The organism is Streptomyces sp. BK340, from assembly GCF_007827595.1.
In the GTDB taxonomy this organism is placed as follows: Bacteria; Actinomycetota; Actinomycetes; order Streptomycetales; family Streptomycetaceae; genus Streptomyces.
Window position 1 is genome coordinate 56,780 of record NZ_VISR01000022.1, and the last position, 115,343, is coordinate 172,122.

General features: G+C 70.9%; 85 protein-coding genes and 1 pseudogene (2 of these 86 running past the window's edge). 51 read left to right on the forward strand and 35 right to left on the reverse strand.

Features of this window, described 5'->3' with window-relative positions:
- The 3 genes from FB157_RS31685 to FB157_RS31695 form a co-directional block, all read right to left on the reverse strand.
- On the reverse strand, positions 1 to 144 hold the 5' end (the start) of the coding sequence (locus FB157_RS31685; RefSeq protein WP_145884095.1) for an acyl-CoA carboxylase subunit beta. It extends 1,401 nt beyond the left edge of the window; the window shows 144 of its 1,545 coding nt (coding positions 1–144); it begins with the start codon at positions 142 to 144; the stop codon falls past the left edge of the window.
- A 32-nt stretch (positions 145 to 176) separates the two neighbouring features.
- On the reverse strand, positions 177 to 611 hold the full coding sequence (locus FB157_RS31690; RefSeq protein WP_145884096.1) for a hypothetical protein: 435 nt from the start codon (positions 609 to 611) through the stop codon (positions 177 to 179).
- Positions 612 to 733: 122 nt separating this feature from the next.
- Positions 734 to 1,519: an AfsR/SARP family transcriptional regulator gene (locus FB157_RS31695; RefSeq protein WP_145884097.1), complete on the reverse strand. Its 786-nt coding sequence runs from the start codon at positions 1,517 to 1,519 to the stop codon at positions 734 to 736.
- Between the two features lie 409 nt (positions 1,520 to 1,928).
- Between FB157_RS31695 and FB157_RS31700 the strand changes: the two genes are divergently transcribed.
- From FB157_RS31700 to fabI, 6 genes are all read left to right on the forward strand, one after another.
- A complete protein-coding gene (locus FB157_RS31700; protein ID WP_145884098.1) occupies positions 1,929 to 2,936 on the forward strand; it encodes a DUF2156 domain-containing protein in 1,008 nt (335 codons plus the stop codon).
- Positions 2,937 to 2,964: 28 nt separating this feature from the next.
- Entirely contained in the window at positions 2,965 to 3,114 is a 150-nt protein-coding gene (locus FB157_RS47610; RefSeq protein WP_186581782.1) for a hypothetical protein, read from the forward strand.
- Positions 3,115 to 3,369: 255 nt separating this feature from the next.
- Positions 3,370 to 4,485, forward strand: a complete 1,116-nt coding sequence (locus FB157_RS31705) for an acyl-CoA desaturase (RefSeq protein WP_145884099.1) — start codon at positions 3,370 to 3,372, stop codon at positions 4,483 to 4,485.
- A 155-nt stretch (positions 4,486 to 4,640) separates the two neighbouring features.
- Positions 4,641 to 6,008, forward strand: coding sequence for an MFS transporter (locus tag FB157_RS31710; protein ID WP_145884100.1), 1,368 nt, complete (start codon positions 4,641 to 4,643; stop codon positions 6,006 to 6,008).
- Between the two features lie 28 nt (positions 6,009 to 6,036).
- On the forward strand, positions 6,037 to 6,366 hold the full coding sequence (gene fdxA, locus FB157_RS31715; protein ID WP_145884101.1) for a ferredoxin: 330 nt from the start codon (positions 6,037 to 6,039) through the stop codon (positions 6,364 to 6,366).
- Positions 6,363 to 7,130, forward strand: coding sequence for an enoyl-ACP reductase FabI (gene fabI, locus FB157_RS31720; protein WP_145884102.1), 768 nt, complete (start codon positions 6,363 to 6,365; stop codon positions 7,128 to 7,130). Before fdxA ends, fabI begins: the two co-directional genes overlap by 4 nt.
- Before the next feature lie 61 nt (positions 7,131 to 7,191).
- Here the strand turns inward: fabI and serS are convergent, their stop codons facing one another.
- The 12 genes from serS to FB157_RS31780 all read right to left on the reverse strand — a co-directional run bounded on the left by serS (position 7,192) and on the right by FB157_RS31780 (position 19,445).
- Positions 7,192 to 8,469: a serine--tRNA ligase gene (gene serS / locus FB157_RS31725; RefSeq protein WP_145884103.1), complete on the reverse strand. Its 1,278-nt coding sequence runs from the start codon at positions 8,467 to 8,469 to the stop codon at positions 7,192 to 7,194.
- Positions 8,462 to 9,943 (reverse strand): APC family permease, encoded by a 1,482-nt coding sequence (locus FB157_RS31730; protein WP_145884104.1) that lies wholly within the window; start codon positions 9,941 to 9,943, stop codon positions 8,462 to 8,464. Before FB157_RS31730 ends, serS begins: the two co-directional genes overlap by 8 nt.
- Before the next feature lie 176 nt (positions 9,944 to 10,119).
- Positions 10,120 to 11,340 (reverse strand): beta-ketoacyl synthase, encoded by a 1,221-nt coding sequence (locus FB157_RS31735; protein WP_145884105.1) that lies wholly within the window; start codon positions 11,338 to 11,340, stop codon positions 10,120 to 10,122.
- Positions 11,340 to 11,570, reverse strand: a complete 231-nt coding sequence (locus FB157_RS31740) for a phosphopantetheine-binding protein (protein ID WP_020942802.1) — start codon at positions 11,568 to 11,570, stop codon at positions 11,340 to 11,342. Before FB157_RS31740 ends, FB157_RS31735 begins: the two co-directional genes overlap by 1 nt.
- Before the next feature lie 67 nt (positions 11,571 to 11,637).
- A complete protein-coding gene (locus tag FB157_RS31745; RefSeq protein ID WP_145884106.1) occupies positions 11,638 to 12,645 on the reverse strand; it encodes a beta-ketoacyl-ACP synthase III in 1,008 nt (335 codons plus the stop codon).
- Positions 12,642 to 13,622 carry a VlmB-like protein gene (locus tag FB157_RS31750; RefSeq protein WP_145884107.1) on the reverse strand — a complete coding sequence of 327 codons (981 nt, stop codon included), beginning with the start codon at positions 13,620 to 13,622 and terminating at the stop codon, positions 12,642 to 12,644. The genes FB157_RS31745 and FB157_RS31750 overlap by 4 nt, the downstream gene beginning before the upstream one ends.
- Positions 13,619 to 14,167, reverse strand: coding sequence for a flavin reductase family protein (locus FB157_RS31755; protein ID WP_145884108.1), 549 nt, complete (start codon positions 14,165 to 14,167; stop codon positions 13,619 to 13,621). The genes FB157_RS31750 and FB157_RS31755 overlap by 4 nt, the downstream gene beginning before the upstream one ends.
- Entirely contained in the window at positions 14,164 to 14,697 is a 534-nt protein-coding gene (locus FB157_RS31760) for a hypothetical protein (RefSeq protein WP_145884109.1), read from the reverse strand. The genes FB157_RS31755 and FB157_RS31760 overlap by 4 nt, the downstream gene beginning before the upstream one ends.
- A gap of 18 nt (positions 14,698 to 14,715) precedes the next feature.
- Positions 14,716 to 15,201 (reverse strand): type II toxin-antitoxin system RatA family toxin, encoded by a 486-nt coding sequence (locus FB157_RS31765; protein ID WP_145884110.1) that lies wholly within the window; start codon positions 15,199 to 15,201, stop codon positions 14,716 to 14,718.
- Between the two features lie 2 nt (positions 15,202 to 15,203).
- Positions 15,204 to 16,502, reverse strand: a complete 1,299-nt coding sequence (locus FB157_RS31770) for an aspartate aminotransferase family protein (protein WP_145884111.1) — start codon at positions 16,500 to 16,502, stop codon at positions 15,204 to 15,206.
- Positions 16,503 to 16,643: 141 nt separating this feature from the next.
- Positions 16,644 to 17,786: an acyl-CoA dehydrogenase family protein gene (locus FB157_RS31775; protein WP_145884112.1), complete on the reverse strand. Its 1,143-nt coding sequence runs from the start codon at positions 17,784 to 17,786 to the stop codon at positions 16,644 to 16,646.
- Between the two features lie 27 nt (positions 17,787 to 17,813).
- Complete coding sequence (locus tag FB157_RS31780) at positions 17,814 to 19,445, reverse strand: aldehyde dehydrogenase (RefSeq protein WP_145884113.1); 1,632 nt, start codon at positions 19,443 to 19,445, stop codon at positions 17,814 to 17,816.
- Between the two features lie 161 nt (positions 19,446 to 19,606).
- Between FB157_RS31780 and FB157_RS31785 the strand changes: the two genes are divergently transcribed.
- The 13 genes from FB157_RS31785 to FB157_RS31845 all read left to right on the forward strand — a co-directional run bounded on the left by FB157_RS31785 (position 19,607) and on the right by FB157_RS31845 (position 39,729).
- On the forward strand, positions 19,607 to 19,906 hold the full coding sequence (locus FB157_RS31785; protein ID WP_145884114.1) for an acyl carrier protein: 300 nt from the start codon (positions 19,607 to 19,609) through the stop codon (positions 19,904 to 19,906).
- An 11-nt stretch (positions 19,907 to 19,917) separates the two neighbouring features.
- Positions 19,918 to 25,797, forward strand: coding sequence for a type I polyketide synthase (locus tag FB157_RS31790; RefSeq protein WP_145884115.1), 5,880 nt, complete (start codon positions 19,918 to 19,920; stop codon positions 25,795 to 25,797).
- A gap of 54 nt (positions 25,798 to 25,851) precedes the next feature.
- Entirely contained in the window at positions 25,852 to 27,456 is a 1,605-nt protein-coding gene (locus tag FB157_RS31795) for a fatty acid--CoA ligase (RefSeq protein ID WP_145884116.1), read from the forward strand.
- Positions 27,457 to 27,489: 33 nt separating this feature from the next.
- Positions 27,490 to 28,605, forward strand: a complete 1,116-nt coding sequence (locus FB157_RS31800; RefSeq protein WP_261386670.1) for an LLM class flavin-dependent oxidoreductase — start codon at positions 27,490 to 27,492, stop codon at positions 28,603 to 28,605.
- A gap of 29 nt (positions 28,606 to 28,634) precedes the next feature.
- Positions 28,635 to 29,414, forward strand: a complete 780-nt coding sequence (locus tag FB157_RS31805; RefSeq protein WP_145884188.1) for a thioesterase II family protein — start codon at positions 28,635 to 28,637, stop codon at positions 29,412 to 29,414.
- Between the two features lie 171 nt (positions 29,415 to 29,585).
- Positions 29,586 to 31,079, forward strand: coding sequence for an MFS transporter (locus FB157_RS31810; RefSeq protein ID WP_145884118.1), 1,494 nt, complete (start codon positions 29,586 to 29,588; stop codon positions 31,077 to 31,079).
- 243 nt (positions 31,080 to 31,322) lie between these two features.
- A complete protein-coding gene (locus tag FB157_RS31815; protein ID WP_145884119.1) occupies positions 31,323 to 32,516 on the forward strand; it encodes a cytochrome P450 in 1,194 nt (397 codons plus the stop codon).
- A 352-nt stretch (positions 32,517 to 32,868) separates the two neighbouring features.
- Positions 32,869 to 34,077 carry a cytochrome P450 gene (locus FB157_RS31820; RefSeq protein ID WP_145884120.1) on the forward strand — a complete coding sequence of 403 codons (1,209 nt, stop codon included), beginning with the start codon at positions 32,869 to 32,871 and terminating at the stop codon, positions 34,075 to 34,077.
- A 68-nt stretch (positions 34,078 to 34,145) separates the two neighbouring features.
- Positions 34,146 to 35,618 carry an MFS transporter gene (locus FB157_RS31825; protein ID WP_145884121.1) on the forward strand — a complete coding sequence of 491 codons (1,473 nt, stop codon included), beginning with the start codon at positions 34,146 to 34,148 and terminating at the stop codon, positions 35,616 to 35,618.
- A 43-nt stretch (positions 35,619 to 35,661) separates the two neighbouring features.
- On the forward strand, positions 35,662 to 36,492 hold the full coding sequence (locus tag FB157_RS31830) for an alpha/beta fold hydrolase (protein ID WP_145884122.1): 831 nt from the start codon (positions 35,662 to 35,664) through the stop codon (positions 36,490 to 36,492).
- A gap of 189 nt (positions 36,493 to 36,681) precedes the next feature.
- Complete coding sequence (locus tag FB157_RS31835; RefSeq protein ID WP_145884123.1) at positions 36,682 to 37,632, forward strand: diacylglycerol kinase family protein; 951 nt, start codon at positions 36,682 to 36,684, stop codon at positions 37,630 to 37,632.
- Between the two features lie 62 nt (positions 37,633 to 37,694).
- Positions 37,695 to 38,063: a nuclear transport factor 2 family protein gene (locus FB157_RS31840; protein WP_145884124.1), complete on the forward strand. Its 369-nt coding sequence runs from the start codon at positions 37,695 to 37,697 to the stop codon at positions 38,061 to 38,063.
- Positions 38,064 to 38,160: 97 nt separating this feature from the next.
- Positions 38,161 to 39,729, forward strand: coding sequence for an MmgE/PrpD family protein (locus FB157_RS31845; protein ID WP_186581783.1), 1,569 nt, complete (start codon positions 38,161 to 38,163; stop codon positions 39,727 to 39,729).
- 21 nt (positions 39,730 to 39,750) lie between these two features.
- Here FB157_RS31845 and FB157_RS31850 read toward each other — a convergent pair whose 3' ends face one another.
- Positions 39,751 to 41,010, reverse strand: coding sequence for a helix-turn-helix domain-containing protein (locus FB157_RS31850; RefSeq protein ID WP_145884125.1), 1,260 nt, complete (start codon positions 41,008 to 41,010; stop codon positions 39,751 to 39,753).
- Entirely contained in the window at positions 41,010 to 41,774 is a 765-nt protein-coding gene (locus FB157_RS31855) for a GntR family transcriptional regulator (RefSeq protein ID WP_145884126.1), read from the reverse strand. The genes FB157_RS31850 and FB157_RS31855 overlap by 1 nt, the downstream gene beginning before the upstream one ends.
- 325 nt (positions 41,775 to 42,099) lie before the next feature.
- Between FB157_RS31855 and FB157_RS31860 the strand changes: the two genes are divergently transcribed.
- From FB157_RS31860 to FB157_RS31900, 9 genes are all read left to right on the forward strand, one after another.
- Positions 42,100 to 43,380, forward strand: coding sequence for an extracellular solute-binding protein (locus FB157_RS31860; protein WP_145884127.1), 1,281 nt, complete (start codon positions 42,100 to 42,102; stop codon positions 43,378 to 43,380).
- Positions 43,381 to 43,471: 91 nt separating this feature from the next.
- Positions 43,472 to 44,470, forward strand: a complete 999-nt coding sequence (locus FB157_RS31865) for a carbohydrate ABC transporter permease (protein WP_186581784.1) — start codon at positions 43,472 to 43,474, stop codon at positions 44,468 to 44,470.
- On the forward strand, positions 44,467 to 45,297 hold the full coding sequence (locus FB157_RS31870; protein WP_145884128.1) for a carbohydrate ABC transporter permease: 831 nt from the start codon (positions 44,467 to 44,469) through the stop codon (positions 45,295 to 45,297). Before FB157_RS31865 ends, FB157_RS31870 begins: the two co-directional genes overlap by 4 nt.
- 8 nt (positions 45,298 to 45,305) lie before the next feature.
- The gene (locus FB157_RS31875; RefSeq protein WP_145884129.1) at positions 45,306 to 46,793 is read left to right on the forward strand and encodes a glycoside hydrolase family 3 protein; all 1,488 of its coding nucleotides are present in this window, start codon (positions 45,306 to 45,308) and stop codon (positions 46,791 to 46,793) included.
- A gap of 194 nt (positions 46,794 to 46,987) precedes the next feature.
- Positions 46,988 to 48,007: a phytanoyl-CoA dioxygenase family protein gene (locus FB157_RS31880; RefSeq protein ID WP_145884130.1), complete on the forward strand. Its 1,020-nt coding sequence runs from the start codon at positions 46,988 to 46,990 to the stop codon at positions 48,005 to 48,007.
- Positions 48,004 to 49,302, forward strand: coding sequence for a DUF6271 family protein (locus FB157_RS31885; RefSeq protein WP_145884131.1), 1,299 nt, complete (start codon positions 48,004 to 48,006; stop codon positions 49,300 to 49,302). The genes FB157_RS31880 and FB157_RS31885 overlap by 4 nt, the downstream gene beginning before the upstream one ends.
- A 2-nt stretch (positions 49,303 to 49,304) precedes the next feature.
- A complete protein-coding gene (locus FB157_RS31890) occupies positions 49,305 to 50,495 on the forward strand; it encodes a type III PLP-dependent enzyme (protein WP_145884132.1) in 1,191 nt (396 codons plus the stop codon).
- Position 50,496: 1 nt separating this feature from the next.
- The gene (locus FB157_RS31895; RefSeq protein ID WP_145884133.1) at positions 50,497 to 51,000 is read left to right on the forward strand and encodes a GNAT family N-acetyltransferase; all 504 of its coding nucleotides are present in this window, start codon (positions 50,497 to 50,499) and stop codon (positions 50,998 to 51,000) included.
- Positions 51,000 to 52,172 carry an MFS transporter gene (locus FB157_RS31900; RefSeq protein ID WP_145884134.1) on the forward strand — a complete coding sequence of 391 codons (1,173 nt, stop codon included), beginning with the start codon at positions 51,000 to 51,002 and terminating at the stop codon, positions 52,170 to 52,172. Before FB157_RS31895 ends, FB157_RS31900 begins: the two co-directional genes overlap by 1 nt.
- 364 nt (positions 52,173 to 52,536) lie before the next feature.
- Here the strand turns inward: FB157_RS31900 and FB157_RS31905 are convergent, their stop codons facing one another.
- Positions 52,537 to 53,463, reverse strand: coding sequence for an LLM class flavin-dependent oxidoreductase (locus tag FB157_RS31905; RefSeq protein ID WP_222440988.1), 927 nt, complete (start codon positions 53,461 to 53,463; stop codon positions 52,537 to 52,539).
- 324 nt (positions 53,464 to 53,787) lie between these two features.
- Here FB157_RS31905 and FB157_RS31910 point away from each other — a divergent pair, with 324 nt between their 5' ends.
- On the forward strand, positions 53,788 to 54,042 hold the full coding sequence (locus FB157_RS31910) for a hypothetical protein (RefSeq protein WP_145884135.1): 255 nt from the start codon (positions 53,788 to 53,790) through the stop codon (positions 54,040 to 54,042).
- A 157-nt stretch (positions 54,043 to 54,199) separates the two neighbouring features.
- On the opposite strand, the gene FB157_RS31915 is transcribed toward FB157_RS31910, so the two are convergent.
- Entirely contained in the window at positions 54,200 to 57,667 is a 3,468-nt protein-coding gene (locus FB157_RS31915) for a DNRLRE domain-containing protein (RefSeq protein WP_145884136.1), read from the reverse strand.
- Between the two features lie 483 nt (positions 57,668 to 58,150).
- On the opposite strand from FB157_RS31915, the gene FB157_RS31920 reads away from it, so the two are divergent.
- Together FB157_RS31920 and FB157_RS31925 are read left to right on the forward strand one after the other, a co-directional pair.
- A complete protein-coding gene (locus FB157_RS31920; protein ID WP_261386671.1) occupies positions 58,151 to 64,897 on the forward strand; it encodes an RHS repeat domain-containing protein in 6,747 nt (2,248 codons plus the stop codon).
- A 31-nt stretch (positions 64,898 to 64,928) separates the two neighbouring features.
- Complete coding sequence (locus FB157_RS31925) at positions 64,929 to 65,396, forward strand: DUF1877 family protein (protein WP_145884137.1); 468 nt, start codon at positions 64,929 to 64,931, stop codon at positions 65,394 to 65,396.
- Between the two features lie 81 nt (positions 65,397 to 65,477).
- Here the strand turns inward: FB157_RS31925 and FB157_RS31930 are convergent, their stop codons facing one another.
- Positions 65,478 to 67,007, reverse strand: a complete 1,530-nt coding sequence (locus FB157_RS31930) for a UDP-N-acetylglucosamine 1-carboxyvinyltransferase (RefSeq protein ID WP_145884138.1) — start codon at positions 67,005 to 67,007, stop codon at positions 65,478 to 65,480.
- 149 nt (positions 67,008 to 67,156) lie between these two features.
- Positions 67,157 to 67,489 (reverse strand): hypothetical protein, encoded by a 333-nt coding sequence (locus FB157_RS31935; protein ID WP_145884139.1) that lies wholly within the window; start codon positions 67,487 to 67,489, stop codon positions 67,157 to 67,159.
- A gap of 245 nt (positions 67,490 to 67,734) precedes the next feature.
- On the opposite strand from FB157_RS31935, the gene acnA reads away from it, so the two are divergent.
- On the forward strand, positions 67,735 to 70,452 hold the full coding sequence (gene acnA, locus FB157_RS31940) for an aconitate hydratase AcnA (RefSeq protein ID WP_145884140.1): 2,718 nt from the start codon (positions 67,735 to 67,737) through the stop codon (positions 70,450 to 70,452).
- A 177-nt stretch (positions 70,453 to 70,629) separates the two neighbouring features.
- Complete coding sequence (locus FB157_RS31945; RefSeq protein WP_145884141.1) at positions 70,630 to 72,105, forward strand: ATP-binding protein; 1,476 nt, start codon at positions 70,630 to 70,632, stop codon at positions 72,103 to 72,105.
- On the opposite strand, the gene FB157_RS31950 is transcribed toward FB157_RS31945, so the two are convergent.
- Positions 72,083 to 74,779: a SpoIIE family protein phosphatase gene (locus FB157_RS31950; protein ID WP_145884142.1), complete on the reverse strand. Its 2,697-nt coding sequence runs from the start codon at positions 74,777 to 74,779 to the stop codon at positions 72,083 to 72,085. The genes FB157_RS31945 and FB157_RS31950 overlap by 23 nt on opposite strands.
- A gap of 696 nt (positions 74,780 to 75,475) precedes the next feature.
- Here FB157_RS31950 and FB157_RS31955 point away from each other — a divergent pair.
- Positions 75,476 to 78,742, forward strand: coding sequence for a GH92 family glycosyl hydrolase (locus tag FB157_RS31955; protein WP_145884143.1), 3,267 nt, complete (start codon positions 75,476 to 75,478; stop codon positions 78,740 to 78,742).
- 59 nt (positions 78,743 to 78,801) lie between these two features.
- Here FB157_RS31955 and FB157_RS31960 read toward each other — a convergent pair whose 3' ends face one another.
- Positions 78,802 to 82,545, reverse strand: coding sequence for a GH92 family glycosyl hydrolase (locus tag FB157_RS31960; RefSeq protein ID WP_145884193.1), 3,744 nt, complete (start codon positions 82,543 to 82,545; stop codon positions 78,802 to 78,804).
- Between the two features lie 413 nt (positions 82,546 to 82,958).
- Between FB157_RS31960 and ngcE the strand changes: the two genes are divergently transcribed.
- The 3 genes from ngcE to FB157_RS31975 are packed head-to-tail and all read left to right on the forward strand — an operon-like array spanning position 82,959 to position 86,287.
- On the forward strand, positions 82,959 to 84,404 hold the full coding sequence (gene ngcE, locus FB157_RS31965) for an N-acetylglucosamine/diacetylchitobiose ABC transporter substrate-binding protein (protein WP_145884144.1): 1,446 nt from the start codon (positions 82,959 to 82,961) through the stop codon (positions 84,402 to 84,404).
- A 28-nt stretch (positions 84,405 to 84,432) separates the two neighbouring features.
- Entirely contained in the window at positions 84,433 to 85,359 is a 927-nt protein-coding gene (locus FB157_RS31970) for a carbohydrate ABC transporter permease (protein ID WP_145884194.1), read from the forward strand.
- A gap of 4 nt (positions 85,360 to 85,363) precedes the next feature.
- Positions 85,364 to 86,287 carry a carbohydrate ABC transporter permease gene (locus FB157_RS31975; protein WP_145884145.1) on the forward strand — a complete coding sequence of 308 codons (924 nt, stop codon included), beginning with the start codon at positions 85,364 to 85,366 and terminating at the stop codon, positions 86,285 to 86,287.
- Positions 86,288 to 86,296: 9 nt separating this feature from the next.
- Here the strand turns inward: FB157_RS31975 and FB157_RS31980 are convergent, their stop codons facing one another.
- On the reverse strand, positions 86,297 to 86,545 hold the full coding sequence (locus FB157_RS31980) for a queuine tRNA-ribosyltransferase family protein (RefSeq protein ID WP_261386672.1): 249 nt from the start codon (positions 86,543 to 86,545) through the stop codon (positions 86,297 to 86,299).
- Positions 86,546 to 87,269: 724 nt separating this feature from the next.
- Between FB157_RS31980 and FB157_RS31985 the strand changes: the two genes are divergently transcribed.
- From FB157_RS31985 to FB157_RS32020, 8 genes are all read left to right on the forward strand, one after another.
- Positions 87,270 to 88,481 (forward strand): ROK family transcriptional regulator, encoded by a 1,212-nt coding sequence (locus FB157_RS31985; protein ID WP_145884146.1) that lies wholly within the window; start codon positions 87,270 to 87,272, stop codon positions 88,479 to 88,481.
- 134 nt (positions 88,482 to 88,615) lie between these two features.
- Positions 88,616 to 89,719 carry a sugar ABC transporter substrate-binding protein gene (locus tag FB157_RS31990; RefSeq protein ID WP_186581786.1) on the forward strand — a complete coding sequence of 368 codons (1,104 nt, stop codon included), beginning with the start codon at positions 88,616 to 88,618 and terminating at the stop codon, positions 89,717 to 89,719.
- Between the two features lie 187 nt (positions 89,720 to 89,906).
- On the forward strand, positions 89,907 to 90,698 hold the full coding sequence (locus tag FB157_RS31995; protein WP_186581785.1) for an ATP-binding cassette domain-containing protein: 792 nt from the start codon (positions 89,907 to 89,909) through the stop codon (positions 90,696 to 90,698).
- Entirely contained in the window at positions 90,695 to 92,005 is a 1,311-nt protein-coding gene (locus FB157_RS32000; RefSeq protein ID WP_145884149.1) for a sugar ABC transporter permease, read from the forward strand. Before FB157_RS31995 ends, FB157_RS32000 begins: the two co-directional genes overlap by 4 nt.
- A gap of 130 nt (positions 92,006 to 92,135) precedes the next feature.
- Positions 92,136 to 94,064: a 1-deoxy-D-xylulose-5-phosphate synthase gene (gene dxs, locus FB157_RS32005; RefSeq protein WP_145884150.1), complete on the forward strand. Its 1,929-nt coding sequence runs from the start codon at positions 92,136 to 92,138 to the stop codon at positions 94,062 to 94,064.
- A 151-nt stretch (positions 94,065 to 94,215) separates the two neighbouring features.
- Positions 94,216 to 95,739 (forward strand): amino acid permease, encoded by a 1,524-nt coding sequence (locus FB157_RS32010; protein ID WP_145884151.1) that lies wholly within the window; start codon positions 94,216 to 94,218, stop codon positions 95,737 to 95,739.
- 73 nt (positions 95,740 to 95,812) lie between these two features.
- Positions 95,813 to 97,279, forward strand: coding sequence for a glycosyltransferase family 39 protein (locus tag FB157_RS32015; protein ID WP_145884152.1), 1,467 nt, complete (start codon positions 95,813 to 95,815; stop codon positions 97,277 to 97,279).
- Positions 97,280 to 97,361: 82 nt separating this feature from the next.
- Positions 97,362 to 97,652, forward strand: a complete 291-nt coding sequence (locus FB157_RS32020; RefSeq protein ID WP_145884153.1) for a hypothetical protein — start codon at positions 97,362 to 97,364, stop codon at positions 97,650 to 97,652.
- Between the two features lie 16 nt (positions 97,653 to 97,668).
- Here the strand turns inward: FB157_RS32020 and FB157_RS32025 are convergent, their stop codons facing one another.
- Entirely contained in the window at positions 97,669 to 98,061 is a 393-nt protein-coding gene (locus tag FB157_RS32025) for an NYN domain-containing protein (RefSeq protein ID WP_145884154.1), read from the reverse strand.
- 72 nt (positions 98,062 to 98,133) lie between these two features.
- Between FB157_RS32025 and FB157_RS32030 the strand changes: the two genes are divergently transcribed.
- Positions 98,134 to 99,153, forward strand: coding sequence for a hypothetical protein (locus tag FB157_RS32030; RefSeq protein WP_145884155.1), 1,020 nt, complete (start codon positions 98,134 to 98,136; stop codon positions 99,151 to 99,153).
- A gap of 51 nt (positions 99,154 to 99,204) precedes the next feature.
- On the opposite strand, the gene FB157_RS32035 is transcribed toward FB157_RS32030, so the two are convergent.
- The 5 genes from FB157_RS32035 to FB157_RS32055 form a co-directional block, all read right to left on the reverse strand.
- Positions 99,205 to 101,334, reverse strand: a complete 2,130-nt coding sequence (locus tag FB157_RS32035; protein WP_145884156.1) for a 3-hydroxyacyl-CoA dehydrogenase NAD-binding domain-containing protein — start codon at positions 101,332 to 101,334, stop codon at positions 99,205 to 99,207.
- Positions 101,331 to 102,548: an acetyl-CoA C-acyltransferase gene (locus tag FB157_RS32040; protein ID WP_145884157.1), complete on the reverse strand. Its 1,218-nt coding sequence runs from the start codon at positions 102,546 to 102,548 to the stop codon at positions 101,331 to 101,333. Before FB157_RS32040 ends, FB157_RS32035 begins: the two co-directional genes overlap by 4 nt.
- A 257-nt stretch (positions 102,549 to 102,805) precedes the next feature.
- Positions 102,806 to 104,095 (reverse strand): ribonuclease D, encoded by a 1,290-nt coding sequence (locus FB157_RS32045; RefSeq protein WP_145884158.1) that lies wholly within the window; start codon positions 104,093 to 104,095, stop codon positions 102,806 to 102,808.
- 220 nt (positions 104,096 to 104,315) lie between these two features.
- Complete coding sequence (locus tag FB157_RS32050; RefSeq protein WP_046419368.1) at positions 104,316 to 104,975, reverse strand: response regulator transcription factor; 660 nt, start codon at positions 104,973 to 104,975, stop codon at positions 104,316 to 104,318.
- A 300-nt stretch (positions 104,976 to 105,275) separates the two neighbouring features.
- Positions 105,276 to 105,953, reverse strand: coding sequence for a DUF3000 domain-containing protein (locus FB157_RS32055; protein ID WP_145884159.1), 678 nt, complete (start codon positions 105,951 to 105,953; stop codon positions 105,276 to 105,278).
- 110 nt (positions 105,954 to 106,063) lie between these two features.
- Between FB157_RS32055 and hemE the strand changes: the two genes are divergently transcribed.
- Positions 106,064 to 107,131 (forward strand): uroporphyrinogen decarboxylase, encoded by a 1,068-nt coding sequence (hemE, locus tag FB157_RS32060; RefSeq protein ID WP_145884160.1) that lies wholly within the window; start codon positions 106,064 to 106,066, stop codon positions 107,129 to 107,131.
- A 40-nt stretch (positions 107,132 to 107,171) separates the two neighbouring features.
- Here hemE and FB157_RS32065 read toward each other — a convergent pair whose 3' ends face one another.
- On the reverse strand, positions 107,172 to 107,996 hold the full coding sequence (locus FB157_RS32065) for a rhomboid family intramembrane serine protease (RefSeq protein WP_145884161.1): 825 nt from the start codon (positions 107,994 to 107,996) through the stop codon (positions 107,172 to 107,174).
- Between the two features lie 115 nt (positions 107,997 to 108,111).
- On the opposite strand from FB157_RS32065, the gene FB157_RS48810 reads away from it, so the two are divergent.
- Positions 108,112 to 108,375 (forward strand): hypothetical protein, encoded by a 264-nt coding sequence (locus FB157_RS48810; protein WP_145884196.1) that lies wholly within the window; start codon positions 108,112 to 108,114, stop codon positions 108,373 to 108,375.
- 86 nt (positions 108,376 to 108,461) lie between these two features.
- Here the strand turns inward: FB157_RS48810 and FB157_RS32075 are convergent, their stop codons facing one another.
- Positions 108,462 to 109,856, reverse strand: a complete 1,395-nt coding sequence (locus FB157_RS32075; RefSeq protein WP_145884162.1) for an FAD-dependent oxidoreductase — start codon at positions 109,854 to 109,856, stop codon at positions 108,462 to 108,464.
- A gap of 27 nt (positions 109,857 to 109,883) precedes the next feature.
- Complete coding sequence (locus FB157_RS32080) at positions 109,884 to 110,837, reverse strand: DUF4349 domain-containing protein (protein ID WP_145884163.1); 954 nt, start codon at positions 110,835 to 110,837, stop codon at positions 109,884 to 109,886.
- Positions 110,838 to 110,998: 161 nt separating this feature from the next.
- Between FB157_RS32080 and hemG the strand changes: the two genes are divergently transcribed.
- Genes hemG through FB157_RS49720 form a run of 3 tightly spaced genes read left to right on the forward strand, consistent with a single transcriptional unit; the run spans position 110,999 to position 113,397 of the window.
- Positions 110,999 to 112,531, forward strand: a complete 1,533-nt coding sequence (gene hemG / locus FB157_RS32085; RefSeq protein WP_145884164.1) for a protoporphyrinogen oxidase — start codon at positions 110,999 to 111,001, stop codon at positions 112,529 to 112,531.
- A 5-nt stretch (positions 112,532 to 112,536) separates the two neighbouring features.
- Positions 112,537 to 113,268, forward strand: a complete 732-nt coding sequence (gene hemQ / locus FB157_RS32090; RefSeq protein WP_145884165.1) for a hydrogen peroxide-dependent heme synthase — start codon at positions 112,537 to 112,539, stop codon at positions 113,266 to 113,268.
- 45 nt (positions 113,269 to 113,313) lie between these two features.
- Entirely contained in the window at positions 113,314 to 113,397 is an 84-nt protein-coding gene (locus tag FB157_RS49720; protein WP_398947572.1) for a hypothetical protein, read from the forward strand.
- A gap of 17 nt (positions 113,398 to 113,414) precedes the next feature.
- Here FB157_RS49720 and FB157_RS32095 read toward each other — a convergent pair.
- Together FB157_RS32095 and FB157_RS32100 are read right to left on the reverse strand one after the other, a co-directional pair.
- Positions 113,415 to 114,899, reverse strand: a pseudogene (locus tag FB157_RS32095) (alpha/beta hydrolase); the annotation flags it as partial.
- A gap of 150 nt (positions 114,900 to 115,049) precedes the next feature.
- Positions 115,050 to 115,343 carry the 3' portion of a TIGR04222 domain-containing membrane protein gene (locus FB157_RS32100; protein WP_145884167.1) on the reverse strand. The gene runs 492 nt beyond the window's last position, so only the last 294 of its 786 coding nucleotides appear in the window; its start codon lies off the right edge, out of view; its stop codon occupies positions 115,050 to 115,052.

The window sequence follows — 115,343 nt, forward strand, 5'->3', positions numbered from 1 at the left end:
GAAGGAGCCCTCGTCGAGGAGCAGACCGATCCGTTCGCGCACGGTGAGCTTGCCCTTGGCCTTCTGGGCGGCGGTCGCCTTCTCACCGGGGCCGGCGAGGACGCTCTCGCGTATGCCGGCCAGTTCCTCGACGTGGGACCTCATGTCTCCCCCTGCTTCCCTGAAGTGACGGAACGTCAGTTACCGAGCCGGCGCAGCCCGCTCGACTGGAGCGCGGCGAACGCCCCCACCACCGCTGCCTGCAGCACGGTCCACACCGTGCCGACGGTGTTCGGGCCGAACCAGCCGAACACCGCGGTGGCGACGGACGCCACCGCCCACAGCGCGTTGGCTTCGATGACCGCCTTGGTGGCGGCCGTGCTCGGCACCGGACGGCTCGCCAGCAGCGCCACGAGGCCGCCGTACACCGTGAGGAACACGCCGATGCCCCGCAGGAACCCGGCGTCGAGGCCGAGCAGATCGCCCACCGGTCCCGCGGCGAGCAGGTAGATCAGGCCGTTGGCGGCGGTCACGGCCGCGTCCAGCGCGAGGAAGGTCCGTAACGGGCGCGCCGCGGCGACACGGGTCGGCGTATGCGTCGCCGCGTGTGCCGGGGTCTGGCTCGTGGTCATGGGGCCTCCGAAGGTAGGGGGTCTGATTCCACTTGCCCGTCGAGCGTGCCAAGGCGGACTGACCGGTGACTGACGCACTGCTTACGCGGTCCGACTCGCACCTCCCTCGAGCCGGCCGGTCCTCAAGCCGGCTGCAGGCGCAGATCGCCGGTCAGCGCGGGGTCGTGGGAGAGGATCGCGCTCTCCACCCGGCGCAGGGCGGGGGATGGCTGGATGCCGAGTTCGTCGTCGAGGTGGCGGCGCATCCGGCGGAAGACGTCCAGGGCGTCGGCCTGCCGGCCCGAGCCGTACAGGGCGATCATCAGCTGCTCGCAGAAGCGTTCCCGCAAGGGGTGGTTGGTGTGCGCCTCGGTCAGCTCCGCGAGCACGGCGGCATGCCGGCCCAGCCGCAGCTCGGCGTCGAAGCGCAGCTCCATGGCCCGCATCCGGTACTCCTCGTACCGCGTACCGGCCAGCTGGCACAGCGTCCCGCCGGCGAACCCGCCGAAGACGGGTCCGCGCCACATCCCGAGCGCGTCACCCAGCAGCCGTGCGGTGCGGGCCGCGTCGTCCGGCACGGCGGACTCGGCCAGCCGCACCGCCCTGATGAACTCGGCCGCGTCCAGCTCGCCCTCGCCGATGCCGAGCCGGTATCCGGACGGGTGCATCGTCACCCGGGAGGCCGGCCGGTCCGGCTCCAGATCACGGAGCCTGCGGCGTAACCGGCTGACATGGGCCTGGAGCGCGTTGGCCTGGTTGTCGGGGACGGCGTCCCCCCACATCTCCTCGGCCAGGCTCTCCCCGGACACCGGCTGGCCCTCGCTGACCAGCAGCGTCTGCACGAGGGTGCGCTGCAGATCGCCGGAGATGTCCGCCGGGCCGAATGCGGTGAGTATCTGCAGTGCCCCGAGAATGGAGAACCTCAGCATGTCTTCCCCCTTGGTGAAAATTCCTGGCGAAGGTGTTTCTTTACGGGGTCGTGCTGCGGTGAGAGACAGGGCGGCCGAACGCGCCGCGCCCCGGCGGGCGTCTGCTTCCTGGACGGCCCGCCGGGGCGGTTGCTCCGCCGGGACGGGGGGCGGCCGGCGGTCCTGGGGGACCGGTGCCGAGCCGCCATCGGCGCAGCACCGGGTGGGAAAAGTTCGTTCCGTGCATCGACTGGTGAATTCGTGGTCACCGCGTACGGAATTCCGGTCTGCAGCCACAGTGGCACCACTCGCTGACGGAATGCTGACACGCTTCTGACGCCGGTAATGAATTCCTTGTGGCCCTTTTCCGGGGCGTCCTCTCGGTGCTGTACTCCCTTCGATGGAAAACACTCCCGAAAGGGGTACGGGAATGACCGCGACCACCACCGAAACCAGCACGGACACCCAGATTCTCGCGGCGATACGCGCCCACACGGCAAGCGAGAACCCGAGTTCGTTCCTGACGCTCAACAGCGGAAACAGTGTCTTCACCGTCCCGGACGCGGACGGTGTCGTCGTCTACCGCCGCACCGGCCGCCACGCCGTGCAGTTCGGCGGCCCCTTCGCCGCCGAGCAGGACTACGGCACCCTCCTGGAGGCCTTCCGGAAGCACGTCCGCGACGAGGGTCTCAGCCTCGTCGGCGTCCAGCTCCAGCGCGCCGACGCCGAGCGCTATGCCGGGCTCGGCTTCACCGTCAACCAGGTCGGCGCCTCCTGGGCGGTGAGCCTCCCCGAGTTCACCCTGCGCGGCACCAAGTTCATGCAGCTGCGCAACAAGATCTCCCGCGCCCACCGCAACGGCCTGCAGATCCAGGAGGTCGACGCGGCCGGCGTGCAGGACGCCATCACGGCCATCGACCAGGCCTGGCTCGGCTCCAAGGGCGGCGCCCAGCAACTGGAGTTCCTCGTCGGCCAGATCGGCGGCCCGGCCCAGGCGCACCGGCGGCTCTTCACCGGCACCATCGACGGCGCCCCGGTCGCCTACATCTCGTACTCGCCGGTCTACGGCAGCCGGGCCGGCTGGATGCACGACCTCAGCCGCCGTGTCCCCGAGGGCTCCCCGGGCCTGATGGAGGCCATCAACGCGCACGCCATCGAGGTGTTCCGGGCCGAGGGCGTCGAGTGGCTGCACTTCGGGTTCACGCCGTTCACCGGCCTGGACGCGAGCCACGAACTCGACGGCCACAGCCCCGCGTTCCAGTGGCTGATGCACGCCCTGTGGGCCGAGGGCGCGGCGCTGTACCCGGCGCAGACGCAGCTGTCGTACAAGCAGAAGTGGGCCCCCGACGTGCTGATTCCCGAGTACGTCGCCTTCGACGGGCCGCAGGCCTCGCTGCCCGGCTTCGCGCACATCTTCCGTGCCTGCAACGCCTTCTGACCTGCCATCCACCCGAGGAGACCACGACATGAGCCAGTCCACCGAGGAACTCCAGCACGCCATGGTCGAGCAGCTGATGGCCGTCATCGGGGCCCCCGACGACCAGGAGGTCGCCGAGGCCGCCGACGCGGTCGTCCGCGCCCTGGACGAGCGGCTGAACACCGGGGCGGCTGCCTGAACCCGGCACGGCACGTCCGATCAGAGGGACATCAGTGCCACATCAGCGCTCCACGGAACGCTGGACACACGTTCGCCCGGCGGTCCGGGCCCGGGAGCACCGCACTGTGCCCCCGTCGCCCGGGTCCGTCGGGCGGGCACCCCCGCCCGCGACGGTGACCGCACGCGGGAGCCTTGTCGACTCGCGGCGCCCGCAGGTCCGCGGGGCAGCGGCGCCGCCGCCCGATCCGGGCACTTCTCCCAAGGAGAGCTACGCATGCAGCGTCCGCACATACAAGAAGCCGGGGCAATCGCCGCCGGTGGAGGCGCCGGTGCCGGGCAGCGCACCGGCGCCTCGGCGACCTTCGCCGAGCTGCTCAAACGGGTCAAGGCCGAGGGCCTCCTCGACCTCGACCCCCGCTACTACGTGGGCAAGCTGGCCCTCAACACCACCCTGCTGCTGATCGGGTTCGCCGCCTTCTTCGAGCTGGGCGACTCCTGGTGGCAGCTGGTCACGGCCCTGTGGATGGGCCTGTGCGGCGGCCAGTCGGCGTTCATGTGGCACGACGCCGGCCACAAGGCGATGTTCCGCAGCAAGAAGGCCGCCTCCGCGGTCGGCTACGTCCACGCCAACCTGGTCAACGGGGTCAGCTACGGCTGGTGGGTCAACCACCACAACCGGCACCACAGCAACCCCAACCACCTCGACATGGACCCGGACATCGGCCGGCGCACCGCCATCTTCGACATCAAGCAGTACCCGAGCCGCAAGGGCACCCAGAAGTTCGTCGTGCGCTACCAGAGCGTGCTGTTCTTCGTGCTGCTGGTGCTCGAGGGCTTCAAGATGCTGAAGACCGCGGTCCTGTCGATCGTCCAGGGCAAGACCAAGCGGCCCGCCCTGGAGACCTTCCTGATCCTGCTGCGCGCCGCCGTCTACCTCGGTCTCGTCTTCACCGTCCTGTCCCCGGGCCTCGCGGTCGCCTTCATCCTGGTCCAGCACGCAGCCCTCGGCGTCTACTTCGGGATGATCTTCGCCCCGAACCACAAGGGCATGGACGTCCGCGACGGCGAGGAGGAGACCCTGGACTGGCTGGAGCGCCAGGTCCTCACCTCCCGCAACATCCGCCCCAACAAGCTGGTCGACTTCCTCTACGGCGGCCTCAACTACCAGGTCGAGCACCACCTGTTCCCGGCCATGCCGCAGAAGAACCTCGGCCGCGCCCGGGAGCTGACCATGGAGTACTGCGCCGAGCGCGGGGTGCCGTACCACGAGGTCGGGTTCTGGGCCTCGTACCGCGAGGTCGCCGCCTACCTGCACGAGGTCAGCGCACCCGTGCGACGCGGTGACGTGGAGGAGCAGCTGCGACGCCGGGCCATGGAAGAAGCGGCCTGACATCCCCCGTCCCGCTTGTTCACACCGCCACTTCCCCCACACCCCCCCCACATCCCGGCCCCCGGGCCGCACGCCCGGGCCCGCCGGTGGCCCGGGCGGTTCCTTCCCAGGAGCGACGGGGGCGTTCGCAAGGAGTCCCCAAAGGAGCCAGCCCCATGTCCCAGACCACCGCCGCGGCGGGCGGAGTCACCGCTCCCGCCCCGATCGGGGTCCGCCTGGACCGCATGCCGATCACTCCCCTGCACCGCAGACTCACCGCGGTCATCGGCGTCGGCCTGTTCTTCGACACCTTCGAGAACAACCTGTCGGGCACCATCGGCAAGGTGCTGCAGGGCGACTTCGGCTTCGGCGCCACCTCGCTCAAACTCGTCCTGGCCTCCGTGTTCGTCGGCCAGTTCATCGGTTCCCTGACGCTCGGCAGGATCGCCGACCGGTTCGGCCGGCGCCGGGCCTTCCTCGTCAACCTCGCCATCTACTCGGTGTTCTCGCTGCTCGGCGCCTTCTCCCCGAACGCCACGTGGCTGATCGTCACCCGCTTCCTCGCGGGGATCGGCATCGGCGCCGAACAGGCCCTGTCCGACTGCTACCTGGCCGACGTGCTGCCCGCGAAGAAGCGCGGCCGGTTCATCGCCTGGGCCTACACCCTCGCCTTCTGCGGAGTGCCCGCCGTGGGCTTCGCCGCGCTGTGGCTGGTGCCGCTGACCCCGCTGGGCGTGGCCGGCTGGCGCTGGCTGTTCGTGCTCGGCGCGCTGGGCTCCGCCGCGGTGTGGGTGCTGCGCCGGCAGCTGATCGAGTCCCCGCGCTGGCTGGCCGCGACCGGCCGGACGGCGGAGGCCGAGCGGCTGGTGGCCCGCATGGAGGCGGAGGCGGCGGGCCGCGGACTGCCGCTGGAGACGCCCGGGCCGGAGCCCGAGGAGGCCGTGGACCACTCCCGGCTGCGCGACGTCCTGCGCCCCGGCATGCTCCGCCGCACCCTCGTCCTCTGGCTGTTCTGTGTGCTGTCGGTCGTCGGCTACTACGGCTTCGGCACGCTCGCCCCGCAGATCGTCGCCGCCAAGGGCTACGGCGTCGTCGCCGGCCTCGGCTTCACGGCGCTGTCCTTCCTCGGCTACCCGGTGGGCTCCGCGCTCGCCCTGCCCGTCGTGGACCGCGTCGAGCGGCGAACCCTGATCGCGCTGTCGGCGGGCGCGATGGTCCTCGCCGGACTCGGCTTCGCCTACGCCGGCTCGGCCGCGCTGATCGTCACCTGCGGCTTCGCCTACACCCTGTGCAGCAACGTCTTCTCCAGCGTCTCGCACGTGTACCTGTCCGAGCAGTACCCCACCGCGATCCGGGCCACCGCCTCCGGAGCCGCCTACTCGCTGTCCAAACTCAGCGCCGCCGCACTGCCGTTCGCGCTGCTGCCGGTCCTGGAGGCGCACGGCCCGGGTGCCCTGTTCGGCGTCATCGCCGCCGCCATGGCCGTGCTCGCCGGCACCGTACTGACCCTCGGCGAGCGCACCACCGGCCGTCCCGTCCGGTGAACTCATCGACCACCAGAAGGAGTTGAGCATGGCCTACGTCATCGGACTGCCCTGCGTCGACGTCAAGGACCGCTCCTGCATCGACGAATGCCCCGTGGACTGCATCTACGAGGGGCAGCGCGCCCTGTACATCCATCCGGACGAATGCGTGGACTGCGGGGCCTGCGAACCGGTGTGCCCGGTCGACGCCATCTACTTCCAGGACGACCTGCCCGCGGAGTGGGGCGACGACCACGCGGCCTCCAACGCCGCCTTCTTCGAGGGCCTCGGCGAGCCCGGCGGCGGGAGCGCCCTCGGCCCCCAGGACCATGACTCCCCGCTGGTCAGCGCCCTGCCGAAGGGGGTGTCGGTGGCATGAGCGGCATCCTCGCCGGCAAGCGGATCCTGGTGACCGGGGTGGTCACGGACGCGTCCATCGCCTTCCACGTGGCCCGGATCGCCCAGGAGGAGGGCGCCGAGGTCCTGCTGACCGGCTTCGGCCGGCTGACCCTCATCGAGCGCTTCGCCTCCCGCCTGCCCAAGCCCGCCCCCGTCATCGAGCTGGACGTCACCGACCAGGGGCAGCTGGACACCCTCGCCGACCGCATCGGCGAGCACGTCGACTCCCTCGACGGCGTCGTCCACTCCATCGCCTACGGCCCCCAGGGCGCCTTCTCCTTCCTGGACGGCACCTGGGACGACGTGTCGACGGCCGTGCACGTGTCGGCGTACTCCCTGAAGTCCCTCACCACGGCCTGCCTGCCGCTGCTGGAACGGCGCGGCGGCTCGATCGTGGGCCTCACCTTCGACGCGACGGTCGCCTGGCCGCACTACGACTGGATGGGGGTGGCCAAGGCCGCCCTGGAGTCCACCAGCCGGTACCTGGCCCGCGACCTCGGCCCTCGCGGCGTCCGCAGCAACCTCGTCGCGGCCGGCCCGCTGCGCTCCATGGCCGCCAAGTCGATCCCCGGCTTCTCGCAGCTGGCCGACGTCTGGGAGACCGAGCGGGCCCCGGCCGGCTGGGACCTCACCGACCCGGACCCGGCCGCCCGCGCGGTCGTGGCCCTGCTGTCGGACTTCTTCCCGCGCACCACGGGCGAGGTCGTCCACGTGGACGGCGGGGTGCACATGATGGGCGCGTGAACCGCGCTGAAAGGGGCGGGAGTTGAGGATCGGACCTCAACTCCCGCCCCTTTTGTGCGCGTTACTCGGTCGCACCGCCCGGCAGGATGCGCCGGAAGCCGGTGTACGGAACCAGCGCCCCGGGCAGGACCACCGACCCGTCCTCCTGGACGCCCTGCTCCAGCAGCGCGGCGACCGTGCGGCCGATCGGGAGCGCCGAACCGTTCAGGGTGGCCGCCGGGCTCTTGCGGCCGTCGGCCCGCCTGACCCGGATGTCGGCGCGGCGGGCCTGGAAGGTGCCGCAGTCGGAGACCGAGGAGATCTCCCGGTAGGAGCCACCGCCCGGCAGCCAGACCTCGATGTCGTACGTCATCCGGGCCGAGAAGCCCATGTCGCCCGCGGGCAGCAGAACCGTACGGAAGGAGAGTTCGAGGCGGCGCAGGCACTCCTCGGCCTGGGAGACCATCAGCTCCAGCTGCTCCTGGGCCTCCTCCGGGGCGCAGACGCGCACCAGCTCCACCTTCTCGAACTGGTGCAGACGCAGGACGCCCCGGGTGTCACGGCCGTACGCCCCGGCTTCGGCGCGGAAGCAGGGGGTGCGGGCGGTGAACGCGTACGGCAGCGTCCTGGCGTCCAGGAGCTGTCCGGCCACCAGGTTGGTCAGCGGGACCTCGGCGGTCGGGATCAGGAACAGTTCGCGGTCGCCGACCTGGGTGCGGAACAGGTCCTCCTCGAACTTGGGCAGCTGCCCGGTGCCGGTCATCGTGTCGCGGCTGACCAGGAACGGCACCGACTGCTCGGTGTAGCCGTGCTCGCGGGTGTGCAGGTCGAGGAAGAAGTCGCCGAGGGCCCGCTCGAGGCGGGCTCCGGCGCCGTGCGAGACGCTGAAGCGGGCGCCGGAGAGCCTGGCCGCCGCGGGGGAGTCGAGGATGCCGAGGGCCTCGCCGATCTCCGCGTGGTGCCGGGCGCCGGCCGAGGGACGCGGGGCCGGACCGCCGCGCCGTATCTCCACGGCCTCCTTCTCCGAGTCGCCGTCCGGGACCGCGTCCAGCGGGAGGTTGGGGATGCCCAGCAGCAGCTCGGTCAGCTCGCCCGCTGCCGTGCGGGCGGCGCCCTCCGCCTGCTGCACCTCGGCGCGCAGCGCCCGGGCGGCCTCCTTCTCCGCCTCCGTGGGCGGGCCGGAGCGGCGGGCCTTGGCGGTGCGGTTCAGGTCGGTGCGCAGCCGGGTCACCTCGGCCTGTGTGGCCGAGCGGGCGTGCAGCGCGGTGCTCAGGGCGTCCAGGTCGAGCGCGTAGCGGCGGCGGGCCAGGCGCCGTACGGCGTCCGGACCGGCCTCGATCAGTTCGTGGGGATCATGCACGGCGGTCTCCTGACAGGGCGGGGGAGGCGGCGGGGGACTGCTCCGGAACGGTGCTCGCGGTGTGCCGGGCGCCGAGGAGGCGGTAGCGGGTCGGGTGGGCGGAGCGCAGGCGCGCCGCGTACAGCAGGCCGCCCAGGGCGACCAGCGGCAGCAGCCAGGGCAGTGCGGCGATGACCTTGGAAGGGGAGCCGGTGAGCATGTCGAAGTTGCCGACCACCAGCCACACCGAGGCGGCGAGGCCGGCGAAGCCCAGCAGCGGGGCGAGCAGCTCCCGCCACCAGTGCCCGCCGCCGCCCCGCAGCCGCAGCCCGAGCACGGACAGCGCGGCCAGCGCCTGCAGGGCGACGATGCCCAGGGTGCCGAGGCCGAGCATGCTGGTGGTCAGGTCGGCGTACGGGTCGAGACCGGCGACGGCGAAGCCGGCCACGACCAGCGTGGTCAGCCCGCTCTGCGCGAGGCTGGCCCGGTGCGGAGAGCGGTGCCGCGGGTGCTCGGCGGCCAGGCCGTGCGGCAGCAGACCGTCCTCGGCGAGCACCTGGGCGTAGCGGTTGGCGGCGCTGTGCAGGGCCAGCGTCGCCGCGAACAGGCTGGTGCAGAGCAGGATCTGGAGCCCGGTGCTGCCCGCCCTGCCGAGGAAGTCGTCACCGAGGACGAAGAACAGGTCGCCCATCTGCTTGCCCGCGACCTCGCGCACCTTGTCGCTGCCGACCGCGCCGACGGCCAGCCAGCTGGTGAGGGCGTAGAAACCGGCGATCAGGACGACGGCCGCGTAGGTGGCCCGGGGCACGCTGCGCCGCGGGTCCTTCGCCTCCTTGCCGTAGAGGGCGGCCGACTCGAAGCCGATGAAGGAGACGAACGCGAACATCAGCGAGACACCGGCGCCGTGCCCGGCCGCCACGTGCGGGGAGAACGAGGCGGCGGGCAGCGCGTGCAGACCGTGCCGGGCCAGGATCGCCACATCGAGGGCGGCCAGCACGCCGATCTCGCCGAGCATCAGCAGGGCCAGCACCCGGGCGCTGAGCGCGATCTCCCGGTAGCCGAGCACGGCCGTCAGCACCAGCCCGACGGCCGCGCACCACTCCCAGGACACCGCCATCCCGTGGGCGGCGAACACCAGGTGCGTGAAGTACCCGAGCGCACCCGCCAGCCCGATGGTCGCGCAGTTGTACGACAGCAGAGCCACGTACCCGGTGGCCACCGCCGGCGGCCGGCCGAGCCCGTCGGCGACGGAGGCGTAGAACCCACCCGAGCCTCCGGTGCGGCGCGCGCTGACCGCGTACCCGACCGAGAAGCACAGCAGGGTGACCCCGGCGAACAGGAAGGCGGCCGGCACACCGGCTCCGTCACCGAAGGCGAAGGCGAGGGGGACGGTGCCGACCATGGCGGAGAGCGGGGCCGCGGCGGCGACGATCAGAAACAGGATGTGTCCGGTGCCGAGCCGACCGGACCGGGGTGGGGAACCGCTGGTGGACATGGTGAACTCCAGAGCAGGGGAGAGGGACGGAAGGAGAAAAGGGGGACAGCCGCCCGCAGTGGTTCTCCGCGGGCGGCTGTGGAAGCGCCCGAAGGGGCGCGGGGCCGTGTCGGTATGCGGCTCCGCCGCGCGGGCGCGACCAGCCACGATCGGCCCGCACCCGCCGAACGGCCGAACTAGGCGGGTGCGATGGCGAGCGCAGTGTTCTGCCCACCGAACCCCAGCGAATTGCTCAACGCCAGGTCGATCGGCATCTCGGTTGCCGTCTGGACCAACTTGACCTCGATCCGGGGATCGGGCATGACCAGGTTGGCGGTCGGCGGAATCAACTCGTGCTCCACGCTGAGCACAGCGAACGCGGCCTCGACCGCGCCGGCGGCACCCAGCAGATGACCGGTGACTCCCTTCGTGGAGGTGACCAACGGATCCCCGCGCAGGGTCCGCTGGATCATCCGGGCCTCGGACAGATCGTTGAGCGGTGTCGACGTACCGTGCGCGTTGACGTGCTGGACGTCGTCCGGATCGGCGCCCGCGTCGGCGAGAGCCGCCCGCACCGCCGCCTCGATCCCCACACCGTCGGGATGCGGCGACGTCATGTGGTGCGCGTCGGCGGTCGCGCCGTACCCGATGATCCGGCCGTGGATGTGCGCACCGCGGGCGCGGGCGTCCGCGACACGCTCCATCACGAGGATCCCCGCGCCCTCACCGGCGACGAAGCCGTCGCGGTCCACGTCGAACGGGCGCGATGCGGCCGCCGGATCGTCGTGCCGCTTGGAGAGCGCGCCCATCTGCGCGAACCCGGCCATGACCAGTGGGGTGATCATGGCCTCGCTGCCGCCCGCCAGCACGATGTCGCACCGGCCGAGCGCCAGCAGGTCACGGGCGGTCCCGATGGCGGTCGCGCCCGAGGCGCAGGCGGTGGCCACCACCAGGTTGGGTCCGGTCGCCCCGAACTCGATGGCCGTCTGACCGGCCAGCATGTTCGGCAGCTGCATGGGCAGCAGGAGCGGCGACACCCGGGCCGCGCCGTGCTCGCGCAGCACATGGTGCTGTTCCTCGACCGTGCCCGGACCGCCGTCGGCGCAGCCCAGCACGACGCCCACGCGCGCGCCGTCCCAGGTCTGCGGGTCGAGGCCCGCGTCGGCCACCGCCTCGTGCGCGGCGACCAGCGCGAACTGGACGAACCTGTCGAGGCGGTGGGCCCGCCGCGCACTCAGCAGTGTCTCGGGGTCGAAGTCCGGCACCCGGCAGGAGATCTGTACAGGGTTGTCCGCCAGCACTGGATCGAGGGCGGCGGCCGGCCTGCCGTCGCAGACCGCCGCCCAGCTCGGCCCGACCCCGATACCGCCCGGGGTGACCAGGCCGAGCCCGGTGACGGCGATGTCCATCCCGGCCATCAGACCTTCGCGCTCCGCTCCTCCATGAGCCGGACCATGTCGCCCACGGTCTCGGCCTCCAGGAGGTCGTCGTCGCTGATGTCCAGGTCCAGCTCGGACTTCAGCAGCAGCGACAGCTCCACCACGGCCAGCGAGTCCAGCTCGATGTCCTCCCGGGTGGCCTCCGGAGTGATCGACTCGGGCGACACCTTGAGCTTGTTGGACAGGATTTCCTTGAGCTGCTCCAGCATGTCGGTTCCTTTCGAAGGTGTACGCGCCCCGCGTACCGCTGAATCGATATGAGTGACTGACGATCGGTCAGATTGTTTGCAGCTCCGGCCAGATGACGGTCGTGGCCCCCCAGGACAGACCCCCGCCGAACGCGGTGAGCAGCACCCGGTGGCCCGCGGCGAGCCGGCCCTCGGCGGTGGCCTCGGCGAGCAGCAGCGGAATCGAGGCGGCGCCGGTGTTGCCGACCCGCGCGATGTTGCTCAGCTGCCGCTCGGCGGGAATGCCGAGCCGGTCCGAAACGGCCTCCAGGATCCGGGCGTTGGCCTGGTGCGCCACGAACCGGTCGACGTCGTCCAGCCGCCAGCCGGTCCGCTCGGCCGCCTCCGTGGACGCGGCGGTCATGTGCTCCACCGCGTGCCGGTAGGTGTCCCGGCCGAGCATCTGGAAGTAGTGGTCCTCGGGGGCGGCCGGCCGGCCGGTGGACCGCTGCCGGGAACCGCCCGCCGGGACCTCGATCAGATGGCCCAGCTCGCCGTCGCTGCCGAGCACCAGCGGGCCGATCGCACCGGGTTCACCGGCCGAGCCCGCGCGCAGCACCACCGCTCCCGCGCCGTCCGCGAAGATCACCGCGGTGGTGCGGTCCTCGGGGTTGATGATCGTGGTGAAGGCGTCCGCCGCGATCAGCAGCACCCGGTCCGCGGTCCCGGCCGCGATGAGCCCCGCCGCCGAGGCCAGGCCGTACAGGAACCCGGAGCAGACGGCCGCCACGTCGAAGGCGGGCACCTGCCCGAGCCCCAGCCGCGCGGCCACCTGCGGTGCGGTGGCCGGGCAGGGCTGGTCCGGGGTGGTGGTGGCCAGCACCACCGCCCCCACCTCCTCGTCGCCCGCGGACTTCAGCGCCCTCAGACCGGCCTCCACCGCCAGATCGCCGGTGGAGGTGCCGGGGGAGATGAAGTTCCGCTCGGCGATCCCGGTACGGGACCGGATCCAGGCGTCGGAGGTGTCGAGGCGGGCGGCCAGGTCGTCGTTGGTCACCACGTTGGGCGGGACGTACGACCCGATTCCGGTGACGACCGCGGCCCGCCCGGTGCTCATGCGCCGGCCTCCGAGGCGAGGACGCCGACGGGCAGGCCCATGTAGTCCATGCGGACCTCGGCCATCTCGTCGGTCCACTGCTCGGCCATGTCGTAGCGCTGTTCGGCGGTGGTGTCGAGCAGCCGGACGCCCGGCCAGATCTCGTAGTCCCCGATCTTGTCGGCGTGCTGGAACATGCCTTCCTGGAACAGTTCCTCGCGGTGGATGACGAACTCCCGGTCCGGGATCTCGTCCCACAGCTTCACGCCCGCGCGCAGGATCTCCAGCAGCCGCGGCTTGTACTCCGGGTGCTCGATCACATGGTCGCGCAGGATGGTGCTGGCCACGGTGAGGTGGCGGATCTCGTCGATCGCGGTGCCGCGCGAGATCTCGCCGGTCGCCGGGGACAGCGGGGTCCACTTGCGCTCGCTCAGCTCGGCCGCCGGGGCCAGCACGCCCTCGATGATGATGGCGAACACGGCGACCCCGCCGGGGAAGTCGGCCTGGTCGCGGACGATGTCCAGGGTGAAGTCCACCACCGGGTCCAGGACCCGCTTGCGGTAGTCCCGGGCCATCTCGTCGATGTCCTTGAGCAGGGTGGTCGCCGGGATGCCCAGCTCCACCAGGTGCTGGCGGAAGACCCGGGCGTGCCGCGCCTCGTCGATCAGCTGGGTGGCGTAGAACTCCATCTGCGGGATGCCGGGCGCGACGGAGACGTAGTGGCCGAGCAGCCGGGTGGCCAGCTCCTCCGCCAGGGCCCGGAAGCCGAACTCCAAGACCAGCGCCTCACGTAACGGGCCGGGCGCCTTGAGGAAGTCCGGGGTGATCGCGTTCTCGTGGTGGCCGGTCACCCCGCGGTCGCGCAGCGTGCCCTGGGCCACCGAGGTGATCCAGTAGGCGAGGTCGCACTCCTCGGGTCCGAGGGTGAGTTCCTTCGCTCCGTCCAGCAGACCGGGTGCTTTTTCCCAGTCGGCCTCGGGTGCTACGGGTGCGGTCATGATGCGGCGGCCTCCTTCGCCGGACGCAGGGAGCCGGCGAACAGCCCGCCGGCGTAACTGAACAGGGGGAGCCGCCCGTTGTCGGCGGTGGCGCGCACGACGTACCCGAGCAGCAGTTCGCTGTCGCCCGCCTCGTGGGCGGAGTGGAACCGGCAGACGTAGTGGGCGAGCGCGCCCGCGATCAGCGGGGCGTGCGCGTACCGGTCCGTCGTCCAGGCCAGGCCCGCGAAGGCCTCGCCGCCGTCGGGCCGGCCGCTGTCGGCGAACCGCCGGGCCACGTCGGCCTGGTCGCCGCCGAGCACGTTGATCGCGAACCGGCCCTCGGCGGCGGCCAGCCGGGCGAAGGACGAGCCCGCCCGCAGCGCCACACCGACCAGCAGGGGGGAGCGCGAGACCAGGGTGACCGTGCTCGCGGTGGTGCCGTGCATCCGGTCCTCGGGCCCGGTGGTCAGCACCGACACCGGGGACGCCAGGTGGTACAGGGCCCGGCGGCGCTCGGCCGGGTCCTGCCGCACCGTCCGCCGTACGCCGGTCGCGGTGGTCATCGCACGGCCTCCGTCTCCCGTACGACCGTCCGCGCCGGGACGTGCCCGACCGGCACCGGGTCCATGGCGTGCCCGACCGGCTTGGGGTGGGGCAGGCCCAGGTCGTCCAGCAGCCGCAGATAGCCCTCCTGGCGCACCGGCTCGAAGGGCAGCGCGAAGGACTTCATGAAGTTGCCGAACAGACCGCGGTCGCCGAACAGATGGAACGGCAGTACCAGCAGCGCCCACTCGGGCTTCACCAGCCAGCACCACAGCGCGGCCACCGCGCCCTGCGTGATGAGGCTGTGCATGACGTTGTAGAGGACGTAGTACGCCTTGTGGATCGGCCGGCCGCCGCTCTTCTTGAACGCGATGGCGCCGGGGATGTAGCCGATCAGGTCGATGTAGAGGAACAGCCCGAGCGCCGGCAGCCAGCGGATGTCGCCGAAGTGGTAGACGATCAGGCCGGTGGTGACGGCGAGGCCCACCAGGTACTCGGCGCGGTGCAACGAGTACGTGCGTGGTGTCTCGAAGGGGTTCGCCTGGTCCATGGTCAGCTCCTCGGCGTTCTACTGGGCGCCGACCGCGGCGGGCTCGGTGAGCTGGATGCCGCCCTGGATCCGCACGGCCGGGTACAGCCCGGTCAGCGCCCAGGCGACGGTCTCCTTGATGACCCGCTCGGCGATCGGGTCGAGGATGCCCTCCAGGCTCGGGATGCCGAAGTCGAAGTCGGCGTCGAAGCGGACGCTGACGTCGGCGCCGTTCTGCTGCACCGACCAGGTGCCGGAGAAGGAGTCGAAGTCGCCGTCGGACTGCTCGAAGCGGATCTCCCCGCTCTCCGGCAGCACGGTGTCGTCCTCGGTCCAGCGCAGCAGGCCGCTGCGGAAGTGCAGCTCCCAGCTGGAGGAGGCCTTCGGGTCGGGGTAGGAGGCGTGCACCGTGGTCGCGTTGACGTGGGGCGCGAGGTCCGGGTACTTCTCCCAGCGCCGTACGGCGTGCAGGACCGTTTCGGCCTGCTCCGCGGGTATCAGGGCATCGAGTTCGACGTGCCGCACGATCAGTTACCGCCTTCCGGCATCTTGGCCGCGCCCCGGATGAGGTCGCGGGTGGCCAGGTCGAAGGAGTTGACGAGGAAGTCCACGTCGGTGTCGTCCAGCACGGCGGGCGGCGTGAACCGCACCACCGAGCTGCCGTTCATGGAGTGGTTGGCGACCACGCCGTGGTTGAAGAGCTCGATCAGCAGCTCGCCGGCCAGACCGGCCTCCACGAGCTCCACGCCGATGAGCAGACCCCGGCCGCGCACGTCCACCACCAGCTCGGGGATGTTGCGGTGGGCGACCTCCGCGATCCGCGGCAGCAGCCGGGCACCGAGGTCCATGGCCCGGGTGACCAGGCGCTCCTCCTTGACGGCCCGGATCGCGCCCTGCACCGCGGCCATCAGCACCGGCTGCCCGGAGAAGGTGGCCGTGTGGACGTAGGGGTCCTTGTCGAAGGGGCGGAACGCCTTGCGGGTGGCTACGGCCGCCGACACCGGCATCACACCGCCGCCGAGCGCCTTGCCGGTGAGCAGGACGTCCGGGACGACGCCCTCGATGTCGGCGCCCCACCACTCGCCGAGCCGTCCGAAGCCGGACTGCACCTCGTCGAGGATGAGGAAGCCCTCGTACTCGCGGACCAGCTCCTCGACCCGCTTGAGGTAGCCCTTCGGCGGGAGGATGACCCCGCCCTCGCCCTGCACCGGCTCCAGGATCACGCAGACCTCGCCCGGGTGCGCCCGCAGTTCCGCCTCCAGGGCGTCGGCGTCGCCGAACGGCAGGTGCTGGAAGTCGGGCACGAGCGGGCGGAACGGCGCCTGGTAGACGTCCTTCGCGGTCGCCGACAGGGCGCCCAGCGTCTTGCCGTGGTAGCCGCCGCGCATCGAGATGGTGCGCTTGAAGCCGTTCGCACGGGCCAGCTTCAGGCCGGTCTCCACCGCCTCCGCGCCGGACAGCGCGAAGTGCACGCGGTCGAGTCCGGGCGGCAGCACCGAGACCAGGGCCTCGGCGGCGCGGGCCACCGTCGGCTCCAGCAGGATGCGGGTCGCCGTGGGGTGGGTGCGCAGCTGGCGCTCCACCTCCTCCATGACGATCGGGTGCCGGGCGCCCATGATGAACACGCCGTACCCGCCCGCGTTCAGGAAGCGCTCACCGTCGCTGGTGGTGAGCCAGGCGCCCTCCGACGCCACCTCCATGTGACTGCCGAACAACTCGGCGAGCGTGGCCCGGCCCTTGCTGAGGTGGGCCCGGTACAGGTTGAGGATCTCCGCCTCGTCGACGGCGGCGGTCGCCGGCGCCGGGGAATCCTGGATGACGGTCACGTGTCGCTCACTCCAAAAAGGTGGGGTGGGGGGGGAGCGCCCCGAAGGGGCGCGGGGCCGTGTCGACATGCGGCTCCGCCGCGCGGGCGCGACCAGCCACATGCGGCCCGCGGTCGCCCACTCGGCTCTGCCGGCCGAGCTCTACGCCAGAACCAGCGGCCCTCCGCCGAAGTACGCGAGCAGCGGCTCCGCGGCGGCGAGTCGAGATGGCGGATGAAAGGCCAGCGCACGAGTAGCGGCAGCGGCTTGCGCGCTCGCGGAGTTGCTGATGAAGTCCAGCCCGCCGAGCAGCTCCAGCGCACGGGCCACGATGTCCGGCAGCGCGTTCTGCACCGCGTACCGGGCGACCAGCACGCGGGCCACCGACTCCTCGTCGCCGGGCTCCGCGCCGGTGCCCCGGGCCACGCCCTCCAGCAGGGCGAGGGCCGCCTCCATGTCGACGGCGAGCGCGGCCCGCTCCTCCGAGCTGCCCCGCTGCCGCTCCAGCACCTGCTCCACCAGCGCGGCGGCGGAGCCCGCGTATCCGGCGGAGATCAGCATCTCGAACCAGACGAATCCGGCCGACTGCAGGTCGTCGAGTCGGGTGGGGTCGTCGGCGCCGGCCCGGACGACCATCTCGGCCGGGACGAACACGTCCTCCAGGCGTACCTCGTCGCTCTCCGCGCCGGCCAGCAGGTCGTTGCCCCAGAACGGGTGCACGGACATGCCGGGCGCGTCGGCCGGCACCAGCGCGAGCGCCAGCTCCGGCTCGCCGCCCTCCTCGCCGTGGATGGCGATGGACGCGGTCAGCAGGCTCATCGAACCCGACAGGCTGCACGGCTTCTTCGAGCCGGACAGCAGGAACCCGCCCTCGACCGGACGCGCGGTCACGGCCGGCTTCAGGATGTTCTGCGCGGTGCGGCCCTCGGCCCAGCCGGAGGCCAGCACCTGCTGGTCCGGCACGATCCGGTGCAGCAGCTCGGTCTGCGCGGCGGTGAGCCGGCCCGACTTGACCGCCAGCGAGTACAGCATGGCGGCGGTGAAGTGGTGCATGGACACGGCCGCGACCAGCGACGGGGAGAGCGCGCCGAGGGCGAGCTGGACCCGCAGCGCCTCGAGCGGGGCGGCGCCGTGGCCGCCGTAGGCCTCGGGTATCAGGAGACCGACCCCGCCGTGGATACGGAACAGGTCGATCACCGGGCTGCCGGGCCGTTCCCGCCCGGCATACGGGATCTGCTCCAGCTCCTTGAGCAGTCCGGGGTGGAACCGCTCGCAGACGGTCCGGGCAGCATCGAGGGAACGCACGGGAAACCTCCGCAGGACTGGGTGTGGTCAGGCGCCGAAGACCGCGTCGTACGGGCTCACGTCGCGGGCGATGCTGACTCCCTGGATGTGGGAGGTCTTGAGCATCGGGTAGTTGGCCTCGCCGAAGGCGCCGCCGGTGCGGCCGGTGCCGCCGTGGCTCGGCAGGTACGGCAGGAAGCCGATGTGGGAATCGTTGACCTTGAGCAGGCCGCCGTTGACCACGCGGCGCACGAAGGTCTCGATGACGTGGTCCGAGCGCGACCACAGGGAGTTGCGCAGCCCGTAGTCGTTGCTGTTGACGAACTGCAGGAACGCCTCCAGCAGGGCGTCGTCGTTGTCGCGTTCGGCGACCACGATCGGGATCAGCGGGAAGAACGTCTCCTCACGGACCACGTCGTAGGTCCGGGCCCGGTCCAGGCCGTCCACCCGCACCACCGTCGGCTGCAGGAAGACACCCGTCTCGGACACCGTGCCGTCGACCTCGGTGCGGTTGCCGCCGGTGACCAGCTCGGCGCCGTTGTCCATCGCCTGCCGCAGCAGCCGGAAGAAGCGCTCGCTGCGCCGCACCGGCGACAGCAGCACGTCCTCCTCCTCGGGCAGGCCCGGCCTGATGCCCTTGACCTGCTCCTTGACCTCCGCGATCAGCGCCTCGGCGATCTCGGGGTGGACCAGCACGTAGTTGGGCACCATGCAGATCTGCCCGGAGCCGTAGAACGACTCGGTGATGGCCTCGGCCGCCCACTTCACGTCGGCGTCCTTCCACACCACGATGCCGTCGTTGCCGGCGAGTTCGAGGATCGGCTTCTTGCCGTGTGCCACGCACTGCTGCTCGAAGCGCAGGCCCTCCTGGCTGCCGCCGATGTAGAAGATGTCGTTGATCAGCGGGTCGGCGATCCAGCGGTCCATGGTCTGCTTCGGGTTGGAGCACACCGCGTTGAGCACACCGGCCGGCGCGTCGATCTCCTCCAGCAGCGGGGCGACGATGTCGCGCAGCAGCCACATGGTGGACAGCGCGATGCTGCGGGGCGCCCGCACCACCACGGCGTTGCCGGCCATGAGGGCCAGCACGCAGAGAGCAGTGCTCGGCAGCGGGGCGTTCTGCGGCGGGTTGAAGGCGACCACGCCGTCCGGCTGGCGGTGCAGGATCAGCTTGCGGCCGTTGTACTCCTTCTCGACCCGCATCTGCTTCAGGTACCAGCGCAGGGAGCCCGGGGCGTAGATCTGCAGCAGGCAGCTCAGCTCCCAGCGGGCCAGCTTCACGGGGTGGGACTCGGCGACCAGCATGCGCAGGAACTCGTCCTGGTGCTTGATCAGTTCCTCGCGGAAGCGGGTGCCCAGCTGCATCCGCCGCTCCAGCGGTACGGCCGCCCAGTCGGGGGCGGCCGCGGCGGCCGCCTGGGTGGCCAGGTCGATGGCGGAGTCGTCCGCGATCGCGCAGCGCCCGACGACATAGGGGTGCTTGGCCGCGTCGGACTCGGGGTCCTGTTCGAGCGAGCGCTTCAGGGTCACGCTGGTGAACACGTCTTCCAGCAGGGAGCGCCCGCTGACGGTGTATACCCATCCGTCCCCGGCGACGTCCTTGCCCGCGATGTAGAGGTCGTAACTCTTCAATCCGGAAGGTGCCTCAGCACTCTCCTCCTGCGCGGCTTCGCGAAGCATCTTCAGCCTTTCGGATATGGCGTGTGGATTTCTTGAAGCAATGCGAGCCTGACAGCGGAATCTGACCCCGCGCTGACACGTGACTGACCGCGCCGATCAAGCCACGGGAGCGCTCTCGGGGCTGTCAGCGGGGTGTCAGCCGGCCTTGCTTGCATGACGGCATGCCACCTGTCGACAGCACGATCCAGCGGTTGCGCGACCTGCCGCGCAGTGAACTCGCCGAAGAAATCGAGTCAATCGTCCTGGTGAAATTCAAGGCAGTGCTTCTCATGGACGATTCCGAGGATCTCCCCCTCGACGTCAGCTATTTCGATCTCGGCCTCACCTCGCTGCGGCTGACCGAGATACGGCAGAGCCTGGAGCAGCTCCTGGACCTGTCGATCAACGTCAACGTGCTCTTCAACGAGCCGACGATCGCCCACCTCGTGGACCACCTGACCCAGGCCATCCAGGAAGCTTGAGGAGTAGCTCCATGCCGCGTAAGGAATCAGAGCAGGCGCCCGAGCCGGTCGCGATCGTCGGAATCGGTCTGCGGTTCCCCGGCGGCAGCGGCTCGCCCGACGAGTTCGACGCCTTCCTGCGGGAGGGCCGCAGCGGGATCGTCCCGATCCCCCGGGACCGCTGGGACGTCGACGCGTTCACGCCCGAGGGCCCGGACGACAAGGGCAAGATCCGCGCCTCGGCCGGCGGGTTCCTGGACCGCATCGACCTGTTCGACGCCGGCTTCTTCAACATCTCCCCGAAGGAAGCCCGGTACATGGACCCCCAGCAGCGGCTGCTGCTGGAGACCGCCTGGCAGGCCCTGGAGCACGCGGGCATCGACCCGGCGCCGCTGCGCCGCGGCAACGGCGGCGTGTACATCGGCGCCAGCTCCATCGACTACGCACTCGAACTGGACTCGCTGCCCTACGAGGAGCTGGACGGCCATCTGGCGTCCGGCATCACCATGTTCCCGCTGTCCGGCCGCCTCTCCTACTTCCTCGGCTGGCGCGGCCCGAGCATGAGCGTCGACACCGCCTGCTCCTCCTCGCTGGTCGCGCTGCACCTCGCGGTGCAGGCACTGCGCGCCGGCGAGACCGACATCGCGCTGTGCGGCGGCGTCAACGCCCTGCACCACCCGCGCATCCCGGTGATGTTCTCCAACGCCCAGATGCTCTCCCCGGACGGGCAGTGCAAGACCTTCGACGAGGCCGCCGACGGCTACGCCCGCGCCGAGGGCTGCGGCATCGTCGTCATCAAGCGGCTCGCCGACGCCGAGCGCGACGGCGACCGGATCCTCGCCCTGGTGCGCGGCACCGCCGTCGGCCAGGACGGCGACAGCGCCGGTCTCACCGTGCCCAACGGCCCCGCCCAGGAGAAGGTGATCCGCAGCGCACTGGCCGCCGCCCACCTCGCGCCGGAGGACATCCAGTACGTCGAGGCGCACGGCACCGGCACCCCGCTCGGCGACCCCATCGAGTTCGGCGCCATCGGCGACGTGTTCGTCGACTCCCACACCAAGGACCGGCCGGTGCTGGTCGGTTCGGTGAAGACCAACTTCGGTCACATGGAGCCCGCCTCCGGCATCGTCGGCGTCATCAAGACCGTCCTCCAGCTGCGCGCGGGCACGATCTACCCGCACATCAACCTCAACACTCCCTCGGGGCGCATCCCCTGGGACCTCTACCCGGTCCGGGTCCCGACGGCCTGCGAGCCCTGGGAGGCCGAGGTCCGGCGCGCGGTCGTCAACAGCTTCGGCTTCGCCGGGACCATCGGCGCGGTCGTCCTCGAGCAGGCCCCCGAGCCGGCCCCGCAGCCCTGCGAGGGCGGGGCCGCACCGGTGTTCACCCTGTCCGCGAAGAACGCCGGCGCCCTGCGCGAACTCGCCGCCGAATACCGGAAGCTGGTCGACGAACAGCCTCTGGCGGCGCTCTGCCACAGCGCCAACACCACCCGCACCCACCACCCCTTCCGGATCGCCGCGCCCGTCGCCGACAGCGCCGCGCTCGCCCGGCTCCTGGACCAGGCCGCCGAGGCCGAGCACGAGGGGCCCTCCGGCATCCGCAAGACCGCGTTCATGTTCACCGGCCAGGGCTCCCAGTACGCCGGCATGGGCGCCGCCCTCTACGCGGCGCTGCCCGTCTTCCGCGCCCAGGTCGACGCGTGCGACCGGCTGTTCGCCGAACACCTCGGCCGCTCGGTGCGCGAGCTGCTGCTCGGCACCGCAGCCGACCCCGAGGCGATCGACCGCACCGAGTACACCCAGCCCGCCCTGTTCACCCTGGAGTACGCCCTCGCCCAGCAGTGGATGGCCTGGGGCGTGCGCCCGAACGTGCTCATCGGGCACAGCATCGGCGAGGTCGTCGCCGCCGCCGTGGCCGGCCTGTTCAGCCTGGCGGACGCGGTCACCCTGGTCGCCGCCCGGGCCCGGCTGATGCAGGCCGTGCGCACCGAGGGCGGCATGGCCGCCGTCGCCGCCCCCGTCGAGGTGGTCGCCCCCCTGCTGGAGGGCCGCGCCGACCTGGCCCTGGCCGGGGTCAACGCCCCCGACCAGACGGTGATCTCCGGTGCCACCGCCGCGCTGGACGAGGTGGTGGGCATCCTGGAGGGCAGGGGCGTCCGCGTCGACCGCCTCAAGGTCTCGCACGCCTTCCACTCCCCGCTGATGGCCGAGGTCTACGACGACTTCCGCGCGGCCCTCGGCGGCATCACCTTCCACGAGCCGAAGATCAGCCTCATCTCGAACGTCACCGGACGCCTCGCCCGGTTCCGCGAGATCGGCGACCCCGACTACTGGGTGCGGCACATCGGCGAACCGGTCCGCTTCCTCGACGGCATCCGGGCCGTCGCCAAGCGCGGCCGGCACGCCCTGATCGAGGTCGGCCCGCAGGCCGGGCTCACCGCGCTCGCCCGGCGCGGGGTCACCGTCGAGGACCACCTGTGGCTGGCCAGCCTGCGCCGCCGCGACACCACCACCTCGACCACCCTCACCGCACTCGCCGACTACTACGCGGCAGGCCTCGGCGTCTCCTGGACCGACTACCACGCCGGTCACCCCGTGCCCGCCCGCGTGGACCTGCCGACGTACGCCTTCCAGCGCAAGCGCTACTGGCTGCCCACCGCCACACCCCGCAGGGCGGCCGCGAACGGCACCGCCCGGCACCTGCTGCTCGGCGTCGAGGAGCGGTTCGCCAGTGGAGTGCGGGAGTTCAACGCGGAGTTCACCGCCGAGGAACTCGGCGCGCTCGCCGACCTCGCCGACGGCGGCCGTACCGTCCTGCCCGCCGGCGCCTACGTCGACCTGTTGCTCGCCGTGCAGGACGCGGTCCAGGGCCACGCCCGATCCGCCGTCCGGGACCTCAGGCTGCTCGCCCCGCTGGAGCTGCCCGCCGAGACGGTGACCGCGCTGACCACCCGCTGGCGGCCGCGCCCGGGCGGCGGCGCCGAGGTCGAGGTGTTCACGGTCGTCGGCGGCGAGGAGAACCTGCACGCCACCGCCGTGGTCGCCGCCGAACGCGAACCCCTGGTCCCCGTCTCGGAGCTGGCGGAGCTGGACGCCACGCTGGCCCCGGCCGGACAGCAGATCGACGACGAGGACATCTACACCGACCTCGCCTCCGTCGGCCGCCCGCAGGGACCCCGGATGCGGCTGCTGCTGCACGCCGCCCGGCACGGCGACGCAGTGCCCCGGCAGGCAACGTCCGCCCCGTCGCGACGCCCGGCACGCTCCCCCAAGCTCTTCGAGCAGGGGGTACCCCCACTCGCCGGACCGGCCGAAAGCCCGAGTACGTCCAGTACGAGGACTTCCGGCCGGCACACCGAGAGCACGCACCGGACGCCGCTCCTTGACGGGCAAACGTTGCCTGCCGGGGCACTGGTCACCGGCGAGCTGACCGGCCGCGACGCAAGCGCCGTCGAGCACGTCCCGGCGGAACTGCTGGAGGCCGCGGTGCAGGCCCTGGTCGTCCTCGACCCCGAGGGCCCGGTGTTCGTACCGCGCGAGATCGCCTCCGTGCGGCACTTCCGCAAGCCGCGCGGCGAGAACCTGCGCGTCCTCGCCCGGGTCCGCGGCGAGCAGGACCGGCGCCTGGCCGACGTGCTGCTGCTGGAGAACGGCGATCCGGTGGCCGAGCTGCTCGGTGTCCGCATGGCCCGGCCCGAGGGCCGCGGTGGCCGCCGTCAGTTCCTGCACCGCCCCGACTGGGTGCGCCGGGCGCTGCCGGCCAAGGAGCACGCACCTGCCCGGCACGTGGTCCTGCTCGACCCGTCCGCGGTCCGCGCGGCCGAACTCGCCGCCGAACCCGGTCTGAAGGTCACCTGGCTGCCCGACCTCACCGACCTCAAGGCCGCCCTGGAGGACCCCACCGTCACCGACGTCTGCCGGATCTGGCGGCAGCGCCCGGCGCCGATGTCCGACGGCCGGCTGCGCGTGGAGTGCGAGGACAACTACCGCGAACTCCTCACGCTCGTAGGTGCGTTGGACGCCTCCGGTGCCACGCGGCCGCCCCGGCTGTGGCTGGTCACCGAGGGCGCCCAGTGGCTGCCCGGTGACCCGGCCGGCGACGGCGGGCACCTCGGCGCCGCCACCCTGTGGGGCTTCGGGCGGGTGCTGCTGACCGAGTACCCGCAGTACCGGACGACCCTGGTGGACCTCGCCCCGGGCAGCGGCCTCACCCCGCTCGCGGACGAGTGGCGCAGTGAGCCGCCCGGCGAGTACCAGGTCGCCCACCGCCCCGGCCGCCGCTATGTGCGCCGGCTGCTCGCCGGTGACTCGACCCTCACCTGGACCGGAGGCTTCGAACTGCGCGCCCCCGACTCCGGCGACCTGTCCGACCTGGCGCCGGCCTCGGTCACCGAGCGGGCGCCCGGGGCCGAGGAGGTCCAGGTCCGCGTGCACGCCGTCGGCCTGACCGCCGAGGACGCCCGCACCGCCCTGGACACCGGACGCGCCGAACGCGCCGAGGAGGATGCGGGCGTGGAGGAACCGCCGCCGCTGCTCGGCCAGTTGGCCCGTGGCACGGTCCTCGCCGCCGCCGCCGGCACCGGCTTCGCGGCCGGCGACGAGGTCCTCGTCCGGCACGACGGCACCTTCCGCTCCACGCTCACCGTGCCCGCGGTGGCCGTCGTCCACGCCACCGGTTCCGACGACACCGCGCCCCGCTTCCGGCTGGACGAGACCGGCGAGGCCCTGCGCACCGCCCTGTCCGACCCCGCCCAACCCACCTGGGTGACACTCCCCGAGGACCCGGCCGAGGAGCAGAGCGACCCCGTCGACGAGGGCCCGGCCGGGCTCCGCGCCGACCGCACCTACCTGGTCACCGGTGGTCTCGGCGGCCTCGGCCTGGTCACCGCGCGCAAGCTGGTCGCGCTCGGCGCCCGGCACCTGACCCTGGTCAGCCGCAGCGGCCGGGCCACCGAGGAGGCCTCACCGGTCCTCGCGGACCTGGCCGCCGACGCCGAGATCGACGTCGTACGCGCCGACATCTCCCGCTCGGAGGACGTCCAGCGCCTGGTGCGGCACCTCGCGGCGGGCCCGTACCCGCTCGGCGGGATCGTGCACGCGGCCGGCTCCTACGACAAGAAGCTGATCTCCGAGCTGACCTGGGAGTCGATCGACGCTCAGCTCGCGGCGAAGGCGTACGGCGGCTGGCTGCTGCACGAGGCGGCCGAGGAGTCCTTCCCCGAGCTGGAGTTCTTCGTCACCTACTCCTCCATCGCCTCCGTCCTCGGCGGCGCGACCCAGGGCCACTACGCCGCCGCCAGCGCCGGACTCGACGCACTCGCCGAGTGGCGCAGCCGCCGCGGGGTGCCGGGGCTCTCGGTCAACTGGGGCGCCTGGGCCCGGGTCGGCATGTCGGCCCGCCTCGAGGAGCACCTCAGCCAGGAGATCGAGCGCAGCGGCGTCCGCTTCTTCTCCCCGACCCGGGCCCTGGACACCCTGGCCCGGCTGTGGGGACGGCCGCGCACCCAGCGGATCGTCGGCGAGTTCGACTGGGACCGCTATGTGGCGGGCAGCGTCACCGGCGACCTGTTCTACGACCGGCTCGCCCGGCAGGCCCCCGAGGACGACGGCACCGGCCTCGACCTCACGGCACTGGCCGCGCTGCCCGGGGCCGAACGCCTGGCCGCCGTCACCGGCGTGGTCCGCGAGAAGGTCGGCGCCGTCCTGCACCTGGAGGAGGGCGACGAGCTGGACGTGTCCACCGAGTTCGTGTCGCTGGGCCTGGACTCCCTGATGGCCCAGCAGGTCAAGGCCGCACTGGAGCAGACGTTCCGACTGCCCCTGCCGGCCTCCCTCACCCAGGACCACCCCACGGTCCGTGCGCTGGCCCAGTTCGTCGACGGCTCGCTCGGTCCGGTACCGGCAGTGTGACAGAGCTGGGGGGCGTCCTCGACAGGGGACGCCCCCCAGGGACGGGAACCCACCATGACTGACATACCGAGGGAGCGCTGGACGCTCCACCACTCCTCCCGGGCCCACGCCGGAAGCCGCCCGGACCACCCGGCGATCATCTGCGAGGGCCGCGTCACCACCTACGAGAAGCTCCACCGCGACAGCAACCGGGCCGCGCACGCCCTGCACACCAGCGGGGTCAGGCGCGGTGACCGGGTCGCCTACCTGGGCCGCGAGTCGGCCAACTACTACCTGGTGATGATCGCCTGCGCCAAGGCCGGCGCGGTCCTGGTGCCGGTCAACTGGCGGCTCACCCCGCACGAGGTCGACCACATCCTGCGTGACTCCGGCGCCGCCCTGATCTTCGTCGACGACGAGTTCTGGGACACCGTCGCCATCGTCCGCCACCAACTGCGCGGGCTGCGCAGGGTGATCCGGGTCGACGGCACCGACGCCGACGGCGAACCCGCCCGCGGCGCGGGCCTGCTCGCCTGGGCCGCCGACCAGCCCGACACCGACCTCACGCCCGGCACCGGTCCGGACGACGCGGTCATCCAGATCTACACCAGCGGCACCACCGGCCTGCCCAAGGGCGCGGTCCTCGCCCACCGCAGCTTCTTCACGCTGCCGCACGCGAGCCGCGAGCGGGGCGTCGACTGGATCGACTGGCTGCCCGAGGACGTCGCCCTGATCTCCCTGCCGGGCTTCGGCGTGGCCGGCATCGGCTGGTTCCTGCACACGTTCAACGCCGGCGGCACGAACGTGATCATGCCGCAGTTCGACCCGCAGCAGGCGGTACGGCTCATCCGCAGCCACGGGGTCACCACCACTTTCGCAGCCCCGGCCATGCTCCAGGCGATGGCGGCCGAACGCGGCGCGGGCCCCGAGGCGTTCGCCTCCCTGCGCAAGATCGCCTACGGCGCCGCCCCCATGTCCGAGACACTGCTCAAGCAGTGCCTGGAGACCTACCGCTGCGAGTTCGCGCAGATCTACGCCAGCACCGAGACCGGCAGTGTCGCGGTCTGTCTCCCGCCCGAGGCGCACCACCCCGGCAGCACGGTCCTCACCTCGGTCGGCAGGCCCTGCCCCGGCAACGAGGTCAAGGTGATCGGCCCCGACGGCGAGACCCTGCCCGTCGGCGCCATCGGCCAGATCTGCGTCCGCGCACCCTCCCGGATGCTCGGCTACTGGAACCTGCCCGAGGCCACCGCCCGCACCCTGGTGGGGGAGTGGCTGCACATGGGCGACGCCGGCTACCTCGACGAGGACGGCTATCTCCACCTGTGCGACCGCATCAACGACACGATCATCGTCGCCGGGCAGAACATCTACCCGGCCGAGGTCGAGAAGGCACTCGCCGCGCACCCGGCCGTCGCCGACACGGCCGTCGTCGGCCTCCCCGACGACCGCTGGGGCGAGAGCGTGCACGCCGTGGTGGTCCTCCGGCCCGGCGCGACCGCCACCCCCCGGGAACTCCTGCTGTCGCTGCGGGGCCGCATCGCCGACTACAAGATCCCGGGCACGTACCACTTCGCCGAGTCCCTCCCGCGCAACCCGTCGGGCAAGATCCTGCGCCGCGCGGTGAGGGAGCAACTGGCGGCGCCGACCAGGGACGCACTGAAGGCAACGGTCGTCTGACGACTCCTGTCACTTGAGAAAGGAAACCGACGTATGCCTTCCAACGCCGAAGAGAGCAACTCCCAAGGGGCGCGGGGCCGTGCTGATATGCGGCTCCGCCGCGGGGCGCGACCAGCCGCCACCGGCCCGCAGACCGCAGACCACGGCCGGCCCCCTCTCCAGATCGGCATCCTCCTCCCCACCCGGGAGCAGGCGATCAACGGCACCTACGCGGCAGCCCCGCTGATCGACTTCGCCAAAACCGCGGAAACGCTCGGCTTCGACTCCTTGTGGGCCGGGGACTCCCTGACCGCCCGCCCCCGCCTGGATCCCCTGATCGTGCTGTCGGCCGCGGCCGCCGCCACGAACCGCATCACTGTCGGCACCGCCGCCCTCACCCCCGCCCTGCGCCACCCCCTCATCGGCGCCAACATGATCGCGAGCCTCAGCCATGTCGCCGCCGACCGGCTGATCCTCGGCCTCGGTTCGGGCTTCCCGATGCCCGAGACCGAGGAGGAGTTCGCCTCCGTCGGCGCCTCCTTCCAGGGCCGCGTCGGCCGCCTGGACGAGATCACCGCCCTGTGGCGGACGGCGTGGCGGTCGGGCGAGGAGGGCGAACCCGGCGACTTCCAGGGCAAGTTCTGGCAGGCAGAGAACCTTGACCGGCTCCCCTCGCCCGCGATCCCCGGCGGCCCGCCGCTCTGGCTGGCCGGCAGCGACACCTCCAAGGTCCTGGCCCGCGTGGCCACGCGCTACGACGGCTGGCTGCCCTTCCTCCCGGACGTCGACGCCTACGCACGCGCCCGCCGTCGTATCGCCGAACTCGCCGAGGAGGCGGGGCGGGGAGCCGACGCGGTCGTCCCGGCGCTGTACGCCACCGTCACGGTCAACGCCAGTGAGAGCGCGGCCAAGGCCGAACTGGAGCACTACATCAGCCACTACTACGGCCGCTCCCTGGAGCAGATGCGGAGCATCCAGGCCTACGCCTGGGGCAGCGCCGAGAAGTGCGCCGAGTGGCTCGGCGACTACGTCCGCGCCGGCGCCCGGCACCTGGTCGTACGGATCGGATCCCTGGACCCCGAGCCGCAGTTGAAGGAGATCGCCGAGGTGCTGCTGCCCGCGGTACGCGCCCTCGGCCCGTCCACCACCGTTGGGAGTACGCAGTCGTGACCACCGCCATCGGCACCGTCGGCAGCCAGATGTCCACCGAGGGGCACTGGTTCCACCCCGTGGAGCCCTCGCCCGACGCCTCCATCCGGCTGTTCCTGCTGCCCCACGCGGGCAGCGGCGCCATCATCTACCGCGACTGGGAGAGCCTGCTGCCCCCGGACATCGCGGCCCAGGCGGTGACCCTGCCGGGCCGTCACAACCGCCGGGAGGAGCAGAGCTACGAGAACTTCTGGCCGCTGCTCGACGCCCTGCACGAGGCGGTCCTGGGCGACCTGGACGACCGGCCGTTCGCCTTCTTCGGCCACTGCCTCGGCGCACAGCTGGCGTTCCGGCTCGCCATCAAGATGGAGGCGGAGGGCGGGCCGGCTCCGGTGATGGTCGGCATGTCCGGCTGGTCGCCGGTGGGCTTCTTCCAGCCGACGGAGGAGCAGAGCCGGATGCCGGAGCCCGAACTGGTCGAGTGGATCAAGAAGCTGGGCTCGTTCCCGGCCGAGATCTACGACAACCCCGAGATGCTCGCGCTCGTCGTGCCCGCACTGCGCGCCGACCTCAGGGTCGCCGGCGACTACGAGGACGACGGCGCCGGCGTCACCTGCCCGCTCGCCTCCTACGGCGGTCGCAGCGACCCGCTGCAGGAGGCCCCGGACGCCATGACCCACTGGGCCGGGCGCACCCCCGGCTACCTCGGCCACAGCGAGTACGAGGGCGGTCACTTCTACATCGACACGCACGCCCAGGCCGTCACCGCGCACTTCGCGCACCGGCTGCAGCGGACCGTGGCCAGGGCCGCGGGCCAGAGCAGGCCCTGAGACCGGAGGCCGCGTCAGCGCCGCGTCAGCGCCGCGTCAGCGCCGCGTCAGCGGGGCGCGGGACAGTGACCCGATGACTGTGTTCCGGGTGCTGTCCCGCGCCCCGCAGTGCGTCGCGGACCCTCGTGGCCCGCAATCAACCGGCACAAAACGACCTAGGGAGGGTCGTCCATGACCACCGAAGCGGAACTGACCGGCAGCGCGGCCTCGGCCGCACCGCCACCGGACATCGAGGAGGCCGCCGGAGCACCCGCGTGGGGCGCGCTTCTGGTCGTGCTGGCCGGCCTGTTCATCACCAACCTCGACTTCTTCATCGTCAACGTGGCCATCCCCTCGCTGCAACAGGGGATGCACGCCACCGCGGCCGAGATCCAGCTGGTCGCCGCCACGTTCAACATCGGTCTGTCGGCCATGCTGATCACCGGCGGCCGGCTCGGCGACCTCTACGGCCGCCGGCGGATCTTCTCCATCGGCCTGGCCCTGTTCACGCTGGCCTCACTGGCCTGCGGCCTCGCGCCGAACATGGGCGAGCTGATCGCGGCGCGCGCGGTGCAGGGCGCCGCGGCCGCGCTGGTCATCCCGCAGGTCCTCGGCATCCTGACCACGACGTACACGGGCAAGGCCCGGGTCGCCGCGTTCAACGCCTACGGCCTGACGCTCGGCGCCTCGGCCGTCTTCGGGCAGCTGATCGGCGGCCTGCTGATCAAGGCGGACGTGTTCGGCTGGGACTGGCGGACCATCTTCCTGATCAACGTGCCGATCGGCGCCGTCGTCCTGCTGCTGACCCCGAAGCTGGTGCCCGAGTCCCGCGCCGACGGCCACACGGGCCTCGACCTGACCGGTGTGGTCCTGGTGACCGCCGGGCTCACCGCCGTCGTGCTGCCGCTGGTCGAGGGCCGTGAGCAGGGCTGGCCCACCTGGACCTGGGAGTGCCTGGTGGCCGCCGTACCGCTGCTGGCCGCCTTCTGGTACACCCAGCGCCGCAAGGCGGCCCGCGGCAGGTCGCCGCTGGTCAACCCGAGCCTCTTCGAGGACCGTGCGTTCGGTGTGGGTGTGGTCTCCCTGCTGGTGTTCTTCGCCGCGATGGCCTCCTTCTTCCTGGTCCTCGCGCTGTATCTGCAGGAGGGCCGCGGCCAGTCCGCGCTGCGCTCCGGGCTGCTGTTCATCCCGCTCGGCCTCGGCTTCTTCGTCGGCTCGGTGCAGGCGCCGAAGGCCGCGGCCAAGCTGGGCAAGCAGGTGCTGGCCCTGGGCGCCGTGCTGCTGGCGGCGGGTGACCTGGCGCTGGCCGAGACCGTGTGGCACCTGGACAGCAGCGGTTCCGTGGCCTGGTGCATCCCGGCCATGGTGCTCGGCGGGTTCGGCATGGGCTTCGTCGTCGCCCCGCTCACCTCGCTGGTCCTGGAGGGCGTGGCCCCGCACCACGCGGCCGCCGCGTCCGGTGTCTTCTCCACCGCCCAGGAGATGGGCAACGCCATCGGCATCGCGGTGATCGGCGTGGTCTTCTTCGGCGTGGCCGGGCACCGGATCGACGCCCATTCCTATGCCCACGCCTTCGGTATCAGTCTGCTGGCGCAGGCCGGGTTCTGCGTCCTGGTGGCGGCTCTGGTGCAGTTGCTGCCGCGGGCCCGGCAGGCGGGTGCCGCGAGCGCGCCCGAGGCCGCCTGACCGACGGCGGAAACAGTCCCCGACGGGGGCCGGCGAGTTCACGCCGGCCCCCGTTTTCCGTGTTCCCGGAAGGCTCTCACCTGCGGTTGTTCAGAACGCAACCTTCCCTTTTTGCCAATCGAAAACCAGTCATTTACTGGCTGAAAACGCGTCAGTAATCCATCAGATTCCTGTCAGGACTGCTCATCAGGATGTCTCCAACGCTGGACACCCACTGGAAACCAGCCAACGGAGGGAACTCCCATGTCCGAATGCGAGCAGCAGCTTCCCGAGTGGCCGATGGCGCGTTCCTGCCCGTACGGGCCGCCGGACGCATACGAGGGCCTGCGCAAGGAGCCACCGGTGCGGGTGCGCATACGCGGCGGCGAAGCCTGGCTGGTCACCCGGCACGCGGACGTCCGTCAGGTGCTCAACGACAACCGCTTCAGCGCCGACGACCAGCAGCCGGGCTTCCCGATCCGGATCCAGCTGCCGCCGGAGCCCGGCGTGATGTCGTTCAACCGCATGGACGACCCCGAGCACGGCCGGCTGCGCCGGATGGCGATGACCGAGTTCACCGCCCGCCGCACCCGCGCCCTGCGCCCCGAGGTCGAACTCCTCGTCGGGCGGCTGCTGGACGAGCTGGAGCAGGGCCCGAACCCGGTCGACCTGGTGGAGAACTTCGCCGTCCGGCTGCCGTCGCTGGTGATCGCCCGCATGCTCGGCGTCCCGGAGGAGGACGAGGCGACGTTCACCGAGCAGAGCCGGGTCATCCTCTCCCAGGACGCGACACCCGAGGAGACGTACGGCGCGTTCCTGGAGATGACCCGGTTCCTGGACGAGCTGGCCGTGCAGCGCACCGCCGACCCGCAGGACGACCTGATCAGCCGGCTGGTCACCCGCTATGTGGCGACCGGCGAGCTGAGCCACCAGGAACTCGTCGCCATGGCCCGGTTCTTCCTGGTCGCCGGGCACGAGACCTCGGCCCACCAGATCAGCCTGAGCGTCCTCAGCCTGCTGCGCGATCCGGCCCTGCGGGCCGAACTCCAGGCCGACCCGGCCCTGTTCAGACCGGCGGTCGAGGAACTGCTGCGTTACTGGTCCATCTCGCAGGACAACCAGGTGCGGGCCGCGGTGGCCGACGTCGAGCTGGGCGGGGCGCACATCCACAAGGGCGAGGGTGTGATCGTGGCGATCCCCGGCGCCAACCACGACGAGTCGGTCTACCCCGACCCGGGCCGCCTCGACATCCACCGCAACGCCTCCGGCCACCTCGCGTTCGGCTTCGGCGCACACCTGTGCCCCGGCGCCTCGCTGGCCCGCATGGAACTGGAGGTCTGCCTGAGCTTCCTCTTCGCCCGCTTCCCCGGACTCCGCCTGGCCGTCCCCGTCGACGACGTGCGCTTCCGCGAGAACACCCTCGTGTACGGCCTGGAGGAACTCCCCGTCACCTGGTGACGGCCGCTCACCCGGGTGACAGGAGGGCCGTGCCCCCACCACGGCCCCGCCCCCCACGCCGCCGGCCGCGCGCCCGCGGCCCGCCCTCGTCAGTTCCTGATCAGCTTCGGGTCAGTCCTCCTTGGCAAAGTCATTACTCACCACCGACTCGCACGGGCCCCCGTGGGGACCCGTGTCAGCGCTGTGTCAGCGCCGCGTCAGGGCACTGCGCGAAGGTGGCGTCCGGCGTCCGCGCACAGCTCGGAGGTAAAGATTCCTCTTCCGTGTGCCGCCCGGGCCCCTTCACGTGCCCCACGCAGAAAGAGAGTCGGTGCCGAGGATCACCTTTGCCCCCCGAGCACGGAGGACGAACATGTCACTCGCGGACCACACCGACATCCTGGACTGGCCCTTCGCCCGCACCGAGGACGGCAACCCGCCGCCCGTGCTGGCCGAGTTGCGCCAGGCACCCCCCTGCGTGGTGCGCATCCCGGCGGGAGTAGCCGATTCACGACTGGCCTGGCTGGTGACCAGGTACGACGATGTGCGCCAGGCGCTGTCCGACCCGCGGCTGAGCGCCGACGAGACGTTACCCGGCGCCCCCGTGCGCATCCAGCTGCCGCCCGGGAGCAACCCCAGCTCGTTCCTTCGTCAGGACGACCCCGAGCACGCACGGCTGCGCGGCATGATCCAGACCGAGTTCACCTACCGCCGCGTCAAGCGGCTGCGCGAGCCAATCCAGCGGCTGGTGGACGAGCTGCTGGACGAACTGGCCGTCCAGCCCCAGCCCGCCGACCTGCACGCCGTCTTCTCCCGGGCGCTGCCGACCCTCGTCATCGCGCGATTACTGGGGGTCCCGGAGGAGGACTCCCCGTTCTTCATCGAGAAGACCCGCGTCATCATCTCCCAGGAGGACCCCGCCGTCTCCCTGGCCGCGTTCGTCGAGATGTCGGAGTACCTCGCCAAGCTGGCGCTGCGCAAGCTCGCCGACCCCGGGGACGACCTGATCAGCAGGCTCGCCGTCAACCACCACGCGACCGGCGCCCTCACCCTGGACGAACTCGTCGGCATCGCCCGCCTCGTCCTGGTCGCGGGCCACGAGACCACCACCAACCAGATCGCCCTGAACGTACTCGCCCTGCTGCGCGACGACGAGCTGCGGGCCCGGGTCGCCGCCGACGACGGCGCGCTGATCCCCAACTTCATCGAGGAGTCGATGCGTTACTGGTCGATCTCCCAGGACGCCATGGTCCGCCTCGCCATCGAGGACATGGAACTCGGCGGCGTGGCCGTCGAGAAGGGCGACGCCGTCGTCATCTCGGTGCCCGCAGGCAACCACGACGAGTCCGTCTTCGCCTGTCCGCACCGCATCGACCCGCACCGCGACACCAGCGGCCATCTGCAGTGGGGCTTCGGACCGCACTACTGCCAGGGCGCCCCGCTGGCCCGCCTCGAGATGGAGCTGGCCCTGCGCTCCCTGCTGCGCCGCTTCCCGGCCCTCCGCCTCGCGGCCGACCCGCGCACGCTGTTCCGCCGCGAGTCGGTCTTCCACGGGGTGAACCGACTTCCCGTGACCTGGTGACCGGAGGAAATCCGCCGGTGCACCGGACAACCCACAGTGAATGACCAAGGAAAGGAAACGAAGTCGTCATGACTTCTGAAGCAAGCCCGGAAGTCGCGGTCGAGGGGCGTACGAGGACGAACCCCGTGGGCACACCGGCTGCCGCCCCCTCCGCCGGTGCCCTTCTGGTGGTCCTCGTCGGGACGTTCATCACGGTGCTGGACTTCTTCATCGCCAACGTGGCCGTCCCCGCCATCAAGGCCGACCTCGACGCCACCGCCGCACAGGCCCAGATGATCGTCGTCGGCTACGGCGTGGCCTTCACCTCGGGCCTGATCACCGGCGGCCGGCTCGGCGACCTCTACGGCCGCCGGCGGATGTTCGCCCTCGGCATGGTGCTGTTCATGGCGGCCTCGGCCGCGTGCAGCTTCGCGCCCTCGGTGACCGTGCTCGTGGTGGCCCGGATCGCCCAGGGCGCCGCCGCCGCGCTCATGGTGCCGCAGGTGCTGGGCATCATCGGCACGGTGTACACGGGCGAGGCCCGCGACCGCGCCTTCAACATCTACGGCCTGGTCATCGGACTCGCCGGAGTCTTCGGCCAGTTCATCGGCGGCGCGCTGATCTCGGTGGACGTGGCCGGCCTGAGCTGGCGCACGATCTTCCTGATCAACGTCCCGCTGTGCCTGCTCTCCCTCGCCTTCGTCCGCCGCACGATCCCCGAGTCCCGCGGCCAGGGCGGCACCCGGCTCGACCTGGCCGGCGCCCTGCTGGTCACGGCCACCCTGGGCCTGCTGGTGTTCGCGCTGCTCGAAGGGCAGGAGCGCGACTGGCCGGTGTGGGTGTGGGAGTCGCTCGCCGGGGCGGCCGTGCTGCTGGCCGTGACCGTCTGGCACCTGCGCCGCAGGTCGGCCGCCGGGCGCGGTCCGCTGATCGAGCCGGCGATGTTCCGCTCCCGGCTGTTCTCGGTCGGCCTGGTCGCGACGGTCGTCTACTTCCTCGCCATGGGCTCCTTCTTCTTCACCCTCGCCCTCTACCTGCAACTGGGCCGCGGCCTGACCCCGTTGCAGTCCGGGCTGATGTTCCTGGCGCTGGGCGCGGGCTACTTCGGCGCCTCCATCGTCTCGGCCCGGTTCGCCGCCTCGGTGACCGCCCGCCGGGTCGCCGTCGGCCCGCTCGTCCTGGCGGTCGGCTACACCGCGATCGCGCTGACGGCACGCGGCCTGGACATGAGCGGCCATGTGCTGTGGCTGCTGCCCGTGCTGCTGGTCGCCGGCCTCGGCATGGGCCTGACCACCGGTCCGCTGACCAACCTGGTCCTGGGCGGTGCGGTCCCCGAGCACGCGGCCGCCGCCTCGGGGCTGCTCAACACCGCTCAGGAGGGCGGGGCCGCCGTCGGCGTGGCGATCGCCGGCACGGTCTTCTTCCCGGCGCTCGCGGACGCCGGCGGCAAGGCCGACGCCTATCCGCACGCGTTCGCCGTCACCCTGATCCCGCTCGTCTGCCTGGGCCTCGTCGCCTCCCTGCTGGTGCTCGCGGCCCCGGGCCGCGCCGCCCGGAAGTGAGCGACCGGCACCCCGGCCGTACGAAGGAAGGAGGCAACGAAGGATGCCGTACCTCACCACCCGGGACGGGACCGGGCTGCACTACAGCGACTGGGGCGACGGACGGCCCGTCGTTCTGCTCGGCGCGGCCATGGCGGACTCGCGCATGTGGGAGTTCCAGGCGCCGTTCCTCGCCGGGAACGGGCTGCGCTGCATCACCTACGACCGGCGCGGCAGCGGCCGTTCGGACATCCCCTGGACCGGATACGACTACGACACCCTGGCCGGTGACCTCGCCGACCTGCTCGACCACCTCGACCTGAGGGACGCCGTGCTGGTCGGCTACGCGGTGGGCGGCGGGGAGTGCGTGCGCTATCTGTCCCGGTACGGCACGCAACGGGTGGCCGGGCTCGCCCTGGTCGCCTCGACGACGCCGTTCCTGCTGCGCGCCCCGGACAACCCCGACGGACTGGAACCCGCTCTCTTCGACCAGGTGGAACAGGCCATCCGGACCGACCGCGCCGCCTGGCTGGACGCGCTGACCTGGCCGTTCTTCGCGGGCCCGGAGCCGGACCCGGACAACCTGCCGCTCTCCGGGCAGCTCGCCGGCTGGCTGATCGGCATGTGCCTGAACACCTCGCCCAGAGCCGGGACCGAGATCTACCGCACGCTGTTCACCACCGATCAGCGCACGGAGACGGCCGCGGTCCCGGTGCCCACCCTGGTGATCCACGGGACCGCCGACCTGGCGGCGCCGTACCCGCTGTGCGGCCCGCGGACCGCCGAACTGATACCCGGCAGCAGGCTGATCACCTACGAGGGCGCGGCGCACGGCATGTTCGCGACCCACGCGGACCGGCTCAACGCCGACCTGCTGGCGTTCGTCAAGGAGTGACACCCGTCGTCCCCACCGCGTCCGGCCCCTCGGCAAGGGGCCGGACGTTCGCGTTCCCGCTCCCGCGTGCCGCGTCAGCGCCGTGTCAGCCCGGTGACAGCGCGCCCCGGCAGAGTGGGGATCGCCGCGACGCCGGGCGCACAGCCGGCCCGGTCCGCGGGTGCCGTCCGACGAAGGAGTACGCCCCTCATGGCAGACACCGCAGCCCCGGCTCCCACCCGGGCACTCGTCCTGGGCAACCCCGCTTCCGGCAGCCACTCGCCCGAACTGGTCGAAGAGGTACGCCAGTTGTGTGCCTCCTGCCTGGAGCGCACAGAGGTGCACCTCACCACCGGACCGGGCGACGCCACCGTCGCCGTGCGCCGGGCGCTGCAGCGGCCCGCCGGGGCGCCCGACCTGATCGTCGTCATCGGCGGCGACGGCACAGTCCGGGAGGCCGTACAGGGACTGGTGCCCGTCACCGGGAACGCCACCCTCGCGGTGGTGCCCGGCGGCACCGGCAACTCCGGCTACAAGATGCTCTGGGGCGAGCGGCCCTGGAGCGAGTCCCTGAAGGCGGTCCTGACCGACAACGGCATCGGCGGCAGCGCCCGGCTCCGCCGCCTGGACCTGGCCCGCCTCGCCCAGACCCGCAACTACGTCTATCTGGGTGCCTGTTCGGGTGTGATCGCCGACGCGCTGATCACCGCCCGGGAGCTGCCCCTGACCGGACGGGAGCGGTACGCCCGCGCCTTCGCGGACACGGCCGACGGCTACCCGCCGTACCCGGGCCGGGTCACCGTCGACGGCCGGGTCGTGCACGAGGGCCCCACGGTCCTCGCGAACGTCGGCGGCGGCCGGTACCGCGGCGGCCGGTTCCGGGTGCTGCCGGACTCGCTGCTCGACGACGGACTGCTCGACGTCTGCGTCATCGGCAGCGGGATCGCCGCGGTCGACGTGCCCGAACTGACGCTGAACGCGGCGCACATGGACCATCCGGCGACCGTGTACGCACGTGGCCGCACGATCACCGTCGAGCGCACCGACGGCCTCCGGCTGCCGCTGGAGCACGACGGCGAGTACCAGCACGGCATCGGCGCCTCGGCCACCTTCGAGGTGCTCCCGGGAGCCCTCCCGGTCTGGGCGCCGGCCACCCCCTGAAGCCCGTACGAAGCCACCTGTCAGAAGAACAAGTCAAGCAAGTCACAGAGGAGAACGCCCGCATGAGCGACCTGACCACCACCGTCTCCCGTTACCTCGACATCTGGAACGAGGCGGACGCCGACAAGCGCGCCGCGGCCATCGCCGAGCTGTTCACCGCCGACGCCCCGTACATCGACCCGCTCGCGGCGGTCGAGGGTCACGAGGGCTTCGGGGCCGTGGTGGCCGGTGCCCGCGACCAGTTCAAGGGCCTCGCCTTCGAACTGCACGGCACCGTCGACGCCCACCACGACCAGGCCCGCTTCCAGTGGGGCCTGGTGACCGAGCCGGGTGCCGAGCCGATCGCGATCGGCTTCGACGTCATCGTCACCGACGCCGAGGGCAAGATCAAGGCTGTCTACGGCTTCCTCGACAAGGTCCCGGCCGCCTGAGCACCACCCCCAACACCGCGGGAGCACCGGGGCGACGGTGCTCCCGCGGTTGCGTTCCCACCCGTGACGTACGCACGGCAAGGAAGGTAGCCGCCTCATGACCGCTGTCCTCGGGGAGAGCGTCGCCCGGGCACTGTGCGCCGACTGGGCCGAGCAGGCACAGACCCTGCCCCGGGCCGGCCGCGGCCGCGCGCCCGCCGACACCCCGTTGCGCGAACTCTCGCACTGGGCCGCGACCCTGCGCCCCCAGCACATCCCGTGCCGGGTGCTGAAGCTCGCCGCGAGCCAGGTGCTGTCGCAGATCGCCTCCATCCGGGCCGGTCTCCAGCACCCCCTCGGCAGAAAGCTGGTGGCCGCCTTCGGGCACCCCATGCAGCGCGACCCGCGGCAGGCCGCCGGCGTCTTCGCCGCGCTCGGCTCCTGGCTGAACCTGGACGACACCGCTTACGCCGGGCACCTGTCCAACTCCACGGTCGCGGTCCCGCTCGCCTTCGCCTACGCCCGCCGGCTGGACGGGCTCTCGCTGCTGACCGCGGTGGTCGTGGCCAACGAGTGCGCCGCCCGCATCACCGCCTCCGCGACCCTCGGACCCCTGCGCGGCCAGAGCGCCGTGCACACCCATCTGGCCGGCGCGGTCGCGGGCCGTCTGCACTGCGACCGGGCTTCCGCCTCCCTCTTCGAGAACTCCTTCGGGCTGGCCTTCGCGATGCCCAACTGGCCGCTGATGCGGGCCTTCCTCGCCAGTGACGCCCGGCTCTTCAACACCTTCACGCCGGTGCGCACCGCGATGGACGCCTGCGACGCCGCGTACGCGGGGCTGCGCGGGGCGCCCGACATCATGGAGCACAGCGACGGCTTCCTGGCCCGGTTCGCGACCGTGCCGCTGCCGCAGGCGGTGGCGAAGGGGCTGGGCCGCCGCTGGCACACCGACACGCTGTCGTTCAAGATGCACCCCGGCGGGCCCGGCATCGACGCGGCGGTGGACTGCGCCGCCGAGATCCACCGGGAACTCGGCCCGCTCAGGCCGCAGGACGTGGCCGAAGTGGTCGTCGAGGCCTCCCTGTACACGCTGTTCGCGGGGGAGCGGGCCGCCCAGTACGTCACCGGTCCCGGCTCACCCCTGGGCGCGCTGGTCCTCGACGTGCCCTACCCGGTGGCCACCACCCTGCTCACCGGCGAGTTCTCGGTGGACGACTTCTCCGCGCCGTATCTGGACGACCCCGACCGCTGGGCGCTCGCGAAGCGGATCCGGCTGGAGCACGACACGGAGATGACCCGCGAACTGTTCCTGTCCGACGCGCCGTTCGGCGAGGCCGTGCGGGAGGCGGGCGAGCTGGCCGTGCCGTGGCTGCGCGGCTTCGGCGGCGACGAACTCGTGGATCTGATCGGCGCGCTGCAGGCCGACGACCGGGACTTCTCCCGGTCCACCAAGGCCACCGGCGCACGCGTCACCGTACGGCTGACGGACGGCCGTACGGTCTCCCGCACCCGGCTGATCCCGGTGGGCGCCGCCGGTCCGGAGACCCGGGCGGGCCACGCCGACCTGGTGCGGGAGAAGTTCCTCTCGCTCGGCGGCTCCCAGCAGGTGGCGGACACCGTCGACGGCCTGCACCGGATGCGTCCACGGGCGGTGCGCCGCTGGATCGAGACGGCGTTCCTGGACTGAGCCCACGGCCGGAGGATGCGGTCAGGCGCCGTGCGCCACGTACAGGCGCACCGCGTCGTGCAGGCGGTAGCGGATCTGCCCGCCGTGGTCCGGTTCGCCGGCCTCGGCCAGCTGGCGGTGCAGCAGCTCCTCCAGCAGGTCCACGGCGAGCCGGCGGGACGGGGTCACCCTGGACAGCAGCTGGTCCACCCCGAAGTCGTCGCCCACCGACTGCAGCCGGTGCAGCGAGTCGCGCAGCGGGGGCGGCAGCAGGCGGTAGTAGGCGGTGACGCTGGTGTGCAGGGACAGGTCGCCGACGTGCAGCGAGCGCAGCCGCTCGCGCTCGTCCGCCAGCCGGTCCGCGAGGTCGCCGAGGGACCGGTGCGGGCGTGCGGTGAGCCACAGACCGGCGATGTGCAGGGCCAGCGGCAGCCCCGCGCAGGACTCCACGACGCTCCGTGCCGCCTGGCGCCCGGCGCGGATGCGGGCGGTGCCCACCAGGTCCGCCAGCATCCGGTGGGCGTCCTGCCGGTCCAGGGCGCCGATCCGGCGGTGGAACCCGTCGGGCAGTGCGGACAGTTCGCGCCGCGCGGCCACCAGGACCGCGCTCCTGCCGTCGTCCACGAGCAGCGGCCGTACCTGTGCCTCGCTGTCGACGTTGTCGAGGACCACGAGCACCCGCCGCCGGCTGAGCGCGTCCCGCAGCCGGGCGCGCGCCTCCTCCGGGTTCTCCGGGGCGCGGGTGCCGCCGAGGGAGCGCAGTATCCGGCGCACGAGCACGTCCGGGGTGAAGGGGAGGGAGGCGGCGCGGTGCAGGTCGACGAAGACCTGTCCGTCCGGGAACCGGCCGCGCACCTCGTGGGCGGCCCGCAGGACCAGCGAGGTCTTGCCGGCTCCGGGCGGTCCGACGACCACGGCGGGCCGGCCGTGACCGGGCTCGGTCAGGGCGAGCCGGGCCGTCAGCTCCGCCGTCAGCGCATCCCGTCCGACGAGCCGGTGGCGGGGGGCGGCGGGCAGTTCCGCCGGTACGGCCGCGCCCGGGGGAGCGGCCGGGGACCCGGCGCGGGGCAGCCGGAGTAACCGTCCTGCCTCGCGGGACGGGAGTCCGAGCGCCTCGGCGAGGAGCTGCAGCGACTGCCTGCGGGGGCGGGCGGTGTGACCGGTCTCCAGGTTGCGGATGGCCCGCACGCTCAGCCCCGACCGCTCGGCCAGCTCCCCCTGGGTGAGGCAGGCCTCCTCACGGGCCCGGACCAGCGCGGCGCCCAGGCTGTCCGGGGCGGCCGCGGTGTGCAGCGGGCTCATCAGCGTGCCGGCCGGCGCAGGGCCGCCACGAACTTGTAGCGGGAGCCCCGGTACACCGAGCGCACCCACTCCACCGGTCTGCCCTCGGCGTCCCGGGAGTGCCGGGACAGCAGCAGCATCGGCAGGCCCACGTCCGTGGCGAGCAACTGGGCCTCGCGGGGGGTCGACAGCGAGGTCTCGATCGTCTCGTCGGCCTCGGCGAGGTGGACGCCGAACACCTCGGCGAGGGCCGTGTACAGCGACGGGTACGTGGCGAGCGACTGCCGCAGTCCGGGGAAGCGCCGCGCCGACAGATGCGTCGTCTCGATCGCCATGGGGTCGCCGCTGGCGAGCCGCAGCCGCTCGATGCGCAGGACGCGTTCGCCGACCTCGATGCCGAGGAGGCCGGACAGCTCGGCGTCCGCCGCGACCTCGCCGATGTCCAGCATGTGCGAGGCGGGTTCCAGACCCTGGGCGCGCATGTCCTCCGTGTGCGAGGTGAGCTGGAGGGTCCGGTACAGCTTGGGCTGGGCGACGAAGGTGCCCTTGCCCTGGATGCGGTCGAGCCGTCCCTCCCCGACCAGTTCCTGCAGTGCCTGCCGGACGGTGGTGCGCGAGGTGCCGAGCCGGACGGCCAGCAGGCGCTCGGCGGGCATGACGGAGCCGGGCTCCAGCGCCTGCGTCATCTGCAGCACCTGCTGCTTGATCCGGTAGTACTTCGGCACGCGCGCGGTGCGGCCGGACGCCCCCGTGGGGTGCTGGGCGCTGCTGACGTCGGTGGCCATGCCTGCCTTCCCGGCTGTGTGGGTGGGCTCCCGTTATAGCGACCAACTGCCCTATGGTCTAGTCCAACCAGTGCGGGAGGTCTAGTCCAGCAGGCGCGCCGCCGACGGTCCGCGCAAAAGGGGACGGACGCGCTCCGGTGACTTTCTCGTAACGGCCGGATCGCCTTCCCGAACCACCCTTGACACCTCAAAAGGTCTAGGCCAAGCTCCACCGTACTGGTCTACACCATTAGTGGCCAGGTCCCGAGCCCTACGTGCAACAGCGTCGTACGCAGGTCACCGCCGAGGGCGTGGGGGGATTAGTGGCATCCCTGAGGAGGGTGGCGTGAAGCGCAAGCTTGCTGCCGCGATCGTGATCGCGGGCATGATGGTCTCCGTCTCGGCGTGCGGCGGCGACGACGGGAAGGACTCGGGCAAGAACGCGGGTCCTGACAGCTTCAAGGGCCAGACCCTGACGGTCTGGACGATGGACGGCTCGGCTCCGCCGCAGTGGTCCAAGGATGTGCAGGCCGCCTTCGAGAAGAAGACCGGCGCCAAGCTGAAGTTCGAGATCCAGAAGTGGGACGGGATCCAGCAGAAGATCACCACCGCCCTCTCCGAGTCCAACCCGCCGGACGTGATCGAGGTCGGCAACACCCAGACCCCGGCCTACGCCGCCACCGGCGGCCTCGCCGAACTGGGCGACCTCAAGCAGGCGATCGGCTCGGACTGGACCCCGTCGGTCTCCGCGTCCTCCGTGTACGACGGCAAGCAGTACGCCGCCCCGTGGTACTTCGCCAACCGCGTCGTCATCTACAACAAGAAGATCTGGGCCAAGGCCGGCATCAAGGACACCCCGAAGACCCGGGACGAGTTCTTCAAGGACCTGGACACCATCGGCAAGAAGACCGACGCCGAGCCGCTCTACATGCCGGGCCAGAACTGGTACTTCTTCGACGGCCTGACCATCGGTCAGGGCGCCGACCTGGTGAAGAAGGATGGCGACAAGTACGTCTCCAACCTGGGCGACCCGAAGGTCGCCGCGGCCATGGAGACCTACAAGAAGTACGCCTCCTACTCCAAGGCCCCCAAGGACAAGGACGAGGCCACCCCGCAGCAGGCCCAGGTGTTCGCCAAGGGCAAGACCGGCGCGTTCATCGGCATGGGCTGGGAGGCCGGCACCGCGGTCCAGGCCAACAAGGCCATCGAGAAGGACCTCGGCTACTTCACCGTCCCGGGCGCCACGGCCGACAAGCCCGAGGGCGTCTTCCTCGGCGGCTCCAACCTCGCCGTCGCCGAGGGCAGCAAGAAGCAGGCCCTGGCCAAGGAGTTCCTGAAGGTCGCCCTGTCCGACGAGTTCGAGGGCGAGCTGGCCAAGCTCAACGGCGTCATCCCGAACAAGCAGTCCCTGGAGACCAACCTCAAGGGCAACGCCGTCGCCGAGGCCGCCGCGCCCGGTGCCTCGGTCGGTGGCACCACCCCGCTGATCCCCGAGTGGGCCGCGGTGGAGAACACCCCGAACCCGATCAAGTCCTACATGACCGCGGTGCTGAACGGTAAGTCCCCGGCGGACGCCGCCAAGCAGGTCGAGGGCGAGATCAACAAGCGCCTGGCCCAGCAGAACTGATGACCCGCGCCGGGGGCGTCGGCGGACGCCCCCGGCTCAGTCGTTCGTACGGCCGGCAAGGCCGGTACCGCCACGGAAGAGATGGCAACTCATGTCAGTGCAGACCGAAGGCACGGACACGGCCGGGGAGCCCGCTGTCCGCAAGGCCCGGACACCAGGGCCGCCGAGGAGCGAGGACCACGGCTCCGGGTCCCCGTCCCGCCGCGGTGCCGCCGCCCCCTATGTGCTCCTGCTGCCCGCGCTGCTGGCCACACTGATCCTGCTCGGCTGGCCCCTGGTGAAGAACGGCATGCTGTCGTTCCAGAACCTCAATCCGCGGCAGCTCATCCAGCACCTCACCGAGTGGAACGGCGGCGACAACTACCAAGAGGTCCTGAGCGGTTCGGACTTCTGGAAGGTCGTCGAGCGCTCGGTCGTCTTCACCGCCGCCAACGTCGTCCTGATCATGCTGTTCGGCACCCTGACCGGACTGCTGCTGGCCCGGCTCGGCAAGAAGATGCGGCTGCTGCTCATGCTGGGCCTCGTCCTCGCCTGGGCCATGCCCGTCATCGCGGCCACCACCGTCTACCAGTGGCTGTTCGCCCAGCGCTTCGGCGTCGTCAACTGGTGCCTGGACAAGCTCGGCTGGCACTCCATGGCCGACTACAACTGGTTCGGCTCCCAGTTCTCCACCTTCTCCGTGATCACGCTGATCATCGTCTGGCAGTCGATCCCGTTCGTGGCGATCAACCTGTACGCCGCCACCACCACGATTCCCAGGGAGCTGTACGAGGCCGCGTCCCTGGACGGCGCCGGAGCCTGGAAGAGCTTCACCTCCGTGACCTTCCCGTTCCTGCGGCCGTTCCTGTACGCCACGACGTTCCTGGAGGTCATCTGGGTCTTCAAGGCGTTCCCGCAGATCTTCGCGATCAATGAGGGCGGCCCCGACCGCCTCACCGAGACCCTGCCGGTCTACGCCTTCGTCGAGGGCGTCGGCAACCAGCACTTCGGCGTCGGCGCGGCGATCTCCTTCCTGACGATCCTGGTGCTGCTCGCTCTCACCTCGTACTACCTGCGCATGGTGCTCAAGCAAGAGGAGGACGAGCTGTGAAGCGCTCCGTCTTCGGCCGCATCTGGCCCAACGCGACCGCCGCCGTCCTCTTCGTCGGCTTCGCGTTCCCCGTCTACTGGATGTTCGCGACGGCCTTCAAGCCGACCGGCGACATCATCTCCGAGAACCCGGTGTGGTTCCCGACGAACCTCACGGCCGGTCACTTCGCCAAGGCCGTGGACGCCGACCACTTCTGGACCCTGGTCCTCAACTCCGTCACCGTCACGGTCAGCGCGGTGCTGCTGTCGCTCGTCGTCGCCCTGTTCGCCGCCTTCGCACTCGCCCGGATGCGGTTCAGGGGCCGGCGCGGCTTCATCGTGACCTTCATGCTGGCGCAGATGGCGCCCTGGGAGGTCATGGTCATCGCCATCTACATGCTGGTCCGCGACAACGACATGCTCGACAGCCTGGTCCCGCTCACCGTCTTCTACGCGATCATGGTGCTGCCGCTGACCATCCTGACGCTGCGCGGCTACGTGGCCGCCGTGCCGAAGGAGCTCGAGGAGTCGGCGATGGTCGACGGCTGCACCCGCACCCAGGCCTTCGTCAAGGTCATCTTCCCGCTGCTGGCGCCCGGTCTGATGGCCACCTCGCTGTTCGGCTTCATCACCGCCTGGAACGAGTTCCCGCTGGTCCTGATCCTCAACAAGGACATCGAGAAGCAGACCCTGCCGCTCTGGCTCTCCCAGTTCCAGACCGCCTTCGGCGACGACTGGGGCGCCACGATGGCCGCCTCCTCCCTGTTCGCGCTGCCCATCCTGATCCTCTTCATCTTCCTGCAACGCAAGGCCGTCAGCGGTCTGACCGACGGCGCCGTGAAGGGATGACACCGCCGATGACAACGCTCGCCACTGGCTCAGACACCCTCACCAGGGACGCCCTCGCGGTGCTGCAGCCGGGATTCGACGGCACCACCGCGCCGGACTGGGTGCGCCGCCGCCTCGGCGAAGGCCTTGCCTCCGTCGCCCTGTTCGGCCGCAACGTCGTCACCGAGAAGCAGGTCACCGCACTGACCGCCGAGCTGCGCGCCGAGCGGGACGACCTGCTGGTGGCCATCGACGAGGAGAGCGGCGACGTCACCCGTCTGGACGTGCGCACCGGCTCCTCCTTCCCCGGCAACCACGCCCTCGGTGCCGTCGACGACCCGGGCCTGACCCGGGGCGTGGCCCGCGAGCTGGGCCGGCGGCTGGCCGCCTGCGGCGTCAACTTCGACTGGGCGCCGTCCGCCGACGTCAACGCCAACCCCGACAATCCCGTCATCGGGGTGCGCGCCTTCGGTGCGGACACCGTGCTGGTGGCCCGGCACACCGCCGCCTGGGTCGAGGGCCTGCAGTCCACCGGCGTCGCCGCCTGCACCAAGCACTTTCCGGGGCACGGCGACACCAACGTCGACTCCCACCACGCGGTCCCGCGGATCGACGTGGACGCGGAGACGCTGTACGCCCGTGAACTGCCGCCCTTCCGCGCCGCCATCGCGGCCGGCACCCGGGCCGTGATGAGCGCGCACATCCTCGTCCCCGCCCTCGACCCGGAGCGCCCCGGCACCCTCTCCCGGCGCATCCTGACCGAGCTCCTGCGCGGCGAACTCGGCTACCAGGGCCTGATCGTCACGGACGGCATGGAGATGCGCGCCATCTCCGGGACGTACGGCCTGGAGCACGGCGTGGTCCTCGCGATCGCGGCTGGCGCGGACGCGATCTGCGTCGGCGGCGGCCTGTGCGACGAGGCGACGGTGCTCAAGCTGCGGGACGGGCTCGTGGCCGCCGTACGCTCCGGCGAACTGCCCGAGGAGCGTCTGGCCGACGCGGCCGCCCGGGTGCGGGCGCTGGCGCGGTGGACCGCCGAGGCGAAGAGCGACGCCGGCACCGCCGTACCCGAACCGGAGATCGGCCTGATCGCGGCCCGCCGCGCTCTCACCGTGACCCGCGACGGCTCCGCGGCGCCGGTCACGGAACCGGTCCACGTCGCCCAGTTCAACCCCGCGCCGAACATCGCCGTCGGTGACGAGACCCCCTGGGGCGTGGCCGCCGAGCTGCTGAGGCTGCTGCCGGGCAGCACCGCCGGCTCCTTCAGCGGGCCCGACGCGGGCTCCGAGGCCCTCGCGGCAGCGGCCGGGCGCCGGGTCGTCGCCGTGGTCCGCGACGAGCACCGGCACGCCTGGATGGGCTCCGCCCTGGACATGCTGCTCGCCGCCCGGCCGGACACCGTCGTGGTCGAGATGGGCGTACCGCAGGCCCCGCCGCGCGGCGCTCTGCACATCGCCACCCATGGCGCGGCCCGCGTCTGCGGGATCGCGGCGGCGGAGGCGGTCGTCAAGGGCTGAACCTCACCTGTCACCCGCTCAGGCCGACACCGGAAGCCTCACCGGTGTCGGCCTTTGCCTTGTCCAACCGGCGGCATTCGGGCGGCAGTTGGGCGGCACTTTGACGGGGGTACCGACCGGTAATCGTTGACACCGTCAATTGGTCTAGTCCAGCTTGGGAGGGCGCTTCAGTTCGATCACCACGGAGTGACGGCATGCACAAGCCCACCCCCTACCTCCACCGAGCGGCGTCCGGCCGCCCCTACTTCAGCGCGGACGGCGAGACGTACCTCGCCCCGACCCCCCTGCGCGACCTCGAGAAGTCCCGCCCCCTGCGGGTGCTGTCCGAGGAGGACTTCGCCTTCTGGCAGACGTACGGCTATGTCGTCGTCCGGGAGGCCATCACCCCCGGCGAGGCGAAGAGCCTGCTCGAGTTCGCCTGGGACTTCCAGGGCCTCGACCCCGACCGACCCGAAACCTGGTACGAGGAGCCGGAGTTCCGCTCCGAACTCGACCAGCACCTGTTCGTCTACGGCTTCGTGGAGGCGTACCACCACCAGCTGATCTGGGACAGTCGCCAGGCCCAACGCGTGTACGACGCCTTCGTGGACGTGTGGGACTGTGAGGAGCTGTGGGTCACCCTGGACCGGCTCAACCTCAACCCGCCCAACGTACGCACCCGCTCGCGCTCCCTGATCGAGCCGACCGACGAGGGCTTCGACATCGAGCTGCACTGGGACGTCGACACCACACTCGCCGTGCTGCCGCAGCGGGTCCAGGGCATCATCGCCCTGGGCGACACCCGGCCCGAACTCGGCGGCTTCCAGTGCGCACCCGAGCTGTTCCGCCGCTTCGAGGAGTGGCGCCTCGCCCAGCCGGCCGGCCGCGACCCGATCCGGCCCGCGGTCGACCGCGCCGAGTTCCCCGTGGTCCGCCCCGACCTCCAGGCCGGCGACCTGCTGATCTTCAACGGGCTGCTGGCGCACGGCGTGGCACCGAACCACTCCGCGGGCGCCGTCCGGGCCGTCCAGTACCTGTCGATGATGCCCGCCCTGGAGGAACACACCGAGCTGCGGAGGTCGCGCGTCGAGTCCTGGCGCACGCTCGGCACCCCCGACTGGAACGGCACCCTGCTCGGCGACGCGCGCAGGCCGGAGGCCCTCCGGTACGGCCCCGCCGAACTGGACGATCTGGGCCGCAAGCTGCTCGGCCTCGACTCCTGGGCGGCGCGGTGAACCGGATCTGCCTGTGCCTGCCCACCAACCGGGCCTGCTCCGCCACCATCACCGCGATCCACCGGGAGGCCGAATACGCCGCCCGGCGGTTCGGCGCGGACGTCCAGCTGCTCGTCCTCGACTCCGCCGACGACCGCACCCGCGCCGAGCATGCCCGCGTCGTCGCGGCACTGCCCCCGGCGGCGAACGTCACCGTGCACCACCTCGGCGAGGACCCGCAGCGCGACTTCCTGCGCCGCGTGATCCGGCGGGCCGGCCCGCGCGACCCGGACCGGCTGCTCGGCCTCCTGCTCCCCGCCGGAGTCTCCTACGGCTCCTGCACCGACCGCGCCTTCCTGCTGGCCGCCGCCCTCGGCTGCCACTCGGTGCACCGCAGGGACTCCGACAGCACCTACCAACTCCTGGACGGGGAGCCGGTCTTCCCCGTCCACCACGAACTCCCGTGGCTGGGCAGGCCCGCCGTGCAGGCCGCGTCCTGCGTCAGCCGCACGGACCTCGACCCGGCCCACGCGGAGCGTCCGGTGTCGCTCGCCGGGGCCTCTTTCATCGGTGAACTCTCCGTCGACATAGCCGGGATGAGACGCCTGGACGAGAGCGTCTACCACGACGTGGTCGGCCTGTGGGCGCCCGCCGGCTCGTCACCGCAGGACCGGCGGCAGCTGGTCGAGGAGTCCTTCACCGGGGCGGGCACGGCCCCCTTCACCGGCGACCACGCCACCCTGACCCTGGTGGACCCGATGCGGGTCGACATGTGCAACATCGCCCTCCACCGCGACGTGTACGAACGGATCCCGCTGCCCCCGGCCACCGACACCATCGGCAGCGACTACTTCCTCATCCACCTCGTCCACGACGCCACGCTGCCCGGCATCCTGCACAACCGGCACATCGAGAACTTCTACACCCCCGAACGCCGGACCGACGCGGGCTTCCTGGCCTACCAGACCCGGTTCGTGAAGTTCCTGCTCTCGATGCACTACTTCCACCACGTCTACGGCCGGATGGCCGCCGAGGGCGCCCGGCTCCTCGACGACCGGCAGCACGTACGGGCCGGCCGGATCGTGGAGTTCCTGCGCGAGAGCACCGCCCTGGACCGCGCCGAGAACGTGTGGCGCCTGGACCGTCTCGACACCGCCTACCGCAAACTGGGCGGCCGCTACGAGGAGTTCGCCGAGCTGCTGGCCGGGCGCCGCCTGCAGCTGCTGGCCGAGGCCTGCTCGGACATCGAGGACTTCGCCCTGCTGACCGAGGTCTGGCCGCACCTGGTCGAGGCGGCCGGACACGAGGGCTGGTGAGCATGGAGATCAGCCCGCGGCTGGCCGCCGCACTGGCCGCGGCCCCGGCGGACCGCATCGTCTACGACCTCGACGGCATCGAGGCCCAGTACGACCGGCTGCTGGCCGAGCTGCCCGGCGTCCAGGTCCGTTTCGCGCTGAAGGCCTGCCCGGTGGACGAGGTGCTGCGGTGCCTCGCCGACCGGGGCGCCGGCTTCGACGCGGCCGGCCCCGCCGAGATCGTCCAGGCCCTGCACACCGGCGTGCCCGTGGACCGGATCCACTACGGCAACACCGTCAAGTCCGACGCGGACATCGCCGCGGCCCACCGGCTCGGCGTGCGCACCTTCGCCACCGACAGCGTGCAGGACGTGCTGGCCGTCGCCGAACACGCCCCCGGCGCCCGCGTGTTCTGCCGGCTCGCCACCAGCGGGGACGGCGCCCTGTGGGGCCTGAGCCGCAAGTTCGGCTGCTCGGCCGAGGACGCCGTCCAGGTCCTCACCACGGCTCGCTCGTCCGGACTCGTCCCGGCCGGCCTGTCTGTGCACGTCGGCTCCCAGCAGCTGACCGGCGAGGCCTGGCAGCAGGCCCTCGACTCCGTCGCCGAGGTATTGGTGAGGCTGGAGGGGCTGGGGGTCGTACCGGACCACGTCAATCTGGGCGGCGGCCTGCCCGCGCTCGGCTACCTCGACCGCCACGGCAACCCGCTCGACCCGCCCCTGGACAAGATCTTCACCGTGATCCGGGAGGGCATGGAGCACCTGAGCGGCCTCACCGCCGCCCCGCTCGGCTTCGTCCTGGAACCGGGGCGGCACCTGGTCGCCGACCACGGAGCGGTCCGCGCCCATGTGTACCGGCTGACCGGGCGAGCGCAGCCGGACGGGACGCACGCCCGCTGGCTGTACCTGAGCGTCGGCAAGTTCAACGGCCTCTACGAGATGGACCAGTTGAGTTACCGGCTGGTCTTCCCCGCCCAGGCCGGCGAGGACGACGGTGACCGTGTCTCCGCCGTCGTCGCGGGGCCGACCTGTGACAGCGACGACGCCTACGGCGGCGGCCGGCACCCGGTGCGCGTCCCCCGGACCCTCGCCTCCGGCGACCCGGTCTGGATCCTGTCCGCCGGCGCCTACGCCACCAGCTACACGACCCAGGGCTTCAACGGCATCCGCCCGCTGCCGTGCGTCTGCGCCCGCGGCCCGGAAGGACAACACTGAGATGAGAGACCTCGTACGGGGCATCACCGAGGCCGACTGGCCCCAGGTCGCCGCCCTGGAGGCCGGGGCGTACGCGGACACCGCGCTGACGGAGGGCGAGGCGGCGCTGCGGTCCCGGGCCGCGGCGGGCACCTGCTTCGTGCTGGACCTCGACGGCCGCATCGCCGGCTACGTCCTGGCCCTGCCGTACCCCATGTTCCGCTACCCGGACCTGACCAGGCCCGAGCGCACGGCCCACCACTCGGCCAACCTCCACCTGCACGACCTCGTCATCGGCGCGCCCCTGCGCCGCAGGGGGCTGGGCACCCGGCTGGTGCGCCACCTGACGGACGCGGCGGGCTCCCGCGGCTTCCGGACCATGTCGCTGATCGCGGTCGGCGGCAAGGAGCCCTTCTGGCGCGCCAACGGCTACCGGGCGCACCACGAGGCCCGGCTGCCGTCGGGCTACGGCAGCGACGCGGTCTACATGTCGGCCCGGGTGGCCGCGTACCGGGAGGCGAGCTGATGGAGAACTCCGACTTCCGCCGCGCCAAGTGGGCGATCGCGGCGCTGTTCTGCTTCCTCGGGCTCCAGTACGCCACCTGGGCCGCCCGGCTGCCCGCGCTGAGGACCAGGCTGGACCTGGGCGCCGGGGAACTGGGGCTGCTGCTGATGGCCTGCGGCGCGGGCGCGGCGGCCTCCTTCCCGCTCGTCGCCGTCCTGATGCGCAGGCTCGGCTCCCGGCGGCTCTCCCTGGCCTCCGCGCTGTGCCTGGTGGCGCTGCTGGCGGCCCTCTCGGTGGTGCCGAACTATCCGCTCGCCCTGCTGGTCATCTGCGCGGACGGTGTTGCCGTCGGCTGCCTGAACGTCGCCATGAACGCCCAGGGCGCCGCCCTGGAGGCGGCGTACGGCCGCACCGCCATGTCCCAGCTGCACGCCACGTTCAGCGCGGGCCTGCTCGCCGCCGCCCTGCTGGCCTCCGCCATCACCGCCGTGACGGCGTCCGTTGCGGCCCACTTCGCGGTGGCCGCGGTCCTGTTGCTGCTTCTGCTGGGCTACGCGCGCCCCGGCCTCCTCCCGCGGACGGAATCCGGGCCCGCCGGTCCGAAGACGGCACCGAAGCAGCGGGGGCGCCCGGCCCTGCCGTCCGGGAAGACCCTGCTGATGGGCTGCGCCATGGCCTTCGGCACCATCACCGAGGGCGCCATGAACGACTGGTCGACGCTCTACATGCGGGACGTCGTCAAGGCCTCCTCGACGGTGGCGCCGCTGGGCATCGCCGTCGTCTCGGTCATGATGCTGCTCGCCCGGGTGCGCGCGGACCGCTGGCGCAGCCGCTGGGGCGACGGACGCGTGGTGCGCACCGGCAGCGCCGTGGCGGGCATCGGCCTGGCCCTGGCCCTGCCGGCCGGCGGGGTGGTGCCCACCCTGCTGGGGTTCGCCTGCGTGGGACTGGGCGCGGCCGCCGTGACCCCGTGCGTGTACGTCGCCGCCGCCGAACGCGGCTCGGACGCGCTGTCCCTGGTCGCCGCGATGGGGACGACGGGACTGCTGGCCGGACCCGCCGTGATCGGCTTCGTCGCGGGCGCGGGCGGCCTGACCCTGGGCATGGCCACGGTCGCGGCCTCGGCCCTGATCGTCACCCTGGCCGCCACCCGTATCCCGTGGCGGGACCGGGTCCCGGTGCCGGCCGGGTGACGTACCGGGGCGCTGGGCGGAGCGCCGGAAGCGGCTCCGGTACTCCGTCGGCGTCGCCGACGCCTCCGCCACCCGTCCACTGCGCACCACGGTGGCCGGGGTGACCGCCGAGCAGCTCCACCACGGCGCCCTCGCCACGATCGAGGACCTGGGGTGGTCGTACCGTCGGCGTCAGCACTGGGCCAGAGGCCTGTCCGGCGGATCAACGGGCAGTGACGCAAGGGCGCTTTTGGGCGGCGCGGGCGTGCGGGAGCACGGGGGTGCCCCGCCCGGGCCGTTCCACCGATCCTCCACCCTCACTGCCAGCCCCTCCAGCCTGCCCGGCCTGCGGAAGCAGGCCCGGCCCCGGAAGGACGAAGTTGCACTATGCGTCCGCGAGTTCCGCCCGCACCGGCTTGATGATCTCGTCCGTCAGCCACTGGGCGACGCCCTGCGGGTAGCCGCGCGGCAGGCTCAGGACGATGTGGTCGAGGCCTGCGTGGACGAGTTCGAGCACCTGCCGGCGGGAGGCCTCGATGTTGTCGTAGGACATGACGACCTGGACGGACCTGCTGATCTCGGACGGGTCCCGCCCGATGGCCGCGCAGTGCTCGTCCAGGACGCGGGAGCGTTCGGTGATGTAGTCGATCTGGTTGTGCGGCGGGCCGGGGATGTTCCAGATGTCGGCGTGCTCCGCCACGAGCCGCAACGTCTTGTCGCCCCAGCCGCCGATGAGCAGCGGCGGACCCGACGGCTGGACGGGCTTGGGCTCGTTGCGGTTGCCCTTCAGCGTGTAGTACCGGCCCTCGAAGTCGAACTCCTTCTCGCTCCACATCCGCTTCAGGATCGTGACGGTCTCCTCCAGCCGCTCGATGCCCTCGCGCGGCGGCACCAGGGTGAGCCCGTACGCCTCGTACTCGGCGACGGCCGGGTTGTCACCGGCGATGCCGCCGGCGCCCGTGGGCTGGTGCGTCCCGCCCACGCCGAGGCCCATCACCAGCCGGCCCCGGGACACCACGTCGACGGTGGTGGCTATCTTGCCGAGCACCGCGGGCTGCCGGATGCGGTTGCTGGTGACCAGAAGCCCGAGCCGCAGGCGCCGCGTCTGCGCGGCCAGCGCGGCCAGAAGCGTCCAGCCCTCGTAGATCTTGCCGTCCTTCGGGCCGGCCAGGGGAAGCATGTGGTCCCACAGCCAGGCGTGCTCGATCTCGGGAATCTCGTCCGCCTCGAGCCACACCAGCAGGATGTCGTCGTAATCGACATGCATGGGGGTGGTCTTGAGGCCGAAGCTCACTCGTTTGGGCTCACTCATCTGCAGGTGCGTCCTTCATGTCAAGGAAGGGGGGTGGCAACTGTGGTGCGGTGTAACACAGGTGCCGGGCTTCCTGGTTGCTCGACCGATCACTTCCAGCCTGAGGGCAGGCGCCGGCCCCCGTTGACGATCGGAGTGGAGCACGACAGCTGCTCCCGGAAGAGACCAGGGGCCCCGTGCATCGCTGCGACGTTTCTGTTTTCGCGAACCCCTCGAATACAGCCTCGCCCAGACGGGCAATTAGATAACGTTCCCAGGCGAATTGGGGCGGACGACTACGCGCGGGCCCGGGTGGCGGACAGTGCGACCAAGACCCCTGTCACCGTGCAGTTCTACCTGGGCGTCTCCGATGTGGCCGAGGAGCTGTGGAAGCAGGAGCTCACCGTCCTGCGGCGCGTCGCTGCCCTCAAACACCCAGCATTGCCCGGCCTCGAGCGTGGCGGGCACATCGAGGAGTCCGCCACCAGGTGGTTCGGCGTCCGGGGTTGTGCCTACGTGATCACCCGCTCCGGACAGCAACTGTACGGATCACATCATTACGTTGACATTGTCAACGTAATCCGTTGTGAAGGTAGCTGAAGGCCATACCAGGTTGGTTTGTGGCGAGTGTCGCCCGAGGAGGTAGAAGCTCCTGGTGATCGATGGCCAAGCGGGAGGCGACTTCCAGGCGGGACGGCGCAGGCCCCGCCCCCGGTACGAGACCGGGAGACGGGGCCCGCGCTGCCTGAGACTGGCCTCACCCCACGGCGATACGTGTCTTCCACCAGGATGCCGCGCCGACGACCTCGGTCCCCGAGCCGGGCAGGCTGGCGCGGTCGCCGGGGTAGAAGCGCACCGAGCCGTCGGAGCGGACCGCCCACACGTCGGGAATGCCGTCGCCGTTGGCGTCCGGGGTGCCCAGGATGTGCGGTACGGAGGTGGTGCTCCAGCCATCGCCGGTCCAGTACGTGTCGGCGCCCCCTGAGGAGTTGGCGCCCGAGGCGAGAGAGGTGAGGTCGACACCGCCACCGGACGCGGCGATGCCCTTGCGGAGCAGCAGCCGGCCCGAGACATTGCTGCGGTAGACGACGTCGGCCACCTTGTCGCCCGAGACGTCCTGGACGAGGACGATGTCACGGTCCTTCCACGCCGAGCCGGACAGCCGGATCGCCTGGTCGACGGTGGCGCCGTGGTAGCCGGTGAAGGCCCACAGCTCGTCGTCGGTGCCGTCGCTCTTGCGGACGGTGGCGAAGAAGTCGGTACGTCCGTCACCGGTGACGTCGCCGGCCGCCACGATCTGGGTGAAGGTGGCCGGATCCGGGGAGCCGGCGGGCAGCAGGATCTCCCGGCGCTTGTCGATGTTGACCGCTCCGTAGCCGTCGCCGGGATAGACCCAGAGCTTGCCGTCGACGCGCACCACGAGGTCCTGGAGGCCGTCGCCGCCGTAGATGTCACCGTTGTGGCTGATCAGGGCACCCTTGAAGTGGCCGTTCGGCGCAGCCACGTACGGGGGCTGGTCGTCGCCGTTGGGGTCCTTTGCGGGGTTGTCCCGGTAGGCGCCGGGCATGGAGTAGTCCAGGTCACCGGTGCCTTTGAGCAGGTCCTTGTCGGCCTGGGAGGGATAGAGCGCGAGGTTGCCGGCATCGGTGACGGTCATCAGGTCGGGCAGGCCGTCGCCGGTGAAGTCACCGGGTTTGTCGGCCTGGTCCCGTGGGCTGACGTAGAAGAAGTACTTTGTGGGCTCGGAGGGGTTGCCCGCACTGTCGACGCACCGGACGTACAGCACGTTCGGTCCGGCGGTCGGCGGCTTGGCATTGGAGATGGTGGAGCCGAGAACGGTGGCCCAGCCGGTGGTCCGGGCCAGACTCCCGGTGTAGTTGGCCGAGTTGAACCCGTACTCGTACCGCACGACGTCGCTGTTCAGGGCGCGTACGGTGAAGGAGCCGGGCGTGCCGAACTTCTTCGCGGACCAGGTGGCGTCCTCGGAGTCGTTGCCGAAGCCGTTCTCGCTGCCGTCGGCGTTGGGGAAGTCGGTGGAGCTGACCTTCGGCGGACGCGGCGCGGTGGTGTCGAGCACGAACCGGCACGGAGTCTTCGGATACCAGCCGGTCGTGGAGCCCGCGTCATCCCTGGCCTGTACGCGCCAGGAGTACGTGGCCCCGCTCTTCAGACCGCTGGTGGAGAACTTCGGAGTGGTCCGCAGCGCGGTGTCGGTGTCGGAGCCGACGGAGACCTTGCCGGTCGACTTCAGCAGGTCGCCGGTGGTGTCCCAGCGGCCGGTCTCCCACAGGTCGAAGTCGAAGTAGTCGAGGTTCTTGTCCTTGTCGGTGGCCTTCGCGGTGAACGTCAGGTCGCCGGACCCCATGCGGACGTACGGCTTGGTGGTGGTGCACTTGCCGTCCGGGCCCAGATCCAGCGAGTTGGACACGAGGGTGGGCCTGCGGTTGTAGATCAGCTCCAGGACGGGGGCGTTGTCGCCGTCGGCCTGGAACTTCTTCCACGCGTACTGCGCCTTCTCGTCGCGGGCACGCAGGCCGAAGGTGATGGTGTCGTCGCCGTCATCGGCGGCGTCCTGTGCGCCGCGCTTGACGTCGAAGGCCTCGTAGGCGTCATGACAGCTGGACGCCTTCCACCCGTGGGCGAAGCTCTTGGTGGCCAGCTTGTTGCCGTCGTGGAGCCTCGGCGCGTTCTTCCAGTTGGTGTGCGAGTCGATCTCTCCGGTCAGGTGCACGCTCATGGAACGAGCGCTGCAGGACCAGGAGTACGTCTCCAGCATGCGCAGCTTCGCACTGGTGATCTTCGTGCCCTTGAGGTCCTTGTCGAAGGTCATGTTGAAGAAGGACCGGGACGTGCCCCAGGTGTCGGACTCGAAGCCGACGCGGGCCTCATGGGTGCCGCCCTTGTTGAAGCCCTTGCCGTCATAGAACGTCGCCTTGGGGAACCGGTCGTAGGCGGTGGTCCAGTGCTGGATGTGCTTCTTCACCGAGGGGTCGATGAAGACGGGATAGGTGGTGTCCGGGTCGGCCAGGAACTCCTGGTCCGGGGTGAGGGTCCAGTTGCCGTCGGTCAGATCGGCGTCCACCAGCGAACCGCGCGAATCCGGTGACGGGCCGTCCAGCAGGGGCAGGCTCAGCGTCACCGCCGAACCGGTCTGCGAAGGCTCCGGGGTCGGTTCCGGGGGCGCGGAGGGCAGGGGGGACTCGGACACCGAGGGTGCGGGGCCGTCGCTGGCGGGCGGCAGGGTCTCGACGTCCGTGTCTTGCTGCTCGTCGGACTCGGCCGGGTCCTCTTCCGTGGGGCTGTCGCCGGGAGTCGGGCCGGCGGTGTCCGTCGCGTCGGGTGTCTCGGAGCCGGTGGGCTGGGCGCTCGCACCCACCGAGCCGTCGGTGACGGCGGGCGTGCCGCTGCTGTCCCACATCAGCGGGGTCGGCGACATGGCGACCTCGTTTCGGGACTCGTCCTCCGCGCTGACGATGTCGCTGAGCGGGTCGAGCCGGAAGGTGAGGTCGGCGGAGCGCAGACCGTAGGCCAGCTGCTGCGCGTGCGGATCGGAGGCCGCCTGACGGTTCTTCAGCACCACGAGCTGGGCGAAGCCGTCGTCGTCGGCGGTGAGCACGAGATCGCCGCCCGGGAAGATGTCCGGGTACAGGGCGCGGTTGCCGTCGATGACCGGGCTGGGCACTGCGCCGGGCCAGGTGAGCTGGATGTCGTGGTCGCCCACGTGCAGGGTGACCAGTGGTGTTCCGGTGTCGGCTGCGGCGTCCGTCAGCAGGGAGATGCGGCGCGTGGTGGAGCGGTCGGCGTGCTGCTCGCCGTCGCCGTGCGAGCCGGCGGAGAAGACGATGCGGGTGTTGGTCGCCTTCGGCTCCCAGCCGGCCTTGGTGCGGTGGAGCCCCGGGTCGATCTTCCGCCACTCGCCGCCCACCTTGGCGCGGACGGGGGAGGAGTAGAGCCGTTTCTGCATGAGCCCGTCGGGCCGGGCCCAGGTGGTGGAGTGGCTGGTACGGGTGGCGGTGACCTCGACGTTCTTCCCCGTGTGCGCCGCCTGCGTGAGGGCCGCGCCCTCGGTCACGGTCCGGCCCGGCCGCCGGTGGTTGCCGTCGCCGGGCGCCGTGCCGGCGTCCAGCCGGAGCCCGGCGTAGACGACGCCGGAGGCGGCCAGCGCGCTCGCGACCAGTGCGGCAGTGGCCCGACGGCCAGGTCTGCGGCGCCAGTTGGGTGTCATCGGCCGGGTTCCCCTTCCCCCTCGTTCCCCTCGAAGCCGGCTCGGCGCAGAGCGCGGCCCGGGCCAGCAGATGATGACCTATGAGGAACCTGTCGTCATCTGGTGATCGTGATGTGCGCATAGCTGACGTGGCGTCGCCTCCGTCGCAAGCGTGCACGGACGCACGCTGCCGGACCTGCGCGTTCGCAGCCCTGAGTCGGTCAAAGTCGCCTGATCCAGCAGAAATTGACGCCCCCTTTGGGGGAGCGGGTAACGAGGTGCCCAATAACTCTCAAGGGTCCGGTCAATCACCACCCATGGGATTTCCAGTAGTTGGCCCATATTCGCTGCGTAGCGAGGTGTTACGCGCCGTGACGATGCTCACATCACCACGTCATCCCTGGTGTTCACTCACAGGGTGATCACAAAATCTCCGCTGTTTGATACGTCGTCACGCGTGGTCCGTCTCCGGTCCCGCTCCAAGTGGTCCGGGGGGACCTCGTCGTGTTCGGTCGCTTCTTCCTGCTGCGCGAGCGTTGCCACGCGCGCACCGCGGTGCCGCTCCTCGCCGCGGCCCTCTTGGTCGGTCTGCTGCCGGCTCAGGCGCTGGCGCTCCCGCCTGACCCCGCGAAGGCGGAGGCCGGGCGCGAGACGGTGGACCTGGAGACGCTGAAGCAGGACCAGCCCCTGCTCGGAAAGTCGGTCAAGCCCAAGGTGGACAGCCTTCGGGTGGACCTGCCCGAGGAACAGCTGACCGTTCCGGACAACACGGTCTCGCCCCCCTCGCAGCTGACGGGCCAGATCGACTTCGGCGCCGGCTCGGCGACACCCGCTTCGGCACGGAACACCGCCGGGACGGCCGACGAGGCGGCGCTCACCACTGTCCCGAACCTGCCGGTCAGCCTGGGGCAGGCCGCGGACCAGCCGAAGCCGACCGGTGTGTGGCATGTCGACATCCCCGACCGGGCCGGCGGTGTGAGCCAGGGGATCGACGGCACCGTCATGGTGGTGCAGGCTCCCGACACCGGTGCGGTCCCTGTCTCGCTGAAGCTGGACTACTCGAAGTTCAAGAGCCTCTATGGAGCCGACTGGGCCTCGCGGCTGCGGCTCGTCCAGTTCCCCGACTGCTATCTGACGACCCCGGACGACGAGGCGTGCCAGCAGTACGAGGAGCTGGAGACTGCCAACGACACGGCGGCCAAGTCGCTGACCGCCACCGTCGATCCGGCGGCTGACGCGGCGGTGACACCGGCATCGGCGACCCCCACGGCATCCGGCGGACCGGGTGTGATCCAGGCGGCCTACCACCGGACCGCGTCGGCGACCCCCGTGGCGACCGGCTCCGGTACGGCGGTCGTCGCCGCCGTCGATTCCGGCGGCGGGGCCGGCGGCTCCTTCAAGGCGACACCGCTCGCCTCCGACGGCAAGTGGGAGGCGGGTGGACCGTCGGGCGCGTTCACCTGGTCCTACCCGGTGACGGTGCCCAGCCCGCCGGCCGGTGCCGCTCCCGAGATCTCGCTCGACTACAACTCGCAGTCCGTGGACGGACGCACGGCTGTTTCCTCCGGCCAGGCCTCGTGGATCGGTGAGGGCTGGACGTACGACCCCGGCTACATCGAACGCCGGTACCGCGCCTGTGAGGACGACCGCAAGAAGCTGAACGCAGGCACCCCGAACAACACGGCCAAGAAGGACAAGACGTCCGACCTGTGCTGGGTCTCGTACAACGCCGTGATGTCGCTGGGCGGCAGGACGACGGAACTGGTCCGGGACGCGAGTTCCGGCGCCGACCCCGAGAAGTCCACCGAGATCTACCACCTCCAGGAGGACAACGGAACCCGCGTGGAACACCGCGTGGGCGGCGGCAACGACGACAACAACGGCGAGTACTGGGTGGTCACCACGGTCGACGGCACCCAGTACTACTACGGCCTCGACCAGGTCGGCGGCGGGCACGCCGACACCGACTCCGTCTCCACCGTGCCCGTCTTCGGCAACCATCCCGGCGAGCCCTGCCACGCGGACTCCTTCGCGGACTCCCGGTGCGGATCGGGCAAGCAGCAAGCATGGCGCTGGGGTCTGGACAAGGTCGTCGACGTCAGCGGCAACACGATGGTCGTCAACTACAAGCAGGAGACGAACTACTACGCCGTCCGCAAGAAGTTCAAGTCGCCCGAGCAGTACGACCGCGCGCAGTACCCGACCACGATCGAGTACGGCATGCGCCCGGACAGCCTCACCAAGCCGTCCGCCGTCGTGGAGTTCGGTGCCAAGCAGCGCTGCCTGAAGTCCGCGACCGCCTGCGACCCGGCCAACTTCGACAAGACCGGCGACCCGGGCGCCTACCGGCCCTGGTGGGACACCCCCGGCAACCTCAACTGCAAGTCCACCTCCAAGCTCTGCCCGGCCTTCCCGTCCTTCTGGACCCAGCTGCGCCTCGACACCATCACCACGAAGGCCGCCCGCGCGGGACAGCAGGGCCTGGGCAAGGTGGACGTCTACACCCTCCACCAGTCCTTCCCGGAGGACTGGTACGACACCTCTCCCGGCCTGTGGCTGGACTCGATCACCCGCACCGGCTACGCCCCCGGCGACACCACCGGCACCCTCCAGTCCAAGGACGGCGTGAGCTTCGCTCCCTACACAGTGGGCTCCACCTCACCCCTGCGCACCTGGCTGAAGGACCGGCAGCTGCCCAACCTGGTGCTCTCCGGCAGGAGCGACCAGCGGCCCGGCTTCACCCGCCCGCGCATCGGCACCGTCTCCACCGAGTACGGCGGTGACATCGAGGTCGAGTACACCGGCGGCTGCCGGACCGAACCCGCGGACGACAAGGGCAAGGCCAACGGCACCTGCTACCCGGTCCGCTGGTCCCCGGACGGCGACGAGAAGACGCCCGCCAAGGCGTGGTTCAACAAGTACGTCGTCGCCTCGGTGACCGAGACCGACAAGGTCACCTCGCACGGCAAGCCCATCGTCACCAAGTACGCGTACGACGGCCCCGCCTGGGCCAAGAGCGACGACGAGTTCACCCGGACTTCCTTGCGCACGTACAGCGACTGGCGCGGCTACCGGCAGGTGGCGGTCACCAAGGGCAGCAAGTCAGCCCCGGGACCGGGCGAGGTCAACTCCCAGTCGTATTCGGTCACCCGCTACTTCCAGGGCACGGGCGGCGAGGTCAAGGACTCCAAGAAGCAGTACACGCTGGTCGCCGACGACGCCCCGCAGTACGCGGGCATGACCGCGGAGACCATCGCCTACCGCGACTCCACGGGCCCCGTCCTGCGGCGCACGCTGAACTTCCCCTGGTCCAAGCAGACCGGGTCCCGAGCCCGGGAGAACGAGGACGGGACCGACGCCGACCCGCTCGTCGCCTACCGCACGGGTGTCGAGCGCACGGACGACATCCAGACCGTCGATGACGACGGCGGCACGCGGACCGTGCGTACCCACACCACCGTCGACGACACCTACGGCCTGCCCCTGCGGGTCGAGACGGCCGTCGTCAAGCCCGACGGCGACGGCGAAACGCTCTCCGACCAGACGTGCAGCGTCACGTCGTACGTCCACAACACGACCGCCTGGCTGATCGGCCTGCCCAAGGAGCAGCGCAGCACCGGCACGTCGTGCGCCGACTACGCCGGCGCCGACCCCGCCACCGAGCTGAAGTCGGCGACCCGCACCAGCTACGACGGACTCGCGTACGGAGCCACACCGACCAGGGGCAGGGTCACCTCCGTGGCCGAGAGCGACGGGGCGGGCACCTCCTACTCCATCGTCACCGACACGACATACGACGACCTCGGACGGGTGCGCACGGTCACCAAGCCGGTTGTGGGCACCACCGAGACCCAGTACACGCCCGAAACCGGCGGGCCGGTCACCGCGATCAAGACGATCAACGCCCGGCAGCAGGCCACCACCACGACCTACGAGCCGGGCCGCAGCCTGCCTCTCACGGTCACCGACCCCAACGGCCGTGTCACGCGGACCGAGTACGACGCCCTCGGCCGACTCGTCAGGGGATGGTCCGCCGCCCGTTCCTCCGGGAACCAGTCACCCGACGTCGTGATCGACTACCAGCCGGCCGTCGCCACGAGCAAGGAGAACCGGCCCGCCGCCGTCACCTTCAAGAAGCTCAAGGACGACGGCAGCTACGCCGGCCAGGTCACCCTCTACGACGGCCTGCTGCGAGTGGTCCAGACGCAGAGCGAGGCGCACGGCCCCGGCCGGATCGTCGTGGACACGACCTACGACGACCACGGCCTGGTCGACGAGGGGACCAACCCCTATCTCGCCGCGGGGGACCCGGAGACGAATCTGTTCGCCTCCCGCTCCAAGGCGGCGATCCCCAGCTACGTCAAGCACCGCTACGACGGCATGGAGCGTGAGGTGCGCGCTTCGGTCTACCAGGCCGGCGACTACAAGTACGCCACCTACACCGACCACAACTTCACCAGCACCTGGGTGAACCCGCCGGGCTCCACGACGCCCACCACTCTCACGTCCTTCGACGCTCTCGGCCGGGTCACCTCCGTCAAGCACTACAGCACGGGCTCCTCGACCGCCGAGGCCGGCCGCTCGACGCGCTACGCGTACGACGCCCGGGGCAACCGCAGCACGGTGACCGACCCTGCGGGCAACGTCTGGTCGTACACCTACGACGCCCGCGGCCGGCTCACCTCCGCGACCGACCCCGACACCGGAACCACGCGTACCTGGTACGACGACGCGGACCGTCCCAACCGGACCCGGAACGGCCGTCTGCAGGAGACGTTCACGGAATACGACCCGCTCGGCCGGGTGCGGTTCGTCCGGGAGGGCTCGGCCACGTCCACTCCGGTCAGGGAGTACACCTACGACGACGCACCTGGCGGCATCGGCAAGCTGGCCGGCTCCATCCGGCACACCGACAGCGGCGACTACGTCAACCGCGTCACCGGCTACGACGCCAACTACAACCCCACCGGCGCCGAGACGGTCATCCCGGCCAACTCGATGACCACCGGCCTGGCCGGCACCTACTCCTACGCGTACTCCTACACGCCCACCGGCAAGCGGCAGAGCGTCACGCTGCCCGCCGCCGGCGGGCTGGCCAAGGAGAAGGTCGTCACCCGCTACGACTCCGACGGCCTGGCGGAGTCGACCTCGGGCCTGACCTGGTACACCGCCGACGTCACGTACTCGCCGTACGGCGAGCCCCTGCGGGTCGTGTCCGGATCCCAGCCGTCCCGGGTCTGGACGACCAACTTCATCGACCCGCACACGGGCCGTCTCCAGCGCACGGTCACCGACCTGGAGAGCGTCGGCCCCCGGCACACCACCGACAGCTACTACTCCTACGACGTCTCCGGCACCATCACCTCCAACGCTCGCAAGCTCGGCGATGCGAGCGGCGACACCTGGGACAACCAGTGCTTCACCTATGACGTGCTCGGTGAGCTGGTCCACGCCTGGACGTCGAACCTCACACCCGGCGGCAACGGCACCGGCTGCAAGGCGGCGGGCGGCGCCACGTGGGGCTACCGCGACGACTACGCCGCCTCCTCCGGGCCCGTCGCCGACGCCCCGGACGAGGCCGGCGACACCACCAGCCCGGACAGCGCGCTGTCCGCGGGCCTGGCGAACGCGGCTCCTGACGCCACCACGGTCTCGACCGGCGCCACCGCCTACCGTCAGTCCTTCACCTTCGACTGGCTCGGCAACCGCGCCACCATGACCGACTACGACACGGCCGACGCGTCGAAGAACGTGTCCTACATCTACCGCTACGGCAAGACGGTCGCCGCGAACGGCACCACGCCGTCCTACCTGAAGCAGCCGCACACGGTCACGAGCATCACGTCGAGCCCGTCCGGCAAGGGCAGCCAGTACACCTACGACGACAGCGGCAACACCCTGGTCCGCGATCTCGCGAACACCACGCAGAATCTCGTCTGGACCCCCGACAACAGGCTCGACTCCATCACCGACGACGGCAAGAAGACGACGTACGTCTACGACGCTGACGGCAACCGCCTGCTGGAGAAGTCCTCGTCCGGCTCGACCCTGTACCTGGGCGAGACGGAACTGACCACGGACGCGTCCGGCACGATCGTCCGCGCCTCGCGCGCATATCAGCAGGCCGGAGCCCCCACGGTCGTCCGCTCCACGGTGAACGGCTCCACGACGGGCCACAAGCTGAACGTGCTGATCGCCGACCAGGTGGGCACGGCGACCACCAGCATCGAACTCTCGGCGACCCAGCCGGTCACCCGCCGCGCGTTCAAGCCCTACGGCGAGACCCGAGGCGCCAAGCCGGCCTTCTGGCCCAACAAGCGCAGCTACCTCGGGGTGGGTATCGACGACGCCACCGGGATCACGCACATCGGTGCCCGCGAGTACGACCAGAACTCCGGTCGCTTCCTGTCAGCGGACCCGGTGGTGGACGTCGCCGACCCGCTGCAGATCAACGGCTACGCCTACAGCCACAACAGCCCGGTCTCGCAGAGTGACCCGACCGGCCTGCGCGACCTGGTGAAGGAAGAGTCCCTGCACGCCCAGCAGGAGAAGAAGCGCAGGGACCAGATCATCAAGGAGCGGTACACCAAGGCACACGACACCACGATCATCATGTACCAGGTGTGGTTGAACCTCGTGCAGCCCAGGGGCCGCGGGAAGGTCTACGTCGACCTTCAGCAGACCAAGGGATTCCGGGACTCCGAGAACCACGTCCGCGTCAAGGCAGGAAAGAAGTACAAGAACGGCTGGATCGACCTCGCCTACTGGACGACCGACACCGTCTACATCTGGGACGTGAAGAATTTCGGCGGAAAGGTCGAGATCGACGGTGACGCAGAGGTCAAGAAATATGTGAAGGCCCTGCAGGAAAAGCTGGACAGCAACCCGAAGACCAAACAAATGACGGTGAAGATCGGCTTCGACATGACGCCGCTCGCAGGGCCCAACCTCTTCAAGCCGAACGAATGGGTGGACGCATTTCCGTCGGTGAAGAGCGAAGGTGTCATCACCTACAAGACGAAACGCACCAACCGTGACGGAGGGCCCGACAGAAATCCACCTCCGGTCAAGGTGCCCGTCCACGAAAAGGAGCCGTGGTACAAGAAGCTGTCGGACGGGTGGGACGACTGGAAGGAGTGGTATCACGACAACGTGACCAACCACGACTGGTCGAAGAGCCCGTGGGACTACGGCGGCTCGGACACGTCTCCGGTGCTTCCAGGGCTCTCGAGCCCGCTGCTAAGCTACTGAGTTCCATCCAGCCGAAAGGTTCCGCAGAGTTATGAACATCTCCCTCTTCCCTCTTTCGGAGGGGGAAATCACCGACGGCTTCGACGCGGTCATCTCGCGGTTTTATGACGTCGAAGAGCAGTCAGAGAACGACCCCTCAGTTCCCCTTTGCGACCTGGGGGAAGAAGGAGATGTTCTCCAGCGCCTGCTGGAGCGCGCGAACGTCGGAGACCTGGCGGAGCTGATGATCTCGGGCGGAACTCTGCTGGGTGACGACGGTGTGGGGACGGTGTGCCTGTCCCTCACTCCGGATGAAGTGCTCCAGGTGGACAACGCTCTTTCCGGAGTCGACCTGGACGAAGTGATGCGCGCGGCGCCGACGGTGCTGTCACCGATGATTCGAGGCGGGATCCCCGACGGTTACGTGGAAGACCTGAGGGATTGTCTGGAGGAGCTGCGCGGCACCTACCGGCTCGCCGCCGGGCAGGGGTTGGCCATGGCCCAGGTGTTCCAGGGCTGACCGATCCCCTACGACGTCCCCTGCCAGGCCTGTATCGGTGCAGGTCCGGCAGGGGCGCGACGGCATGCTGCGAGGGGGCGGTCAGATGTCCCGGAAGATCTCGATCTGCGCCCCGATCGAGTTCAGGCGCTCCGCGAGGTCCTCGTAACCCCGGTTGATGACGTACACGTTGCGCAGCACCGACGTGCCCTCGGCCGCCATCATCGCCAGCAGGACGACCACGGCGGGCCGCAGGGCGGGCGGGCACATCATCTCCGCGGCGCGCCAGCGGGTCGGGCCCTCGACCAGGACGCGGTGCGGGTCCAGGAGCTGGAGGCGGCCGCCGAGGCGGTTGAGGTCGGTCAGGTAGATCGCTCGGTTGTCGTAGACCCAGTCGTGGATCAGCGTCTGGCCCTGCGCGACCGCGGCGATGGCCGCGAAGAAGGGGACGTTGTCGATGTTCAGGCCCGGGAAGGGCATCGGGTGGATCTTGTCGATGGGCGCCTCCAGCTTGGAGGGCCGGACCGTCAGGTCCACGAGGCGCGTACGGCCGTTGTCCGCGAAGTACTCGGGGCTGCGGTCGTGGTCGAGGCCCATCTCCTCCAGGACCGCCAGCTCGATCTCCAGGAACTCGATGGGGACGCGGCGGACGGTCAGTTCCGACTCCGTGACGACCGCGGCGGCCAGCAGGCTCATCGCCTCGACCGGGTCCTCGGAGGGGGAGTAGTCGACGTCGACGTCGATGTTCGGCACGCCGTGGACGGTGAGCGTGGTGGTGCCGATGCCCTCGACCTTGACGCCCAGCGCCTCCAGGAAGAAGCAGAGGTCCTGGACCATGTAGTTGGAGGAAGCGTTGCGGATGACCGTCACACCGTCGTGCCGGGCGGCGGCCAGCAGCGCGTTCTCGGTCACGGTGTCGCCGCGCTCGGTGAGCACGATCGGACGGTCGGGGCGGACCGTCCGGTCGACCTGCGCGTGGTACTGGCCCTCGGTGGCCGCGATGTCCAGACCGAACCGGCGCAGCGCGATCATGTGCGGCTCGATGGTCCGCGTGCCGAGGTCGCAACCACCGGCGTACGGCAGCTTGAAGGCGTCCATGCGGTGCAGCAGCGGGCCCAGGAACATGATGATCGAGCGGGTGCGGACGGCCGCCTCCGCGTCGATCGCCGCCATCTCCAGCTCGGCCGGCGGCACCAGTTCCAGGTCGACCCCGTCGTTGATCCAGCGGGTGCGCACGCCGATGGAGTTGAGCACCTCCAGCAGGCGGTACACCTCCTCGATCCGGGCCACCCGGCGCAGCACCGTGCGCCCCTTGTTCAGCAGCGAGGCGCACAGCAGGGCGACGCACGCGTTCTTGCTGGTCTTCACGTCGATGGCGCCGGAGAGCCGACGGCCGCCGACCACCCGCAGATGCATCGGACCCGCGTAGCCCAGGGACACGATCTCGCTGTCGAGGGCCTCACCGATGCGGGCGATCATCTCAAGGCTGATGTTCTGGTTCCCGCGCTCGATGCGATTGACGGCGCTCTGGCTGGTGCCGAGCGCCTCCGCGAGCTGCGTCTGTGTCCAGCCACGGTGTTGCCGGGCATCACGGATGAGCTTGCCGATGCGTACGAGGTAGTCGTCTGCCATGAGGTTGAGGTTATCTCAGATATGAGATGGCGCCTGTTGGGGGGTCCATTCGGGTGACGGGGCGTCAATGACCAGCGAAAATGGGGGTGATATGGGATGATGCAGGGGATTCTTCCGATACTCACCCACTGTCCCGGTTTCGCAAACAATCACACGGTTGCAGCACAAATCCTCGCGTACTCGTGGGCGAAGAAGAGCGCCGGCTCGAAGCGGACCGCCGGCACGGGATCCGTCGCGTACACCGGCAGGGCGGGCGCGACGGTGTAGCGGACCCGTTCGACGCCGCCGTACTCGTCGCGCACCTCCAGCACTCCCGGCTCGGGGCAGTGCCACGCGAACTCCGTGACGTCCTCGCCCAGGGCGTTGGCCAGTGTGCCGGTGCCCCGCCCGTCGTCGAGGAACGCCAGCTCCGACGCCTCCATCACTCCGTAGTCGAAGGGGGAGCTGTCCCAGTGGCCGATCAGTGCGGTATCGAGTGGCATGTGGCGATCTTCGTCCATCGCCCTGTGGCCGACGCCACCGAAAAACGGCAGGGCCGGGCCCGGCCGGACATGACCTGCCAGCCCCCATGTACTAGAGTTATCTCGACATCGAGATATCTGCCGAGGCGCACCGCAGCCGTCACCCCAGTAAGGGTTACCTAACTTAGCCTTACCTTAGCGGATCGGCCAAGACGACGTGGCGGCAGGATTGCGGTGGTACGCGCACATCAATGAAGGAGACTGTCGTGTCGGCGAACAGCTTCGACGCCCGCAGCACGCTGCAGGTGGGCGACGAGTCGTACGAGATCTTCCGGCTGGACAAGGTCGAGGGCTCCGCCCGCCTTCCCTACAGCCTGAAGGTCCTGCTGGAGAACCTGCTCCGCACGGAGGACGGCGCGAACATCACCGCCGACCACATCCGCGCCCTCGGCGGCTGGGACTCGCAGGCCCAGCCCTCGCAGGAGATCCAGTTCACGCCGGCCCGCGTGATCATGCAGGACTTCACCGGTGTTCCCTGTGTCGTGGACCTCGCGACCATGCGTGAGGCCGTGAAGGAACTGGGCGGCGACCCGGCGAAGATCAACCCGCTGGCCCCCGCCGAGCTGGTCATCGACCACTCCGTCATCGCCGACAAGTTCGGCACCAACGACGCCTTCAAGCAGAACGTCGAGCTGGAGTACGGCCGCAACAAGGAGCGCTACCAGTTCCTGCGCTGGGGCCAGACCGCCTTCGACGAGTTCAAGGTCGTCCCGCCGGGCACCGGCATCGTCCACCAGGTCAACATCGAGCACCTGGCCCGTACGGTCATGGTCCGTAACGGCCAGGCCTACCCCGACACCCTCGTCGGCACCGACTCGCACACCACGATGGTCAACGGCCTCGGTGTGCTGGGCTGGGGCGTCGGCGGCATCGAGGCCGAGGCCGCCATGCTCGGCCAGCCGGTCTCCATGCTCATCCCGCGCGTCGTCGGCTTCAAGCTGACCGGTGAGCTGCCCGCCGGCACCACCGCCACGGACCTCGTGCTGACCATCACCGAGATGCTCCGCAAGCACGGTGTCGTCGGCAAGTTCGTCGAGTTCTACGGCGAGGGCGTGGCCGCCACCTCCCTCGCCAACCGCGCCACCATCGGCAACATGTCGCCGGAGTTCGGCTCCACCGCAGCGATCTTCCCGATCGACGACGAGACCCTGAAGTACCTGCGTCTGACCGGCCGCAGCGACCAGCAGGTCGCGCTCGTCGAGGCCTACGCCAAGGAGCAGGGCCTCTGGCTGGACCCGCAGGCCGAGCCGGACTTCTCCGAGAAGCTGGAGCTCGACCTGTCGACGGTCGTCCCGTCGATCGCCGGCCCGAAGCGTCCGCAGGACCGCATCGTCCTCGCCAACGCCGCCGAGCAGTTCAAGACCGACGTCCTGAACTACGTCACCACCGCCGACGAGGCGGGTGAGGAGTCCTTCCCGGCCTCCGACGCCCCGGCCGTCCACCCGAACGGCGCCCCGTCCAACCCGGTCCAGGTCACGGCCCCCGACGGCACGACCTACACCATCGACCACGGTGCGGTGACGGTCGCGGCCATCACCTCCTGCACCAACACCTCGAACCCGTACGTCATGGTCGCCGCCGCCCTGGTGGCCAAGAAGGCGGTCGAGAAGGGCCTGACCCGCAAGCCGTGGGTCAAGACCACCCTCGCCCCGGGCTCGAAGGTCGTCACCGACTACTTCGACAAGGCGGGCCTGACCCCGTACCTCGACAAGGTCGGCTTCAACCTCGTCGGCTACGGCTGCACCACCTGCATCGGCAACTCCGGCCCGCTGCCGGAGGAGGTCTCCAAGGCCGTCAACGACCACGACCTCGCGGTCACCTCGGTCCTCTCCGGCAACCGGAACTTCGAGGGCCGTATCAACCCCGACGTCAAGATGAACTACCTGGCCTCCCCGCCGCTGGTCGTCGCGTACGCCATCGCGGGCTCCATGAAGGTGGACATCACCAAGGACGCCCTCGGCACCGACCAGGACGGCAAGCCGGTCTACCTGACCGACATCTGGCCGACCGAGGCCGAGGTCAACGACGTCGTGGCGAACGCCATCGGCGAGGACATGTTCAACAAGTCCTACCAGGACGTCTTCGCGGGCGACGCCCAGTGGCAGTCCCTGCCGATCCCGACCGGCAACACCTTCGAGTGGGACCCCGAGTCGACCTACGTCCGCAAGCCCCCGTACTTCGAGGGCATGGGCATGGAGCCGGCCCCGGTCACCGACATCACCGGTGCCCGCGTGCTCGCCAAGCTGGGCGACTCGGTCACCACCGACCACATCTCCCCGGCCGGCGCCATCAAGGCCGACACCCCGGCGGGCAAGTACCTGACCGAGCACGGTGTCGAGCGTCGTGACTTCAACTCCTACGGCTCCCGCCGAGGCAACCACGAGGTCATGATCCGCGGTACGTTCGCCAACATCCGCCTGCGCAACCAGATCGCGCCGGGCACCGAGGGCGGCTACACCCGCGACTTCACCCAGGCGGACGCTCCGGTGTCGTTCATCTACGACGCCTCCCGCAACTACATCGAGCAGGGCATCCCGCTGGCCATCCTGGCCGGCAAGGAGTACGGCTCCGGCTCGTCCCGCGACTGGGCCGCCAAGGGCACCGCGCTGCTCGGCGTCAAGGCCGTCATCGCCGAGTCGTACGAGCGCATCCACCGCTCGAACCTCATCGGCATGGGCGTCCTCCCGCTGCAGTTCCCGGAGGGCCAGTCCGCCGAGTCCCTCGGCCTGACCGGCGAGGAGTCCTTCTCCTTCACCGGTGTCGAGGAGCTCAACAACGGCACCACCCCGCGCACGGTCAAGGTCACCACCGACACGGGCGTCGAGTTCGACGCGGTCGTCCGCATCGACACCCCCGGTGAGGCCGACTACTACCGCAACGGCGGCATCATGCAGTACGTGCTGCGCAACCTGATCCGTAAGTAAGCGGCAGCGCACAGCGGTACAGGGCCGCATCCCCGGTGACGGGGGTGCGGCCCTTCGCCGTGTCCCCGTGTCCTGGCCGGGCACGGCGAGGGGCGTCACGAGTGGCGTCGCGAAGGTCATCACCCACCCTCAGACGGAACACAGGCTTCCCCCAGCGGACCGGGACAGGATCGGTACATGAGCCGCCGCCCGTGGGCCCGCTCGCTGCGCACACGCCTGCTGGTCCTCGTCACCGTCACCCTCGTGGGTGTGTGCGCCGCGCTCGCCCTCACCACCGTCCTCGCCCAGCGCGCCTATCTCATGGCCACCCTGGACGACCGCGTGAACGCCGCGGCCGAACGCAGCGTGGACGGGGCCGCACTCCACCCCGAACTCCCCGCCGGCCTCGCCTTCCTCCGGGAGGGCGGCCACACCGAGGGGCTGCTCGCCGCGCGGCCGGACGCCGCCGGGCACCTCGTCTCCGCAGCGGTCGTCACCCGGGACGCGGCCCCGCGCACCCTCACCCCCGCCCAGCGTGCCGCCCTCAGCGGCATCCGGGCCGACGGCTCGGTGCACACCCGGACGGTGCCCGGACTCGGCACCTACCGCGTCACCACCCTCGACGCGAGCGGCATCCGCGTCCTCACCGGCCTGCCCATGGACGACGTCCGGGCCACGCTGGGCCGGCTGGTCGAGATCGAGGCGATCGTCGGGGCCGCCGGACTCGCGCTGGCCGGCGGTGTCTGCGCGGCCGTCATCCGCAGACAGCTGCGCCCGCTCGACCGGGTCGCCGCCACCGCCGTGGAGGTCTCCCGGGTCACGCTGGGACACGGCCACGTCACCGCGCTGCCGCGGGTGCCCGAACGCGACACCGACCCCGCCAGCGAGGCCGGCCAGGTCGGCGCCGCCCTCAACCGGATGATCGACCATGTCGAGGGCTCGCTCGCCGAGCGCCGGCGCGGCGAGGAACGCATGCGCCGCTTCGTCTCCGACGCCGGGCACGAACTGCGCACCCCGCTCACCTCCATCGCCGGGTACGCGGAGCTGATGAACCGCGTCGCCCCCGACCTCGCCTGGCGCCGCGTCCTCGCCGAGTCGGCCCGCATGACGGACCTGGTCGAGAACCTGCTGCTGCTCGCCCGCCTCGACGAGGGACGCCCGCCGCAGAGCGCCGAGGTGGACCTCGCCGCGGTGGTCGCCGAGGCCGTGTGGGACGCCCGGGCGGCCGGCGCCGATCACATCTGGCGGCTGGAACTGCGCCCGGACACTCCGGCGCCGGTCACCGGGGACGCGGCCCGGCTGCACCAGGCGGTGGCTCACCTGCTGGCCAACGCCCGCACGCACACCCCGCCCGGTACGACGGTCACCGCCGCCGTCGAGGCCACCGCGGGCCGCCACCGGATCCGCGTGCGCGACGACGGTCCCGGAATCCCGCCCGAGCTGCTGCCGACCGTCTTCGAACGCTTCACCCGGGCCGACACCTCACGCTCCCGGGCGCCGGGCTCCCAGGGCGGCTCGGGCCTCGGGCTCGCGATCGCCGCGGGGATCACGGCGGCACACGGCGGCGGCATCAGCGTGACCAGCGCCCCGGGCCGGACCGAGTTCACGGTCGATCTCCCCGCGGCCGCTCGGCCGCTGCGCCGCGAGCCCCTCACTCCTCGAAGAGCTCCGTGAAGTCCGGCAGCGCCACCTCGGCCCAGATCACCTTGCCCTGGGGGGTGTACCGGGTGCCCCAGCGCTCGGTCATCTGCGAGACCAGGAACAGACCCCGGCCGCCCTCGTCGGTGGTCGCGGCGTAGCGCAGATGCGGCGAGGTGCTGCTGCCGTCGGCCACCTCGCAGACCAGGGTGCGGTCACGGATCAGCCGGACGTGGATCGGGTCGGAGCCGTAGCGGATGGCGTTGGTGATCAGCTCGCTCAGCACCAGTTCCATGCCGAAGCCCAGCTCGGCCAGGCCCCACTCCTCCAGCTTCTCGGACACGGCGCCACGCATCCCCGAGACGGCGGCCGGATCGCGCGGCACGTCCCAGTCGGCCACGTTCTCGGGCGGCAGCGCCCGGGTGCGGGCGATGAGCAGGGCGACGTCGTCCTTGGGCCGCTCGGGCAGCAGCTCGTCCAGCACCGCCTGGCAGCTGTCCTCCGGCGTCCGGTCGGGGTGCCCCGCCAGCGCCTGGCGCAGCAGCTCCATGCCCACGTCCAGGTCGCGGCTGCGGTCCTCGATGAGCCCGTCGGTGTAGAGGACGAGCTGGGTGCCCTCGGCCAGCTCCAGCTCGGCCGTCCGGAACGGCATGCCGCCGAGGCCCAGCGGCGGACCGCCCGGCAGGTCGGGGTAGGTGACGCTGCCGTCGGGGTGGACCAGCGCGGGCGCCAGGTGCCCGGCCCGCGACATGACACAGCGGCGTGTCACCGGGTCGTAGATCGCGTACAGACAGGTGGCGCCGACGATCTCCCCGGCCGACTCCGCGCACGCCGACTCGTCCTGGTCGATGCGGCCCACCAGATCGTCCAGATGGCTGAGTAGCTCGTCGGGCGGCAGGTCGAGCGTGGAGAAGTTGTGCACCGCGGTCCGCAGCCGGCCCATCGTCGCGGCCGCGTGCAGACCGTGCCCGACCACGTCACCGACGGCCAGCGCCACCCGGCTCCCCGGCAGCGGGATCACGTCGAACCAGTCGCCGCTCACACCCGACTGGGCCGGGAGGTAGCGGTAGCCGACCTCGAGGGCGCTCTGCTCGGGCAGCGCCCGCGGCAGCAGACTGCGCTGGAGGGTGACCGCCAGCGCGTGCTCGCGGGTGTACCGGCGGGCGTTGTCGATGCTGACCGCGGCCCGGGCCACCAGCTCCTCGGCGAGCGACAGCTCCTCCTCGTCGAAGGCGTCCCGCTTGGACCGCCAGAAGTTGACCATGCCCAGCACGGAACCGCGGGCCTTGATCGGGGCGGCGATGAGCGTGTGGATGCCGAAGTCGATGATCTTCTGGGCCCGCTCCGGGTCCTGCGCCTGCCAGCCCACCGCGGACGACAGGTCGGTCACCAGCTCGGAGCGGCCGGCGCCGTAGCCGCGCGCCTGCGGGGTGGAGGGCAGGAAGTCGATCAGCCGGCCCTTCTCGTACAGCGGGTGGTCGTCCCGGATGCCGTTCACGGCGACGCGCCGCATGTCCGTCGCCGTGCGGGCCGGCTCCTCTCCGTGCAGCACGGCGTCGGCCACGTCCACGGTGACGAAGTCGGCGAAGCGCGGGACGGCGAGCTGCGCCAGCTCCTCGGCCGTGCGGACCACGTCGAGGGTGGTGCCGACACCCAGTCCCGCGTCGTACAGCAGCTCCAGCCGCTCCCGGGCGGCCTCCGCCCTGCCGGACACCGCCTGCAGCTCGGTGGAGTCCCGGAGCGTCACCACGGTTCCCCCGGGGCCTCCGGCGCGGTCCGTCGGGCGCTGGTTGACCGCCAGCAGCCGTCCCCCGGCGAAGTGCACCTCGTCGGTGGCCTCGCGCCCGGAGACCAGCAGCTCCACCATCTCCGGGTCGAGGACCGACAGCTCCCGCACATTGCGCCCGTCGGCCTCGTGGGGCAGCTCCAGCAGCCGCCTGGCCTCGTCGTTGGCCAGCAGCAGATGCCCGCCCTCGGCGACGATCAGCACGCCTTCCCGCACCGAGTGCAGCACCGTGTCGTGGTGCTCGTACATCCGGGTCATCTCGGCCGGAGCCAGGGCGTGGGTCTGGCGTCGCAGCCGTCTGCCGACCAGGGCCGTCCCGCCGGTCGACACCACGAGCGCTCCGGCCCCGGCGGCCAGGATGATCGGCAGCTGCCGGTTCACCTCGCTGGTCACGTTCTTGACCTTCAGACCGGCGGAGACGAGGGCGACCACCTTGCCGTGGTCGTCCTTTATCGGCACGGTCGCCTGCACCTCGTGGCCGAGGGGGCCGTGGACGCTCTCGGTGTAGACCTTCCCGGCCAGGGACGGTGCGATCTGGCCCACGAACCGATGGCCGATCTTGCTCGGAATCGGATGGGTGTAGCGGATCCCCTTGGTGTCCATGACGACGATGAAGTCGACGCCCGCGCTCTTGCGCCCCGCCTCGGTGAGCGGCTGGAGCACCTTCGACGGATCGGTGGTCTGCAGGGCCTGGAGGACGCCGGGCGAGTGCGCGAACGTCTGCGCGACGGCGATGGACCGCCGCTTGGCCTCCGTGCTGGTGTCACGCTCCGACTGCAGGACAAGGGCGAAGACGGCGCAGACCACAAGGACCACCACCAGCGCCACCTGGAGGACGAAGACCTGCCCGGCGACGCTACGGGGGCTCTTGCCGACCACTGCACGCCTTGAGAGATGCCTGAATCGGGCCAAAAGGTCCCACATGCGATATTTCTAGCACCGGCCTTTCCGGGTGACTACGGCTGGTCCAAGCGATGGACGTCACATTCCGGCCGGTATGCCGGTCCGTGTGTCACGTCGCCGGCGGCGGGCATGTGCACCCGACGCCGTGCGCGCTCGCTTCATGCGCAGGGATGGGAGCGCTCCCATGGGTCCCGAGGGCCCTGGCGCGGCCCGGGTGGACCGGAACCCGCCCGGATCGCGCGGACGCTCCCGCCCTGCCTTCCTACGGTACGTCCGAGACCACCCGTAGGTAGATGCGCATGCCTGCGACAAATCGACGCCGGCCTCCCGAAGTGCGAGCACTCGCCGCACCCGTCCGTGGCGGAGCCTCCGTCCTGGGCTGCTCTGGGCGGACCCGGTGGCCGTGCGCACCGGGCCCGCGAGCCGGGCAGGCGAGGGGGGTGATCCCTGCCCGGGTGGTGCTGGCTTGTGGCGGCGAGACCGTGGGCGGGCCTCTGCCGGGTGGGGCGCGACAACGTTGTCTATGGTCTGTACATGACTTTACCGCCTCAACCGACAACGATGTCAAGCTACTTGAGGTAGCCCGACCGAGTGATCCAGGCGCGTGCCTGCCGGGGTGTACGCGGTCTTCCGTGTTACCGGTGGCGCACGTTACTGTCCCTGCGGCTTGTGCGACCTGTGGTGCGCGACCCGTCCGTTTGGAGGAAGGGCCGCGTCATGCGATTCAGTCCCACGTCCCTGCTGCTGGCCGCGGTGCTCGCGACCGGCGGTGCCACCCCCGCCCTCGCGGCGACCGCAGCTCCCCCCGCTCTCGTCAAGGACCCGACCCCCTACGTGGATCCGCTGATCGGCACCAGGAACGGCGGGAACGTCTTCCCGGGCGCCGTCGTACCGTTCGGCATGTTCTCCTTCAGCCCGGAGAACACCAGAGGCGACGCCGTCCGCACCGCCGCTCCCGGCGGCTACCAGTACGACGCCACCCGCATCCGCGGCTTCGGCCTGACACACATGTCCGGCACCGGCTGCGCGGGCGGCAGCGGTGACATCCCGCTCTTCCCGTACGCGGGCGACGTCACGTCCTCCCCGGCGAGCGACACCAAGGACGCCGTCTACGCGTCGGACTTCCGCCACGCCGACGAGACCGCCGAGCCCGGCCACTACAAGGTGGGCCTCGCCTCCGGCGTCACCGCCGACCTCACCGCGACCACCCGTACCGGCTCGGCCCGCTTCACCTACCCGGCGGACAAGCCCGCCTCGCTGCTCGTGCGCACCGCCAACTCCGAGGTGGGCTCGGCCGACTCGACGGTCACCGTCGACCCGGCTACCCGCACCGTCTCCGGCTCCGTCACCTCCGGGAACTTCTGCGGCTACCTCGACCCCGAGGGCCGGCGCTCCTACTACACGCTGTACTTCACCGCCCGGTTCGACCGGGCCTTCACGGCCACCGGCACCTGGCAGGACGACAGGCTGAGCCCCGGCTCCCGGCAGGCCTCGGGCGGCACGGGCGGCTTCTCGCACGGGGGCCGGCCGGTCGCGGGCATGGGCGCCGGAGCGTATGTGCAGTTCGCGCAGGGCACCGGCCCGGTGAACGTCAAGGTCGGCATCTCCTACGTCAGCCAGGCGGGCGCCGAGGCGAACCTCGCCGCGGAGAACCCGGCGGGCCGCTCCTTCGACGCCGTCGCGGACGCGGCGCGCCGGGCCTGGCGCGACCGGCTGGACGCGGTCCGGGTCGGCGGCGGGACCGACGCCGAACGCACCACCTTCTACACGGCGCTGTACCACTCCCTGCTGCATCCGAACGTCATCAGCGACGCCGACCGCAGATACCGTGGTGCGGACGGCCGGCCGCACACCGTCGACCGTCGCCGTCACGCGCAGTACGGCACCTTCTCCGGCTGGGACGTCTACCGCGACCAGGTGCAGCTGCTCACCCTCCTCGACCCGCGCACCGGGTCCGACATCGCCCAGTCGCTGTACGAACTCGCCGGCCAGAACGGCGGGGTCTGGGACCGCTGGCTGCACGGCGCGAGCGGCACCCACGTCATGAACGGCGACCCGTCGCCCACCGCGCTGGCCGGCATCCACGCCTTCGGCGGCACCGGATTCGACCTGAGGGGCGCCCTGGACTCACTGGTCCGGGCGGCGACCGTACCCACGCAGCAGGACCTGTCCGCGGCCGGCAAGCCGGTGCTTTCGGTGGGCCAGCGCCCGTCGCTCGACAAGTACCTCAAGCTGCACTACATGCCCAGTGTCTCCAACGCCTGGGGCGGCGCCGCCGAGACCCTGGAGATGTCCACCGCGGACTTCTCCCTCGCCCAGCTCGCCACGGCGGCCGGGGAGAAGGACACCGCGGCGGCCTTCGCCCGCCGTGCCCAGTGGTGGCAGAACAACTTCGACATCGCGGCGGACAAGAGCGGTGGCTACATCGCCAACCGCAAGGCCGACGGCAGCTGGGTCACCGGTTTCACCCCCGGCACCGGCAACGGTTTCGTGGAGGGCACGGCCGCCCAGTACACCTGGATGGTCCAGCACGACCCGGCGGGCCTGTTCGCGGCGATGGGCGGCACGGACAAGGCGCTGGCCCGGCTCGACGACTTCTTCCACACGAGCGACGGCGGCTGGGCCTTCACCGGCCAGGGCGGCACCAAGTCCGAGCTGGACAACGAGCCGTCCGTCAACGTGCCCTACCTGTACGACTACGCGGGCGCCCCCTACAAGGCGCAGGAGACCGTCCGCGCGGCCATGCGGCAGCTCTGGTCGACCGAGCCCGGCGGCATCCCCGGCAACGACGACCTCGGCGCGATGTCGTCCTGGTACGTCTTCTCCGCGCTCGGCATGTACCCGCAGGTGCCCTCCCGGGCCGAACTCGTCCTCGCCTCACCGCTGTTCGAGCGCATCGAGATCGACCGCCCGCAGGGCAACGACATCTCCGTGCACGCGTCCGGGGCGGCGGCGGACGCGCCGTACATCCGGTCCCTGAAGGTCGACGGGCGGGCCGGTGACCGGCCCTGGCTTCCCGCCTCCTTCGTGCGCGACGGCGGCCGCCTCGACTACACCCTCTCCACCACCCCGGACCGCACCTGGGGCGCGGCCTCCCCGCCGCCGTCCTTCCGGGAGGGCGAGCAGCCGTACCAGATCGGCGTCGGCCCCACCGCCGCCACGGTCGCACCCGGGGACCGCACGAAGATCGGCATCCGCGCCCTCGCACTCGGCGGCGGCACCGGCCCGCAGGTCCGCTTCCGGGTCGAAACCCCCTCCGGTGTCACCGCCACGCCCGCCGAGGGCACGGTCACCGACGGCTCCCAGGAGATCACCCTGGCCGCGGCCGAGGACGCCCCCCAGGGCTTCTACGCCGTCGACGTGAAGGTCACCTCCGGCGACACCTCCTACGAGCAGCCGGTCTCCCTCACCGTGGCCGCACCGGGCACCCTGCTCGCCGCCTACAACAACACCGGCGTCTCCGACGACGAGGGCGAGCACGACGAGGGCGACTACGACGGCGGCGGCTGGAGCTACTCCCGCCAGGCCCTCGCCGCGGCCGGCCTCACCCCGGGCGGGCAGGGCACGGTCGGCGGCCTGGCCTTCACCTGGCCGAACTCGCCCGCTGGCCGCCCGGACAACGCCTCGGCCACCGGCCAGACCATCGAACTCGGCAAGCCCGCGACCCGGTTGTCGTTCATCGGCAGCGCGGTCAACGGCAACCAGCAGACCAAGGCGACCGTGACCTACACCGACGGCACCACCGACACCGTCGACCTCTCCTTCACCGACTGGACCGTCGGCGGCGGAGGCGGCACCGTCCAGTACGGCAACGAGGTCGTCGCCAGGACCGCGTACCGCAACGTCGCGGGCGCCGACAAGGACCCGGTGGCGACGTACGTCTTCGCCACCAAGCCGTTCGCGGCGCCGGCCGGCCGGACCGTCAGGAGCGTCCGGCTGCCGGAGAACACGGACCTGCACGTGTTCACCCTCGCCACCGGCTGAGCGCACACACGACAGAGGGGGCGGACCCGAGCGGGCCCGCCCCCTTCGCCGTGCCGCGGTCAGGCCAGCAGCTCCACCTCCGCCAGCGTCGACTCGCCGTCGAGGACCAGGCGGTACTTCGCGTACGAGCCCGGTGCGGCGACGGTGAACGCCCGGGTCTGGCGGTCCCAGGTGAACGACTCGCCCGAGCGGTGGTCCAGGGTCTTCCAGGTCGTGCCGTCCGCGGACCCCTGCAGGGTCCAGCCGGTCGGTGCCTTGGTGTGGTCGGCCGACGAGGTCAGGGTGTACTGGACGGCCCGGGTGGCGGCGCCGACCGGCAGGTCCACCGAGGCGACCGTGGCGCTCGTCGCCGACGTGTCGTCGAACAGGGCGCCGTCACCCTTCAGCACGTCCGCGCGGGGCGTCGGCACCTTGTCGTCCTGGGTGACGGACACCGGTGCCGCGTTCTTGCCCGTGCCCCAGGTCGAGGGCCTGGACCCCATGAAGAACTCCAGCACGCCGCCCTTGGCCAGCAGCGAATGGGGGAGCGAGGTAGACGTCCAGGGGCGGCCGTTGACCTTCAGACCCTGCACGTACACGTTCCGCGCGCTGTTGCGCGGTGCCTTGATCACCAGGTCCCGGCCGTTCTCCAGATGCACGGTCGCCTTCGTGAACAGCGGGGAGCCGATGGCGTACTCGCCGCTGCCCATGACCAGCGGGTAGAAGCCCAGCGAGGAGAACAGGTACCAGGCCGACTGCTCGCCGTTGTCCTCGTCGCCGTGGTAGCCCTGACCGATCTCGCTGCCGGTGTAGAGCCGGGACAGCGCTTCGCGGACGTTCGCCTGCGCCTTCCAGGGCTCGGCGGCCGCGTCGTACATGTAGATCACATGGTGCGCGACCTGGTTGGAGTGGCCGTACATGCCCATCCGGACGTCCCGGGCCTCGGTCATCTCGTGGATGACACCGCCGTAGGAGCCGACGAAGTCCGGCGAGGCGGTCTCCGGGGTGCCGAAGTAGTCGTCGAGCTTGTCCGCGAGGCCGGTGCGGCCGCCGTACAGGTTGGCCAGGCCCCGGCTGTCCTGCGGGGCGGTGAAGGCGTAGCCCCAGCCGTTCGTCTCCGTGTAGTCGTAGCCCCACACGCGCGGGTCGTACTTCGAGGAGTCCACGCGCCAGGCTCCCTTGGCGTCCCGGCCCTGGAAGAAGCCCGCCTTGGGGTCGAAGAGGTTCACGTAGTCCCGGGCGCGGTTGAGGAAGTACTGCGACTCCTCCTGGTAGCGCTTCTCGCCGGTCTTCTTGTAGAGGGCCTCGCCCATCTTCGCGATGCCGTAGTCGTTGACGTAGCCCTCCATCGCCCAGGACAGACCCTCGTGCGTGTCGGTGCTGGTGTACCCGAGGAACGGCGAGGTGCTCATGCCCTTGCGGCCCACGCCCGAGGACGGCGGGACGACCGTCGCGTTCTTGACCGCGGCGTCGTACGCCGCCTTCGCGTCGAAGTTCACGCCCTTGACGTACGCGTCGGCGAACGCCACGTCCGAGGAGGTGCCGGTCATCAGGTCGGCGTAACCGGGGGAGGACCAGCGCGAGGTCCAGCCGCCGTCCTTGTACTGCTGCACGAACCCGTCGACCATCTCACCGGCCTGAGAAGGCGTCAGGAAGGAGTACGCCGGCCAGGTGGTCCGGTAGGTGTCCCAGAAGCCGTTGTTGACGTACACCTTGCCGTCGACGATCTTCGCGCCGGTGTGCGTCGGGGTGTCCGGACCCGGCATGGGGGAGAAGGGCGAGGCGTACTGGTCCTTGCCGCCGACCTTCTCGAAGCCGGAGTTCGGGTACAGGTACAGCCGGTACATGCTGGAGTACAGCGTGGTCAGCTGGTCCGGGGTCGCGCCCTCCACCTCGACCTTGCCGAGCAGCCCGTCCCAGGCCCGCTGGGCCTGCTTCTTCACGGTGTCGAAGGTCGTGCCGTCGGGGATCTCCTGGCGCAGGTTGTCCTTCGCCTGGTCGATGCTGATCAGCGAGGTGGCCAGGCGCAGGGTGACCGTGCGGTCGGCGCCCGCGTCGAAGCGCAGGTAGCCCTTGACCCCACTGGCGGAGCCGTCCGTCACCGGCTTGTCGAAGACGCCGTACACGAACAGCCGGGTGGCGCCCGTGGAGAGGCCCGACTTCACGTCCGAGTAGCCGGTGACGACCCCGTGTTCCTTGTCCAGGGTCAGGCCCGCCTGCTCGGTGACGTTGTCGAACAGCACGCTCGCGTCGTCGCCGGGGTACGTGAAGCGCAGCGCGGCCGCGTGGTCGGTCGGCGTTATCTCGGCCTTCAGGCCGTTCTCGAACCTGACGCCGTAGTAGTACGGCCGCGCGGTCTCGTTCTCGTGCCGGAAGGCCAGCTCCCGCGTCTCACGGCCGGTGTCCGGGGTGCCGGGCACGGCGGACGGCATCAGCTGGAAGGTCTGCCGGTCGCCCATCCACGGGCTCGGTTCGTGGCTCGCGCTGAACGCCTGGATCGTCGGCAGGTTGTCGTCGTTGTTCGCACGTGCGTACTCGTACAGCCAGCTCAGCGAGGACGCGTTGGTCACCGGCGTCCAGAAGTTGAAGCCGTGGGGGAGGGCCGTGGCCGGGAAGTCGTTGCCTCGCGAGAAGCTGCCGCTGGAGTTGGTGCCACGCGTGGTCAGCGCGTAGTCCGACAGATGCGCCTTCGGCTTCTCGGGAGCCACCGGCCTGAGGGCCACGTCGTCTATCCAGCCCCGGAACTTCGCCGGGCCGCCCGGGGAGTCGTAGCCCACCAGGATCCGGTCGACGGTCTTGCCGGCCGCGACCGGACCGATCCGCGAGAGCACGTCGTTCCACTGGTTGACGTACAGCGCCTTCGCCGTGCCCTGTCCGCGCGGCGACAGCGGGAAGCCGTGCTGGTCCAGCGCGCCCAGGTCGCTCAGATAGGTGCCGTCGGTGAAGGCCAGGTCCACGGAGACGTTGGTGGCGTCGTAGTCGCGGTCGCCGTCGGCCATCGACGGGAAGATGCGGTACGACAGCTGTGTGTCGGCCGCGACCTTCACGTTCACGTCGAAGACCTTGTTGTACGAGTACGCCCGGCCGGCCGCCGTGTGCCGCCCGGCGTAGCGCAGGGCCCGCTTGCCGGTGAAGCCGGCCCGGGCCTTGGCCGTCGGCGAGCCGCTGGGGCCCTTGTCGACCAGCGACAGCATGTCCTGCGGCACCGGGCCGCCCCCGCCGCCGGTCGAGAACTGCACGTCGGCGAGCTGCAGGATGTCCGAGGCGCCGTTGTTCTCCGTCACGTCCAGCCGGAAGAACTGGTACTCGGCCGGCTCGGCCAGCTCGTACGACTTCGTCTGGAAGCGCTCCGAGAAGGACTCGCCGGAGCGGGTGTCGACGGTCTTCCAGTCCTTGCCGTCCGTCGAGCCGCTGAGCGTCCAGTCCTTCGGGTCGCGCTCGTCGAAGTCGTTGGCGGAGGTGAGCGCGTACGTCACCAGCTTGATGGGCTTGTCCAGGTCGAACTCGACCCAGCCGGTGGGCTGGAAGGTCAGCCACTTGGTGCCGGGCTCGCCGTCGACGAGGTTCTCCTTCACCTCGCCCGCGCCGTCGTTCTCGCCGCTGGCCCGGACCTCGGTCACATGGTCGGTGACATTGCCCGGAATGCCCGTGCTGTAGCCGCCGTCCACGCCCGCGGAGCGCTTGCTTCCGTCCGGTGCCGTGTCGACGGTGTTCAGCCAGTCCGGCGCCGGGTCACCGGCCTCGAACGAGGATGCGAACTCCTGGTCGGCGGCCGCGGCCCCGGCCGGCCGGGCGACCGCGGCGCCCTGCGCGCCGACGGCCATGACAAAGGCGGCCGTGAGGACGACCGCCGGACCGTATCTGTGCCGAGTTCTCCGCTGCCTCTTGCGCTGCATCTACGGATTCCCCTCCTGCGCCCGCTCTGGACAACGTTGTCAACTTCGATGCGCAGGAACCAGTAGGTGGTCAAGTGGCCCTTGATGTCAAGGGTGTTGGGTGTGGCATTCAGGGGCCTATGTCGCCAATTTTTCCGCCGCGTCGCCCACAGGTCGCTCATATTTCCGAGAGGTCTCAACTCGGAAAAGACCCATCGCCAACCTTGCATTCGATCTTGCTCCGCTGGCGGGAAGTGGACTATACCTGTCGGCGTTTCCCGCATGACCCTGCACTACCCGACAGCGGTGCCGGGGAGGATCCGGTTCACCGCCTGAGTCCTGGAGAAGGCGAGGACTTGAGCATGGGATCCACTGCGCACCACGGTGGCGAGGGCGTCGGCCGCCGCGATCTGATCAAGCGTTCGGCCGCGCTCGGTCTGGTGGCCGCCCCTGGTATGGGTCTGCTGTCCGCCTGCGCGAGCAGCGGCGGCGACGGCCAGGACAAGGCGAAGGCCGGCAAGAAGACCGCGAAGAACCCGCTCGGCGTCAACGAGACGGCGAAGATGGAATTCGTCCTGTTCGACGGCGGCTTCGGCAAGGAGTACGCCCAGGACGCCGTGAAGATCTACCAGAAGGACTTCCCCAAGGCGACGGTGAAGTTCTCCGCCACCCAGAAGATCCAGTCCACCCTGCAGCCCCGCTTCAACCAGGGCAACCCGCCGGACCTCATCGACAACTCCGGCGCCGAGCAGATGGACATGGGCGTCCTCGTCGGCAAGAACCAGCTCGCCGACCTCACCCCGCTGCTCGACGCGCCGTCGTACGACGACCCGGCCAAGAAGGTCCGCGACACGCTGCGCCCCGGCATCGTGGAGATGGGCCAGTTCGACGGCAAGCCGGTCTGGATCCTGTACTACGCCTACACCGTCTACGGCGTCTGGTACTCGCAGAAGGCCCTCGACTCCCTGGACGCGACGTACCCCGAGACCTGGGACGACATGCTCGCGGTCTGCGCCAAGGCCAAGAAGAAGGGCATGGCGGGCTGGACGTACGCGGGCAAGTACCCGTACTACATCCCCTTCTCGCTGTACCCGATGATCGGCAAGGTCGGCGGCCGCGAGGTGCTCGACGCGATCGACAACCTGGAGCCGAACGCCTGGAAGCACCCGGCGGTCAAGGCCTGTTTCGAGGCCTACTACGAGCTCTACAAGAAGGGCTACATCCTCAAGGGCACCCCGGGCCTGGACCACATCCAGTCACAGACCGCCTGGGCCAAGGGCAAGGCGCTGTTCATCCCGAACGGCTCCTGGGTGGAGAACGAGTCGGCCAACGTCATCCCGGCCGACTTCAACCTCGCGGTCTCCGCGCCCACCGGCATCGACAGTTCGGACAAGATGCCGTTCGGCACCATCTGGGCCTCCGGCGGTGAGCCCTTCGTGGTGCCCGCCAAGGCGGCCAACGCCGAGGGCGGCATGGAGCAGCTGCGCATCATGCTCTCCGAGGCGTCCTCGAAGAACTTCACCGCCAAGGTGAAGTCGCTGACCGCGTACAACGGCGGCACCAGCGGCATCAGCCTCACCCCGGGTCTGAAGTCGGGTGTGGCGGCGCTGGACAAGGCCGGATCCAACGTGGTGAACCCGCGGCTGCAGGACTGGTACGTGCAGCTGCAGAAGGAGAAGATCGGTGTGGCCGGTCTCGGCGAGATGATGGCCGGCCGGCTCACCCCGGCGGAGGCCATCAAGAAGATCCAGGGCTTTGCCGACGAGGCGGCCAAGGACAGCTCCATCAAGCACTACAAGCACCAGTAACCAGCACCTTTACCGCACCGGAGTGGCGATGCAGCACGGCAAGTACCGGTTCATCGTGGGGTTTCTGGCACTGCCCCTGGGACTGTACGCGCTCTTCGTGGTGTGGCCGTTCATCCAGTCCATCTACTACTCGTTCACGGACTGGACCGGCCTCAGCCCCGAATTCAAGATGGTCGGCTTCGGCAACTACGAGAGGATGTTCCACGACGACATCTTCTGGAAGTCGTTGCAGCACAGTCTGATCTTCGCTCTGGTGCTGCCACTGGTGACACTCGGTCTGGCGCTGTTCTTCGCCTTCATGATCAATGTGGGCGGACGGCGGAGAAGGGGCGGCCCCGTGATCACGGGTGTCCGGGGCTCCTCCTTCTACAAGATCGTCTATTTCTTCCCGCAGGTCCTGTCGATCGCGATCGTGTCGCTGCTGTTCGCCTTCGCGTACAACCCGGACAGCGGCGCGATCAACTCACTCCTGCGCGGCATCGGCCTCGACAGCGTCCAGCCGCTGTGGCTCGGCGACCCGAGCCTCGCGCTGTGGTGCGTGATGGCGGTGCTCGTGTGGTCCACGGTCGGCTTCTTCGTGGTCCTGTTCTCGGCGGGCATGGCGTCGATCCCGGCCGAGCTGTACGAGGCGGCGCTGCTGGACGGCGCGAGCCGCGCCACCACGTTCTTCCGCGTCACCCTGCCGCTGCTGTGGGACACGGTGCAGTCCGGCTGGGTCTACATGGGCATCCTCGCGCTCGGCGCCGAGTCGTTCGCGGTCGTACAGATCATGACGACCGGGCCGGGCGGTCCCGACTACTCGACCACCGTGATGGTCCTGTACGTGTACCAGAAGGCGTTCCGGGACGGTCAGGCCGCCTACGCCACCACCATCGGCGTCGCCCTGCTCGTCGTCACGCTCGCGTTCGCCGCGATCGTGATGCGGCTGGGCCGTCGCGAGCGGCTGGAGTACTGAAGCGATGAAGACGACCGAGACCTCCGCTCCGCTGCCGGCCGAGTCCGGCGCGACCGTCTCCAAGGTCGACGTGCCGTCGGCGAAGCCGGCCGCCGGGAAGAAAGAGGGCAGCGTCCTCAACGTCTTCTCCCACGGCATGCTGATCCTGTGGGCGATCATGGTGGTCATGCCGCTGCTGTGGGCGGTGATGACCTCCTTCAAGGACGACAGCGCCATCTTCGGCTCACCCTGGTCCCTGCCGACCAAGCTGCACTTCGACAACTGGTCGCGAGCCTGGACCCAGGCCAACATGAGCGACTACTTCCTGAACACCATCCTGGTGGTCGGCGGCTCGCTGATCGGCACCCTGGTGCTCGGCTCGATGGCGGCCTACGTACTGGCCCGTTTCGACTTCCCGGGGAACCGCTTCATCTACTACCTCTTCATCGGCGGCATGAGCTTCCCGATCATGCTGGCGCTGGTCCCGCTGTTCTACGTCGTGAACAACATGGGGCTGCTGAACACGATCCACGGCCTGATCCTGGTCTACATCGCGTACTCGCTGCCGTTCACGGTGTTCTTCCTGACCGCCTTCTTCCGCACGCTGCCGACCTCGGTGGCGGAAGCGGCCTTCGTGGACGGCGCCTCGCACACCCGTACGTTCTTCCAGATCATGCTGCCGATGGCCAAGCCGGGCCTGATCAGCGTGGGGATCTTCAACTTCCTGGGCCAGTGGAACCAGTACATGCTCCCCACGGTCCTCAACACCGACCCCGACAAGCGCGTCCTCACCCAGGGCCTGGTGCAGCTGGCGGTCAGCCAGGGGTACAAGGGCGACTGGTCCGGCCTCTTCGCGGGCCTGGTCATGGCGATGCTGCCCGTCCTGGCGGCCTACATCGTCTTCCAGCGCCAGGTGGTCGCGGGCCTGACCGCGGGCGCGCTGAAGTAGGGCGCGTCCTCACGAGCGGGCCCAGCTCAGCTGGGCCTCGCTCAGCGGGGGAGTGAAGCCGTCCGGAAACATCAGCATGCGCGGGTCCGGCCACAGGTTCTCGGGCCCGTGCTCCGCGCAGTGCAGCGCGATCAGGTGGGGGCCCTCCCCGCAGGCCTGGTGCAGATAAGCCCGCCCGTGCGCCCGGCAGACGTACCAGAGCCTCACACAGTCGTCCTCGTCCCCCGGCTCGTGGAACCCGGGATCACGAACGATCACGGTCACCGGCTCCTGCCGGTTGAACCGGGGGAGGGGCCGCGGGTCGCACCACAGCAGTCGATCCGGAAGCACCGCCCCATCCTGGCGCACACGGGGCCCACCCCTCGAACCCGGGGCTGCAGCCAGGGGCCACCGCCCGAGCCGCTCCCCGAGCCCTCGCGCTCCGCCGCCCGCGGCCTGGCGGCGGTCTCGCCGCCACGGCCCCGAGTCCTACCCTGCTGTCGGCCTCGCGGCCCGTGCGGGCTGCAGCTCTCAGGAGTCTCGCGGTCTCGCTGCTGGTACGTCGCCGCGCCTGCCCCCGGCCGCCTCACCGAGCCATCCGGTCTACCGGACTGGGCAGGGCCGGGTGACAGCGTGCGTTCGCGGTTGCTATTCGCTTGTGGTCCATCCGGCTTCGGTCACCGCGCGGTCACGGACCGACGCCGGATTCCGGGGCCGAACGACCCGGCCGGTTCGGTGCGGGGGCCGAGTGGTGCGCCTCGCACCCTGTCCCGTAACCCCGTGCGGATGGTCTCCCGCCCTGCTCAGGGTGGCATTCACGTGTCCGTGAGGTGTCCTGGGCGGACCACGGAAGTGACAGCGATTTCCGTCAAGTACTTGACTGCGGTAACCCGTACAGCCGAGCTTGGAGTTCATAACTTGTAAGTGGCCCGGTTCCGCAGATGTGACCTGGGCCACGGGCGGCGCAGGGGCCGCCCGGCCGATGGCGGGAGTGGATGGGTCGATGGAGACTCCGGGGTCGCAGTCGTCGCTGCACCGAGCCAACCTGGAACGAGTCGTACGGGCCGTGCGGCTGGCCGGGTCGCTCACGCAGGCGGAGATCGCGCGTACGACCGGCCTGTCCGCGGCGACGGTCTCCAACATCGTGCGGGAGCTGAAGGACGGCGGGACGGTAGAGGTCACGCCCACGTCGGCGGGCGGGCGACGGGCCCGCAGCGTCTCGCTGAGCGGGGACGCCGGCATCGTGATCGGCATCGACTTCGGGCACACGCACCTGCGCGTCGCGATCGGGAACCTCGCGCACCAGGTGCTGGCCGAGGAGTCAGAGCCGCTGGACGTCGACGCGTCCGCCACCCAGGGCTTCGACCGTGCGGAAGAGCTGGTCAATCGCCTGGTCGCGGCAACCGGCGTGGATCGGTCCAAGGTGGCGGGAGTGGGGCTGGGCGTGCCCGGCCCGATCGACGTCGAGTCGGGGACTCTGGGGTCCACCGCGATCCTGCCCGGCTGGGGCGGCACCAAGCCCGCCGAGGAGATGCGCGAACGCCTCGGCGTGCCCGTGCACGTGGACAACGACGCCAACCTCGGCGCCCTGGGCGAGCTGGTCTGGGGCAGCGGCAAGGGCGTGCGTGACCTCGCCTACATCAAGGTCGCGAGCGGTGTCGGCGCAGGTCTGGTGATCAACGGGAAGATCTATCGCGGCCCGGGTGGCACCGCAGGTGAAATCGGACATATTACACTCGATGAATCCGGCCCGGTCTGCCGCTGCGGCAACCGCGGCTGCCTGGAGACCTTTGCGGCCGCGCGGTACGTGCTCCCGCTGCTCCAGTCCAGTCATGGCACCGACCTGACGATGGAAGGCGTCGTACGGCTGGCCAGGGACGGAGACCCGGGCTGTCGTCGGGTGATCGCCGACGTCGGCCGCCATATCGGCAGTGGAGTGGCCAATCTCTGCAACCTTCTGAACCCGAGCCGGGTGGTCCTGGGCGGTGATCTCGCCGAGGCCGGAGAGCTCGTTCTCGGGCCCATCAGGGAGTCTGTCGGCCGCTATGCCATCCCCAGTGCGGCGCGCCAACTGTCCGTTCTCCCGGGGGCACTTGGAGGCCGTGCGGAGGTGCTCGGGGCGCTGGCTCTCGCGCTCAGCGAGATGGGCGATTCGACCCTTTTGGACGGCTCCGTGAACGGCTCGCTGTCCGCCGCCACGCCTGCCTTCACTTAGAGAACGGATGGCACCGTTGCCATCTCGTTAAGGATTTACTTCTTGACGTCGCACGTGTGGCCGAGTTGACTTCCAGCCACCTCGGCCGCAACGACGCGGCCTCGTCAGGGAGGTTTCAAAGAGTGAACATGCGTATGCGTCGTGCGGCCTTCGCCGTTGCTGCTGGTGCCATGGCCGTTTCGCTGGCCGCCTGTGGCAGTGCCAAGGAGTCCAAGGGCAGCGACAGCTCTTCCTCGGCGTCCGCCAAGAAGGGCGACAACATCAAGGTCGGTCTCCTGCTTCCGGAGAACAAGACCGCCCGCTACGAGAAGTTCGACAAGCCGCTGATCGAGAAGAAGATCATGGAGCTGACGAACAACAAGGCGGACTTCCAGTACAACAACGCCCGTCAGGACGCGAACCTGCAGGCGCAGCAGGTCGACACCATGATCACCAACAAGGTGGACGTCCTGATCCTGGACGCGGTGGACGCCAAGGCCATCCAGAACTCCGTCCAGAAGGCCGTGGACGCCGGCATCAAGGTCGTCGCGTACGACCGCCTCGCCGAGGGCCCGATCAGCGCCTACACCTCGTTCGACAACGAGGAGGTCGGCAAGACCCAGGGCGCGGCCCTGCTGAAGGCGCTGGGCAGCAAGGCCACCAAGTCCTCCAAGATCGTCATGGTGAACGGCTCGGTGACGGACCCGAACGCCGCCATGTTCAAGAAGGGCGCGCACTCCGTCCTCGACGGCAAGGTCACCATCGCCAAGGAGTACGACACCAAGGAGTGGTCGCCGGACAACGCCAACTCCGAGATGGAGTCGGCGATCTCCGCGGTCGGCAAGGGCAAGATCGCGGGTGTCTACTCCGCGAACGACGGCATGGCCGGCGGTATCATCACCGCCCTGAAGGCCGCGGGCCTCTCCGTCCCGGTCACCGGCCAGGACGCCGAGCTGGCCGGTGTGCAGCGCATCGTCTCCGGTGAGCAGTACATGAGCGTCTACAAGCCGTACGCCCCCGAGGCCGACGCCGCCGCCACGATGGCCGTGTACCTCGCCCAGGGCAAGTCGCTCGACTCCGTCGCCAAGGACAAGGTCTCCTCCGGCTCCGCCAAGGACGTCGCGTCGGTCCTGGTCCCGGTCACCTCGCTGACCAAGGACAACATCAAGGACACCGTCATCAAGGACGGCGTCTACACGGCCGCCGACATCTGCACGGGCAAGTACAAGTCCGCCTGCGACAAGCTCGGCATCAACTAAGCAGTCCCCAAGTCCCCTCCCGGTCACGGGCATTCGCACCCCGAACGCCCGTCCGGGACCGGACGGACTGACTCAGGCTCCTCCGGCGCCCCGCGCATCGGACAGCCCCGCAAGCTCGGCGCGGGGCGCCGGACGGAATTCCCCCAAACTTCTGCACAACCTCCCGCCGGGTCAGGCGGCGAAGGAGATGGTTCACGTGTCCGCTACGCCCGTGCTGGCGTTGCGCGGGGTCTCCAAGCGATTCGGTGCCGTTCAGGCGCTCACCGACGTAGAGCTTGAGATCCACGCCGGTGAGGTGGTCGCCCTCGTGGGCGACAACGGAGCCGGAAAGTCCACGCTGGTCAAGACGATCGCCGGCGTGCACCCCATCGATGAGGGCGTCATCGAATGGGACGGCAAGCCTGTTTCGATCAGCAGGCCGCACGACGCCCAGGCCCTGGGCATCGCGACGGTGTACCAGGACCTCGCGCTGTGCGACAACATCGACGTCGTCGGCAACCTGTTCCTCGGCCGCGAGCTGAGGAAGTGGGGCGTCCTGGACGAGGTGGAGATGGAGCGCCGCGCCCGCGAGCTGCTCACCACGCTCTCGATCCGCATCCCGAGCGTCCGCATCCCGATCGCCTCGCTCTCCGGCGGTCAGCGCCAGACCGTGGCCATCGCCCGTTCGATGCTCGGCGACCCCAAGCTGGTCATCCTGGACGAGCCCACCGCCGCCCTCGGTGTCGAGCAGACCGCCCAGGTCCTCGACCTCGTGGAGCGCCTGCGCGAGCGCGGTCACGCCGTCATCCTCATCAGCCACAACATGGCGGACGTGAAGGCGGTGGCCGACAAGGTCGCCGTTCTGCGCCTCGGCCGCAACAACGGCGTCTTCGAGGTCAAGTCGACCTCGCAGGAGGAGATCATCTCCGCCATCACCGGCGCCACCGACAACGCCGTGACCCGCCGTGCGGCGCGCACGTCCGGGGAGGTTTCCAAGTGAGCATCGACAAGACCTCCGCGAACGTGGACAAGACCGACGCCGGCGCGGACGCGCCCGTCGTGAACCCCGAGGCCGCGGCCGCCGCGGTCACCGCGGTCGACCCGCGCCTGCTGGTGCGCGAGCAGGGCCTGCTCGGCTACTGGACCGAGTTCAAGCGCAAGATGAAGGCCGGTGAGCTGGGTTCCCTCCCGGTCGTCCTGGGCCTCGCGATCATCTGCATCATCTTCCAGGTCCTGAACTCCGAGTTCCTCTCGGCGCAGAACATCAGCAACATCACGGTCACGATGGTCGGCACGGGCATGATCTCCGTGGGCATCGTCTTCGTGCTGCTGCTCGGTGAGATCGACCTGTCGGTCGGCTCGGTCAGTGGCGCGGCCAGCGCCCTCGCGGCCGTCCTCACGGTCAACCAGGGCTGGCCCGAGTGGCTCGCCGTGCTCGTCGCCATCGCCGTCGGTGCCGCCATCGGCGCGCTGCACGGCTTCTTCTTCGCGGTGCTCGGCGCGCCCGCCTTCGCCGTGACCCTGGCCGGTCTGCTGTTCTGGCTCGGCTTCATGCTCAAGGTGCTGGGCGAGGACGGCACGATCAACCTCGACAGCGACGGTCTGATCGGCAAGCTCACCACGTACACCTTCGAGGACGTGGCCGCCGCCTACGGGCTCGCGGTCGTCGTGGTCGCGCTGTTCTTCATCAGCTCCTTCCTGGGCAACCGCCGCCGGGAGGCCGCGGGTGTCCCGTCCCGGCCGCTGAGCGACACGATCCTGCGCACCGCCCTGCTGGCCGTGGTCTCCTTCGCCGGTGCCTACATGTACAACCAGTACAAGGGCCTGCCGCTGGCCACCGTGATCTTCCTCGCGTTCCTGGTCGCCACCGACTTCCTCCTGCGGCGCACCGCCTACGGCCGCAAGATCTTCGCGCTCGGTGGCAGCGTCGAGGCCTCGCGCCGTGCCGGTATCAACGTCACCGCGGTGCGCATCTCCGTCTTCGCCATCTCCGGCGGGTTCGCGGCGATCGGCGGCCTCTTCCTGGCCTCGAAGATCGCCTCCGCCAACCAGAGCGCCGGTACGGGTGACCTGCTGATGAACGCGATCGCCGCGGCCGTCATCGGTGGTACCTCGCTCTTCGGCGGCCGGGGTCGTACCTGGAACGCCCTCCTGGGTGTGCTGGTGATCGTGTCGATCCAGTACGGTCTTCAGCTGGAGTCCATCGCGGAGCCGGTGAAGTACATGATCACCGCCGCGGTTCTGCTGACCACCGTGGTCATCGACTCCATCACGCGGAAGACACAGAAGACCGCGGGCCGCGCGTAGCGCGCCTTAGAGTCGGACAGTTGCCCGGTGCCTCAAAGGTGCCGGGCACTGTCGTGTCCTGCAAAGCCGGAACATTAGACTCGTCAAGCCCGGCAACAGCTCGATCAGCTCTACTTGCAAGGAGGCACGGGTGCCGCTGCTGACCCGCATCAGGGGACCGCGCGATCTGGACCGGCTCAGCCTGGAGGAGCTGGACCAGCTGGCAGAGGAGATCCGGACCTTCCTCGTCGACGCCGTCTCCAAGACAGGCGGCCACCTCGGCCCCAACCTCGGTGTGGTCGAGCTCACCATCGCCCTGCACCGCGTCTTCGAGTCCCCGAAGGACAAGGTGCTGTGGGACACGGGCCACCAGTCCTACGTGCACAAGCTCCTCACGGGCCGGCAGGACTTCTCCCGGCTGAAGATGAAGGGCGGTCTGTCCGGTTACCCCGCGCAGGCCGAGTCCGAGCACGACGTCATCGAGAACAGCCACGCGTCCACCGTGCTCGGCTGGGCCGACGGCATCGCCAAGGCCAACCAGCTGAAGAAGCGGGACAGCCGCGTCGTCGCCGTCATCGGTGACGGTGCGCTGACCGGCGGCATGGCCTGGGAGGCGCTGAACAACATCGCCGAGGCCAAGGACCGCCCGCTCGTCATCGTCGTCAACGACAACGAGCGCTCCTACGCCCCGACCATCGGCGGCCTCGCCAACCACCTGGCCACCCTGCGCACGACCGACGGCTACGAGCGCTTCCTGGCCCGGACGAAGGACATCCTCGACCGCACCCCGGTGGTCGGAAGGCCGCTGTACGAGACCCTGCACGGCGCCAAGAAGGGGCTGAAGGACTTCATCGCCCCGCAGGGCATGTTCGAGGACCTGGGTCTGAAGTACGTCGGTCCCATCGACGGCCACGACATCGAGGCGCTGGAGTCCGCGCTGGCGCGGGCCAAGCGGTTCGGCGGGCCGGTCATCGTGCACTGCCTGACCGAGAAGGGCCGCGGCTACCAGCCCGCCCTCCAGGACGAGGCCGACCGCTTCCACGGCATCGGTCCCATCCACCCCGACACGGGCCTGCCGGTCAAGGCCTCGGGCGCCGACTGGACCTCCGTCTTCGGCGACGAGATGGTCGAGCTCGGCAAGGAGCGCGAGGACATCGTGGCCATCACGGCGGCGATGCTGCAGCCCGTCGGCCTCAAGAAGTTCGCGGACACCTTCCCGGACCGGATCTACGACGTCGGCATCGCCGAGCAGCACGGCGCCGTCTCCGCGGCGGGCCTGGCCCACGCCGGTGTGCACCCGGTGTTCGCCGTCTACGCCACCTTCCTCAACCGCGCCTTCGACCAGGTCCTGATGGACGTGGCCCTGCACAAGTGCGGGGTGACCTTCGTGCTGGACCGGGCCGGTGTCACCGGCACCGACGGCGCCTCCCACAACGGCATGTGGGACATGTCGATCCTGCAGGTCGTGCCCGGGCTCCGGCTGGCCGCCCCGCGCGACGCCGACCAGGTGCGGGCGCAGCTGCGCGAGGCCGTCGCCGTCGAGGACGCGCCGACCGTGGTGCGCTTCTCCAAGGGCGCCGTGGGCCCCGCCGTACCGGCCGTGCGCCGGGTCGGCGGCATGGACGTGCTGCGCGAGCCGGGCACCGAACGCCCGGACGTGCTGCTGGTCTCCGTGGGCGCTCTCGCCCCGATGTGCCTGGAGATCGCCGGCCTGCTCGACAAGCAGGGGATCTCCACCACCGTCGTCGACCCGCGCTGGGTCAAGCCCGTCGACGAGGCCATGGCCCCGCTGGCCGAGCGGCACCGGGTCGTCGTCACCGTCGAGGACAACAGCCGCGTCGGCGGTGTCGGCTCCGCGGTCGCCCAGGCCCTCAGGGACGCGGGCGTGGACGTGCCGTTGCGCGACTTCGGCATCCCGCCGCGCTTCCTCGACCACGCCTCCCGCGCGGAGGTCATGGCCGAGATCGGGCTGACCGCGCCCGACATCGCCCGCCAGGTCACCGGACTGGTCGCCAGGCTGGACGGCCGGTTCGACCGCACGGCCGACGAGGTCGACTCCGTGGAAACCGCCCGCGACTAGGCAATTTCGGGAAAACCCCGGATGGCCGGTTTCGCCGCCTTCCCAGGTGGCGGAGCCGGTCCTTTTGCGTGAACCTGCCTGTGCCGGGGCAGACGCATCCCCAGCCCTCTCGATCATGTCGAGGACGACGAGCGCGTGGGAGGTAGGCCCCGTGAGCAACAGCCTCTTCCGGACGAAGAAGGTCGAGCAGTCCATCCTCGACACCGAGGAGCCAGAACACGCGCTCAAGAAGTCCCTGACCGCGCTGGACCTGACCGTGTTCGGTGTCGGTGTCATCATCGGCACCGGCATTTTCGTCCTCACCGGCAAGGTCGCGAGGGAGACCGCGGGTCCCGCGGTCTCCCTGGGCTTCGTGGTGGCCGGCGTCGTCTGCGCCCTCGCCGCGCTGTGCTACGCGGAATTCGCCTCCACGGTCCCGGTGGCCGGGTCCGCGTACACCTTCTCGTACGCCTCTATCGGTGAACTGCCCGCCTGGATCATCGGCTGGGACCTGGTCCTGGAGTTCGCGCTCGGCACGGCGGTGGTCGCCGTCGGCTGGTCCGGATACATGCGTTCGCTGCTGGACAACGCGGGCTGGCACCTGCCCGACTATCTCGCCGGCCGGGACGGGGCCACGGGCTTCGGCTTCGACGTTCTCGCGGCCGGGCTGGTCCTGGTGCTCACCGCCATCCTCGTCATCGGCATGAAGCTGTCCGCGCGGGTCACCGAGGTCGTCGTCGCCATCAAGGTGGCGGTCGTCCTGATCGTGATCGTCGCCGGTGCCTTCTTCATCAACAGCGACAACTACAAGCCGTTCATCCCCAAGGCCCAGACGGTGCAGGCCGGGGGCACTCTCAAGGCGCCCCTCATCCAGCTGATCGCCGGCTGGGCGCCGTCCAACTTCGGGGTGATGGGCATCTTCACCGCCGCCTCCGTGGTCTTCTTCGCCTTCATCGGCTTCGACGTCGTGGCCACCGCGGCCGAGGAGACCAAGAACCCGCAGCGGGACATGCCGCGCGGCATCCTCGGCTCCCTGTTCATCTGCACGGCGCTCTATGTGGCGGTGTCCATCGTCGTCACCGGCATGCAGCACTACAGCGAGCTGTCCGTCGACGCCCCGCTCGCCGACGCCTTCAAGGCCAACGGCCACCCCTGGTACGCGGGCGCGATCAGCTTCGGCGCCGTCATCGGCCTGACCACGGTCTGCATGATCCTGCTGCTCGGCCAGACCCGGGTCTTCTTCGCGATGAGCCGCGACGGCCTGCTGCCCCGCTTCTTCTCCATCGTCCACCCGCGTTTCCGCACCCCGCACCGGCCGACCATCCTGCTCGGCGTGCTCATCGCCGTCATCGCGGGCTTCACCAGCCTGAGCGAGCTGGCCGAACTGGTGAACATCGGCACGCTGTTCGCCTTCGTCGTCGTCGCGGTCGGCGTGGTCGTCCTCCGCCGCACCCGCCCGGACCTGCACCGGTCCTTCCGCACCCCGTGGGTGCCGGTCATCCCGATCGTGTCCGTCGCCGCGACCCTGTGGCTCATGCTGAACCTGCCCGCCGAGACCTGGCTCCGGTTCGCCATCTGGATGGTCATCGGCTGTTTCGTCTACTTCCTCTACGGCCGCTCGCACAGCCGCCTCGCCCGGCAGGAGGAGACCACCGTCGGCCAGGTCATGAACCCGCCGAACGGCAACGACAAGTAACCACCCCGGTCTCTGATACGGCCCCGTATGTCCTGCTTCAGTGGGAACTGCGGGTCCGGATAACGTGCTCCCCATGCTTGCCGCCCCGCTCGCCCCCGCACGGTCCGTGACGACCAGGACGGCGTACTGGACGCGGCTGCTGCCCGCCCTCGCGGTCCTGGCCTGCGTCACCCGGGTGCCCTCCTTCGTCGGGCCGGTGTGGAACCCCGACGAGGGCTATCTCGCCGTACAGGCCCGCCTCCTCGCCCACGGCGGGCACCTGTACGAGACCGTCGTGGACCGCAAACCCCCGCTGGTGCCCTGGCTGTACGAGGCCGCCTTCGCGGTCTGCGGCTCCGGCTCCCTCACGCCGGTGCGGGTGCTGGCGGTCCTCGCACAGACGCTCACGGCCGCGCTGCTCGCCTCCCTGGCGCGGCGCCGCTGGGGCGGTACGGCGGGCCGTACCGCGGGCGTGCTGTACCTGCTGGTGTCCGTCGGCCTCAACCCCGAGGACGCACAGGCCGCCACCTTCGAGGTGTTCATACTGCCCGCCACGGCGGCGGCCCTGTGGTGCGCGGACCGCGGCCGCTGGGGCGCGGCCGGGGCCGCCGTCGCCTGTGCCTTCCTCGCCAAGCAGACCGGCGGCGCCGTGCTGCTGCCGGTGGCCTGGCTGCTGCACCGTGCCGGCATCCCGGGCGCGGGCGCGCTGCGGCTCGGGACCGGGTTCGCCGTACCGGTGCTGTGCGCGGCCCTGGTCACGGACCCCGCCGGATTCCTGTTCTGGACGGTCACCGGCTCCGCCGCCTACGCCTCCTTCACCGGCTCGGAACTCCACGCCCTCGGCCGTGGCCTGGCCAACACCGCACTGCTGGCCGTGGCCTGCGCAGGCCTGATCCCACCTGTCGTACGGTCCCTGCGTGCCTGCCGCACCGCCCGCACGGGCATGGCCGACGCGGCCGACCTGTGGCTGTGGCTGGCGTCCTCGGCCGTCGCCGTCACCCTCGGCTTCCACTTCTTCGGCCACTATTACCTGCAACTCACCCCGCCCGCCGCCCTGCTGGCCACGGCCGCTCTGCGGGCGGAGCCCCGCGAGCGGCCGGCGGCCGCCGTCTTCACCTCGGCCTGCTGCTGCGCCCTGTTCCTCGCCTGGGGCCTGCTCGCGCCGCGCCCCGAACTCGCCCACGCCCAGCGCCTCGCCGCGGCCCTCGCCCAGCGCACCGTGCCCGCCGACCGCGTCCTCGTGTGGGGCATGCACCCGGAGACGTACTGGCTGGCCCGCCGCACTCCCGCCAGCCGCTACCTCACCGCGGGCCTGCTCACCAACTACAGCGGCGGCCGCGACGCCCCCGAGGTCGGCGAGAAGTACGCGGTCGAGGGCGCCTGGCCCGTCTTCCGGGCGGAGCTGACCGCACACGCCCCCGCTCTCGTCGTGGACGACTCCCGCGGCAAGCCGTACGCACCCGACCGCGTGCCGAGCCTGCGCCGGGTGCTGGACGCAGGCTACGAGGAGGTGGGGACGGTGGACGGGGCGGTGCTCTATGCCCGGATTCCGCGCGGCTGAGGGGGAGTTGGCCGTGGCGCCCGGCGGCCCTGCTGTTATGCTGACCGCAGTGATTTGAACACGTTCAATTCAGGGGGATCTCATGTACGTACCGACCGCGCCGGGCCACAAGGACTCACCCGCCGTCGCCCTGGGCCCCACCTCACTCGTCTTCGGGGTCGTCGCGGCCATCGGCGCCTGGCCCTCCCTCATGCTGGCCGTACTGCCGTGGTCGTTCATGGCGGCACCGCTCGCCCTCACCTTCGGCCTCGCGGGCGTCCACTACGCCCGCCGGGGGATCGGCCGCATGTGGACAGCCGTCGCCGGAACCGCCCTCGGAGTCGTCGGGATCGCCGGTGTCCTCACCCTGTTCGTGGCGTTGGCCGAGTGGTAGATCCGCCTCTGCCCGCTCAGCCGAGGACGGTGCGCGGCCCGGTCACCTCCGCGCCCAGTTCGGTCACCCGGCGCCGCAGTTCACGGTCGGCCGTGACCACGAGACGGGCCCGGCCGGGGTGCTCGGCGGTCAGCTCCACGATCCGGTCGTCCCCGCTGCCGGGCGCCTCCGCGACCCGCACTCCGGGCACCGACTCCACGCCACGGGCGGCGCCCTCGACCACGAGCACCAGCTCCACGGCACCCTCATGACCCGGCAGCCCCTCACTGGCCAGCCGGTCCCGCAGCCGCTCGGCGGCGCCCCTGCGGTCCCGCCACCAGCCGTCGGGCCGCGACCCGACGACGTTCGCGCCGTCGACGATCACAAGCAGCGGGCCGTCCGGGTCCGGGGAACCGAGGGGGGCGTCCATGGGGCAAGGTTCCCACGCCACCCGCGAGGGGGCGGGCCCCGGCCTGCGACCAGGGCCGCTTAGAGTGAACCGGTGAACGGCGACTGGCTCCTACGCGGCCGTGACGGCCGCCTCAGTGTCTACCAGCTGTCGGGTGACGCCGTCCTGTGCCGGACGGAGCGCGGCCCGGACGGCGGTCCCTGGACCGACCCGCACAAGGTGGGCGGGGACCAGAAACTCCACCCCGTACTCGCCGTCGGCCAGGGCGCCGACGGCTACGCCCACCTGGTCTCCTGGCGGTCCACCACCAAGGGCGAGTCGGGCCTGGTGCACTCCACCCACTTCCGTCCGCGCCTCGCGGCCCTGGACTGGAGCCCGATCGGCCACCCGGACAAGAAGGGCGACCGCACCGGCACCCCCGCCGTCGCCGTGGACGCGCAGGGCCGCGCCCATGTCTTCGTACGGAACAAGGGCGGCGGGGTGAGCCTGCTGGCACAGAAGGAGAAGGGCGGCTGGGAGCCCTGGCGGGACCTGAAGGGCCATGAGGTCCAGGAGGGCCTGGCGGCGGTGACGGGGGAGTCCGGCAGGGTCGAGCTCTACGCGGCCGCCCCGGGTGTCGTCCTGTACTGGCGTCAGGAGGAGCCGGGCGCCCGGCCGGTGCTCCAGGAGGCCCTGGAGACGGCTGTGCGCCCCGGCACCCTGCACGCCCTGGCCACATCCCCCGCCAGCACGACGGTCTACTACACCGACGACTCGGGCGACCTGTGTGCCTGGCGCCCCGGCACCAAGCCGGTCGCCCTGCTCCCCGCGGCGGGTTCCGGCCGGGTGGCGGCGGTCCGCTGCGAGCTCGACGGCCATGACTGCACGTTGCTGGCCCAGCGCTCGGCGAGCGGCCGCGTCGCCTTCGCCGCCTACCCGACCGAGCTGGAGTCGGCGGGCGCGTGGTGGACGGAGTCGGGTCCGCACCTGCCGGTGGACGCGCTGGTGTCCCTGGCCGTGGACGAGGACGACCGGGTGGTGGCGGCAACGTTGTCCCCGTCCACCGGCCAACTCCTGCTGACCGGACGCAAGGACGAACCCGGGCTGGCGCTCCAGGCGTGGCGGCCGCTCTGACCATGCAGAAGGGCCCAGCCGAAGCGGGGCCCTCCTTCATGTCACCAGGTGTTACGCGGGAACGCTCGCCACGCCGGGAGCGAGGAACTTCTTGCCGTTCACGCGCTCCGAGACGCCCTCACGGTCCAGGTACGGCGTGATGCCGCCCAGGTGGAAGGGCCAGCCGGCGCCCGTGATGAGGCAGAGGTCGATGTCCTGGGCCTCGGCGACGACGCCCTCGTCGAGCATGAGCCCGATCTCCTGCGCCACCGCGTCCAGGACACGGTCGCGGACCTGCTCCTCGGTCAGGACGGTGTCGCCCTGCTTCAGGAGCGCGGCGACCTCCGGGTCCAGCTCCGGCTTGCCGCTGTCGTAGACGTAGAAGCCGCGCTTGCCCGCCTTGACGACGGCCGCGAGGTTCGGGGAGACCGTGAAGCGGTCCGGGAAGGCCCGGTTGAGGGTCTCCGAGACGTGCAGACCGATCGCGGGGCCGACCAGCTCCAGCAGCACCAGCGGGGACATCGGCAGACCGAGCGGCTCGATGGCCTTCTCGGCGACCTCGACCGGGGTGCCCTCGTCGATGACGTTCTGGATCTCGCCCATGAAGCGGGTGAGGATGCGGTTCACGACGAACGCCGGGGCGTCCTTGGTGAGGACCGCGGTCTTCTTCAGCTTCTTGGCGACGCCGAAGGCCGTGGCCAGCGAGGCGTCGTCCGTCTGCTCGCCGCGGACGATCTCCAGCAGCGGCAGGACCGCGACCGGGTTGAAGAAGTGGAAGCCGACGACCCGCTCGGGGTGCTGCAGCTTCGACGCCATCTCCGTGACCGACAGCGAGGAGGTGTTGGTGGCGAGGATCGCGTGCGCCGGGGCGACCGCCTCGACCTCGGCGAACACCTGCTGCTTGACGCCGATCTCCTCGAAGACCGCCTCGATGATGAAGTCGGCGTCCGAGAAGCCCTCGGCCTTGTCCAGGACACCGGTCACCAGCGCCTTGAGGCGGTTGGCCTTGTCCTGGTTGATCCGGCCCTTGCCGAGCAGCTTGTCGATCTCGGCGTGGACGTAGCCCACACCCTTGTCGACGCGCTCCTGATCGATGTCGGTCAGGACGACCGGCACCTCCAGGCGGCGCAGGAAGAGCAGCGCGAGCTGGCTGGCCATCAGACCGGCGCCGACGACGCCGACCTTGGTGACCGGGCGGGCCAGGTTCTTGTCCGGGGCGCCCGCGGGACGCTTGCCGCGCTTCTGCACCAGGTTGAACGCGTAGATGCCGGAGCGCAGTTCGCCGCCCATGATCAGGTCGGCGAGGGCGGCGTCCTCGGCGTCGTAGCCCTGCTGCAGGTCGCCGTTCTTGGCGGCCGCGATGATGTCCAGGGCGCGGTAGGCGGCCGGAGCGGCCCCGTGCACCTTGGAGTCCGCGATGAAGCGGCCCTTGGCGACGGCCTGGTCCCAGGCCTCGCCGCGGTCGATCACCGGGCGCTCGACCTCGACGTCGCCCTTGAGGACGTTCGCGGTCCAGATCAGCGACTGCTCCAGGAAGTCGGCGCCCTCGAAGATCGCGTCCGCGATGCCGAGGTCGAAGACCTGCTGGCCCTTGAGCTGCTTGTTCTGGTTGAGGCTGTTCTCGATGATCACCGAGACGGCCTTGTCGGCGCCGATCAGGTTCGGCAGCAGCGCGCAGCCGCCCCAGCCCGGGACCAGGCCCAGGAAGACCTCGGGGAGGGAGAACGCCGGGATCGCCTTGGAGACGGTCCGGTAGGAGCAGTGCAGGCCGACCTCGACGCCGCCGCCCATCGCCGCACCGTTGTAGTACGCGAAGGTCGGGACCGCGAGGGCCGCGAGGCGCTTGAAGACCTCGTGGCCGCCCTTGCCGATGGCCAGCGCGTCCTCGTGCTTCTTCAGCAGCTCGACGCCCTTGAGGTCGGCGCCGACCGCGAAGATGAACGGCTTGCCGGTGATGCCGACGCCGACGATGTCGCCGGCCGCGGCCTCCGCCTCGACCTGGTCGATCGCGGTGTTGAGGTTCGCCAGCGAGGCCGGACCGAAGGTGGTCGGCTTGGTGTGGTCGAAGCCGTTGTCAAGGGTGATGAGCGCAAAACGCCCCGCACCGAACGGCAGGTCGAGGTGGCGTACGTGCGCGGACGTCACGACCTCGTCGGGGAACAGCTCGGCCGCACCCTTCAGAAGCTCAGCGGTGGTGCTCACTTGTCCCCCTCGAAGTGCGGGTTCTCCCAGATGACCGTCGCGCCCATGCCGAAGCCGACGCACATGGTGTTCAGGCCGTAGCGGACGTGCGGCTGCTCCTCGAACTGGCGGGCCAGCTGCGTCATCAGACGGACACCGGAGGAGGCCAGCGGGTGGCCGTAGGCGATGGCGCCGCCGTACTGGTTGACGCGCGCGTCGTCGTCGGCGATGCCGTAGTGCTCCAGGAAGGCGAGGACCTGGACGGCGAAGGCCTCGTTGATCTCGAAGAGACCGATGTCGGAGATGGACAGGCCCGCCTGGGCGAGAGCCTTCTCCGTGGCCGGGATCGGGCCGTAGCCCATGACCTCGGGCTCGACGCCGGCGAAGGCGTAGGAGACCAGGCGCATCTTGACCGGCAGGTTGTTCTCGCGGGCGAAGTCCTCGCTCGCGATGATCGAGGCGGTGGCGCCGTCGTTCAGACCGGCCGCGTTACCGGCGGTGACCCGGCCGTGCACGCGGAACGGGGTCTTGAGGCCCTGCAGGTTCTCCAGGGTCGTACCCGGGCGCATCGGCTCGTCGGCCGTGACCAGGCCCCAGCCGGTCTCGCCGCCCTCGGGGTTGGTCCGGCGCACCGAGATCGGCACCAGGTCCTGCTGGATCTTGCCGTCGGCGTACGCCTTGGCGGCCTTCTCCTGCGAGCGCACGGCGTATTCGTCGGCGCGCTGCTTGGTGATGGTCGGGTAGCGGTCGTGCAGGTTCTCGGCGGTCATGCCCATGAAGAGGGCGGACTCGTCGACCAGCTTCTCGCTGACGAACCGCGGGTTCGGGTCCACGCCCTCGCCCATCGGGTGGCGGCCCATGTGCTCGACACCACCGGCGATGACGGCGTCGTAGGCGCCGAACGCGATCGAACCGGCGGTGGTCGTCACGGCGGTCAGGGCGCCGGCGCACATGCGGTCGATCGAGTAGCCCGGGACGGACTGCGGCAGACCGGCGAGGATGCCGGCCGTACGGCCGAGGGTCAGGCCCTGGTCACCGATCTGCGTGGTCGCGGCGATGGCGACCTCGTCGATCTTCTTCGGGTCCAGCCCGGGGTTGCGGCGCAGCAGCTCCCGGATCGCCTTCACGACGAGGTCGTCGGCGCGGGTCTCGTGGTAGATGCCCTTCGGGCCCGCCTTGCCGAACGGGGTGCGGACGCCGTCGACGAAGACGACGTCCCTGACGGTACGAGGCACGATGGCTCTCCTCCAGGTGCGGGATGGCACTGCTGCGATGCGCTGAGCGCGCGCTCAGGCCCCATGCTACTTATGAGTAACGTAGCTGCCCAGTCCCGGCGGCGGGAGCGGCGAACGTCACATCCCCGGTGGCGCCGTCGAGCCCGCGGGGTCCCCTGCATGCCCTCCCAGGATCTTGGCGTGATCTCGACGTCCCTGTTCCGCTTCCGCGGCCCGTACCGCAACGGTTTCGCGTGAGGAACGGCCTGGCGCGCCGCTCAGGCCCCCTTGGCCGACAACGCCGCCACCAGCACCGGCGTGACCTGCTCCACCTGCCAGGCCCGCGCGCCGTAACCGGCCAGTGCGAGCTCGACGGACCCGGCGTCCACCACCTTCGGCGGCTCCCAGCAGATCCTTCGCACCGTGTCCGGGGAGACCAGGTTCTCCTGGGGCATGTTGAGCTGCTCGGCCAGAGCCGACACTCCCGCGCGAGCCGCGGACAGCCGAGCCGCGGCCGCGGGGTCCTTGTCGGCCCAGGCCCGCGGCGGGGGCGGCCCGGCGACCGGCTGCCCGGGCTGCGGCAGTGCGGAGTCCGGCAGGGCCTTGGCCCGGTCGACCGCCGCCTGCCACTGCTCCAGCTGTCGCCGCCCGACCCGGTGCCCGAACCCGTTCAGCATGGCCAGGGCGTGCGCGTTGCCCGGCAAAGAGAGCGCGGCCTCCACGATGGCCGCGTCCGAGAGCACCTTGCCCGGCGACACATCCCGTCGCTGGGCGATCCGGTCCCGCGTCTGCCAGAGCTCCCGCACCACGGCCAGCTGCCGGCGCCGGCGCACCTTGTGCATGCCGGACGTGCGGCGCCACGGATCCTTGCGGGGCTCGGCGGGCGGAGCGGACGCGATCGCGTCGAACTCCTGGCGTGCCCAGTCAAGCTTGCCCTGCCGGTCCAGCTCCTTCTCCAGGGCGTCCCTGAGGTCGACGAGGAGTTCCACGTCCAGGGCGGCATAGCGCAGCCACGGCTCGGGCAGCGGACGGGTGGACCAGTCGACGGCCGAGTGCCCCTTCTCCAGGACGAAGCCGAGGACGCCCTCGACCATCGCGCCGAGGCCGACCCGGGGGAACCCGGCGAGCCGCCCGGCCAGCTCGGTGTCGAACAACGATGTCGGCATCATGCCTATCTCGCGCAGACAGGGCAGGTCCTGGGTGGCGGCGTGCAGCACCCACTCGACGCCGGACAGTGCCTCGCCGAGACCTGACAGGTCGGGACAGGCGACGGGGTCGATCAGCGCGGTGCCGGCGCCCTCGCGGCGCAGCTGCACCAGATAGGCGCGCTGGCCGTAGCGGTAGCCGGAGGCGCGCTCGGCGTCGACGGCGACGGGGCCGGAGCCGGCGGCGAAGGCCGCGATCACCTCGGCGAGGGCGTTCTCGTCGGTGATCACCGGCGGAATGCCCTCGCGGGGTTCGAGAAGTGGCGTCGGCGCCCCCGTCACAGAAGATCCGGCGTCGTCCGGAGGAGTGCCTCCGGTGGTGCGCAGGGCACTGTCTGCTGCGGTCTCTTGGGCGTCGGTCACCTGTCAAGGGTATCCGTGTGTGGACAGCGCCCGTCGACGGAACGTTCCGTCGACGGGCACCGGAGGGTCGTAAACCAGTCAGGCCGGTGAAACTCACGGTTCACATGCGTGAACCAGGGGCTCCGCCGAGCGGTTCGGCGGCGGTGTCGGTCAGGGGCTCAAGGGCTTAGCGGTTCAGGGGGATCGGGGAGATCGAGGACGGGGGTGGAGGGGGCAGGGGTCAGTGGATGATTCCGGTGCGCAGGGCCACGGCGACCATTCCGGCCCGGTCGCCCGTGCCGAGCTTGCGCGCGATGCGGGCGAGGTGGCTCTTCACGGTCAGGGCGGACAGGCCCATCGAGACGCCGATGGCCTTGTTGGACTGGCCTTCCGCGACCAGACGCAGCACCTCCACCTCGCGTCCGGACAGCTCGCGGTAGCCGCCCGGGTGGCTCGGGGCACCCGGGGGGCGGCGGTGCATCCGGGCGGCGCCGCCGAGGGGGGCGGCGCCGGGTCGGGTGGGGAGCCCGATGTTCGTCCGGGTGCCGGTGACGACGTAGCCCTTGACCCCGCCGGCCAGGGCGTTGCGGACGGCGCCGATGTCGTCGGCGGCCGAGAGGGCCAGCCCGTTGGGCCAGCCCGCGGCGCGGGTCTCGGACAGCAGGGTCAGGCCGGAGCCGTCGGGCAGGTGGACGTCGGCGACGCAGATGTCGCGGGGGTTGCCGATGCGGGGACGAGCCTCCGCGATGGACGAGGCCTCGATGACGTCGCGGACACCGAGCGCCCACAGATGGCGGGTGACGGTGGAGCGGACGCGCGGGTCGGCCACGACCACCATGGCGGTCGGCTTGTTCGGGCGGTAGGCGACCAGGCTTGCGGGCTGCTCGAGGAGAACGGACACCAGGCCTCCTGGGGTGGGGGGACGGGGCCGGCTTGTGGGGATGAAGCCGGGACGAACCGTGCTTTGAAGGTCACAGTCGTCTTCGGCAGCAAACGCGTCCGCCTTTAGAGAATGATCACGATCTAGTGAGTAACAATCCGTGCAATTCGGACACGCGATCGATCATCCGAAGATCGAGTCGGTTCGGGCCGGTGCGATTCGAGTGCGCAAAGTGGCCGTATCGACAAAGAGATGGTCAACAAGGGGTCCATGAGGATTACGGAGCCCCGTGAGGAGTATGCCGATACGGCCGGGATCACGTCACCGGGACTGCGGACCCCTGCGCTGCGGCAGGGTCACCACCGAGGCGTCGCCCGGTCCGGCCGGGGGCAGCCCGCCGATCTGGGCCAGCAGATCGCACCACGAGGCCAGGTGGCCGGCGGTGTCCGGCACTCCGCCCAGGCCCTCGCGGGGCGTCCAGGAAGCCCGGATCTCGATCTGCGAGGCCGCGGGGCGCTCGGACAGACCGCCGAAGTAGTGCGAGCTGGCACGTGTGACGGTGCCGCTCGGCTCGCCGTACGTCAGCCCGCGCGACTGCAGCGCACCGGTCAGCCACGACCAGCACACCTCCGGCAGCAGCGGATCGGCCGCCATCTCCGGCTCCAGCTCCGCGCGCACCAGCGTCACCAGCCGGAACGTACCGTGCCAGGCGTCGTGCCCGGCCGGGTCGTGCAGCAGCACCAGCCGCCCGTCGGCCAGCTCCTGCTCGCCGTCGGCCACCACGGCCTCCACCGCGTACGCGTACGGCGCCAGCCGCTGCGGAGCCGGCGTCGGCTCCACCTCGACCTGCGGCCTCAGGCGCGCGGCCCGCAGCGCCTCGACCGCGGCCCGGAACGCCGGCGGCCCCGCCGCACCCGCATGCCCCTCCGCCTCCGCGTTCCCCTTCGCGTCGTCCATTCCGCCAGCGCCGTCCGACAGTCGTCCCTGAGCCGCAGCCATGCGGGGAAGAGTAAGGGGAACCGGGGCTTTGTGCAGGGCAACACACCCCGCGCCCGATGTTGCCGTGGCCACGTGCGTTCCGCTCGACGGCGTCGTGCGAGACTTGCCCCGTGACCGCCAACGACGCCTCCACGGGCCAGCAGCCGACAGCCACGTACGACAGCGCCTTCCTCAAGGCGTGCAGGCGCGAGCCCGTGCCGCACACCCCCGTGTGGTTCATGCGTCAGGCCGGCCGCTCGCTGCCCGAGTACCGCAAGGTGCGTGAGGGCGTCCCCATGCTGGAGTCCTGCATGCGGCCCGAGCTGGTCACCGAGATCACCCTGCAGCCGGTGCGCCGCCACAACGTGGACGCGGCGATCTACTTCAGCGACATCGTCGTCCCGCTCAAGGCGATCGGCCTCGACCTCGACATCAAGCCCGGCGTCGGCCCGGTCGTGGAACAGCCGATCCGCACCCGCGCCGACCTCGCCCGGCTGCGCGACCTCACCCCCGAGGACGTCCCCTACGTCACCGAGGCGATCGGACTGCTCACCCGTGAGCTGGGCCCGACCCCGCTGATCGGTTTCGCGGGCGCGCCTTTCACCCTCGCGAGCTACCTGGTCGAGGGCGGTCCGTCGCGTACGTACGAGAACGCCAAGGCGATGATGTACGGCGACCCCGAGCTGTGGGCCGACCTGCTGGACCGCCTGGCCGACATCACGGCCGGCTTCCTGAAGGTGCAGATCGAGGCGGGCGCCTCGGCCGTCCAGCTCTTCGACTCCTGGGTCGGCGCGCTGGCCCCGGCCGACTACGTGAAGTCCGTGATGCCCGCCTCGGCGAAGGTGTTCGACGCCGTCGCCGGGTACGGCGTCCCGCGCATCCACTTCGGTGTCGGCACCGGTGAGCTGCTCAGGCTCATGGGCGAGGCCGGTGCGGATGTCGTCGGCGTCGACTGGCGCGTCCCGCTGGACGAGGCCGTCCGCCGTGTCGGCCCCGGCAAGGCGCTGCAGGGCAACCTCGACCCGACCGTCCTGTTCACCGACAAGGACACCGTCGAGGCCAGGGCCCGCGAGGTGCTGGACGCGGCCGCCGGTCTCGAGGGTCACGTCTTCAACCTCGGCCACGGCGTGCCGCCCAACACCGACCCGGACGTGCTGACCCGGCTCGTGGACTTCGTCCACTCGGCGAGCGCCCGCTGAGCCGGCCCGCTCGTAGGGGGCCCGCTCGGAGGGAGCCCGGTCACCACACCTGACGGGGCCGGGCCTGCCTGCCGAACAGCAGGCGGGGCGGCTCCGGGGGCGGCGGAGTGCCGGGCTTGAGCGGCCAGGCGAGCAGCATGCCCGCCACGAAGCCGACCACATGGGCCGCGTAGGCCACGGTGCCGGCACCGGAGATGCCGTGCCCGGAGGAGTACACCGCCTGCAGGGCGAACCAGAAGCCCAGCACCAGCCAGGCGGGCAGCCTGAGCGGCAGGAAGACCAGGAACGGGACGAGGACCCACACCCGCGCCCTCGGATACAGCACCAGATAGGCGCCGAGGACTCCGGCGATCGCCCCGGAGGCGCCGATCAGCGGGTCGTGCGAGGAGTCGTTGAGCAGCGCGAAGCCGTAACCGGCCGCGTAGCCGCAGACGACATAGAAGACGAAGTAGCGGATGTGGCCCATCCGGTCCTCGACGTTGTTGCCGAAGATCAGCAGGAAGAGCATGTTGCCCAGCAGGTGCAGCCAGCTTCCGTGCAGGAACATCGCGGTGAACACGGACAGTGGCGGGGACTTGTGATAGCGGGCCGGTCCCACCACACAGCCCGGGCCGTGCGGGCCCAGGCCCACGTCGCCCGTCGGGACCAGCTGCGGCAGCTGATGGTGGATCAACTCCCTTGGGACCGCCGCGTAGTGGTCCATGAACGCCTGCAGATGGCACAGCTGCGCCAGATCGCTGCCGCCCGCCACGGAGCCGGCCATGCCGGGCATGGTGAGGAAGACGAGGACGTTCGCCGCGATGAGCGCGTACGTCACGTAGGGCGTGCGGCGTGCGGGGTTCACGTCATGGACGGGGATGACCACACAGAAGTAGTTCCCGCGATGGGGCGCGCGAATCGGTGAACGCGGCCGGGCGGGGCTGCGTATGTGTTCTCAACCGAGGTGAGGACAGGCGATGGAAGCTCCGCAGGTTTCGGCGATGCATGCTCTGCCCGATGGTGAGGCCGAGCTGTCTTTGGTGGTGAGGCTCCCCTGGGAGGACGTTGCGCGGCTGGGTCAGGAGGCGGGGCGGCTGGCCTCGCAGATGCAGCGGCCCGTGACGTTGGACGAGGCGGTGAGCCATCGGCTGCGGTCGGCTCGGACGTCCGCCTCTCATGCGAAGCCTTCGGCCGAACAGCCCGCGGCCGTGACGTCGAGTGCGGGGGTCACCTCATTGCCGCGGATCAGCACCGGGACGGCCTAGGAGCGTTGCGGGGCGCGGGTGATCCGCGGCCGGTCGCGCCCGTGCGGCGGAGCCGCGCATCCGCAGCCCCGCGCCCCGCAGGTCGGTCACGTCGCCCGTACCTTCGACGTGGCCTTTCTCGCCGCCACCAGTACCGGGTCCCACACCGGTGAGAAAGGCGGGGCGTAGCCCAGGTCCAGGGCTGTCATCTGTTCCACCGTCATACCCGCGGTGAGGGCCACCGCCGCGATGTCGACCCGCTTCGCCGCGCCCTCCCTGCCGACGATCTGGACGCCGAGCAGACGGCCGGTGCGGCGTTCGGCGAGCATCTTGACCGTCATGGGCGAGGCGCCGGGGTAGTAGCCGGCGCGACTGGTCGACTCGATGGTGACGGTCTCGAACTGCAGGCCCACGCGGTGGGCGTCCTTCTCGCGCAGGCCGGTGCGGGCGATCTCCAGGTCGCAGACCTTGCTGACGGCCGTGCCGACCACGCCCGGGAAGGTGGCGTAACCGCCGCCGGCGTTGGTGCCGATGACCTGGCCGTGCTTGTTGGCGTGGGTGCCGAGCGGGACGTACTGCTCCTGCCCGGAGACCAGGTTCAGCACCTCGACACAGTCGCCGCCCGCCCAGATCTCCTCGTGGCCACGCACCCGCATCGCGAGGTCGGTGAGCAGGCCGCCGTGGGCGCCGAGGGGGAGGCCCGCCGCCCGGGCGAGCGCGGTCTCCGGGCGTACCCCGATGCCGAGGACCACGACGTCCGCCGGGTACTCGGCGTCCTCCGTGGCCACCGCGCGGACCCGGCCGTCCTGCCCGGTGAGCAGCTTGGTGACTTCGGCGTCGTTCACCATGGTGATGCCGAGTCCCTCCATGGCCCGGTGCACCAGGCGGCCCATGTCCGGGTCGAGCGTCGACATCGGCTCGCTGCCGCGGTTGACGACGGTCACCTCGTAGCCGCGGTTGATCAGCGCCTCGGCCATCTCCACGCCGATGTATCCGGCGCCGACGACGACCGCGCGCCGGCCGCCCGTGTGGACCAGCGAGTCCAGCAGGGCCTGGCCGTCGCCGAGTGTCTGCACGCCGTGCACGCCCGGGGCGTCCGCGCCGGGCATGTCCGGGCGGATCGGGCGGGCGCCGGTCGCGATCACGAGTCCGTCGTACGACACCCAGGACTCGCCCCCGGAAGCGAGGTCACGCGCGCGTACCCGACGGCCGGCGACGTCGATCTCCGTGACCTCCGTCCGCATCCGCAGGTCGATGTCCCGCGCGCGGTGCTCCTGCGGTGTGCGCGCGATCAGCCGGTCCCGCTCGGGCACGTCACCGCCGACCCAGTACGGGATCCCGCACGCCGAGTAGGAGGAGAAGTGGCCGCGCTCGAAGGCCACGATCTCCAGTTCGTCCGGCCCCCGCATCCGGCGCGCCTGCGACGCCGCGGACATCCCCGCGGCGTCACCGCCGATCACGACCAGCCGTTCCCTGTCGCCCCGCCCGCTACTCATGCTCATGTGAACACGCTAGAGGGCGAGATCATTTCAGTCCTCGTCGGGCACGCTCGACGGGTCCGGTACCCGGCGGGCCCGGGGCAGCGGGGCGGTGGTCGGCGCCGCGGGTGCGGGCTGGGCGTGGCGTGGCCGGCGGGGACGTACGACGCGCAGCCACAGCAGCGCCAGCAGTGCCGCGAGCGCGGCGAACGGCAGGACCGCGCCGAGGGCCAGTGCGATCCAGCGCAGCATCGTGACGAACACGTGCCAGCCGCCCGACACGGCGTCCACGAAGCCGGGGGTGTCGTCCTCGGCGGCCTTCTTCACGGGCGTCTCGGACAGGGCCAGGGTGATGGTGGCGAGGCTGGTGCGGTCCTTCAGGGACGCCTGCTGCGCGAGCAGCGCCTCCAGGTCCGCCTCCCGGCTGCTCAACTCCCCTTCCAGGGTGACGACGTCGCTCAGCCTGGTCGCCTTGTCCATCAGCTCGCGGATCCGGGCCACGCTGGTCCGCTGCGACTTGATCCGGCTGTCCACGTCCACGACCTGGTCGGTGACGTCCTGCGCCTTCGCCGTGCGCTCGACCAGCTTCCCGGCGCCCTGCAGGTCGGCGAGGACCTCGTCGTACTTCTCGGTGGGCACGCGCAGCACGACCCGGGTCTGCTCGTGGCCCTCGGCGTCCCGGCTGGTGCTCTCCTTGCCGACGTAGCCGCCCGCGCTCGCGGCGGTGGTGCGGGCGGCCTCCAGTGCCTTGGGCACGTCCTTGACCTCGACGGTCAGGGAGGCGGTGCGGATGATGGCGCTCGGAATCGGCCTGGGCGTTCCCGGGGCCGACTTGGCGTCCTCCGCCTTGGCCCCGGCGGCGCCCGCCTGCGGTGCCGGGCGCCCCGCGGCCGACTTCGCGTCGCCCGAGTCGTCCGCGCCGCTGCACCCGGCGAGCGCGAGGGCGGCGGCGAGCAGGACCCCGGCCAGGACCTGGACGGAACGTGCGGAGTGCGGTGTGCGCATGGGCGGACCCCCGATGACGGTGACTTGCGACGACGCTCCTTCGACGCCGGTGCCGCGGGGAACGTTGGATCGCGTCGGTTCCGATGCGGTCACGGTCCGGACTCGTCCCGGACTCCGGGCCTTGGGCGGGGGGTGCCGAAGAGGTCTGAGAGAGTGGGGCCATGAGCGCAACGGGTACGCACACGGGGCACGCCGTCGTCATCGGAGCCGGTATCGCCGGGCTGGCGGCCGCCCACCGGCTGCTGGAGCGCGGGCTGCGGGTGACCGTCCTGGAGGCCTCCGGCCGGGTCGGCGGCAAGCTGCTGCCGGGCGAGATCGCGGGCGTACGGGTGGACCTGGGCGCCGAGTCGATGCTCGCCCGCCGCCCCGAGGCGGTCGCCCTGGCCCGCGAGGTGGGCCTCGCCGAGCAGCTCCGGCCGCCGGCCACCGCGACCGCCTCGATCTGGACGCGCGGCGCCCTGCGCCCGATGCCCAAGGGCCATGTGATGGGCGTCCCCGGCACGGCCGGCGCCCTGGCGGGTGTCCTGTCCGACGAGGGCCTGGCCCGCATCGAGCGCGACGCCGCACTGCCCCGCACGGAGGTCGGCGACGACGTGGCCGTGGGGGAGTACGTGGCGGAGCGGCTCGGCCGCGAGGTCGTCGACCGCCTGGTCGATCCCCTGCTGGGCGGGGTGTACGCCGGCGACGCGTACCGCATCTCGATGCGCTCGGCCGTCCCGCAGCTCTTCCAGGCGGCCCGCACCCACGACTCGCTCACGGCGGCCGTCCGCGACATCCAGGCCAGGGCCGCCGCCGGCCGGCAGACCGGGCCCGTGTTCATGGGCATCGAGGGCGGGGTGGGCCGGCTGCCGCTCGCGGTCGCCGAGGCGGTGCGGGCGCGCGGCGGCGAGATCCTGACCGGGACACCGGTGACGGAGCTGCGCCGGGCCGGGGCGGATCCGGACGTCTCGGACGGGGCGCCGGACGGCGTGGCCGCGGGTGCGCACGAGGACGCCGGGGCGCCGCGGCCGGACGCCGCGTGGCGCGTCGTGGCCGGTCACCGTGTGCTGTACGCGGACGCCGTCGTCCTCGCCGTCCCCGCCCACACGGCCGCCGGCCTGCTGCGCGCCGAGGCCCCGGCCGCGGCCGCCGAACTCGCCACCGTCGAGTACGCCTCCATGGCCCTGATCACCCTCGCCTACCGGCGTTCCGACCTCGCCCTCCCCGAGGGCAGCGGCTTCCTGGTGCCGCCCGTCGACGGCCGCACCGTCAAGGCGTCGACCTTCGCCTCCCAGAAGTGGGGCTGGATCGCGGACGAGGACCCGGACGTGGTGGTGCTGCGCACCTCCGTCGGGCGTCACGGCGAGACGGAGATCCTCCAGCGCGAGGACGCCGAGCTGGTCGAGGTCTCCCGGCACGACCTGCGCGAGGCGACCGGCCTGGCCGCCGTGCCGCTGCAGACCCGGGTGACCCGCTGGACCGACGGCCTGCCCCAGTACCCGGTGGGCCACCACGCGCGCGTGGCCCGCATCCGCGAACACGTCGCCAAGCTGCCGGGCCTCGCGGTGTGCGGCGCGCAGTACGACGGCGTCGGCATCCCCGCCTGCATCGCGAGCGCGTACGCGGCGGTGGACCAGCTGGGCGGCGACCTGAGCGGGGTCCGCGAACTGACGGCCAACCCGGTGCAGAGCCTGCACGGCGGAGCGGGAGAATAGGGACCATGAGTGACGACGCCCCCACCACCGAGTCCGGCAGGGTCCCGAACAAGGGCAAGCTGGCCAAGGACCTCAACGAGGTCATCCGCTACACCCTCTGGTCGGTCTTCAAGCTGAAGGAGGTCCTGCCGGAGGACCGCGCGGGTTACGCCGACGAGGTCCAGGAGCTGTTCGACCAGCTCGCCGCCAAGGACGTGACGATCCGCGGCACCTACGACGTCTCCGGCCTGCGTGCCGACGCGGACCTCATGATCTGGTGGCACGCCGAGACCAGCGACCAGCTGCAGGAGGCGTACAACCTCTTCCGCCGCACCAGGCTGGGCCGCCACCTGGAGCCGGTCTGGTCGAACATGGCGCTGCACCGCCCCGCCGAGTTCAACCGCTCGCACATCCCGGCGTTCCTCGCCGACGAGACGCCCCGCAACTACGTGAGCGTCTACCCGTTCGTGCGCTCCTACGACTGGTACCTGCTGCCGGACGAGGACCGCCGCCGCATGCTCGCCGACCACGGCAAGATGGCCCGCGGCTACCCGGACGTGCGCGCCAACACGGTCGCCTCGTTCTCGCTCGGCGACTACGAGTGGGTGCTCGCCTTCGAGGCAGACGAGCTGTACCGCATCGTCGACCTCATGCGTCACCTGCGCGCCTCGGAGGCCCGCATGCACGTCCGCGAAGAGGTTCCGTTCTTCACGGGGCGCCGCAAGTCCGTGGCCGACCTGGTCGCCGGGCTCGCCTAGGCGGCCTTGCCCTTCAGGGAGTCCCGCAGGGACTTCCTGGGGGCGTTGTCCGCCGGCGCCTCGGGCTGCGGCTCCGGGCGCGGCGCGCACGCCGTGTGCCGCCCCGGGAGCCGGCCCTCCAGCAGGTAGGCGTCCAGGTGCGCGTTGACGCACCGGTTCGGGCCGCCCCCGATCCCGTGCGTGCCCGCGTCCCGTTCGGTCACCAGCACCGAGCCGGCCAGCCGCCGGTTCATCTCCAGCGCCCCCGCGTACGGCGTGGCCGCGTCCCGCTCGGCCGCCAGGATCAGCACCTGCGGCACCTCACCGGGTCCGGTGCGCACGTCCAGCGGCTGCTGCCGGGGTGCAGGCCAGTAGGCGCACGGCAGGTTCATCCACGCGTTGTCCCAGGTCTCGAACGGCGCCACGCGCGCGAGCCGTGTGTTGTCCCGGTCCCACACCTTCCAGTCCGTCGGCCAGGACGCGTCGTTGCACTCGACGGCCGTGTACACCGCGCTGCCGTTCTCGGCCTCGGCGGCCGTCTCCGGGCTCGGCGCCGCCAGCCGGACCAGCGGCTTCGCATCGCCCTTCAGATACGCCGACAGCGCGGCGGCCCGGCTCGGCCAGTAGTCGTCGTAGTACCCGGCGCCGAGGAACACGTTCTGCAGCTGCCCCGGCCCGACCTTCCCGTCCGCGGCCTTCGCGGCCAGCCGCCCGCGCGCGGTGTCGTAACTGCGCTGCACCTTCGCCGCCGTGTCGCCGAGCCGGTAGACGTCGTCGTGCCGGGCGGCCCACTCGCGGAAGTCGGTCCAGCGGTCCTCGAACGCGGCCGACTGGTCGAGGTTGTCGCGGTACCAGACCTTCGCCGGGTCCGGGTCCACCGCCGAGTCCAGCACCATCCGCCGTAGGTGCGAGGGGAACAGCGTCGCGTACACCGCGCCGATGTAGGTGCCGTACGACGCTCCCATGAAGGTCAGCCGGTCCTCGTCCAGCGCCGCCCGCAGGACGTCCAGGTCACGGGCGTTGTTGAGCGAGTTGTAGAACCGCAGCCTGCCGCCCGACCGCCCGCCGCAGCCGCGCGCGTAGGCCTTCGCCTGGTCGATGCGCTGCCGCTTGTACTGCTCGGAGGGGTGGGTCGGCGACTGGGTGGGTCCCTTGAAGAAGTGCTTGGGATCCACGCACGACAGCGGTGCCGAACGGTCCACCCCGCGCGGGGCGTAGCCGACCAGGTCGTAGGCGGCGGCGATCCGCTTCCACTCGGGGAACGTGCCGATCATCGGGAAGTACATGCCGGACGCGCCGGGACCGCCCGGGTTGTAGACGAGGGCGCCCTGCCGGGGCACCTTCCGCTTGCTGTTGTGCGGGTCCTTGTGGGTGGCGCGCACCCGGCTGACGGTCAGCTCGATCTGCTCGCCGTAGGGGTGGGCGTAGTCCAGCGGAACGCTCACCGTGCCGCACTGCAGGCCGGCCGGCGCGTGCATCTCGGCGGCGCACTTGGCGAAGTCGACCCCGGCCGTACGGGCGCGCGCGGCGGCCACCGCGGCCCCGTGCAGCTCCGCCGCGCCGGGAACGGCCGGGGCGCCGCCCGCCGGGGCCGCGGCCAGGGTGGTCAGGAGCAAGGAACCGGCGGCCGAGTACAGGGCGGCTGCTCTCATCGCGTATCCCTTTCCGTGCGCGGCGGCGATGGCACGGCTGCCACGGCCCCGGCGACGACAGAAGGGATGTTTCGTTCGGTCGCCGGTGAAGGCAAGCACCGCCCGGCGGGTGTCGCGGTCAATGCCCCCGATGCGCCCCCGGGTCCGGCCTCACTCCCGCCAGGGCTGGTCGCGGTGGGTGAAGGCCGCGCGCAGTCCGGGTTCGCCGATCGCGCGGACACCGCGTACGGCGACGGAGGTGAGGAAGGAACGCTCGTCGCCGTCACCGGCCGAACGCCGGGGCAGCGCACCCAGCAGCCGCTGTCCGGCGGGGGAGGCCCAGCGCGAGTACGGATGCACCTCGACCCGGGCGATGGCCAGACAGCTGAGGGTGAGGATGAGCGGCAGCGCGAACCACAGGGCGACGAGGAGGCGCGGCATGCCGGTCTGACCGGGCATCAGCAG

What these genes read in the sequence shown, in the direction of transcription:
- FB157_RS31705 (WP_145884099.1), top strand. Translation starts at nt 3,370, where the DNA reads ATGCAGCGTCCGCACATACAAGAAGCCGGGGCAATCGCCGCCGGTGGA.
- hemQ (WP_145884165.1), top strand. Translation starts at nt 112,537, where the DNA reads ATGAGTGACGACGCCCCCACCACCGAGTCCGGCAGGGTCCCGAACAAG.
- FB157_RS31695 (WP_145884097.1), bottom strand. Translation starts at nt 1,519, where the DNA reads ATGCTGAGGTTCTCCATTCTCGGGGCACTGCAGATACTCACCGCATTC.
- FB157_RS31975 (WP_145884145.1), top strand. Translation starts at nt 85,364, where the DNA reads ATGAAGACGACCGAGACCTCCGCTCCGCTGCCGGCCGAGTCCGGCGCG.
- FB157_RS31785 (WP_145884114.1), top strand. Translation starts at nt 19,607, where the DNA reads ATGCCACCTGTCGACAGCACGATCCAGCGGTTGCGCGACCTGCCGCGC.
- FB157_RS31835 (WP_145884123.1), top strand. Translation starts at nt 36,682, where the DNA reads ATGGCAGACACCGCAGCCCCGGCTCCCACCCGGGCACTCGTCCTGGGC.
- FB157_RS31875 (WP_145884129.1), top strand. Translation starts at nt 45,306, where the DNA reads ATGACAACGCTCGCCACTGGCTCAGACACCCTCACCAGGGACGCCCTC.
- hemG (WP_145884164.1), top strand. Translation starts at nt 110,999, where the DNA reads ATGAGCGCAACGGGTACGCACACGGGGCACGCCGTCGTCATCGGAGCC.
- FB157_RS31805 (WP_145884188.1), top strand. Translation starts at nt 28,635, where the DNA reads ATGTCCACCGAGGGGCACTGGTTCCACCCCGTGGAGCCCTCGCCCGAC.
- FB157_RS31960 (WP_145884193.1), bottom strand. Translation starts at nt 82,545, where the DNA reads ATGGCCGTCGGCGCGCAGGGCGCCGCGGTCGCCCGGCCGGCCGGGGCC.
- FB157_RS31900 (WP_145884134.1), top strand. Translation starts at nt 51,000, where the DNA reads ATGGAGAACTCCGACTTCCGCCGCGCCAAGTGGGCGATCGCGGCGCTG.
- FB157_RS31915 (WP_145884136.1), bottom strand. Translation starts at nt 57,667, where the DNA reads ATGACACCCAACTGGCGCCGCAGACCTGGCCGTCGGGCCACTGCCGCA.
- FB157_RS31750 (WP_145884107.1), bottom strand. Translation starts at nt 13,622, where the DNA reads ATGACCGCACCCGTAGCACCCGAGGCCGACTGGGAAAAAGCACCCGGT.
- FB157_RS31935 (WP_145884139.1), bottom strand. Translation starts at nt 67,489, where the DNA reads ATGCCACTCGATACCGCACTGATCGGCCACTGGGACAGCTCCCCCTTC.
- FB157_RS32015 (WP_145884152.1), top strand. Translation starts at nt 95,813, where the DNA reads ATGCTTGCCGCCCCGCTCGCCCCCGCACGGTCCGTGACGACCAGGACG.
- FB157_RS31755 (WP_145884108.1), bottom strand. Translation starts at nt 14,167, where the DNA reads ATGACCACCGCGACCGGCGTACGGCGGACGGTGCGGCAGGACCCGGCC.
- FB157_RS31795 (WP_145884116.1), top strand. Translation starts at nt 25,852, where the DNA reads ATGACTGACATACCGAGGGAGCGCTGGACGCTCCACCACTCCTCCCGG.
- FB157_RS31990 (WP_186581786.1), top strand. Translation starts at nt 88,616, where the DNA reads ATGCGTCGTGCGGCCTTCGCCGTTGCTGCTGGTGCCATGGCCGTTTCG.
- fdxA (WP_145884101.1), top strand. Translation starts at nt 6,037, where the DNA reads ATGGCCTACGTCATCGGACTGCCCTGCGTCGACGTCAAGGACCGCTCC.
- FB157_RS32055 (WP_145884159.1), bottom strand. Translation starts at nt 105,953, where the DNA reads ATGGCTGCGGCTCAGGGACGACTGTCGGACGGCGCTGGCGGAATGGAC.
- FB157_RS32025 (WP_145884154.1), bottom strand. Translation starts at nt 98,061, where the DNA reads ATGGACGCCCCCCTCGGTTCCCCGGACCCGGACGGCCCGCTGCTTGTG.
- FB157_RS32080 (WP_145884163.1), bottom strand. Translation starts at nt 110,837, where the DNA reads ATGCGCACACCGCACTCCGCACGTTCCGTCCAGGTCCTGGCCGGGGTC.
- FB157_RS31825 (WP_145884121.1), top strand. Translation starts at nt 34,146, where the DNA reads ATGACTTCTGAAGCAAGCCCGGAAGTCGCGGTCGAGGGGCGTACGAGG.
- FB157_RS31855 (WP_145884126.1), bottom strand. Translation starts at nt 41,774, where the DNA reads ATGGCCACCGACGTCAGCAGCGCCCAGCACCCCACGGGGGCGTCCGGC.
- FB157_RS31845 (WP_186581783.1), top strand. Translation starts at nt 38,161, where the DNA reads ATGACCGCTGTCCTCGGGGAGAGCGTCGCCCGGGCACTGTGCGCCGAC.
- FB157_RS31945 (WP_145884141.1), top strand. Translation starts at nt 70,630, where the DNA reads ATGAGCCGCCGCCCGTGGGCCCGCTCGCTGCGCACACGCCTGCTGGTC.
- FB157_RS32075 (WP_145884162.1), bottom strand. Translation starts at nt 109,856, where the DNA reads ATGAGCATGAGTAGCGGGCGGGGCGACAGGGAACGGCTGGTCGTGATC.
- FB157_RS31850 (WP_145884125.1), bottom strand. Translation starts at nt 41,010, where the DNA reads ATGAGCCCGCTGCACACCGCGGCCGCCCCGGACAGCCTGGGCGCCGCG.
- FB157_RS31890 (WP_145884132.1), top strand. Translation starts at nt 49,305, where the DNA reads ATGGAGATCAGCCCGCGGCTGGCCGCCGCACTGGCCGCGGCCCCGGCG.
- FB157_RS31780 (WP_145884113.1), bottom strand. Translation starts at nt 19,445, where the DNA reads ATGCTTCGCGAAGCCGCGCAGGAGGAGAGTGCTGAGGCACCTTCCGGA.
- FB157_RS31895 (WP_145884133.1), top strand. Translation starts at nt 50,497, where the DNA reads ATGAGAGACCTCGTACGGGGCATCACCGAGGCCGACTGGCCCCAGGTC.
- FB157_RS31790 (WP_145884115.1), top strand. Translation starts at nt 19,918, where the DNA reads ATGCCGCGTAAGGAATCAGAGCAGGCGCCCGAGCCGGTCGCGATCGTC.
- FB157_RS31995 (WP_186581785.1), top strand. Translation starts at nt 89,907, where the DNA reads ATGGTTCACGTGTCCGCTACGCCCGTGCTGGCGTTGCGCGGGGTCTCC.
- FB157_RS31810 (WP_145884118.1), top strand. Translation starts at nt 29,586, where the DNA reads ATGACCACCGAAGCGGAACTGACCGGCAGCGCGGCCTCGGCCGCACCG.
- FB157_RS31820 (WP_145884120.1), top strand. Translation starts at nt 32,869, where the DNA reads ATGTCACTCGCGGACCACACCGACATCCTGGACTGGCCCTTCGCCCGC.
- FB157_RS31740 (WP_020942802.1), bottom strand. Translation starts at nt 11,570, where the DNA reads ATGCTGGAGCAGCTCAAGGAAATCCTGTCCAACAAGCTCAAGGTGTCG.
- FB157_RS31700 (WP_145884098.1), top strand. Translation starts at nt 1,929, where the DNA reads ATGACCGCGACCACCACCGAAACCAGCACGGACACCCAGATTCTCGCG.
- ngcE (WP_145884144.1), top strand. Translation starts at nt 82,959, where the DNA reads ATGGGATCCACTGCGCACCACGGTGGCGAGGGCGTCGGCCGCCGCGAT.
- FB157_RS31925 (WP_145884137.1), top strand. Translation starts at nt 64,929, where the DNA reads ATGAACATCTCCCTCTTCCCTCTTTCGGAGGGGGAAATCACCGACGGC.
- FB157_RS31730 (WP_145884104.1), bottom strand. Translation starts at nt 9,943, where the DNA reads ATGTCCACCAGCGGTTCCCCACCCCGGTCCGGTCGGCTCGGCACCGGA.
- FB157_RS31800 (WP_261386670.1), top strand. Translation starts at nt 27,490, where the DNA reads ATGCCTTCCAACGCCGAAGAGAGCAACTCCCAAGGGGCGCGGGGCCGT.
- fabI (WP_145884102.1), top strand. Translation starts at nt 6,363, where the DNA reads ATGAGCGGCATCCTCGCCGGCAAGCGGATCCTGGTGACCGGGGTGGTC.
- FB157_RS31840 (WP_145884124.1), top strand. Translation starts at nt 37,695, where the DNA reads ATGAGCGACCTGACCACCACCGTCTCCCGTTACCTCGACATCTGGAAC.
- FB157_RS31815 (WP_145884119.1), top strand. Translation starts at nt 31,323, where the DNA reads ATGTCCGAATGCGAGCAGCAGCTTCCCGAGTGGCCGATGGCGCGTTCC.
- FB157_RS31760 (WP_145884109.1), bottom strand. Translation starts at nt 14,697, where the DNA reads ATGGACCAGGCGAACCCCTTCGAGACACCACGCACGTACTCGTTGCAC.
- FB157_RS31865 (WP_186581784.1), top strand. Translation starts at nt 43,472, where the DNA reads ATGTCAGTGCAGACCGAAGGCACGGACACGGCCGGGGAGCCCGCTGTC.
- FB157_RS31950 (WP_145884142.1), bottom strand. Translation starts at nt 74,779, where the DNA reads ATGTGGGACCTTTTGGCCCGATTCAGGCATCTCTCAAGGCGTGCAGTG.
- FB157_RS31745 (WP_145884106.1), bottom strand. Translation starts at nt 12,645, where the DNA reads ATGAGCACCGGGCGGGCCGCGGTCGTCACCGGAATCGGGTCGTACGTC.
- FB157_RS47610 (WP_186581782.1), top strand. Translation starts at nt 2,965, where the DNA reads ATGAGCCAGTCCACCGAGGAACTCCAGCACGCCATGGTCGAGCAGCTG.
- FB157_RS31710 (WP_145884100.1), top strand. Translation starts at nt 4,641, where the DNA reads ATGTCCCAGACCACCGCCGCGGCGGGCGGAGTCACCGCTCCCGCCCCG.
- FB157_RS31970 (WP_145884194.1), top strand. Translation starts at nt 84,433, where the DNA reads ATGCAGCACGGCAAGTACCGGTTCATCGTGGGGTTTCTGGCACTGCCC.
- FB157_RS32020 (WP_145884153.1), top strand. Translation starts at nt 97,362, where the DNA reads ATGTACGTACCGACCGCGCCGGGCCACAAGGACTCACCCGCCGTCGCC.
- FB157_RS31955 (WP_145884143.1), top strand. Translation starts at nt 75,476, where the DNA reads ATGCGATTCAGTCCCACGTCCCTGCTGCTGGCCGCGGTGCTCGCGACC.
- FB157_RS31830 (WP_145884122.1), top strand. Translation starts at nt 35,662, where the DNA reads ATGCCGTACCTCACCACCCGGGACGGGACCGGGCTGCACTACAGCGAC.
- FB157_RS31930 (WP_145884138.1), bottom strand. Translation starts at nt 67,007, where the DNA reads ATGGCAGACGACTACCTCGTACGCATCGGCAAGCTCATCCGTGATGCC.
- FB157_RS48810 (WP_145884196.1), top strand. Translation starts at nt 108,112, where the DNA reads ATGCATGCTCTGCCCGATGGTGAGGCCGAGCTGTCTTTGGTGGTGAGG.
- FB157_RS31690 (WP_145884096.1), bottom strand. Translation starts at nt 611, where the DNA reads ATGACCACGAGCCAGACCCCGGCACACGCGGCGACGCATACGCCGACC.
- FB157_RS31985 (WP_145884146.1), top strand. Translation starts at nt 87,270, where the DNA reads ATGGAGACTCCGGGGTCGCAGTCGTCGCTGCACCGAGCCAACCTGGAA.
- FB157_RS31735 (WP_145884105.1), bottom strand. Translation starts at nt 11,340, where the DNA reads ATGGCCGGGATGGACATCGCCGTCACCGGGCTCGGCCTGGTCACCCCG.
- FB157_RS31880 (WP_145884130.1), top strand. Translation starts at nt 46,988, where the DNA reads ATGCACAAGCCCACCCCCTACCTCCACCGAGCGGCGTCCGGCCGCCCC.
- FB157_RS31905 (WP_222440988.1), bottom strand. Translation starts at nt 53,463, where the DNA reads ATGAGTGAGCCCAAACGAGTGAGCTTCGGCCTCAAGACCACCCCCATG.